The sequence below is a fragment of the Pseudomonas sp. LAM2023 genome (genome assembly GCF_016620375.1).
Taxonomy (GTDB): Bacteria; Pseudomonadota; Gammaproteobacteria; order Pseudomonadales; family Pseudomonadaceae; genus Aquipseudomonas; species Aquipseudomonas anuradhapurensis.
The window spans coordinates 575057-689659 of sequence record NZ_JAENHV010000036.1 but is presented as its reverse complement, the minus strand read 5'-3'; the positions used below and the strand labels follow the sequence as shown (position 1 = coordinate 689659).

Annotated in this window: 97 protein-coding genes, 1 tRNA gene and 3 pseudogenes (2 of these 101 only partly in view); 44 read left to right on the top strand and 57 right to left on the bottom strand. The window is 64.0% G+C overall.

Annotated features, from left to right (window positions below):
• The 9 genes from JKP78_RS22810 to JKP78_RS22770 all read right to left on the bottom strand — a co-directional run.
• Positions 1 to 798, bottom strand: partial view of a cyclic peptide export ABC transporter gene (locus JKP78_RS22810; RefSeq protein WP_186686864.1) — the start only. It extends 867 nt beyond the left edge of the window; only the first 798 of its 1665 coding nucleotides appear in the window; the start codon lies at positions 796 to 798; its stop codon lies beyond the left edge, outside the window.
• Positions 799 to 838: 40 nt separating this feature from the next.
• Positions 839 to 4123: a non-ribosomal peptide synthetase gene (locus JKP78_RS22805; protein WP_225931889.1), complete on the bottom strand. Its 3285-nt coding sequence runs from the start codon at positions 4121 to 4123 to the stop codon at positions 839 to 841.
• 442 nt (positions 4124 to 4565) lie between these two features.
• Positions 4566 to 4641 (bottom strand) — tRNA-Gly (locus tag JKP78_RS22800).
• Between the two features lie 63 nt (positions 4642 to 4704).
• Positions 4705 to 5265 (bottom strand): CDP-diacylglycerol--glycerol-3-phosphate 3-phosphatidyltransferase, encoded by a 561-nt coding sequence (pgsA, locus tag JKP78_RS22795; RefSeq protein WP_170030694.1) that lies wholly within the window; start codon positions 5263 to 5265, stop codon positions 4705 to 4707.
• A 33-nt stretch (positions 5266 to 5298) separates the two neighbouring features.
• Entirely contained in the window at positions 5299 to 7122 is a 1824-nt protein-coding gene (uvrC, locus tag JKP78_RS22790; protein ID WP_200627705.1) for an excinuclease ABC subunit UvrC, read from the bottom strand.
• Positions 7123 to 7128: 6 nt separating this feature from the next.
• The gene (gene gacA / locus JKP78_RS22785) at positions 7129 to 7767 is read right to left on the bottom strand and encodes a response regulator transcription factor GacA (protein WP_003251380.1); all 639 of its coding nucleotides are present in this window, start codon (positions 7765 to 7767) and stop codon (positions 7129 to 7131) included.
• A gap of 63 nt (positions 7768 to 7830) precedes the next feature.
• Entirely contained in the window at positions 7831 to 8220 is a 390-nt protein-coding gene (locus JKP78_RS22780) for a helix-turn-helix domain-containing protein (RefSeq protein WP_200627704.1), read from the bottom strand.
• Positions 8221 to 8289: 69 nt separating this feature from the next.
• Positions 8290 to 8721, bottom strand: a complete 432-nt coding sequence (locus JKP78_RS22775) for a GNAT family N-acetyltransferase (protein ID WP_200627702.1) — start codon at positions 8719 to 8721, stop codon at positions 8290 to 8292.
• Positions 8722 to 8782: 61 nt separating this feature from the next.
• Entirely contained in the window at positions 8783 to 9169 is a 387-nt protein-coding gene (locus JKP78_RS22770; RefSeq protein WP_186686855.1) for a DUF488 domain-containing protein, read from the bottom strand.
• A 128-nt stretch (positions 9170 to 9297) separates the two neighbouring features.
• Here JKP78_RS22770 and JKP78_RS22765 point away from each other — a divergent pair, with 128 nt between their 5' ends.
• Complete coding sequence (locus tag JKP78_RS22765; RefSeq protein ID WP_200627700.1) at positions 9298 to 10914, top strand: inorganic phosphate transporter; 1617 nt, start codon at positions 9298 to 9300, stop codon at positions 10912 to 10914.
• Positions 10915 to 10970: 56 nt separating this feature from the next.
• On the opposite strand, the gene JKP78_RS22760 is transcribed toward JKP78_RS22765, so the two are convergent.
• The 5 genes from JKP78_RS22760 to JKP78_RS22740 form a co-directional block, all read right to left on the bottom strand.
• Positions 10971 to 11666 carry a glutathione S-transferase N-terminal domain-containing protein gene (locus JKP78_RS22760; protein ID WP_186686845.1) on the bottom strand — a complete coding sequence of 232 codons (696 nt, stop codon included), beginning with the start codon at positions 11664 to 11666 and terminating at the stop codon, positions 10971 to 10973.
• A gap of 117 nt (positions 11667 to 11783) precedes the next feature.
• Positions 11784 to 12557, bottom strand: a complete 774-nt coding sequence (locus JKP78_RS22755; protein WP_186686843.1) for an OmpA family protein — start codon at positions 12555 to 12557, stop codon at positions 11784 to 11786.
• 11 nt (positions 12558 to 12568) lie between these two features.
• On the bottom strand, positions 12569 to 12949 hold the full coding sequence (locus tag JKP78_RS22750; RefSeq protein ID WP_186686841.1) for a DUF4398 domain-containing protein: 381 nt from the start codon (positions 12947 to 12949) through the stop codon (positions 12569 to 12571).
• A 279-nt stretch (positions 12950 to 13228) separates the two neighbouring features.
• Entirely contained in the window at positions 13229 to 13726 is a 498-nt protein-coding gene (locus JKP78_RS22745; RefSeq protein ID WP_186686839.1) for a PaaI family thioesterase, read from the bottom strand.
• A gap of 57 nt (positions 13727 to 13783) precedes the next feature.
• Positions 13784 to 15166 (bottom strand): amino acid permease, encoded by a 1383-nt coding sequence (locus JKP78_RS22740; protein WP_170030708.1) that lies wholly within the window; start codon positions 15164 to 15166, stop codon positions 13784 to 13786.
• Between the two features lie 255 nt (positions 15167 to 15421).
• On the opposite strand from JKP78_RS22740, the gene gcvA reads away from it, so the two are divergent.
• Together gcvA and JKP78_RS22730 are read left to right on the top strand one after the other, a co-directional pair.
• Positions 15422 to 16318, top strand: coding sequence for a transcriptional regulator GcvA (gcvA, locus tag JKP78_RS22735; protein WP_186686835.1), 897 nt, complete (start codon positions 15422 to 15424; stop codon positions 16316 to 16318).
• A gap of 235 nt (positions 16319 to 16553) precedes the next feature.
• Positions 16554 to 17804, top strand: a complete 1251-nt coding sequence (locus tag JKP78_RS22730; protein ID WP_200627698.1) for a 2-aminoadipate transaminase — start codon at positions 16554 to 16556, stop codon at positions 17802 to 17804.
• Between the two features lie 3 nt (positions 17805 to 17807).
• Here the strand turns inward: JKP78_RS22730 and JKP78_RS22725 are convergent, their stop codons facing one another.
• Complete coding sequence (locus JKP78_RS22725; RefSeq protein ID WP_186686833.1) at positions 17808 to 18110, bottom strand: hypothetical protein; 303 nt, start codon at positions 18108 to 18110, stop codon at positions 17808 to 17810.
• A gap of 246 nt (positions 18111 to 18356) precedes the next feature.
• Here JKP78_RS22725 and JKP78_RS22720 point away from each other — a divergent pair, with 246 nt between their 5' ends.
• Together JKP78_RS22720 and fusA are read left to right on the top strand one after the other, a co-directional pair.
• On the top strand, positions 18357 to 18782 hold the full coding sequence (locus JKP78_RS22720) for a hypothetical protein (protein ID WP_186686831.1): 426 nt from the start codon (positions 18357 to 18359) through the stop codon (positions 18780 to 18782).
• Between the two features lie 73 nt (positions 18783 to 18855).
• Positions 18856 to 20967 (top strand): elongation factor G, encoded by a 2112-nt coding sequence (fusA, locus tag JKP78_RS22715; RefSeq protein WP_186686828.1) that lies wholly within the window; start codon positions 18856 to 18858, stop codon positions 20965 to 20967.
• Between the two features lie 168 nt (positions 20968 to 21135).
• Here fusA and JKP78_RS22710 read toward each other — a convergent pair whose 3' ends face one another.
• A complete protein-coding gene (locus tag JKP78_RS22710) occupies positions 21136 to 22578 on the bottom strand; it encodes a SulP family inorganic anion transporter (protein WP_200627696.1) in 1443 nt (480 codons plus the stop codon).
• A gap of 82 nt (positions 22579 to 22660) precedes the next feature.
• Positions 22661 to 24369, bottom strand: a pseudogene (locus JKP78_RS22705) (S8/S53 family peptidase).
• Positions 24370 to 24514: 145 nt separating this feature from the next.
• Here JKP78_RS22705 and JKP78_RS22700 point away from each other — a divergent pair.
• A complete protein-coding gene (locus JKP78_RS22700) occupies positions 24515 to 25249 on the top strand; it encodes a secretin N-terminal domain-containing protein (protein WP_234454688.1) in 735 nt (244 codons plus the stop codon).
• Positions 25250 to 25739: 490 nt separating this feature from the next.
• Positions 25740 to 27065, top strand: coding sequence for an isocitrate lyase (gene aceA, locus JKP78_RS22695; RefSeq protein ID WP_170030726.1), 1326 nt, complete (start codon positions 25740 to 25742; stop codon positions 27063 to 27065).
• 225 nt (positions 27066 to 27290) lie between these two features.
• Here aceA and JKP78_RS22690 read toward each other — a convergent pair whose 3' ends face one another.
• A complete protein-coding gene (locus JKP78_RS22690; RefSeq protein WP_200627691.1) occupies positions 27291 to 27554 on the bottom strand; it encodes a DUF3077 domain-containing protein in 264 nt (87 codons plus the stop codon).
• 155 nt (positions 27555 to 27709) lie between these two features.
• Positions 27710 to 27952 carry a hypothetical protein gene (locus JKP78_RS22685; protein WP_200627689.1) on the bottom strand — a complete coding sequence of 81 codons (243 nt, stop codon included), beginning with the start codon at positions 27950 to 27952 and terminating at the stop codon, positions 27710 to 27712.
• A gap of 485 nt (positions 27953 to 28437) precedes the next feature.
• Between JKP78_RS22685 and JKP78_RS22680 the strand changes: the two genes are divergently transcribed.
• From JKP78_RS22680 to nuoN, 14 genes are all read left to right on the top strand, one after another.
• Positions 28438 to 29100 carry a lysoplasmalogenase gene (locus tag JKP78_RS22680; protein ID WP_200627687.1) on the top strand — a complete coding sequence of 221 codons (663 nt, stop codon included), beginning with the start codon at positions 28438 to 28440 and terminating at the stop codon, positions 29098 to 29100.
• Positions 29101 to 29483: 383 nt separating this feature from the next.
• On the top strand, positions 29484 to 29897 hold the full coding sequence (locus JKP78_RS22675; RefSeq protein WP_003251427.1) for an NADH-quinone oxidoreductase subunit A: 414 nt from the start codon (positions 29484 to 29486) through the stop codon (positions 29895 to 29897).
• 9 nt (positions 29898 to 29906) lie between these two features.
• Entirely contained in the window at positions 29907 to 30584 is a 678-nt protein-coding gene (locus tag JKP78_RS22670) for a NuoB/complex I 20 kDa subunit family protein (RefSeq protein ID WP_003251429.1), read from the top strand.
• A 78-nt stretch (positions 30585 to 30662) separates the two neighbouring features.
• Positions 30663 to 32444, top strand: a complete 1782-nt coding sequence (gene nuoC, locus JKP78_RS22665) for an NADH-quinone oxidoreductase subunit C/D (RefSeq protein WP_186686810.1) — start codon at positions 30663 to 30665, stop codon at positions 32442 to 32444.
• 2 nt (positions 32445 to 32446) lie between these two features.
• Positions 32447 to 32944, top strand: a complete 498-nt coding sequence (gene nuoE / locus JKP78_RS22660) for an NADH-quinone oxidoreductase subunit NuoE (RefSeq protein WP_003251433.1) — start codon at positions 32447 to 32449, stop codon at positions 32942 to 32944.
• Positions 32941 to 34320 carry an NADH-quinone oxidoreductase subunit NuoF gene (nuoF, locus tag JKP78_RS22655; RefSeq protein WP_170030736.1) on the top strand — a complete coding sequence of 460 codons (1380 nt, stop codon included), beginning with the start codon at positions 32941 to 32943 and terminating at the stop codon, positions 34318 to 34320. Before nuoE ends, nuoF begins: the two co-directional genes overlap by 4 nt.
• A gap of 133 nt (positions 34321 to 34453) precedes the next feature.
• Positions 34454 to 37168, top strand: a complete 2715-nt coding sequence (nuoG, locus tag JKP78_RS22650; protein ID WP_200627685.1) for an NADH-quinone oxidoreductase subunit NuoG — start codon at positions 34454 to 34456, stop codon at positions 37166 to 37168.
• Positions 37165 to 38172: an NADH-quinone oxidoreductase subunit NuoH gene (gene nuoH / locus JKP78_RS22645; RefSeq protein ID WP_186674746.1), complete on the top strand. Its 1008-nt coding sequence runs from the start codon at positions 37165 to 37167 to the stop codon at positions 38170 to 38172. The genes nuoG and nuoH overlap by 4 nt, the downstream gene beginning before the upstream one ends.
• Positions 38173 to 38183: 11 nt before the next feature.
• The gene (nuoI, locus tag JKP78_RS22640) at positions 38184 to 38732 is read left to right on the top strand and encodes an NADH-quinone oxidoreductase subunit NuoI (protein WP_016488223.1); all 549 of its coding nucleotides are present in this window, start codon (positions 38184 to 38186) and stop codon (positions 38730 to 38732) included.
• Between the two features lie 10 nt (positions 38733 to 38742).
• A complete protein-coding gene (gene nuoJ, locus JKP78_RS22635) occupies positions 38743 to 39243 on the top strand; it encodes an NADH-quinone oxidoreductase subunit J (RefSeq protein ID WP_170030742.1) in 501 nt (166 codons plus the stop codon).
• A 3-nt stretch (positions 39244 to 39246) separates the two neighbouring features.
• The gene (gene nuoK, locus JKP78_RS22630) at positions 39247 to 39555 is read left to right on the top strand and encodes an NADH-quinone oxidoreductase subunit NuoK (protein ID WP_008096201.1); all 309 of its coding nucleotides are present in this window, start codon (positions 39247 to 39249) and stop codon (positions 39553 to 39555) included.
• The gene (gene nuoL / locus JKP78_RS22625) at positions 39552 to 41405 is read left to right on the top strand and encodes an NADH-quinone oxidoreductase subunit L (protein WP_186686806.1); all 1854 of its coding nucleotides are present in this window, start codon (positions 39552 to 39554) and stop codon (positions 41403 to 41405) included. The genes nuoK and nuoL overlap by 4 nt, the downstream gene beginning before the upstream one ends.
• A gap of 40 nt (positions 41406 to 41445) precedes the next feature.
• On the top strand, positions 41446 to 42978 hold the full coding sequence (gene nuoM / locus JKP78_RS22620) for an NADH-quinone oxidoreductase subunit M (protein WP_186686804.1): 1533 nt from the start codon (positions 41446 to 41448) through the stop codon (positions 42976 to 42978).
• Between the two features lie 7 nt (positions 42979 to 42985).
• Complete coding sequence (gene nuoN / locus JKP78_RS22615) at positions 42986 to 44455, top strand: NADH-quinone oxidoreductase subunit NuoN (protein WP_170030748.1); 1470 nt, start codon at positions 42986 to 42988, stop codon at positions 44453 to 44455.
• A gap of 94 nt (positions 44456 to 44549) precedes the next feature.
• On the opposite strand, the gene JKP78_RS22610 is transcribed toward nuoN, so the two are convergent.
• Positions 44550 to 44813, bottom strand: coding sequence for an ogr/Delta-like zinc finger family protein (locus tag JKP78_RS22610; protein WP_170030750.1), 264 nt, complete (start codon positions 44811 to 44813; stop codon positions 44550 to 44552).
• A gap of 200 nt (positions 44814 to 45013) precedes the next feature.
• Between JKP78_RS22610 and JKP78_RS22605 the strand changes: the two genes are divergently transcribed.
• Positions 45014 to 45394: a helix-turn-helix domain-containing protein gene (locus JKP78_RS22605; RefSeq protein ID WP_200627683.1), complete on the top strand. Its 381-nt coding sequence runs from the start codon at positions 45014 to 45016 to the stop codon at positions 45392 to 45394.
• Here JKP78_RS22605 and JKP78_RS22600 read toward each other — a convergent pair.
• Genes JKP78_RS22600 through JKP78_RS22590 form a run of 3 tightly spaced genes read right to left on the bottom strand, consistent with a single transcriptional unit; the run spans position 45391 to position 46351 of the window.
• Positions 45391 to 45753: a hypothetical protein gene (locus tag JKP78_RS22600; RefSeq protein WP_200627682.1), complete on the bottom strand. Its 363-nt coding sequence runs from the start codon at positions 45751 to 45753 to the stop codon at positions 45391 to 45393. The genes JKP78_RS22605 and JKP78_RS22600 overlap by 4 nt on opposite strands.
• Positions 45746 to 46093 (bottom strand): head completion/stabilization protein, encoded by a 348-nt coding sequence (locus JKP78_RS22595; RefSeq protein WP_200627681.1) that lies wholly within the window; start codon positions 46091 to 46093, stop codon positions 45746 to 45748. The genes JKP78_RS22600 and JKP78_RS22595 overlap by 8 nt, the downstream gene beginning before the upstream one ends.
• 9 nt (positions 46094 to 46102) lie before the next feature.
• Positions 46103 to 46351: a helix-turn-helix domain-containing protein gene (locus tag JKP78_RS22590; protein ID WP_186686799.1), complete on the bottom strand. Its 249-nt coding sequence runs from the start codon at positions 46349 to 46351 to the stop codon at positions 46103 to 46105.
• A 220-nt stretch (positions 46352 to 46571) separates the two neighbouring features.
• On the opposite strand from JKP78_RS22590, the gene JKP78_RS22585 reads away from it, so the two are divergent.
• Entirely contained in the window at positions 46572 to 48632 is a 2061-nt protein-coding gene (locus JKP78_RS22585) for a TonB-dependent receptor family protein (protein WP_186686797.1), read from the top strand.
• Between the two features lie 161 nt (positions 48633 to 48793).
• Here JKP78_RS22585 and JKP78_RS22580 read toward each other — a convergent pair whose 3' ends face one another.
• Complete coding sequence (locus JKP78_RS22580; protein WP_186686795.1) at positions 48794 to 49354, bottom strand: NADPH-dependent FMN reductase; 561 nt, start codon at positions 49352 to 49354, stop codon at positions 48794 to 48796.
• Positions 49355 to 49510: 156 nt separating this feature from the next.
• Here JKP78_RS22580 and JKP78_RS22575 point away from each other — a divergent pair, with 156 nt between their 5' ends.
• Positions 49511 to 49729, top strand: a complete 219-nt coding sequence (locus JKP78_RS22575; RefSeq protein WP_186674756.1) for a hypothetical protein — start codon at positions 49511 to 49513, stop codon at positions 49727 to 49729.
• Here JKP78_RS22575 and JKP78_RS22570 read toward each other — a convergent pair.
• The 4 genes from JKP78_RS22570 to JKP78_RS22555 all read right to left on the bottom strand — a co-directional run bounded on the left by JKP78_RS22570 (position 49713) and on the right by JKP78_RS22555 (position 54193).
• Positions 49713 to 51962 (bottom strand): Orn/Lys/Arg decarboxylase N-terminal domain-containing protein, encoded by a 2250-nt coding sequence (locus tag JKP78_RS22570; protein ID WP_200627680.1) that lies wholly within the window; start codon positions 51960 to 51962, stop codon positions 49713 to 49715. The two genes, JKP78_RS22575 and JKP78_RS22570, sit on opposite strands and share 17 nt — an antisense overlap.
• Positions 51963 to 52149: 187 nt before the next feature.
• On the bottom strand, positions 52150 to 52908 hold the full coding sequence (dnaQ, locus tag JKP78_RS22565; RefSeq protein WP_200627679.1) for a DNA polymerase III subunit epsilon: 759 nt from the start codon (positions 52906 to 52908) through the stop codon (positions 52150 to 52152).
• Between the two features lie 51 nt (positions 52909 to 52959).
• Positions 52960 to 53406: a ribonuclease HI gene (gene rnhA, locus JKP78_RS22560; RefSeq protein WP_186686789.1), complete on the bottom strand. Its 447-nt coding sequence runs from the start codon at positions 53404 to 53406 to the stop codon at positions 52960 to 52962.
• 13 nt (positions 53407 to 53419) lie between these two features.
• Positions 53420 to 54193: a class I SAM-dependent methyltransferase gene (locus JKP78_RS22555; RefSeq protein ID WP_186686785.1), complete on the bottom strand. Its 774-nt coding sequence runs from the start codon at positions 54191 to 54193 to the stop codon at positions 53420 to 53422.
• An 85-nt stretch (positions 54194 to 54278) separates the two neighbouring features.
• On the opposite strand from JKP78_RS22555, the gene gloB reads away from it, so the two are divergent.
• The 7 genes from gloB to JKP78_RS22520 all read left to right on the top strand — a co-directional run bounded on the left by gloB (position 54279) and on the right by JKP78_RS22520 (position 64288).
• The gene (gloB, locus tag JKP78_RS22550; protein WP_186686782.1) at positions 54279 to 55058 is read left to right on the top strand and encodes a hydroxyacylglutathione hydrolase; all 780 of its coding nucleotides are present in this window, start codon (positions 54279 to 54281) and stop codon (positions 55056 to 55058) included.
• A 100-nt stretch (positions 55059 to 55158) separates the two neighbouring features.
• Positions 55159 to 56589 (top strand): lytic transglycosylase domain-containing protein, encoded by a 1431-nt coding sequence (locus tag JKP78_RS22545; protein WP_186686768.1) that lies wholly within the window; start codon positions 55159 to 55161, stop codon positions 56587 to 56589.
• Between the two features lie 332 nt (positions 56590 to 56921).
• The gene (locus JKP78_RS22540; protein WP_200627678.1) at positions 56922 to 58751 is read left to right on the top strand and encodes an extracellular solute-binding protein; all 1830 of its coding nucleotides are present in this window, start codon (positions 56922 to 56924) and stop codon (positions 58749 to 58751) included.
• A complete protein-coding gene (locus JKP78_RS22535) occupies positions 58748 to 60583 on the top strand; it encodes an extracellular solute-binding protein (RefSeq protein ID WP_186688146.1) in 1836 nt (611 codons plus the stop codon). Before JKP78_RS22540 ends, JKP78_RS22535 begins: the two co-directional genes overlap by 4 nt.
• 1 nt (position 60584) lies before the next feature.
• Positions 60585 to 61658, top strand: coding sequence for a microcin C ABC transporter permease YejB (locus JKP78_RS22530; protein WP_186688148.1), 1074 nt, complete (start codon positions 60585 to 60587; stop codon positions 61656 to 61658).
• A 1-nt stretch (position 61659) separates the two neighbouring features.
• Positions 61660 to 62679 carry an ABC transporter permease gene (locus JKP78_RS22525; protein WP_200627677.1) on the top strand — a complete coding sequence of 340 codons (1020 nt, stop codon included), beginning with the start codon at positions 61660 to 61662 and terminating at the stop codon, positions 62677 to 62679.
• Position 62680: 1 nt separating this feature from the next.
• A complete protein-coding gene (locus tag JKP78_RS22520; RefSeq protein WP_200627675.1) occupies positions 62681 to 64288 on the top strand; it encodes an ABC transporter ATP-binding protein in 1608 nt (535 codons plus the stop codon).
• 100 nt (positions 64289 to 64388) lie between these two features.
• Here the strand turns inward: JKP78_RS22520 and JKP78_RS22515 are convergent, their stop codons facing one another.
• The 4 genes and pseudogenes from JKP78_RS22515 to JKP78_RS22505 all read right to left on the bottom strand — a co-directional run bounded on the left by JKP78_RS22515 (position 64389) and on the right by JKP78_RS22505 (position 69590).
• Complete coding sequence (locus JKP78_RS22515) at positions 64389 to 66578, bottom strand: TonB-dependent receptor (RefSeq protein WP_186688156.1); 2190 nt, start codon at positions 66576 to 66578, stop codon at positions 64389 to 64391.
• Between the two features lie 88 nt (positions 66579 to 66666).
• Positions 66667 to 67104: pseudogene (locus tag JKP78_RS25545) on the bottom strand (methyl-accepting chemotaxis protein); the annotation flags it as partial.
• A gap of 99 nt (positions 67105 to 67203) precedes the next feature.
• A pseudogene (locus JKP78_RS25540) lies at positions 67204 to 67683 on the bottom strand (PAS domain-containing protein); the annotation flags it as partial.
• A 125-nt stretch (positions 67684 to 67808) separates the two neighbouring features.
• Positions 67809 to 69590, bottom strand: coding sequence for a bifunctional diguanylate cyclase/phosphodiesterase (locus JKP78_RS22505; RefSeq protein WP_200627673.1), 1782 nt, complete (start codon positions 69588 to 69590; stop codon positions 67809 to 67811).
• A gap of 227 nt (positions 69591 to 69817) precedes the next feature.
• Between JKP78_RS22505 and JKP78_RS22500 the strand changes: the two genes are divergently transcribed.
• From JKP78_RS22500 to JKP78_RS25185, 6 genes are all read left to right on the top strand, one after another.
• Positions 69818 to 72748: an aminotransferase gene (locus JKP78_RS22500; protein ID WP_186688165.1), complete on the top strand. Its 2931-nt coding sequence runs from the start codon at positions 69818 to 69820 to the stop codon at positions 72746 to 72748.
• 62 nt (positions 72749 to 72810) lie between these two features.
• Positions 72811 to 73716 carry a LysR family transcriptional regulator gene (locus tag JKP78_RS22495; RefSeq protein WP_170030794.1) on the top strand — a complete coding sequence of 302 codons (906 nt, stop codon included), beginning with the start codon at positions 72811 to 72813 and terminating at the stop codon, positions 73714 to 73716.
• 164 nt (positions 73717 to 73880) lie between these two features.
• Positions 73881 to 74846 carry a hypothetical protein gene (locus JKP78_RS22490; protein ID WP_200627671.1) on the top strand — a complete coding sequence of 322 codons (966 nt, stop codon included), beginning with the start codon at positions 73881 to 73883 and terminating at the stop codon, positions 74844 to 74846.
• Positions 74843 to 77818: a T6SS effector BTH_I2691 family protein gene (locus JKP78_RS22485; RefSeq protein ID WP_200627669.1), complete on the top strand. Its 2976-nt coding sequence runs from the start codon at positions 74843 to 74845 to the stop codon at positions 77816 to 77818. Before JKP78_RS22490 ends, JKP78_RS22485 begins: the two co-directional genes overlap by 4 nt.
• A gap of 2 nt (positions 77819 to 77820) precedes the next feature.
• Positions 77821 to 78027 carry a hypothetical protein gene (locus tag JKP78_RS22480; protein ID WP_200627667.1) on the top strand — a complete coding sequence of 69 codons (207 nt, stop codon included), beginning with the start codon at positions 77821 to 77823 and terminating at the stop codon, positions 78025 to 78027.
• Positions 78024 to 78791 carry a DUF6708 domain-containing protein gene (locus JKP78_RS25185; protein ID WP_234454686.1) on the top strand — a complete coding sequence of 256 codons (768 nt, stop codon included), beginning with the start codon at positions 78024 to 78026 and terminating at the stop codon, positions 78789 to 78791. The genes JKP78_RS22480 and JKP78_RS25185 overlap by 4 nt, the downstream gene beginning before the upstream one ends.
• Before the next feature lie 76 nt (positions 78792 to 78867).
• Here the strand turns inward: JKP78_RS25185 and JKP78_RS22470 are convergent, their stop codons facing one another.
• From JKP78_RS22470 to JKP78_RS22410, 13 genes are all read right to left on the bottom strand, one after another.
• The gene (locus tag JKP78_RS22470) at positions 78868 to 79563 is read right to left on the bottom strand and encodes a response regulator (RefSeq protein ID WP_186688170.1); all 696 of its coding nucleotides are present in this window, start codon (positions 79561 to 79563) and stop codon (positions 78868 to 78870) included.
• On the bottom strand, positions 79560 to 82214 hold the full coding sequence (locus tag JKP78_RS22465) for a sensor histidine kinase (protein WP_200627665.1): 2655 nt from the start codon (positions 82212 to 82214) through the stop codon (positions 79560 to 79562). The genes JKP78_RS22470 and JKP78_RS22465 overlap by 4 nt, the downstream gene beginning before the upstream one ends.
• A gap of 156 nt (positions 82215 to 82370) precedes the next feature.
• The gene (gene kdpC, locus JKP78_RS22460; protein WP_186674771.1) at positions 82371 to 82922 is read right to left on the bottom strand and encodes a potassium-transporting ATPase subunit KdpC; all 552 of its coding nucleotides are present in this window, start codon (positions 82920 to 82922) and stop codon (positions 82371 to 82373) included.
• A gap of 10 nt (positions 82923 to 82932) precedes the next feature.
• Positions 82933 to 84987, bottom strand: a complete 2055-nt coding sequence (gene kdpB, locus JKP78_RS22455) for a potassium-transporting ATPase subunit KdpB (RefSeq protein ID WP_200627664.1) — start codon at positions 84985 to 84987, stop codon at positions 82933 to 82935.
• Positions 84988 to 84996: 9 nt separating this feature from the next.
• Positions 84997 to 86691, bottom strand: coding sequence for a potassium-transporting ATPase subunit KdpA (kdpA, locus tag JKP78_RS22450; protein ID WP_200627663.1), 1695 nt, complete (start codon positions 86689 to 86691; stop codon positions 84997 to 84999).
• 9 nt (positions 86692 to 86700) lie between these two features.
• Positions 86701 to 86790 (bottom strand): K(+)-transporting ATPase subunit F, encoded by a 90-nt coding sequence (kdpF, locus tag JKP78_RS22445; protein ID WP_170030809.1) that lies wholly within the window; start codon positions 86788 to 86790, stop codon positions 86701 to 86703.
• Positions 86791 to 87008: 218 nt separating this feature from the next.
• Positions 87009 to 88055, bottom strand: a complete 1047-nt coding sequence (locus JKP78_RS22440) for an AI-2E family transporter (RefSeq protein WP_186688177.1) — start codon at positions 88053 to 88055, stop codon at positions 87009 to 87011.
• 11 nt (positions 88056 to 88066) lie between these two features.
• Positions 88067 to 88861 (bottom strand): DUF4892 domain-containing protein, encoded by a 795-nt coding sequence (locus JKP78_RS22435; RefSeq protein WP_186688178.1) that lies wholly within the window; start codon positions 88859 to 88861, stop codon positions 88067 to 88069.
• A gap of 109 nt (positions 88862 to 88970) precedes the next feature.
• On the bottom strand, positions 88971 to 89825 hold the full coding sequence (locus JKP78_RS22430) for an alpha/beta hydrolase (protein ID WP_186688179.1): 855 nt from the start codon (positions 89823 to 89825) through the stop codon (positions 88971 to 88973).
• The gene (locus JKP78_RS22425) at positions 89822 to 90610 is read right to left on the bottom strand and encodes an alpha/beta fold hydrolase (RefSeq protein ID WP_170030817.1); all 789 of its coding nucleotides are present in this window, start codon (positions 90608 to 90610) and stop codon (positions 89822 to 89824) included. The genes JKP78_RS22430 and JKP78_RS22425 overlap by 4 nt, the downstream gene beginning before the upstream one ends.
• 194 nt (positions 90611 to 90804) lie before the next feature.
• Positions 90805 to 91263, bottom strand: a complete 459-nt coding sequence (gene sixA, locus JKP78_RS22420; protein ID WP_200627662.1) for a phosphohistidine phosphatase SixA — start codon at positions 91261 to 91263, stop codon at positions 90805 to 90807.
• Positions 91260 to 91607 (bottom strand): DUF4389 domain-containing protein, encoded by a 348-nt coding sequence (locus JKP78_RS22415; RefSeq protein WP_186688184.1) that lies wholly within the window; start codon positions 91605 to 91607, stop codon positions 91260 to 91262. The genes sixA and JKP78_RS22415 overlap by 4 nt, the downstream gene beginning before the upstream one ends.
• Before the next feature lie 24 nt (positions 91608 to 91631).
• A complete protein-coding gene (locus tag JKP78_RS22410) occupies positions 91632 to 92657 on the bottom strand; it encodes an NAD(P)H-dependent glycerol-3-phosphate dehydrogenase (RefSeq protein WP_200627661.1) in 1026 nt (341 codons plus the stop codon).
• A gap of 245 nt (positions 92658 to 92902) precedes the next feature.
• On the opposite strand from JKP78_RS22410, the gene JKP78_RS22405 reads away from it, so the two are divergent.
• The 5 genes from JKP78_RS22405 (at position 92903) to fabB (ending at position 99823) form a co-directional block, all read left to right on the top strand.
• Complete coding sequence (locus tag JKP78_RS22405; protein WP_186688187.1) at positions 92903 to 95050, top strand: TonB-dependent receptor plug domain-containing protein; 2148 nt, start codon at positions 92903 to 92905, stop codon at positions 95048 to 95050.
• Positions 95050 to 95940 carry an ABC transporter substrate-binding protein gene (locus JKP78_RS22400; RefSeq protein ID WP_200627660.1) on the top strand — a complete coding sequence of 297 codons (891 nt, stop codon included), beginning with the start codon at positions 95050 to 95052 and terminating at the stop codon, positions 95938 to 95940. Before JKP78_RS22405 ends, JKP78_RS22400 begins: the two co-directional genes overlap by 1 nt.
• Complete coding sequence (locus tag JKP78_RS22395; protein ID WP_186688205.1) at positions 95937 to 97868, top strand: ATP-binding protein; 1932 nt, start codon at positions 95937 to 95939, stop codon at positions 97866 to 97868. Before JKP78_RS22400 ends, JKP78_RS22395 begins: the two co-directional genes overlap by 4 nt.
• Positions 97869 to 98075: 207 nt before the next feature.
• Entirely contained in the window at positions 98076 to 98591 is a 516-nt protein-coding gene (gene fabA, locus JKP78_RS22390; protein WP_170030830.1) for a 3-hydroxyacyl-[acyl-carrier-protein] dehydratase FabA, read from the top strand.
• An 11-nt stretch (positions 98592 to 98602) separates the two neighbouring features.
• On the top strand, positions 98603 to 99823 hold the full coding sequence (gene fabB, locus JKP78_RS22385) for a beta-ketoacyl-ACP synthase I (RefSeq protein ID WP_186688220.1): 1221 nt from the start codon (positions 98603 to 98605) through the stop codon (positions 99821 to 99823).
• Positions 99824 to 99991: 168 nt separating this feature from the next.
• Here the strand turns inward: fabB and JKP78_RS22380 are convergent, their stop codons facing one another.
• Positions 99992 to 100999: an amidohydrolase family protein gene (locus JKP78_RS22380; protein ID WP_200627659.1), complete on the bottom strand. Its 1008-nt coding sequence runs from the start codon at positions 100997 to 100999 to the stop codon at positions 99992 to 99994.
• Positions 101000 to 101115: 116 nt separating this feature from the next.
• Here JKP78_RS22380 and JKP78_RS22375 point away from each other — a divergent pair, with 116 nt between their 5' ends.
• A complete protein-coding gene (locus JKP78_RS22375; protein ID WP_186688233.1) occupies positions 101116 to 101979 on the top strand; it encodes a pirin family protein in 864 nt (287 codons plus the stop codon).
• Between the two features lie 156 nt (positions 101980 to 102135).
• Here the strand turns inward: JKP78_RS22375 and JKP78_RS22370 are convergent, their stop codons facing one another.
• The 4 genes from JKP78_RS22370 to JKP78_RS22355 all read right to left on the bottom strand — a co-directional run bounded on the left by JKP78_RS22370 (position 102136) and on the right by JKP78_RS22355 (position 105869).
• The gene (locus tag JKP78_RS22370) at positions 102136 to 102861 is read right to left on the bottom strand and encodes a dienelactone hydrolase family protein (protein ID WP_186688236.1); all 726 of its coding nucleotides are present in this window, start codon (positions 102859 to 102861) and stop codon (positions 102136 to 102138) included.
• A gap of 78 nt (positions 102862 to 102939) precedes the next feature.
• Positions 102940 to 104844: a molecular chaperone HtpG gene (gene htpG, locus JKP78_RS22365; protein WP_186688238.1), complete on the bottom strand. Its 1905-nt coding sequence runs from the start codon at positions 104842 to 104844 to the stop codon at positions 102940 to 102942.
• Positions 104845 to 104913: 69 nt separating this feature from the next.
• Positions 104914 to 105396 (bottom strand): PaaI family thioesterase, encoded by a 483-nt coding sequence (locus JKP78_RS22360; RefSeq protein WP_200627657.1) that lies wholly within the window; start codon positions 105394 to 105396, stop codon positions 104914 to 104916.
• Positions 105393 to 105869 (bottom strand): PaaI family thioesterase, encoded by a 477-nt coding sequence (locus JKP78_RS22355; protein WP_170030844.1) that lies wholly within the window; start codon positions 105867 to 105869, stop codon positions 105393 to 105395. The genes JKP78_RS22360 and JKP78_RS22355 overlap by 4 nt, the downstream gene beginning before the upstream one ends.
• A gap of 154 nt (positions 105870 to 106023) precedes the next feature.
• Here JKP78_RS22355 and JKP78_RS22350 point away from each other — a divergent pair, with 154 nt between their 5' ends.
• A complete protein-coding gene (locus tag JKP78_RS22350) occupies positions 106024 to 106308 on the top strand; it encodes a hypothetical protein (protein ID WP_086978461.1) in 285 nt (94 codons plus the stop codon).
• Between the two features lie 67 nt (positions 106309 to 106375).
• Here the strand turns inward: JKP78_RS22350 and JKP78_RS22345 are convergent, their stop codons facing one another.
• From JKP78_RS22345 to JKP78_RS22315, 7 genes are all read right to left on the bottom strand, one after another.
• Complete coding sequence (locus JKP78_RS22345) at positions 106376 to 107131, bottom strand: DUF599 domain-containing protein (protein WP_186688242.1); 756 nt, start codon at positions 107129 to 107131, stop codon at positions 106376 to 106378.
• A 310-nt stretch (positions 107132 to 107441) separates the two neighbouring features.
• On the bottom strand, positions 107442 to 108755 hold the full coding sequence (gene brnQ / locus JKP78_RS22340) for a branched-chain amino acid transport system II carrier protein (protein ID WP_200627655.1): 1314 nt from the start codon (positions 108753 to 108755) through the stop codon (positions 107442 to 107444).
• A gap of 421 nt (positions 108756 to 109176) precedes the next feature.
• Positions 109177 to 110061 (bottom strand): succinate--CoA ligase subunit alpha, encoded by an 885-nt coding sequence (sucD, locus tag JKP78_RS22335; protein WP_004376004.1) that lies wholly within the window; start codon positions 110059 to 110061, stop codon positions 109177 to 109179.
• Positions 110061 to 111227, bottom strand: a complete 1167-nt coding sequence (gene sucC / locus JKP78_RS22330) for an ADP-forming succinate--CoA ligase subunit beta (RefSeq protein WP_003254205.1) — start codon at positions 111225 to 111227, stop codon at positions 110061 to 110063. Before sucC ends, sucD begins: the two co-directional genes overlap by 1 nt.
• A gap of 172 nt (positions 111228 to 111399) precedes the next feature.
• Positions 111400 to 112836 carry a dihydrolipoyl dehydrogenase gene (gene lpdA / locus JKP78_RS22325; protein ID WP_170030850.1) on the bottom strand — a complete coding sequence of 479 codons (1437 nt, stop codon included), beginning with the start codon at positions 112834 to 112836 and terminating at the stop codon, positions 111400 to 111402.
• A 98-nt stretch (positions 112837 to 112934) separates the two neighbouring features.
• The gene (gene odhB, locus JKP78_RS22320; RefSeq protein ID WP_200627653.1) at positions 112935 to 114161 is read right to left on the bottom strand and encodes a 2-oxoglutarate dehydrogenase complex dihydrolipoyllysine-residue succinyltransferase; all 1227 of its coding nucleotides are present in this window, start codon (positions 114159 to 114161) and stop codon (positions 112935 to 112937) included.
• Positions 114162 to 114203: 42 nt separating this feature from the next.
• A protein-coding gene (locus JKP78_RS22315) for a 2-oxoglutarate dehydrogenase E1 component (RefSeq protein ID WP_200627651.1) crosses the window boundary here: on the bottom strand, positions 114204 to 114603 show its final stretch. The gene runs 2432 nt beyond the window's last position; 400 of the gene's 2832 nt are visible here — the last part of the coding sequence; its start codon lies off the right edge, out of view; its stop codon occupies positions 114204 to 114206.

Here is a 114603-nt window from a genome sequence, read left to right as displayed (position 1 = left end):
GGCGGCGATCACGCCATTGCCCACCCCCAGCCAGGCACCAGCGGCGAACAGCCCGCCGGCCAGGGCGAGGATCAGCGCCACGGTCCAGTTCAGGCTCAAGGTCCAGTAGCGGTCGGCATGGACCTCGTTGCGCCGCGCATATTCGGCAGCCGGCTGCAGGTCGAGGGCATAGAAGCGCTCCTTGCGCCGGGCATTGAGGGCCAGTTCGAAACGCCCTTCGATGGCGCCCTGGTAGGCGGCGTACAGGCGATCGTCGGTTTCCCGCACGCGCAGCATCAACTGGCGCATGCGGGCGAACCAGCCGTGCGCCAGCCAGGTGCCCAGGCCCAGGCCGACCACGCAGAGCAGCAGCAACTGCCAGGACAGCCAGGCCATGTACAGGCAGCCACCGAGCATCAGCAACAGGTTGTAGAACACGAACGGCATGCGGTTGAAGGCCTGGCCGATGCTGACGATATCCTTGCTCAGGGTCGCGTAGAGGCTGGCTTCACCGATCTTTTCCAGTTGTTCGATGGAGGTGTCGAGCAGGCGCTTGACCATCTGCAGGCGCAGTTCGTAGACCACCCGGTGGCCCAGTGCCGTCAGCAGCGCCTGGGCGCCGAAACCGAAGCCGAACAGCACGACCAGCAGGCCGACGAACATCGCCCCCAGGGCCGGGGTCATGCTGACGCTGCCGGCGATCAAGCGGTTGATCTCGTTGATCAGGCCGATGCCGGCGGCCGCGCTGACCAGGCTGGCCAGCAGGCCCAGGCCGAGCAGGCCACGGTGACGCTTGAGCAGGGATAGAAACAAAGGCATGCGAAATCCTCGGGGTGGCCTGTTAAGCGGCGCAAATGGCTTACTCGAAGGCGAGCAACAGTTTTTCGATCTCGGCCAGCTCATCGACGACCGGCGTGCTGCAGGCCTGCTCGATCAACCCTGCCATGTCGGCCAGCACCGGGTTGGCGAACAACTGCGCCAGGGCGATTTCGCAGGCGAACTGCTGGCGGATCCGCGCCTGGATCCGCACCAGTTGCAGCGACTGCGCGCCCAGGCGGAACAGCTCGGCACGCGGGGCGATCGGCCAGACGCCCAGCACCTCGCGCCAGATCTGCGCCAGCCCTTCTTGCCACGGGCCGGCCAGGGGCGCCTCGTCGCAGGCAGCGGCGGCGTCCCACTGCGGCTCGGGCAGCGCCTTGCGGTCGACCTTGCCATTGGCGTTCAGCGGCAGACGCTGCAGCACCACGAACGCGCTCGGTACCATGTAGGCCGGCAGTTGCAGGCGCAGGCGCTGCTGTGCCGCGAGGCTGTCGAAGGTGCCGGCACCCAGGCACAGGTAGGCCACCAGCAAGTCCTGGCCGGCCGCCGCCTGACGCAGCGCGACCACGGCCTGGGTGACCCCAGGCAAGGCTGCCAGTGCGCTTTCGATCTCGCCCAGTTCGATACGGAAACCGCGCAGCTTGACCTGGAAGTCGCTGCGCCCGAGGAACTCCAGGCTGCCATCGGCGCGGTAGCGTGCACGGTCACCGGTGCGGTACAGCCGGCTGCCGGCCTGCGCCCCTGGCGCCGAGGCCTGGGCAAACGGGTTGGGCACGAAGGCGGCAGCGGTCAGTTCCGGGCGATCGGCATAACCACGGGCCACGCCAGCGCCACCGATGTACAGGTCGCCCGCCACGCCCACCGGCAGCGGTTCGAGGTAGTCATCGAGCACATACAGGCGGTTGTTGGCCAGCGGTCGGCCAATTGGCAATACCGCGCTGGTCACCTGCTCGACCGCGTGCGCCGCTGACCACACCGTGGTTTCGGTCGGGCCGTAGACGTTCAGCAGCTGCACCTTGCGCGCCAGCAGGCGCTCGGCCAGCTCGGCCTTGAGCGCCTCGCCACCGCACAGCAGGCGCAGGCCGGCCCAGGCCGGCGAGTCGTGTTCGACCAGCATCTGCCAGGTGGCGGGCGTGGCCTGCATCACGCTGATGCCATGGCGCGCCATCAACCCCAGCAATGCCGCCGGGTCCTGACTGTCGGCGCGGCTTGCCAGCACCACGGTGGCGCCGTGGACCAGTGGCAGGAACAGCTCCAGGCCGGCGATATCGAAGCCCAGGGTGGTCACCGCCAGCAGCCGGTCGGCGGCGCTCAGCTGCACACGGGCCTGGATGCCATGGAGGAAATTGACGAACGCCTCGCGCTCGATGTCGACGCCCTTGGGGCGCCCGGTGGAGCCCGAGGTATACAAGGTGTAGGCCAGCTGGCGCGGGTGCACCGGCAGGCCGAGGGGGCTCTGCGGCAGTTGGCTCAGGGCGTCGTCCAGGGTTTCCAGCAGCACCACCCGGCCGGCATTGCCGAGCACCTGCTGCAGGTTGGCGCGGGTCAGCACCAGCCGTGGCCGGGCCTGGCCGAGGATATCGCTGTTGCGCGCAGCCGGTTGCCCGGGGTCGATCGCCAGGTAGGCGCCACCCGCCTTGTGCACGGCCAGCAGCGCTACCAGCAGCTCGGCTTCGCGCTCCAGGCAGATGCCTACCCGCTCGTCGCAAGCCACGCCATTGGCCCGCAGCCAATGGGCCAGGCGGTTGGCACGGGCGTCGAGCTCAGCGTAGCTCAGGGCCTCCCCGCCACAGATCAGGGCGCAGCGCTGCGGCGCGGCCAGCACCTGGCGCTCGAACAGCGCGAGCATGTCCTGCCCTGGCTGCAAGGCCAGTTCGCTGGCGTTCCAGCGCTGCAACTGGTGCTGGCGCTGCGCCGGTGCCAGCAGCGGCAGTTGCCACACGGGCGTGTCGGGCTGGCCCATCAAGCCATCGAGCAGCAGGCCGTAACTGCTGGCGAAGCGCTCGATGGTGGCCGGGGCGAACAGCTCCAGGCTGTATTCCAGTTCGCAGAAGATCCCGTCAGGGCGCACCGCGACATCCAGCGTGAGGTCGAACTTGGCGCTGTCCTGGGCGGGCAGGACGCGCACGATGTGCAAGCCGGGCAGGCTGAAATTGACCGCTGCCCCGCTGCTGAGGTTGAACATGGCCTGGAACACCGGGGTACGGCTGACATCGCGCTGCACGTCGAGGTGTTCGAGCAACAGTTCGAACGGTGGTTCGGCGTGTTGCAAGGCATCGAGCGACTCATGGCGCAACCGCTCGCACAGCGCGCGGCCGCTCAGGTGCGGATCGAGATCGACGCGGTAGACCAGGGTATTGACGAAAAAGCCCAGCAAGCCATCGAGTGCTTCGTGATTGCGCCCACCGTGGGGCACGCCCACGGCGAAGCTGGACTGGCCGCTGTAGCGCGCCAGCAGCAGCTGCCAGGCGGCCAGCAGAATCACCAGGGCGCTGCTGCCATTGGCACGGCAGAAGGCCTGGACCTGCTCGGCCTGCGCGGCGGGCAGTTGCCAACGCAGGCGTTGCCCGCGCAGCCCTGGCTGCGCCGGACGAGGATAATCGGTGGGCAGCTCCAGCACCGGCACTTGGGTGCCCAGGTACTGCTTCCAGTAGTCGAGGTCGGCCTGGTATTGCGCGCCGTCCAGGCGTTCACGCTGCCACAGTGCGTAGTCGATGTACTGCACTGGCAGCGCTGGCAGCTGCGGCGTATCGCCACGCAGCGCCTGGGCATAGGCACTGGCCAGGTCGGCCACCAGGATCGGGTTGGACCAGGCATCGCTGACGATATGGTGCATCTTCAGTAACAGCCCGTGGCAGGTTGCGTCGTAGCGGATGAGCTCGACCTTGAGCAAGGGGGCCTGGGACAGGTCGAAGGCGGTGCCGTCCTCGATGCTCAACAAACCCTGCAGATGATCGTGTCGTGCGGCCTCGGCCACGTCCGGGAACGCCCGCTGGTGCAGGACGAATGCGGCCTCGGCCAGCATCTCCTGGCGCGGCTCGCCGTCAATTTCGATGAAGCGCGTACGCAGCACCCCGTGCCGTTCGACCAGTGCGGAGAATGCCTGGCGCAGGGCCGGCACATTCAGCTCGCCGTTGAACAGAAAGGCGCGAGTGAGGTTGTAAGCGGTGGAAAGCGGTGCCAGGCGTTGCAGGAACCACAGGCGCTGCTGGGCGAAAGAGAGCGGTTGCGGCCCCTCATGGGCGCGCCTGCGAAGCGGGTCTGGCTGTGCCTGGGCATCGCTTTGCAACAGGGCAAGCAACTCATCGACATTGTCCATCGGCATTCGAATTCCCTTGTATGAACCGACTGGAATTGGGTGCGCGGGATCTTATTGGTAAATGATAATTGATGTCAATTAAGATGGAATACAATTCTCTTCCGCGTGTCCAGACACGCCGAATACCGCAGCGTCATGCTTCAGGCACGAGAGAATTGCGTTGATACACGCAGGGATGAGGTACCGGGGTGCAGCAACAGCGGCAGGCCGGAGAGGCAAGTGAATACGCTTGATGAGTGTGGCTGGGTGATGTCGGCGGTGATACCGGCGTCTGCCCCACAAAGGTAGTGCAGCTGAGGCTACAGAACCTTTTTTCAGCACAAAAGCAAACGCCCCGAACAAGTCGGGGCGTTTGTTGAATTGCCTTTGCAGGGCGTCTTCACGCAACCTGCTTAGGCCCATATTTCGAGCAGCTACAGAATCCTGAGGGCCTCTGTAGTACATAATTTGGAGCGGGAAACGAGACTCGAACTCGCGACCCCGACCTTGGCAAGGTCGTGCTCTACCAACTGAGCTATTCCCGCGTCGTGATGGGTGCCATTCTAGCGATTTCCAAAACGGCGTCAACCCCTTGATTCAAAAAACTTTTATTTCTGCTCCGAGCCTTCGCGCAGGTGCGGCCAGGCCGCCAGCAGGTAGTGAACCATCGACCACAGCGTCAGCCCCGCTGCCACCAGCAGCAGTGCATAGCCAAGGATGACCCAGAAGGTCACTGCCGGTGGGTTGGCCAGCAGGATCACCAGCGCCAGCATTTGCGCGGCAGTCTTCCACTTGCCCAGGTTGGACACCGCCACCTGCGCCCGCGCCCCCAGTTCGGCCATCCATTCGCGCAGTGCCGAGACCACGATCTCGCGGCCGATGATGACTGCCGCCGGCAGGGTCAGCCAGAAGTTGGCGTGGGTCTGCACCAGCAATACCAGCGCCACTGCCACCATCAGCTTGTCGGCCACCGGGTCGAGGAAGGCGCCGAACGGCGTGCTCTGCTGCAGGCGACGCGCCAGGTAGCCATCCAGCCAGTCGGTAGCGGCGGCGACGGCGAACACGCTGCTGGCAGCCATGTAGCTCCAGTGGTACGGCATGTAGAACAGCAGGATGAAAATCGGGATGAGCAGGACGCGCAGGACGGTGAGCAGGTTTGGAATATTCATCGATACGACTGGCCGCAGGTTGAGCCCGGCATTCTACTCGCTATGCAGGCTGGCATAAATCGACTCGGCAAGCTTTTTACTGATGCCGGGGGCTTTGGCAATTTCGTCGACACTGGCGCGGTTGAGTTCCTGCAGACCGCCGAAATGTTTCAGCAGGTCGCGGCGGCGCTTGGGCCCTACCCCGGCCACATCTTCCAGGCTCGACACCCGCCGCGCCTTGCCACGGCGGGCGCGGTGGCCGGTAATGGCAAAACGGTGCGCTTCGTCGCGGATCTGCTGGATCAGGTGCAAAGCCGGCGAATCGCCCTTGAGGGTGAATTCGTGGTGCACGTCGTTCAGGTACAGGGTTTCGAAGCCGGCCTTGCGCGTCACGCCTTTGGCCACGCCGAGCAGGGTCAGGTCGGTGAAGCCCAGCTCCTGCATCACGTCGCGAGCCATGTTCAGCTGGCCTTTGCCACCGTCCACCAGCAGCACGTCGGGCAGCTTGCCCTCACCGTCGCGGATGCGCCCGTAGCGGCGGGTCAGCGCCTGGTGCATGGCGGCGTAGTCGTCTCCGGCGGTGACCCCTTCGATATTGAAACGGCGGTAGTCGGACTTCAGCGGGCCTTCCGGGCCGAACACCACACAGCTGGCCACCGTGGCCTCGCCGCTGGAATGGCTGATGTCATAGCACTCCAGGCGCTGCGGCACTTCGTCCAGGCCCAGCACTTCGGCCAGTGCTTCGAAACGCGCGGCCATGTGCTGGCGGTTGGCCAGGCGTGCATTGAGGGCCTGCTCGGCATTGGTCACCGCCAGCTGCTGCCAGCGGGCGCGAGTGCCACGCACGCGGTGGCTGATGGCCAGCTCGCGGCCACGCAGGGTCTGCAAGGCTTCGCTGATGGCCTCGAAATCTTCATGTACCACGTTGACGATCAGCTCGCCGGGCAGTTCGCGCTCGGCGTTACCCAGGTAGTACTGGGCGAGGAACGCGGCCATCACTTCGGCCACTTCTTCCTCGATGCCCACCTGCGGGAAGAAGTTCTTGCTGCCCAGCACCCGCCCGCCGCGCACGCTGATCAGGTGCACGCAGGCGCCGCCAGGGTTGACGAAGGCGGCAATGACGTCAACGTCGCCGCTACCGCCTTCGATGTATTGCTGGTCCTGGACCCGGCGCAACAGGGCGATCTGGTCACGCAGCTCGGCGGCCTTCTCGAAGTCGAGGGCCATGGCGGCCTTTTCCATCTCGGCATTCAGCTCGTTGCCCAACTGCTGGCTGCGGCCTTCGAGGAACATCACCGAGTGGCGGACGTCTTCGGCGTATTCCTCGGCGCCCACCAGCCCAGTGCACGGCCCTTTGCAGCGCTTGATCTGATACTGCAGGCACGGCCGGGTGCGGTTGGCGTAGTAGCTGTCTTCGCACTGGCGCACGGAAAAGGCCTTTTGCAGCAGGCTGAGGCTCTCGCGTATGGCGCCGGCGCTGGGGTACGGGCCAAAGTAACGGCCCTTGGCCTTCTTTGCCCCACGGTGAATGCCCAGGCGCGGAAACTCACCGTCGGAAAGAAACACGTAGGGGTAGGACTTGTCGTCGCGCAACAGGATGTTGTACGGCGGCCGCCATTCCTTGATCAGGTTCTGCTCCAGCAGCAGCGCCTCGGTTTCGTTGGCGGTGATGGTGGTTTCGACCTGGGCGATGCGCGCCACCAGCGCGGCAGTCTTGGGCGCCAGGCCGGTCTTGCGGAAGTAGCTGGCCAGGCGCTTCTTGAGGTTCTTGGCCTTGCCTACGTAAAGCAGGCGGGCTTCGCCATCGAACATGCGGTAGACGCCCGGGCGACCGCTGCAGGTCGCCAGGAAAGCGCTGGCATCGAAAACTTGGGACATGAGATTTTACAGGCTTGCGTCGACCATACCGTGGCGAACGGCCAGCAAGGTCAGTTCGACGTCGCTGGTGACCGAGAGTTTTTCAAAGATCCGATACCGGTAAGTATTGACGGTCTTGGGCGACAGGCACAACTTGTCGGAGATGATCTGCACTTTCTGGCAGCCAACGATCATCAGAGCAATCTGGATTTCCCGTTCCGACAGGGCATCGAACGGCGAGCCCTGTGGCTGGAAAGGTTTCAACGCCAGCTGCTGGGCGATCTGCGGGCTGATGTAGCGCTGGCCGGCGAAGGCCAGGCGGATGGCCTGGACCATTTCGTCAAGGCCGGCACCCTTGGTCAGGTAGCCGGCGGCGCCGGCCTGCAACAGGCGCGTGGGGAACGGGTCTTCCTCGCAGACAGTCACGGCAACCACCTTGATGTCCGGATGGCTGCGCAGCAACTTGCGGGTGGCCTCCAGGCCGCCGATGCCGGGCATCTTGACGTCCATCAGCACCACATCCGGCTTCAGCTCACGAGCCAGCTTGAGCGCCGACTCGCCCGAGTCCCCCTCACCCACCACCTGCAAGCCGTCGATGTCGGCCAGCATGCGGGTAATACCGGTTCGTACCAGATCGTGATCGTCAACCACTAGGACCCTAATCAAGCACACACCTCGTCAGCAGGGCGATTGGATCCCGTCACCTTAACAAAATTTTGCATGATGGGCCTAACGCATTCCTTCTGTCAGAAACGTCTGACGTTGAGCGCTGGCTGGCCGCGCTGCCTGAGGTAGCCTGGCGTTGTCGGTCAAACGTGTCATCAGGTGCCAAAGTACCGCCTGATCGTCGCTTGACAACTGCCGGAAAGCCGCCAGCAAACCGGCCTCATCCGCACTCAGCCCCGCTAGCGGTGCCGGGGTGCGCGTGCCGTTGAGCACATACAATGCATCCACGCCATGGGCCGCCAATGCCGCCAGGTAATCGAGCCGCGGTGTGCGCCCGCCACTCTCGTATTTGCCCTGGGCATTGGGTTCGACCCCACCGATATCGCCAAACACACGCTGGGTCATGCCCAGTCGTTCCCGCTCTTCCCGCAACCGTGGTCCGATTCCATTCATGGTGGCTCTCCTGTTACCAGAAGCCACTATGCCGATGCGCTCAGGCCACGACAAGCCATCATCACGCTATCAGTCGATCGTGCGCTGCATGCGCACGAAACACTCGTCCTCGCCCATTTCGACAAAACCATGGCGGCGGTACAGCTGGCGGGCCGGATTGCTGCGAAACACCATCAGGCGCAGCAGTGGCAGACGGCGCTGCCTGGCCCATAGCGCCAACTCTTCCAGCACCCAGCTGCCGACGCCCTGCCCACGATGCTCGGGAAGCAAGTGCAGTTCGCGAATGAACAGGGCCTGGCGGTCCTGGCTGAGGCTGCAGTAGCCCAGCCGGGTATCGCCGTCGGTCACCAGCCACTGCTCGCGCCAGCCCCAGGCCTCGTCGAAGGCTTCCTCTATCCACAGCAGGTCGTGTTCACGGTAGTACGGCAACATGGCCCGCCGCGTCAGGTCGCGGGCGAAGGCGCAATGGCTGGCGTTGGCGGGTGTCAGGGTCAGAGGCATCAACTTTCGAACTCTTGGGTTTGCCAGCCCGGGCAATGGGGCCGGGACCATGAAAAATCAATCAACGGGCGTAGCACACCGGCGAGCTACCGGGCCCTTGTTTGTCCAGCTCGTCTTCAAGCCATTCAGCCAGCACCCGGGCATTGTTGCACTCGGTGTCCTTGCCGGCATACAGCAAGGTCAACGCGCCCTTCGTGGCCAGGTCCAGCAATGGATACCAATGTTCGGGGTGGGCTGCCAATTCCTGCTGGTAGCGCCGGGTAAAGCCGGCAAAATCCAACTCGCCCTGGTGAAACGCCTTGCGCAACGCGGCCGAAGGCGCCACCTCGCGCAACCATTGCCCCTGCAGGTCTTGCTTGCGTTTGTTGCGCGGCCACAGGCGGTCGACCAACACGCGCTGGCCGTCAGCCTCCTCAACCGCATCGTAGACACGCTTGCAGCGAATCATCGGTTTCACCTGCCTTTTACCGTCCGTCCTGAGCCTAGATAATTCATTGATCAAGGTCACGGTCAGGCGGCGAATTGTTTCTATGCTCTAGGACTTCGGCACCTTCGCCAACGCCAACCGGAGCCCCCATGGCTACCCCGTTACTGGCCAGCCAGCCGCAACTGGCCCACCACGACGCCCGCCCACAGTTGGCGCACAAGCCTGGCCGCGCCACCCTGGTGTTGTTCTTCGGCCTGCTGCTGGCCGGGCTCGCCTACAGTACCTGGAGCCTGAAACAGGACGTCAGTGCCAGCGGCACGGTCATCACCACGGTCACGCCGTTCCTGCTGCTGGGCCTGGCGTTGCTGATTGCCCTCGGCTTCGAATTCGTCAATGGCTTCCATGACACCGCCAACGCGGTGGCAACGGTGATCTACACCCACTCCTTGCCAGCACCTGTTGCCGTGGTCTGGTCCGGGCTGTGCAACTTCCTTGGCGTGCTGCTTTCCAGCGGTGCGGTGGCGTTCGGCATCATCGCCCTGCTACCGGTGGAGCTGATCTTGCAGGTCGGCTCTTCAGCCGGTTTCGCCATGGTCTTCGCCCTGCTGCTGGCGGCTATCATCTGGAACCTCGGCACTTGGTGGCTCGGCCTGCCGGCCTCGTCTTCGCACACATTGATCGGTTCGATCATCGGCGTCGGCGTGGCCAATGCGCTGATGCACGGGCGTGACGGTACCAGCGGGGTGGACTGGGCCCAGGCCAGCAAGGTCGGTTATGCCCTGTTGTTTTCGCCCCTGATCGGTTTTGCCTGCGCCGCTCTGTTGCTGGTGGCATTGCGTGCGCTGGTCAAACGCAAGGCGCTGTACCAGGCGCCGCAAGGGCAAACGCCACCGCCGTGGTGGATCCGCGGCGTGTTGATCCTGACCTGCACCGGGGTGTCCTTTGCCCACGGCTCCAACGACGGCCAGAAAGGCATGGGCCTGATCATGCTGATCCTGGTCGGCACCCTGCCGATGGCTTACGCGCTGAACAAGACCATGCCCAATGAGCAGGCGCTGCAGTTTTCCGCCGTTGCCGAGGCAACCCGCCAGGCGCTGGTACGCAGTGACCCGCTGACGGCCCCGGCCGACCCGCGCCAGGTGCTTGCCCGCTTCGTTGCCGAACCCAAGGCCAGCCCGCACCTGGTACCGGCACTGGCTGCGCTGACCGGGACGATCGGCACAGAGGTCAAAGGCTACGGCTCGCTCAAGCGTGTACCAGCCGAGGCCATGGCCAATGTGCGCAATGACATGTACCTGGCCAGCGAAGCCATTCGGCTGATCGAGAAAAACCAGCTGGTGACCTTCGATACCGACACCCGCAGCCATCTGCAGCTGTTCAAGACCCAACTGGACGACGCCACCCGCTACATCCCGCTGTGGGTGAAAGTGGCCGTGGCAATCGCGCTGGGGCTGGGGACCATGGTTGGCTGGCGGCGCATCGTGGTGACGGTGGGCGAAAAGATCGGCAAGAGCCATCTCAGCTATGCCCAGGGTGCTTCTGCGGAAGTGGTGGCGATGTGCACCATTGGCGCAGCGGACCTGTTCGGGCTACCCGTGTCGACCACCCATGTGCTCAGTTCAGGGGTGGCCGGGACCATGGTGGCCAACGGGTCAGGCATCCAGAAGCGCACGCTGGTCAATTTGCTGATGGCCTGGGTGCTGACCTTGCCAGCGGCGATGCTGTTGGCCGGGAGCCTGTACTGGCTTCTGAGTCACATTTTCTGACCGGCCGGACATGCCGTAGCAGGACCGGCCGGTATATACCTGCAAGGTCGGTGTGGTCAGCCAGGGATCTTCAGGCCACGCTGCACCGCTGGTCGTTCAAGGAACACCGCCAGCACCCGCTGCACTTCCTTGAACTGATCGAAACCGACCAGTTCGCGGGCGTTGTACCGTTCTACCAGGTTGCGCACCCAAGGGAGGATGGCGATGTCGGCGATGCTGTAGTCATCGACCATCCAGTCCCGCCCCTGCAGATGCCGGTCGAGCACGCCGAGCAGGCGCCGGGATTCGTTGACATAGCGGTCACGCGGGCGCTTGTCTTCGTATTCCTTGCCAGCAAAGAAGTGGAAAAAGCCGACCTGGCCGAACATCGGCCCGATGCCGCCCATCTGGAACATCAGCCACTGCATCGTCTGATAGCGCTGGGCCGGGTCGCGGCTCAGCAACTGCCCGCTCTTTTCCGCCAGGTACTGCAGGATCGCGCCCGACTCGAACAGCGCCAGCGGCTGGCCGCCCGGCCCGTCGGGGTCGAGGATGGCGGGGATCTTGTTGTTGGCACTGAGCGAGATGAACTCGGGGCTCAGCTGGTCATCGTTGTCAAAGCTGATTTTATGCGGCTCGTAAGGCAGGCCAATTTCCTCCAGCATGATCGACACCTTCACGCCATTGGGCGTAGGCAGCGAATACAGCTGCAAGCGCTCGGGGTGCCGCGCCGGCCATTTACGGGTGATAGGGAATGCGCTCAGATCGGTCATGCTCGGCCCCTGCAGGAATGAAAGCTGCCACTTTAGGGACAACATCGCGGTTTGGCCATCGCCAGGCAAGTGACCGAAGGCGGCGAAGGCGCAGCTCCCTGCCGCGCCCAGTGGCAATCAGTAACGCGGTGCTACAGCCTCGGAGCCCTGCGAGATGATGACTTCGACGCGGCGGTTAAGCTGGCGCGATTGCGCATCGGCATTGCTCGCCACCGGGTACTCCTTGCCATAGCCCGCACTGGCAATCCGCGCGGCCGCCACACCCTGGCGACGCAAGGCATTGGCCACGGATATGGCGCGGCGCTCGGACAACTGCTGGTTGAAGGCATCGCTACCGGTGGCGTCGGTGAACCCTTCCACCAGCACTTTGCGCTCCGGGTTGGCCAGCAGGTACTCGGCCAGTTGCCGGATGTTACGCTGGCTGCTGCCACGCAGTTCCGCGCGGCCGGTATCGAACAACACATCGCCGAAGGTCACCACGGTACCGCGTTCGGTCTGTTTGGCCTTGAGCGCCTGTAGCGCCTTCAACTGGGCAGTGCGCACATCCAGGCGTGCCTGGGTGCGCTGTGCCTCGATACCTTGCAGGCCGGCCTCTGCCTGGCGCAACAGGATGGTCTGCTCGGCGCTCTCGATCTTGCGCTGGGCCAGGTAAGCCAACTGCTCGACGTCGGGCGACTTCCGATTGTTCAGCGAAGCCCCTTCGGCCTTGCCCAGGGCGATGTAGGCTTCCTGGGTTTCCAGTGCGGCAATACGGCTGGATTCAGGCTTGCTCTGCAATACCGAATAAGCCTCACGGGCCTCCAACAGGCGGGCATTTTCCGGTGAGGCAGCGCAGCCGGCCAGCAGCAGGCCGAGTAGCGAAACCATGGTAAACAGTGGGCGTTTCGACATGTTGGTGTCCTTCAGTGGATGACGTTCTGCGGCGCTTCGAGCATTTCCTGCCTGAGCACCTCGATGCCTTTGCGGGCAGTGTCCAGTTGCTCCTGGCGTTTGCTGGCCATGGCCTTGCGTTCGGCCAGGCGGGCATCGGCCTCGGCCTGCTCGGCCAGCCGGCGGACCAGTTCGAGGTCGTGCTGGCCGAGGGCGCGCTCCATGGCGCTGAGCTTGTCCTGGGCGGCGCGCATCTCGACCGGGGCATAGTGCGTGGCATCGGCAGACACTGCGCGATTGACCGCGCTTCGCGTCAGTTCGATCTGCTCGCTGGGCATGAGGGCGCTGGCGCAGCCGCCAAGCAACATCAGCGAACCGACGAGCACGCTTTTGACTGTGGATCTGGCACGCATGCAGGGTCTCCTTGAATGCGTCTGCACAGCTTTCGGGCACGGCGTTGCCGCCGTTGCCGGAGTGTCGATGCAGAAGGTTGGGCATGAACCAGGATGGCGGTGAGAAGCCCGCCCGCGTCAGCGGGCCGGGCAAGGGGGCAGCGTGAAATACGTGCGGGTCATCCTGGGCTTGTTGTGGTGAAGACGCGGCCAGAGTAGTGCGAAAAGCGCGAAGCCCAAATCGGACCTATCGCTGAAAGACGTGCGATTTTTCAACAGGCAGGCGGCATCGCGCCGCCCTCAGCCTTGGCCATGCGCCTTGAGCTTGAGCTTTTCCGTGTCCACACGCACGAACACCGAGTCGGCACTGACCGTCAGTACGTCGCCGGCCCAGACTTCGCAGAGCACCCGCGTCTTGCGCCCGACCTCACCTTCCACGCGGGCCTTGAGCAGCAACTCGACGCCCATCGGCGTAGGCTTCAGGTAGCTCAGGTTGAGCGTGCCAGTGACACAATCGATACGCGGCAGGCTGCCGGCTTCGCGGCCCTCGGCGCGGTAGTGGTAGGCCATCGCGGTCCAGTTGGAGTGGCAGTCCACCAGCATTGCCAGCAAACCACCGTAGACCAGGCCTGGCCAGCCGATGAAGGTGCTGTCTGGGGCATGCCGGCATAACAGATGGACGCCGTCGGCGTCCCAGTGGCTTTGCAGGTGCAGGCCGCTGGGATGGGAGCAACCGCAGCCGTAGCAGGTGCCGTCGGGTGCAGCCAGGGCCTGGAGGGAAAGGGGCTGGTCGTTCATACGCTTCCTGTGCTTGTTGGAATGGGGGCGGATAACGCCCCCATTTAAGCAGAAACATCAGGCTGGCTGGGTGACTGCCTTGCCGCCTTTCTGAGTCAGCGACACCAGCAGGATGAACAGCGTCACACCTGCGGTCATCAGGGTCTCGTAGCGGTAGGCATCGCTGAACAGCATGTAGCCCAGGACCATGACGATGGTGCCGATCACCAGCCAGGTCAGCCACGGGAACAGCCACATCTTCAGCTCCAGCTGGCGCCCTTCGCGCTCGGCACGGGCACGCATGCGCAGTTGCGACACGGCAATCACCAGGTACACCAGCAAGGCGATGGCACCGGTGGTGGACAGCAGGAAGCCGAACACCTTGCCGGGGAACACATAGTTGACCAGGCAACCGGCAAAACCGGCCAGGGTCGACAACAGCACCGCCACGGTCGGTACGCCGGCGCCCGAGATGCGCTTGGTCACGCTCAGCGCCTGGTCACGGGCACCCAGCGAATAGAGCATGCGCGACGCGGTGTACAGGCCCGAGTTCATGCAACTGGTCACCGCCACCAGCACCACCAGGTCGACCAGCAGCTTGGCACCGGGCACATTCAGCACTTCCAGCACGCGCTGGAACGACCCCACCGCTTTCAGCCCCGGGTCGTTCCAGGCCACCAGCGACACCACCAGGAAGATCGACGCCAGGTAGAAGATGGCGATGCGATACACCACCAGGTTGGTGGCGCGGCGGATCTTGTCTTTCGGGTTGGCGGTTTCGTCGGCGGCAATGGTCACGATCTCGGCGCCGAAGAACGAGAAGATGGTGATCAACACGCCGCCCAGCACCGTGCCGAAGCCGTTGGGCATGAAGCCGCCGTGGTCCCACAGCCGGCTGACCCCGGACACCTCGGCCAGCGGCCAGGCGCCGAACACCGCCAGGCTGCAGACCACGATGAAGGCGATGATCGCCACCACCTTGACCAGGGCGAACCAGTACTCGAAGGCACCGAAGTTCTTCACGCTGATCAGGTTGGTAGCCGACAGCACCAGCATGATCAGGAAGGCGAACAGCCAGGACGGCACAGCGGGGAAGTAGGCATGCAGGATATCGGCGCCGGCAATCGCCTCGACCGGGATGATCAGCACCCAGAACCACCAGTACAGCCAACCGATGGTAAAGCCTGCCCAAGGGCCGATGGCCTCGGAGGCATAGGTGGAGAACGAACCGCTGTTGGGGTTGGCGATGGCCATTTCGCCCAGCATGCGCATGACCAGCAGCACCAGCAGGCCGGTCATGGCGTAGGAAATGAGGATGGCCGGGCCAGCGGTGGCGATGGCGTTGGAAGAGCCGATGAACAGGCCGGCACCAATGATGCCGGCGATGGAAATCATGGAAACCTGACGGGAAGTCAGGCCGTGCTGCAAGGAGCGCTGTTTGTTGTTGTGTAGCGAAGCCATGAACAACCCTCGAATGGCTCGGCCGCGGCAAAGCGGCGGAAGATTGAAGCAGAATTCTTGTCAATTTCTGATGTTGGTTATTGTTGTTTTGCAGACGCTGGAAAAAGCCACTGACCTCCTCTTCGCACAACCGGTTGTCATCGTTGATCGAGGTCAGTATTAATCTATAGGGCGGGGTCAACAAACGACCTTTTCGAAACACATGATTCCGTTATGGAATGAACTCCTTCCTTTTTTGCTCGGTATTTGCCCCTCATGTCCAAACGCCTGATGCCTTCGACCACCGCCCTCCAGTGCTTCGAAGCGGCCGCGCGCCACCTCAGCTTCACCCGCGCAGCGCAGGAACTGCACCTGACCCAGAGCGCGGTGAGCAAGCAGGTGGCCCAGCTCGAGGACATGCTGGCGCACTCGCTGTTCCAGCGCATTCGCCGCCGCCTGCACCTGACCCCGGCCGGTGCGCTGTACCTCACCGAAGTGAACAAGATCCTCACCCAGATCGACATTTCCAGCCGTTACATCCTCAGCTACGGCGACGAGACCGAAGTGCTGCGCATCGCCACCCAGCCCACCTTCGGTGCGCGCTGGCTGGTGCCGCGGCTGAAGGGGTTTGGTGACCGCCACCCGCGCATTCACCTGGACATCCGCAACGAGCTGGAGCCATTCGACCTGGTCCAGGCCAAGGCCGACATCGCCTTCTTCTTCGGCCAGGGCACCTGGCCCGGGGCAACCTGCATCGAGCTGTTCAGCGAAGAAGTGGTACCGGTGTGCAGCCCGCAGCTGCTGGCCAGCCACCGGTTCGACAGTGCCCAGGCACTGACCGAACACCGCCTGCTGCAATGCGTGTCGCGCCCGGAGGCCTGGCACGAATGGTTCCTGGGGCTGGGCTTGCACAGCCAGAACAGCTACCACGGGCCGCGTTTCGACACGTTCTACCTGTGCATTCGCGCGGCCATCGCCGGCTGCGGCATCGCCTTGATCCCGCGCTACCTGGTGGCCGAAGAGCTGAGCGAGGGCAAGCTGGTGGTGGCCTGGGACCACCCGGTGGCGAGCAATGGCCGGCACTTCATCGCGCATGCCGAGCATGCGGCCGAAGTGCCCAAGATCCGGGCCTTTGTGCAGTGGATTCGCGAGCGGGTGGCTGAGGGGGATTGAGTTAACCTGTACCGGCCTCTTCGCGGGCTCGCCCGCTCCCACAGGTACTGCACAGTATCCGAACCTGTGGTGATCCTGTGGGAGCGGGCAAGCCCGCGAAGAGGCTGGCACAGCCAACACAACTCAACGGCCAGATCAAGAATCCATGGAATGACCCCAATCAAATAATTCGTTTGCGGAATAACCTGCCGACACGCTTGGATAGTAAGAAACTCGAACAAGGTCCCGCGTGCCCATGAACCAGGAAAGTATCAGCCAGTCCATTGCCATCGTTCATCCGATCACACTTTCCCATGGCCGTAATGCCGAAGTCTGGGACACCGACGGCAACCGCTACATCGACTTCGTCGGCGGTATCGGTGTACTCAACCTGGGCCATTGCAACCCGGCGGTGGTCGAGGCGATCCAGGCCCAGGCCAGCCGCCTGATCCACTCTGCCTTCAACGCCGCCCCACACGGCCCGTACCTGGCGTTGATGGAGCAACTGAGCGAGTTCGTGCCGGTCAGCTATGCACTGGCCGGCATGCTCACCAACAGCGGCGCGGAAGCGGCGGAGAACGCCCTGAAAGTGGCCCGCGGTGCCACCGGCAAGCGCGCCGTCATCGCCTTCGATGGCGCCTTCCACGGCCGCACCCTGGCCACCCTGAACCTCAACGGCAAGGTTGCCCCGTACAAGCAACGGGTCGGTGAACTGCCCGGGCCGGTCTATCACCTGCCCTACCCCAGCGCCGACACCGGGGTTACCTGCGAACAGGCACTCAAGGCCATGGAGCGCCTGTTCAGCGTCGAACTGGCGGTGGAGGACGTGGCTGCGTTCATCCTCGAGCCGGTCCAGGGCGAAGGTGGCTTCCTCGCCCTTGACCCGGCTTTCGCCCAGGCCCTGCGCCGCTTCTGCGACGAACACGGCATCCTGATCATCATCGACGAGATCCAGTCGGGCTTCGGCCGCACCGGCCAGCGCTTCGCCTTCCCCCGCCTGGGCATCGAGCCAGACCTGCTGTTGCTGGCCAAGAGCATTGCCGGTGGCATGCCGCTGGGCGCGGTGGTCGGGCGCAAGGAATTGCTCGCGGCACTGCCCAAGGGCGGCCTGGGTGGCACCTATTCGGGCAACCCGATCGCCTGCGCGGCGGCCCTGGCCAGCCTGGCGCAGATGAGCGACGAGAACATCGCCACCTGGGGTGAGCGCCAGGAGCAGGCGATCGTGCGTCGTTTCGAGCGCTGGAAGGCCACGGGCCTGAGCCAGTTCATCGGGCGCCTGACCGGTGTCGGCGCGATGCGCGGCATCGAGCTGGTGAATGCCGACGGCAGCCCGGCGCCAGCGCAACTGGCCAAGGTGCTGGAGGCAGCACGGGCCAGGGGCCTGCTGCTGATGCCCAGCGGCAAGGCCCGGCACATCATCCGCCTGCTGGCGCCGCTGACCATCGAAGCCGCGGTGCTCGAGGACGGCCTGGACATTCTCGAGCAGTGCCTGGCGGAGCTGGGCTGACGGTTACAGGCCGAGTTCCTGCGGCGTGAGCATGTCGGACTCGAAGGCAATCCAGCCGCCTTCGAGTTCGGCGTGGCCGTTGACGATCGGGCCGTAGTAGGTCAGGCCGTTTTCCAGGGTCACGCAGATGTGCGTGGCGGACTTTTCCGGGGCTGCGAGCGTACCGACGAAATGCACCTTCTTCAGGGTTTCGGTCACCGCTTCCAGGCCAACGCGCATGTTGGGGTTTTCCGAGGCCTCGGTGTCGCCGCCACGGTCTTCGGCGCTGATGGTGATGGTGGCGATGTACGGGTACTTGGTGCTCAAGCGGGGTTACCTCAGTGGGTGTGTAGGCGTATGGGCGCGTAGAGTACGGCAGGTGGTCTCTATTGTCTCTACTGGCCTCTTCGCGGGTAAACCCGCTCCCACAGGGACCGCACCTTGCCCAAGGCGTGCGCAGTACCTGTGGGAGCGGGTTTACCCGCGAAGAGGCCGGGCCTGCAAAAGGTGATCTGAAAGGCCCGATCTGTTAGGGTGCCCGCCGATGCAAGACACACCACGCGAGGATCCCGAGTGAGCGCCGAAGAACCCCTGATCGCCGACCTGTTCGAAGTCGACAAACGCCTGTCCCTCAAGCCTGTGGTGGACTTCAACAGCTTCCTGCGCAATGCCTTCGGCGAAGGCCCGTGCCGCTGCCATCGCTGCGCCGAAGGTGGCGAGCAGAGCAGCTACAGCCACACCCACACCTTCACCTTCGACGGCCGCCCGTGGCACCGCCGCTTCGCCAGCACCGCCGCCAGCGACGTCGCCCAGGCCCTGAAAAAGGCCTGGCTGTCGTACACCAAGGCCGACCTCAACCTGGTCGGCAAGCTGGACCTGACCACCCTCAAGACCTTCACCGAAGCCGCCCTGCACACTCGCCTGCTGGCCCTGCTGCCGGCCAGCGGCCTGGCCCGCGAAGAAGATGGCCAATGGCTGCTGCTGGCCCAGGCTGACTGACAGCCGGGCGGCACGGCAGGATTCTGCCGGTCTGCTAACGTGGTGGAATCCGCCCATTCGCAGGTAGTCCGCCATGGCCCGCACAACGCCTATCGAGCTGTACCGCAATATCGGCATCGTCGCTCACGTGGATGCCGGCAAGACCACCACCACCGAGCGGATCCTGTTCTACACCGGGGTCAACCACAAGATGGGCGAGGTGCACGATGGCGCCGCGACCATGGACTGGATGGCCCAGGAACAGGAACGCGGCATCACCATCACCTCGGCGGCGACCACTGCGTTCTGGCAGGGCTCGACCAAGCAGTTCGCCCACAAGTACCGCTTCAACATCATCGACACCCCCGGCCACGTCGACTTCACCATCGAGGTGGAGCGCTCGCTGCGCGTACTGGATGGCGCAGTGGTGGTATTCAGCGGTGCCGACGGCGTCGAGCCACAGTCCGAGACGGTGTGGCGCCAGGCCAACAAGTACCACGTGCCGCGCCTGGCCTACATCAACAAGATGGACCGCCAGGGCGCCGACTTCCTGCGCGTGGTCAAGCAGATCGACCAGCGCCTGGGCCACCACCCGGTGCCGATCCAGCTGGCCATCGGCAGCGAGGAAAACTTCCAGGGCCAGATCGACCTGGTAAAGATGAAAGCCATCTACTGGAACGACGCCGACCAGGGCACCAGTTATCGCGAAGAAGCCATCCCCGCCGAACTGCAGGCGCTGGCCGATGAATGGCGGGCGCACATGGTCGAGGCGGCGGCCGAGGCCGATGACGAACTGCTCGGCAAGTTTCTCGAAGGCGAGGAGCTGAGCACCGAGGAGATCAAGGCCGGCCTGCGCAAGCGCACCCTGAACAACGAAATCGTACCGACCATCCTCGGCTCGTCGTTCAAGAACAAGGGCGTGCCACTGATGCTCGACGCCGTCATCGACTACCTGCCGGCGCCGTCGGAAATACCCGCCATCAAGGGCACCGACCCGGACAACGAAGAGAAACACCTGGAGCGCCACGCCGACGACAGCGAGCCGTTCTCGGCCCTGGCGTTCAAGATCGCCACCGACCCGTTCGTCGGCACCCTGACCTTCGCCCGGGTCTATTCCGGCGTGCTCAGCTCCGGCAACGCGGTGCTCAATTCGGTCAAGGGCAAGAAGGAACGCATCGGCCGCATGGTGCAGATGCACGCCAACCAGCGGGCGGAAATCAAGGACGTGTGCGCCGGCGATATCGCCGCGCTGATCGGCATGAAGGACGTGACCACCGGCGATACCCTGTGCGACATGGACAAGCCGATCATCCTTGAGCGCATGGACTTCCCCGACCCGGTGATTTCCGTGGCCGTGGAACCGAAGACCAAGGCCGACCAGGAGAAAATGGGCATCGCCCTGGGCAAGCTGGCCCAGGAAGACCCGTCATTCCGCGTGCGCACCGACGAAGAGACCGGCCAGACCATCATCTCGGGCATGGGTGAGCTGCACCTGGACATCATCGTCGACCGCATGCGCCGCGAGTTCAATGTCGAGGCCAATATCGGCAAGCCGCAGGTGGCCTACCGCGAAAAAATACGCAACACCTGCGAGATCGAGGGTCGCTTCGTCCGCCAGTCTGGCGGCCGTGGCCAGTACGGCCATTGCTGGATCCGCTTCGCCCCCGGCGACGAGGGCAAGGAAGGCCTGGAGTTCATCAACGAGATCGTCGGTGGCGTGGTACCGCGTGAGTACATTCCGGCGATCCAGAAGGGTATCGAAGAGCAGATGAAGAACGGCGTGCTCGCTGGCTACCCGCTGATCAATCTGAAGGCTGCGGTGTACGACGGCTCGTATCACGACGTCGACTCCAACGAAATGGCCTACAAGATCGCTGCCTCGATGGCCACCAAGCAACTGTCGCAGAAAGGCGGCGCGGTGTTGCTTGAGCCGGTGATGAAAGTCGAGGTGGTAACGCCGGAGGAATACCAGGGTGACATCCTCGGTGACCTCAGCCGGCGCCGCGGGATGATCCAGGACGGTGATGAAACGCCGGCTGGCAAGGTAATCCGTGCCGAGGTGCCGCTGGGCGAAATGTTCGGCTACGCCACCTCGATGCGCTCGATGACCCAGGGCCGGGCGAGCTTCTCGATGGAGTTCACCCGCTATGCCGAGGCGCCGGCAAGCATTGCCGATGCCATCGTGAAGAAAAACCGCGGGGAATAAGTCCTTCTCTTGGACCGGCCTCTTCGCGGGCATGCCCGCTCCCACAAGGGTGAGGTGCACCCCTGATGTTGGACAAAAATCCAACCTCAGGGGCGCAGTCCAAGGGTTATGCAATCCCTGTGGGAGCGGGCGCGCCCGCGAAGAGGCCAGCCCAGGCAACAGCCCTTCTCACTGCTGCTCCCCCGCCCGCTTCAACAGCTTCTTGCAGCGCTCCGACAAATGCACCACACGCAGATGCTTGCCCGCCTTGGCATAGCGCTCGCGCAAGGTCTGCAAAGCCGCAATTGCCGAATAGTCGACAAAGCTCAGATGCTGGCAGTCCAGCGTGACTCGGGCCGGGTCGTTGGCGCTGTCGAACTGTTCGAGGAACGCGGTGGTCGAGGCAAAGAACAGCGTGCCATGCAGCCGGTAATGCTTGCCCCCCTCGCCGTCTTCGTGGCTGTCGGCATACAGCTCCCGCGCATGCTGCCAGGCAAAGTTCAACGCTGCGATGATGATGCCGAACAGCACCGCCACCGCCAGGTCGGTGAACACCGTGACCACGGTAACCGCAATAATCGCCAGCACATCGTTCAGCGGCACCTTGTGCAGCACCCGCAGGGACGCCCAGGCAAAGGTCTGCTGCGCCACCACGAACATCACCCCGACCAGCGCTGCCAGCGGAATGCGTTCGATCAGCGGGGCCAGGAACAGCACGAACAGCAGCACCATACCCCCGGCCACCACCCCCGACAGCCGGCCACGGCCATTGGAGCTGAGGTTGATCACCGTCTGGCCGATCATCGCGCAACCGCCCATGCCGCCGCACAGGCCGGAAACCATGTTGGCCGCACCAAGGGCCACGCACTCACGGTCCGGAAAGCCTCGGCTTTCGGTGATTTCATCGGTCAGGTTGAGAGTAAGCAGGGTTTCCAGCAGACCGACCATGGCCATCAGCACCGCGTAGGGCGCCACGATCTTCAAGGTTTCCAGGTTCCACGGCACGTCCGGCAGGGCCAGCTGCGGCAGGCCACCGGCAATCTGCGCCATGTCGCCCAGGGTGCGGGTAGGCAGGCCGAGCAGGTACACCAGCAAGCCGACGCCAAGGATCGCCACCAGCGCCGGCGGCACCGTGCGGGTCACCTTCGGCAACACGTAGACCACCAGCATGGTCAGGGCCACCAGCCCGACCATCAGGTACAGCGGCGTGCCACTGAGCCACTGCCCGCCTTGCTTGAAGTGCTCCAGCTGGGCCAGGGCGATGACGATCGCCAGGCCATTGACGAAGCCGAGCATCACCGGATACGGCACAAGGCGCACCAGCTTGCCCAGGCGCAGCAGGCCAAACAGGATCATCACCGCACCGCCCAGCAGTACCGTCGCCAGCAGGTACTGCACACCGTGTTGCACCACCAGGGCGACGATCACCACCGCCATCGAGCCGGCCGCGCCGGAAATCATCCCTGGCCGGCCGCCGAACAGCGCCGTCAGGGTGCAGATGATGAACGCCCCGTACAGGCCCATCAGCGGGTTGAGATGAGCCACCAGGGCGAACGCGATGCATTCGGGCACCAAGGCGAACGAAGTGGTCAGGCCGGCGAGCAGGTCGGCGCGGAGTCGGGCGGGTTTCATGGGGATCCTGTGGTGCAGTCCGGGGCGGACGGGAAAAACGAGGGGCGCGATGTTACGGAATTTGTCTGCCAGCAGCCACCGTTCAGCGCACCCGGTCCCGGCTTTGTATGGCCAGGTCCAGTGCCCGTTGCATGTCCAGGCGCGCCGAGCGCCCCAGGTCGGGGTGGTCCAGCCGCCCGCCGCGCTCCGACGGCAGTATCGGCGCGGTCAGGTCTTCGGCATCCATGGCCTCGAAGTCCTGTTCGCTGCCCAGGGTCAGGGCGCTGCGCCGCAACAGCATGCGCACCTGCTGCGGGGTCAGGGCCGGGTTGATCGCCAGCATGGTCGCCACGGTGGCCGTGACCAACGGGGTGGCGTATGACGTGCCGCAGTGCGGCCGATCGGCGGCGAGTGGGCGAATGCACGCGGCAGCACTGATATCCACGCGCATGTCGATGTTCGAGCTGTGGCGCTTGCGGACATGCCGAGGGTCTTCGACCGGCACCGCCTGGTCACTGCGCTGATGCCCGCCCACCACCAGCAGCTGCTCGGTGACGAACGAGGAAGGCAGCCGATATTCATCGGTGCCCGACCAGGACGCACCATTGCCGGCCGAGTTCACCACCAGCACATCGGGATGCCTGGCCCGCAACCAGAGGAAGAATTCTTCGAGCAACTCTTCATAGCCACTCATCGCCAGCCCGGAGCGCACCAGTGACTCGACCTCATCCCCCTGCACGCTCTTCGTCCCGACCCGGTGGATGCCCCAGCTCCAGTTCAACACCCGCACGCCGTCTTCGACCAGGTTCACCGAGGCAGCGATATTGGCGGTGATCCCGGCATCCGAGTTGCGCCCGACAATCACCTCGAAGCCCGGACTGTGCCGGCCCAGCCCGGGCAGGAAGCCTTGCCCCCGGGCCGCCAGGATGCCGGCCACATGGCTGCCATGGCTGCCCGGGCGATCGCCGTCGGGGCCATACAGGCAGGTCTGACCCTTGTTGCAAGCACCCCGGTAGGCGCTGAATGGCGGCGCGTCAAAGTCCACCTCGCGCTCGATCACGCCACCCGTACTGGCTGCACCGGCACCCCGGAAGCAGGGATGCGGCGCTGGTAGAAGTACAACGCATCCATGAAACGGTTGGCGGCCCACTCGTCTGCCTGGTCGATGGCCGACTGGCCGCCACCATCACCCTCCTCGCCGCGTTCGGGGGCGGATTCTTCGACAATCACCGCATCCACGCTGACCTCAGTGCCGAGGCGCAGGACCAGCGCATCGCGCTGCACCAGGTCGCGCACCGGCAAGCGCAACTGGTAGACATTGAGCGGCGGGATGGCACCGACCACCTGGGCACCGTACTTGTCGGCAATGCGCCGGGCTTCGGCGGCGCCATCGTGCTTCTCCTCGATCAACAGGCTGACCAGGTCGAGGTAGGTGGTCAGGCCATCCATGTTCTTCGCCACTTCGCCAGGCCCTGCGGCGACCACGTGGCTGCGCTGTCGAGTCAGCCAGACGGCGTTGCTGGTCCGCTCTCCGTCTTGCAGCCACAGCGGCGCGCTGCGTTGCTCGTCCTTGGCCAGGGTCAGCCTGAGCATGTCGCCTTGCCGCTCGACGCCGGCCTGGGCGAGCGGCGATCCACCCAGCCGAACCGTCGGCACAACGGCACCCAGGCCCTCGGCGCGCAAGCACCAGTGCTGTGCGCCTTCGCCCAACAGATCACCGCAACGCTGCAGTTGCTTGATGCGCAGCGTGTCCGGCTGCGCCGACACGGCACTGCTGAAAATGGCCATCAGAACGATGACATGGCGCTTCATGCGATCAGCCCCCCGCCTTTCCTGTCATTGCGACTGCCCGACCAGCGCCAAGGTTCAGCGGCATGAACAGCAACTTGTGACCTGGGCCCGGCACAAGCGCTACAAATTTGCCATCATGTTGATTCCACCCGCGGAGATCATCCACATGCCGCTACGCCCCCTTTTCGCCTCGCTGCTGCTGGCCACCAGCCTTACCGTTCACGCCGCCACCGAGGTCGTGCCGCTGCAGCACCGCAGCAGCGCCGAACTGCTGCCGGCAGCGCAGGCGTTCCTCGGCAAGGACGGCAGCGTCACTGCCTTCGAGAACAAGCTGATCGTCAACGCCAGCGCCGAGCGCATCGACGACCTGCGCGCCCTGCTGCAACAACTGGACACTGTCCCCAAGCGCCTGCTGATCAGCGTCGACAACAATGACAGCAACTTCCAGGACAACCGCGGCAACGCGCGCGTCATCCACTACGGCACCAGCAACCGCGACGGTGGCATGCAACAGGTGCAGGCCAGCGAAGGCCAGCCGGCGTTGATCCAGGTTGGCCAGAGCATCCCGGTTACCAGCACCAGCACCGACAGCTACGGGCGCTTCCAGAGCAACACCGAATACCGCAACGTGACCCAGGGTTTCTACGTTACGCCAAGCCTGAGCGGCGATACGGTTCGTCTGCAAATAAGCACCAATAATGACCGTATCAGCCAGGAACGTGCCGATGTAGTGAAAGTGCAGAGCACCGACACGACGGTCACCGGCAAGCTGGGTGAATGGATCACCCTGGCCGGGTTCAACCAACAGAGCCAAGCCGAGCGCAGTGCCTCCAGCCACAGTTACAGCACCCAGCGCGGTGAAAACATGACTTTGCGGGTAAAAGTCGACCTCGTCGACTGATCCCAGGCAATTCAAGGCCTCGACCAAAGGCCTTGAAACTGACTGCCGAGTCGTATTAGACCAAAGATGTAGTAAGCACAAAAAAGCACTACAAAACATTTGACAGGGTCTTTTTGCCAAGGGCATGATGGCCTCGCTCCCGCTAATCAGGGGCCCTGGCAAGGGCCTTCGAGGCGCGCTCCTCCCACCCCTGGAGGCGTCTCGTGTCTATACGGCCCACAAGGCGGTTCGACGGGATTGCGACTGCAACGAAGAAGTTGTCCCGAGGGACGGAAGCGCATCACCGCAGTACTGGCAATCGCGTAGCACCGCAGCAAGGCAACCACGAGCCGACCTGCCGGAGTTCCTTGCGCCTGGCCTGCATCCCCTTCCCCTTCGAGCCTTCGCGTTCGCCGCCGCACTTCCTCGAACAGGACAGCCGCCAGCTTCCCTGATCGGCCCCGAGCATCAGCACAATTACCCCAAGATCGATGCGACGAGGTTTATTTCCATGGCACTGACACGCGAACAGCAAATTGCAGCCCTCGAGAAAGACTGGGCCGAGAACCCGCGCTGGAAAGGCGTGACCCGTACCTACACCGCCGCTGATGTCGTTCGCCTGCGTGGCTCCCTGCAGCCGGAGCACACCCTGGCCCGCCTGGGTGCAGAAAAACTGTGGAAGCTGGTCACCGAAGGTGCCCACCCGTCCTTCCGCCCAGAAAAAGATTTCGTCAACTGCATGGGCGCCCTGACCGGCGGCCAGGCAGTGCAGCAGGTCAAGGCTGGCATCCAGGCCATCTACCTGTCGGGCTGGCAAGTTGCCGCCGACAACAACTCGGCCGAGTCGATGTACCCTGACCAGTCGCTGTACCCGGTCGACTCGGTGCCGACCGTGGTCAAGCGCATCAACAACGCCTTCCGTCGTGCCGACCAGATCCAGTGGAAAGCCGGCAAGAACCCGGGCGACGACGGCTACATCGATTACTTCGCGCCGATCGTGGCGGACGCCGAAGCCGGTTTCGGCGGCGTGCTGAACGCCTACGAGCTGATGAAGAACATGATCGAGGCAGGCGCTGCCGGCGTGCACTTCGAAGACCAGCTGGCTTCGGTGAAGAAATGCGGCCACATGGGTGGCAAGGTACTGGTACCGACCCAGGAAGCTGTGCAAAAGCTGGTGGCCGCGCGCCTGGCCGCTGACGTGTCGGGTGTACCGACCATCATCCTGGCCCGCACCGACGCCAACGCCGCCGACCTGCTGACCAGCGACTGCGACCCGTACGACCAGCCATTCGTGGTTGGCGAGCGCACCCGCGAAGGCTTCTACAAGGTACGCGCCGGCCTCGACCAGGCCATCGCCCGAGGCCTGGCCTACGCCCCGTACGCCGACCTGATCTGGTGTGAAACTGCCAAGCCGGACCTGGACGAAGCCCGCCGCTTCGCCGAAGCGATCAAGAAGGAATACCCGGACCAGATCCTGTCGTACAACTGCTCGCCTTCGTTCAACTGGAAGAAGAACCTGGACGACGCGACCATCGCCAAGTTCCAGCGCGAGCTGTCGGCGATGGGCTACAAGCACCAGTTCATCACCCTGGCCGGCATCCACAACATGTGGCACGGCATGTTCAACCTGGCGCACGACTACGCCCGCAACGACATGACCGCCTACGTGAAGCTGCAGGAGCAGGAATTCGCCGATGCCAGCAAAGGCTACACCTTCGTGGCGCACCAGCAGGAAGTGGGCACTGGCTACTTCGATGACATGACCACCGTTATCCAGGGTGGTGCTTCGTCGGTGACCGCACTGACCGGTTCGACCGAGGAAGAGCAGTTCCACTGATAGTGGGTTGCGATTGAAGGAAGGCCCGGGGCTTGTGAAAGCCCCGGGCCTTTCTTTTTCCCATCAGGAGTACACGGAACCTGTAGGAGCGGCCTTGTGTCGCGATAGGGCTGCGCAGCAGCCCCAGCAATTTGTGCATCCGCGCCAAAATCCCGGGGCTGCTGCGCAGCCCTATCGCGACACAAGGCCGCTCCTACAGGGGTGATCGTGCAGTCCTGCGGTACCTCAGTGCTTCATGCCCAGCTCGGCATCATCCATCAGCGCCTTGGCCATCGCACTCAGGTAGTAGGCAGCCCAGATCATCATCGGCTTCTCTTCCATCAGGCAAGTGATGGTCAGTTCGCGCACATAGCCCATCAGTTCCGAAGATTGCTCGCGGGCGTCGCGACAGGGAATGCCTGGCTCGATGCGGAACAGCGGGTGGGTGCCGTTTTCGCCTTGGTAGAAGGTGGTTTTGCCGACGGTGAATTGGGTGTCTTCTGTGGTCATTGTTGTGGCCCCTGGAATTTCTCGAATGCCTGGGCGGGCCCTTTCGCGGGCGCGCCCGCTCCCACAGGTACTGTGCAAATCTTGAAGACTGTGGTGACCCTGTGGGAGCGGGCAAGCCCGCGAAAGGGCCGGCCCTGGCAACACATCAATCAGCCTTAGTGCAACGTCTTGGGTTCAGCGGGCATCTGCACCTGGATCAATGCCGACTCAAGCAAAGCCCGCAGGGCCTCAAGCTCATGCATCGAGGTCATCATCAGGATCGAGGCCGGTGATTTGGGTTGCAGCATCAAGGCCTGATGCACCACGGTCGCCGCGCACAGTGCATAGTCGGTGGCCTGGATCAGGGTGTCTTCGAGGGAATGGGTGTTGTGGGGTGGATCGGGAACAATTTTCAACATAACGACTTCCGCTGGCAGTGCCGCTACCCGTCTGCTGTCAAACAGAAGGGTGGCAGCTGTACGTGGGTTGACAGACCGGCGGAAATCGCAAAGTTCCGGCGCACGCAAGCGTGCCCGCACGTACAGCCACCATAACAATGAGCCGCACACGATTTACCGTCACAGCCTGTCAAAGCTGTATCGTTGATGAGCAACGACAGGCCGAGACTAGAGCGCTGCCAGAGCAGCGGCAACGGAAAATGCGCGGCAGGAGTATGTTTGGGAAATGGCCTACATGGAAGGGGACAAATCTGCTTTATGCCGAAATTCGGCAGCGCCTGCGCCGGCCTCTTCGCGGGCGCGCCCGCCCCCACAAGTACTGCGCAATTCCTGAAGGCTGAGGTGATCCTGTGGGAGCGGGCATGCCCGCGAAAGGGCCGGTACAGGCCAAAGCAAAACCCGGGATCAGGTCTATGCTTGTGGCAGCCCAGCCGCAAGGACCGCCCATGCCCCGTCCAAGCCACCTGACCACAATCGCCCTGGCCGCCGCCGCCCTCTATATATGTGCACTGGCCAGCGACAACACCCTGCTCGCCCTGCTCGCCAAACCGATCCCGGTACTGGCCCTGATCGCCTGGCTGCGTAGCGCTCCCGCCACACCTTATCGCCGCTGGATCACCCTCGGCCTGGCCTTCTCGGTACTCGGTGACATCCTGCTGACCATCCCCGCCGACCTGTTCGTGTTCGGCCTGGTCGCATTCCTTTGTGCCCACCTGGCCTACCTGCGCGCCTATTGCGGCCAAACCTTGCGCCCCGCCCTGCCCGCATTGCTGTTCAGCGCCCTCACCGGCATCACCCTGTTCGGCGTACTCGCCAGCCACGGCCTCGGCCCATTGCTGACCCCGGTCGCAGTGTACGCCCTGGCCATCAGCGCCATGCTCTGGCGCGCCCTGGCCCGTGGAGGCCTGGCCGCCCTCGGCGCCGGCCTGTTCGTCTGCTCCGACAGCCTGATCGGCATCGACCGCTTCGTCAGCCCGTTTGCCGCCGCACCGTACCTGATCATCCTCACCTACTGGCTCGGCCAGTGGGCAATCGCTTCATCGGCCAGTCATCGGCCAATCGGTAAAGTATTGACCCAGAGCGGTGCGAGCGGTGTCGGAAGTTGCTAGAACAGGCGTTTTTCGCGTTTGCAAGTAGGGGCAACCGCCAGATGAACTTTTCAAGGTACAGGACAGCCGAATTATCAGGGACCAGTTCAAATGATATCAATTATCATTACGAACTTTGTCCTTCGTTACCAGCGGCAAGAAACATAATTAACAAAACCGCATGCAATGCCCTAACTTCAAGGCTTTCAGCCGGTTACGCGCGGGTTTTGTACTTAATCCTACGAATAAATTTGCGACAGAAATTTTACTTGCACCGGGTTTACCCATAAAATCAGCGCGATTGATTCAGCTGCGACATTTGGTCACTGCACGTGCGACACCAGGTCGCCGCTCTACACTTATTTCAGACTGCAGAGCTGGGTCTCTGTATAAGGATTTCTAGCATGTCCGATTCGGCAGGACTCATCGCCCACAACTGGGGCTTTGCCATCTTCCTCCTGGGTGTCGTCGGCCTGTGCGCCTTCATGCTCGGCCTGTCCAGCCTGCTCGGCAGCAAGGCCTGGGGCCGCGCCAAGAACGAACCCTTCGAATCCGGCATGCTGCCCGTCGGCAGCGCCCGCCTGCGCCTGTCCGCCAAATTCTATCTGGTCGCGATGCTGTTCGTGATCTTCGATATCGAAGCCCTCTTTCTCTTTGCATGGTCTGTGTCCGTCCGCGAAAGCGGCTGGACCGGATTCGTCGAAGCACTCGTTTTCATAGCAATTCTGTTGGCAGGTCTTGTCTACCTTTGGCGCGTCGGGGCACTTGATTGGGCTCCCGAAGGTCGCCGCAAGCGGCAAGCGAAGCTGAAACAATGAGGCTTTGGCATGCAATACAATCTCACCAGAATCGATCCGGATGCGCCCAACGAGCAGTACCCGGTCGGTGAACGGGAAACCGTCACCGATCAACTGCTGGAGGACCAGGTCCACAAGAACATCTTCATGGGCAAGCTCGAAGATGTGCTGCGTGGCGCGGTCAACTGGGGTCGCAAGAACTCCCTCTGGCCGTACAACTTCGGCCTGTCCTGCTGCTACGTGGAAATGACCACGGCCTTCACGGCACCCCACGACATCGCCCGCTTCGGCGCCGAAGTCATCCGGGCCTCGCCGCGTCAGGCCGACTTCATGGTCATCGCCGGTACCTGTTTCGTCAAAATGGCGCCGATCATCCAGCGCCTGTACGAGCAGATGCTCGAGCCGAAATGGGTCATTTCCATGGGTTCGTGTGCCAACTCCGGTGGCATGTACGACATCTACTCGGTCGTTCAGGGGGTCGACAAGTTCCTCCCCGTGGACGTCTATGTGCCCGGCTGCCCGCCGCGCCCTGAGGCTTTCCTGCAAGGCTTGATGCTGCTGCAGGAGTCGATCGGCCAAGAACGACGCCCGCTTTCCTGGGTTGTTGGTGATCAAGGCATCTACCGTGCCGAGATGCCAGCCCAGAAGGACCTGCGTCGTGAGCAGCGCATCGCCGTAACCAACCTGCGCAGCCCCGACGAAGTCTGATCCAGCGACCTGCCGCCCGCTCCCCTGGAGCCGGCGGCCTGGCTTCATTCTTAACGTTGACCCAAAGCGACCGAGACCATGACAGCGGACAACGCTATTTTCATTCCGCCCTACAAGGCAGACGACCAGGATGTGGTCGTCGAACTGCACAACCGTTTTGGCGCCGAAGCATTCGTCGCCCAGGAAACCCGCACCGGCATGCCCGTGCTGTGGGTCAAGCGCGAGCAGCTCAAGGAAGTGCTCAGCTTCCTGCGCGGCGTGGCCAAGCCGTACAGCATGCTGTACGACCTGCACGGCGTCGACGAACGCCTGCGTACCCAGCGCCGCGGCCTGCCAGCCGCCGACTTCAGCGTGTTCTACCACCTGCTGTCGATCGAGCGTAACAGCGATGTGATGATCAAGGTGTCGCTCAGCGAAGGCGACCTGAACCTGCCGACCGTGACCGGTATCTGGCCGAACGCCAACTGGTACGAGCGCGAAGTCTGGGACATGTTCGGCATCGACTTTGCCGGCCACCCGCACCTCAGCCGCATCATGATGCCGCCCACCTGGGAAGGCCACCCGCTGCGCAAGGACTACCCGGCCCGCGCCACCGAGTTCGATCCCTACAGCCTGACCCTGGCCAAGCAGCAGCTTGAAGAGGAATCGGCACGCTTCAACCCGGAAGCCTGGGGCATGAAGCGCCAGGGCGCCAACGAGGACTACATGTTCCTCAACCTCGGCCCCAACCACCCTTCGGCGCACGGTGCCTTCCGTATCGTCCTGCAGCTAGACGGCGAAGAGATCATCGACTGCGTACCGGACATCGGCTACCACCACCGTGGTGCCGAGAAAATGGCCGAGCGCCAGTCCTGGCACAGCTTCATCCCCTACACCGACCGTATCGACTACCTCGGCGGGGTGATGAACAACCTGCCGTACGTGCTCGCGGTCGAGAAGCTGGCCGGCATCAAGGTGCCACAGAAGGTCGACACCATCCGCGTGATGCTGGCCGAGTTCTTCCGGATCACCAGCCACCTGCTGTTCCTGGGTACCTATATCCAGGACGTCGGCGCCATGACCCCGGTATTCTTCACCTTCACCGACCGCCAGCGCGCCTACACCGTGATCGAGGCGATCACCGGTTTCCGCCTGCACCCGGCCTGGTACCGCATCGGTGGCGTCGCCCACGACCTGCCGCGCGGCTGGGACAAGCTGGTCAAGGACTTCGTCGAATGGCTGCCGAAACGCCTCGACGAGTACGAAAAGGCCGCCCTGCAGAACAGCATCCTCAAGGGCCGTACCATCGGCGTTGCCGCGTACAACACCAAGGAAGCCCTGGCCTGGGGTACTACCGGCGCCGGCCTGCGTGCCACCGGTTGCAACTTCGACCTGCGTAAAGCCCGCCCTTACTCCGGCTACGAGAACTTCGAGTTCGAAGTACCGCTGGCCCACAACGGCGATGCCTACGATCGCTGCATGGTCCGTGTCGAGGAGATGCGCCAGAGTATCCGCATCATCGACCAGTGCCTGCGCAACATGCCGGAAGGCCCGTACAAGGCGGACCACCCGCTGACCACGCCGCCGCCGAAAGAGCGCACCCTGCAGCACATCGAGACCCTGATCACGCACTTCCTGCAAGTCTCGTGGGGCCCGGTCATGCCGGCCAACGAGTCGTTCCAGATGATCGAGGCGACCAAGGGCATCAACAGTTACTACCTGACGAGCGATGGCGGCACCATGAGCTACCGCACCCGGATCCGTACCCCGAGCTACCCGCACCTGCAGCAGATCCCTTCGGTGATCAAAGGCAGCATGGTCGCCGACCTCATTGCGTACCTGGGCAGTATCGACTTCGTTATGGCTGACGTGGACCGCTAAGCATGAACAGCACGCTTATCCAGACAGACCGTTTCGCCCTGAGCGAAACCGAGCGCTCGGCCATCGAGCACGAAATGCATCACTACGAGGACCCGCGCGCGGCGTCCATCGAAGCCCTGAAGATCGTCCAGAAGGAACGTGGCTGGGTACCGGACGGTGCCATCCACGCCATCGGCGAAGTACTGGGCATCCCGGCCAGCGACGTCGAGGGTGTGGCCACCTTCTACAGCCAGATCTTCCGTCAGCCGGTCGGCCGCCACATCATCCGCGTGTGCGACAGCATGGTCTGCTACATCGGCGGCCATGAGTCGGTGGTCAGCCAGATCCAGAGCGAGCTGGGCATCGGCCTCGGCCAGACCACCGCCGACGGTCGCTTCACCCTGTTGCCGGTGTGCTGCCTGGGCAACTGCGACAAGGCCCCGGCGCTGATGATCGATGACGACACCTTCGGTGACGTGCAGCCGGCTGGCGTTTCCAAACTGCTGGAGGGTTACGTATGACCATTACTTCCTTCGGCCCGGCCAACCGCATCGCGCGCACGGCCGAAACCCACCCTCTGACCTGGCGCCTGCGTGACGACGGCGAGCCGGTATGGCTTGCCGAGTACGAATCGAAGAACGGCTACGCTGCTGCCCGCAAGGCGCTGGCGCAGATGTCGGCCGACGACATCGTGCAAAGCGTCAAGGACTCCGGCCTCAAGGGCCGCGGTGGCGCAGGCTTCCCCACTGGCGTGAAGTGGGGCCTGATGCCCAAAGACGAATCCATGAACATCCGCTACCTGCTGTGCAACGCGGACGAAATGGAGCCGAACACCTGGAAGGACCGCATGCTGATGGAGCAACAGCCCCATCTGCTGGTCGAGGGCATGCTGATCAGCGCCCGCGCCCTGAAGGCCTACCGTGGCTACATCTTCCTGCGTGGCGAATACACCACCGCAGCGAAAAACCTCAACCGCGCCATCGAGGAAGCCAAGGCCGCCGGCCTGCTGGGCAAGAACATCCTCGGCAGCGGCTTCGATTTCGAGCTGTTTGTGCACACCGGTGCCGGCCGCTACATCTGCGGTGAAGAAACCGCGCTGATCAACTCGCTGGAAGGCCGCCGCGCCAACCCGCGCTCGAAGCCGCCCTTCCCTGCCGCCGTGGGCGTGTGGGGCAAGCCGACCTGCGTCAACAACGTCGAAACCCTGTGCAACGTGCCGGCCATCGTCGCCAACGGCAACGACTGGTACAAGTCGCTGGCCCGCGAAGGCAGCGAAGACCACGGCACCAAGCTGATGGGCTTCTCCGGCAAGGTGAAGAACCCGGGCCTGTGGGAACTGCCGTTCGGCGTCACCGCCCGCGAGCTGTTCGAAGACTACGCCGGCGGCATGCGCGACGGCTTCAAGCTCAAGTGCTGGCAGCCAGGCGGCGCCGGTACCGGCTTCCTGCTGCCCGAGCACCTCGACGCGCAGATGTACGCCGGTGGCATCGCCAAGGTCGGCACCCGCATGGGTACCGGCTTGGCAATGGCGGTGGACGACAGCATCAACATGGTTTCGCTGCTGCGCAACATGGAAGAGTTCTTCGCCCGCGAGTCGTGCGGCTGGTGCACGCCTTGCCGTGACGGCCTGCCGTGGAGCGTGAAGATGCTGCGCGCACTGGAAAAAGGCCAGGGCCGCGCCGAAGACATCGAGACGCTGCTGGGCCTGGTCAACTTCCTCGGCCCAGGCCGCACCTTCTGTGCTCACGCACCGGGTGCCGTCGAGCCGTTGGGCAGTGCCATCAAATACTTCCGCTCCGAGTTCGAGGCCGGGGTCGCTCCAGCATCCGCTGGCGACACCCTGCGCCCGGACCTGGCCAAGCCAATCCAGGCCGGGCCGATCGTGGTCGGCGCATAACAAGATGATTAGGCGAGTGGTCCGTGCCACTCGCCAGCTTGCCGACAGGCCCGATTCATTCGTGGCGTGTCGCAAGCTCACCGATTTCCATTAGCCACGCCCGCTCACGCGGGCCAACGAAGAACTTTGAACAATGGCCACTATCCACGTAGACGGCAAAGCGCTCGAAGTCAACGGTGCAGACAACCTGTTACAGGCCTGTCTGTCGCTCGGCCTCGACATCCCTTATTTCTGCTGGCACCCGGCGCTCGGTAGCGTTGGCGCCTGCCGGCAATGCGCGGTCAAGCAGTACACCGACGAGAACGACACCCGTGGTCGTATCGTCATGTCCTGCATGACCCCTGCCTCCGACGGCACCTGGATCTCCATCGACGATGAAGAGTCCAAGGCGTTCCGCGCCAGCGTCGTCGAATGGCTGATGACCAACCACCCGCACGACTGCCCGGTGTGCGAGGAAGGCGGTCACTGCCACCTGCAGGACATGACGGTAATGACCGGCCACAACGAGCGCCGCTACCGTTTCACCAAGCGTACCCACCAGAACCAGGACCTCGGCCCGTTCATCGCCCATGAGATGAACCGCTGCATCGCCTGCTACCGCTGCGTGCGCTACTACAAGGACTATGCCGGTGGTACCGACCTGGGCGTATACGGCGCCCACGACAACGTGTACTTCGGCCGCGTCGAAGACGGCGTGCTGGAAAGCGAATTCTCCGGCAACCTGACCGAGGTCTGCCCGACCGGCGTGTTCACCGACAAGACCCACTCCGAGCGCTACAACCGCAAGTGGGACATGCAGTTCGCCCCGAGCATCTGCCACGGTTGCTCCAGCGGCTGCAACATCAGCCCGGGCGAGCGCTACGGCGAACTGCGCCGGGTGGAAAACCGCTTCAACGGTTCGGTCAACCAGTACTTCCTGTGCGACCGTGGCCGCTTCGGCTACGGCTACGTCAACCGCAAGGATCGCCCACGCCAGCCACAACTGGCCGACGGCACCAAGCTGAGCCTGGACGCTGCCCTGGACAAGGCCGCCGACCTGCTGCGCGGGCGTACCATCGTCGGTATCGGCTCGCCGCGCGCCAGCCTGGAAAGCAACTACGGCCTGCGTGAGCTGGTCGGCGCCGAGTACTTCTACTCGGGTATGGAAGCCGGCGAGCTGGCCCGCGTCCGCCTGGCCCTCGACGTGCTGAACAACAGCCCGCTGCCAGTGCCGACCCTGCGCGACATCGAAGACCACGACGCCGTGTTCGTGCTCGGCGAAGACCTGACCCAGACCGCTGCCCGCGTCGCCCTGGCCGTGCGCCAGGCCACCAAGGGCAAGGCCGAGGCCATGGCCGAAGCGATGAAGGTGCAGCCGTGGCTCGACGCGGCAGTGAAGAACATCGGCCAGCACGCGCTGTACCCGCTGTTCATCGCTTCGCTGGCGGAGACCAAGCTGGACGACGTCGCCGAAGAATGCGTGCACGCTGCCCCGGCCGACCTGGCCCGCATCGGTTTCGCCGTGGCCCACGCCATCGACCCGAGCGCGCCTGCCGTTGCTGGCCTGGACGCCGAAGCGCAAGCGCTGGCCCAGCGCATCGCCGACGCCCTGGTCGCTGCCCAGCGCCCACTGGTGGTCGCCGGTACCTCGCTGGCCGACCCGGCGCTGATCGAAGCCGCCGCCAACATCGCCAAGGCCCTGAAACTGCGCGAGAAGAACGGTTCGCTGAGCCTGGTGGTGCCTGAAGCCAACAGCCTCGGCATGGCCATGCTCGGTGGCGAGTCCGTCGACGCTGCGCTGGACGCCGTCATCAACGGCAAGGCCGACGCCATCGTGGTGCTGGAAAACGACCTGTACGCCCGCGTACCGGCCGCCAAGGTCGACGCAGCCCTGGCCGCAGCCAAGGTGGTGATCGTTGCCGACCATTCGAAAACCGCGACCGTCGACCGCGCCCACCTGGTGCTGCCAGCCGCCTCGTTCGCCGAAGGCGACGGTACCCTGGTCAGCCAGGAAGGCCGTGCCCAGCGCTTCTTCCAGGTATTCGACCCGCAATACCTGGACAGCAGCATCCTGGTTCACGAAGGCTGGCGCTGGATGCACGCCCTGCGTGCCACCCTGCTGAACAAGCCGGTCGACTGGACCCAGCTGGACCACGTCACCAGCGCCTGCGCCGAAGCCGCCCCGCAACTGGCCGGCATCGTCAACGCCGCGCCGTCTGCCGCGTTCCGCATCAAGGGCCTGAAGCTGGCCCGCGAACCGCTGCGCTATTCCGGCCGTACCGCCATGCGCGCCAACATCAGCGTGCACGAGCCGCGTACCCCGCAGGACAAGGACACCGCGTTCGCCTTCTCCATGGAAGGCTACTCGGGCTCCGCCGAACCGCGTCAGCAGGTGCCGTTCGCCTGGTCGCCGGGCTGGAACTCGCCGCAGGCCTGGAACAAGTTCCAGGACGAGGTCGGTGGCCACCTGCGCGCCGGTGACCCGGGCGTGCGCCTGATCGAATCGCAAGGCGACCGCCTGAACTGGTTCACCCGCATTCCGGGGGCCTTCAACCCGGCCCGTGGCAGCTGGACTGCGGTGCCGTTCTTCCACCTGTTCGGCAGCGAAGAAAGCTCCTCGCGCGCCGCCCCGGTGCAAGAGCGCATCCCGGCTGCCTACGTGGCCCTGGGCAAGTCCGAAGCCGACCGCCTGGGTGTCAACGACGGCGCCCTGCTGAGCCTGACGGTCGGCGGTGTGGCCCTGCGCCTGCCGCTGCGCATCAATGAACAGCTGGGCGCTGGCCTGGTCGCATTGCCGAAAGGCCTGGCCGGCATTCCGCCGGCCATCTTCGGTGCATCCGTCGAAGGTCTGCAGGAGGCAGCACAATGAGCTGGTTCACCCCCGAAGTGATCGATGTGATCCTCTCCGTGCTGCGGGCCATCGTGGTCCTGCTGGCGGTGGTGGTCTGCGGTGCGCTGCTCAGCTTCGTCGAGCGTCGCCTGCTGGGCTGGTGGCAGGACCGTTACGGTCCGAACCGAGTCGGCCCGTTCGGCATGTTCCAGATCGCTGCCGACATGCTGAAGATGTTCTTCAAGGAAGACTGGAACCCACCCTTCGTCGACCGCGTGATCTTCACCCTGGCACCGGTGGTGGCCATGAGCGCCCTGCTGATCGCCTTCGTGGTCATCCCGATCACCCCGACCTGGGGCGTCGCCGACCTGAACATCGGCCTGCTGTTCTTCTTCGCCATGGCCGGCCTGTCGGTGTACGCGGTGCTGTTCGCCGGCTGGTCGTCGAACAACAAGTACGCCCTGCTGGGCAGCTTGCGCGCCTCGGCCCAGACCGTGTCGTACGAAGTGTTCCTGGGCCTGGCGCTGATGGGCGTGGTGGTGCAGGTGGGCTCGTTCAACATGCGCGACATCGTCGACTACCAGGCACAGAACCTGTGGTTCATCATTCCGCAGTTCTTCGGCTTCTGCACCTTCTTCATCGCTGGCGTCGCCGTGACCCACCGTCACCCGTTCGACCAGCCGGAAGCGGAACAGGAACTGGCCGACGGCTACCACATCGAGTATGCCGGCATGAAATGGGGCATGTTCTTCGTCGGTGAGTACATCGGCATCATCCTCATCTCGGCGCTGCTGGTGACCCTGTTCTTCGGCGGCTGGCACGGCCCGTTCGGCATCCTGCCGCAGCTGTCGTTCCTGTGGTTCGCGCTGAAGACCGCGTTCTTCATCATGCTGTTCATCCTGCTGCGCGCCTCGATCCCGCGCCCACGCTATGACCAGGTGATGGACTTCAGCTGGAAGTTCTGCCTGCCGCTGACCCTGATCAATTTGCTGGTGACCGCTGCGCTCGTGCTCTACAACGCGCCAGCCGTCGCGGCCCAGTGAGGATTTGACCCATGTTCAAGTATATCGGCGACATCGTTAAGGGCACCGGCACCCAGCTGCGCAGCCTGGCCATGGTGTTCTCCCACGGGTTCCGCAAGCGCGATACCCTGCAGTACCCCGAAGAACCCGTGTACCTGCCGCCGCGCTACCGCGGCCGCATCGTCCTCACCCGCGACCCCGATGGCGAGGAGCGCTGCGTGGCGTGCAACCTCTGCGCGGTGGCCTGCCCGGTCGGCTGCATCTCGCTGCAGAAGGCCGAGACCGAGGACGGCCGCTGGTACCCGGAGTTCTTCCGCATCAACTTCTCGCGCTGCATCTTCTGCGGCCTGTGTGAAGAAGCGTGCCCGACCACCGCGATCCAGCTGACTCCGGATTTCGAAATGGCCGAGTTCAAGCGTCAGGACCTGGTGTACGAGAAAGAAGATCTGCTGATCTCCGGCCCCGGCAAGAACCCTGACTACAACTTCTACCGTGTTGCGGGTATGGCGATCGCTGGCAAGCCGAAAGGCGCTGCGCAGAACGAAGCCGAGCCGATCAACGTGAAGAGCTTGCTCCCATAAGGACAGAAAGATGGAATTCGCTTTCTACTTCGCATCCGGGATCGCCGTGCTCTCCACCCTTCGGGTGGTGACCGGTACCAACCCCGTGCACGCCTTGCTTTACCTGATCATTTCGCTGATTTCCGTGGCCATGATCTTCTTCGCCCTGGGTGCGCCGTTCGCCGGCGCCCTGGAAGTGATCGCCTACGCCGGCGCCATCATGGTGCTGTTCGTGTTCGTGGTGATGATGCTCAACCTCGGGCCGGCTTCGGTCGCCCAGGAACGCGGCTGGCTCAAGCCCGGCATCTGGGCCGGGCCGGTGATCCTCGCCGCCCTGCTGCTGCTGGAGCTGCTGTACGTGCTGTTCGTCGCCCCGAGCGGCGCCGCCATCAGCGGTACCACCGTGGGCCCGAAAGCCGTGGGCATCAGCCTGTTCGGCCCGTACCTGCTGGTGGTCGAACTGGCTTCGATGCTGCTGCTGGCTGCAGCCGTCACCGCCTTCCACCTGGGCCGCAACGAGGCGAAGGAGTAAATCATGGGTGCTATCCCTCTCGAGCATGGTCTGGCGGTCGCCGGCATCCTGTTCTGCTTAGGTCTGGTTGGCCTGATGGTCCGCCGCAACATCCTCTTCGTGCTCATGAGCCTGGAAGTCATGATGAACGCCTCTGCCCTGGCGTTCATCGTCGCCGGTGCCCGTTGGGTCCAGCCCGACGGCCAGGTGATGTTCATTCTGGTGATCAGCCTGGCGGCCGCCGAGGCCAGTATCGGCCTGGCCATCCTGCTGCAGCTGTATCGCCGCTTCCACACTCTCGACATCGATGCTGCCAGTGAGATGCGCGGATGAACCTTCTCTTCCTGACTTTCGTCTTCCCCCTCCTTGGCTTCCTGCTGCTGTCGTTCTCGCGCGGGCGCTTCTCGGAGAACCTGTCGGCCCTGATCGGCGTCGGCTCGGTGGGCCTGTCGGCCGCCGTGGCTGCCTACGTCATCTGGCAATTCAACGTTGCCCCGCCGGAAGGCGGCGCGTACAGCCAGCTGCTGTGGCAGTGGATGTCGGTGGACGGCTTCGCGCCGAACTTCACCCTGTACCTGGACGGCCTGTCGGTGACCATGCTCGGCGTGGTCACCGGTGTCGGCTTCCTGATCCACCTGTTCGCCTCCTGGTACATGCGTGGCGAAGCCGGTTACTCGCGCTTCTTCGCGTACACCAACCTGTTCATCGCCAGCATGCTGTTCCTGGTGCTGGGCGATAACCTGCTGTTCATCTACTTCGGCTGGGAAGGCGTGGGCCTGTGCTCGTACCTGTTGATCGGTTTCTACTACAGCAACCGCAACAACGGTAACGCGGCACTCAAGGCCTTCATCGTCACCCGCATCGGCGACGTGTTCATGGCCATCGGCCTGTTCATCCTGTTCGCCCAGCTGGGTACCCTGAACGTGCAGCAGCTGCTGGTGCTGGCTCCGCAGAAGTTCCAGGCTGGCGACACCTGGATGGTCCTGGCCACGCTGATGCTGCTGGGTGGTGCGGTCGGTAAATCGGCGCAGCTGCCACTGCAGACCTGGCTGGCCGACGCGATGGCCGGCCCCACTCCGGTCTCGGCACTGATCCACGCGGCAACCATGGTGACCGCGGGCGTGTACCTGATCGCCCGTACCAACGGCCTGTTCCTGCTGGCCCCGGACATCCTGCACCTGGTCGGCGTGGTCGGTGGCGTGACCCTGGTACTGGCCGGCTTCGCCGCGCTGGTGCAGACCGACATCAAGCGTATCCTCGCCTACTCGACCATGAGCCAGATCGGCTATATGTTCCTGGCCCTGGGCGTGGGTGCCTGGGACGCGGCGATCTTCCACCTGATGACCCACGCCTTCTTCAAGGCCCTGCTGTTCCTGGCTTCCGGTGCGGTGATCGTTGCCTGCCACCACGAGCAGGACATCTTCAAGATGGGCGGCCTGTGGAAGAAACTGCCGCTGGCCTACGCCAGCTTCGTGGTCGGTGGTGCTGCCCTGGCCGCCCTGCCGATCGTGACCGTGGGCTTCTACTCCAAGGACGAGATCCTCTGGGAAGCCTTCGCCAGCGGCAACACCGGCCTGCTGTATGCCGGCCTGGTCGGCGCGTTCATGACCTCGCTGTACACCTTCCGCCTGATCTTCATCGCCTTCCACGGCGAAGCCAAGACCGAAGCCCACGCCGGCCACGGCATCAGCCACTGGCTGCCGCTGGGCGTGCTGATCGTGCTGTCGACCTTCGTCGGCGCCTGGATCACCCCGCCGCTGGCAGGCGTGCTGCCGGAAAGCGCCGGCCACGCCGGTGGCGAAGCCAAGCACGCGCTGGAGATCACCTCGGGTGCCATCGCCATCGCCGGTATCCTGCTGTCGGCCCTGCTGTTCCTGGGCAAGCGCCGCTTCGTCAGCGCCGTGGCCAACAGTGGCATCGGCCGTGTCCTGTCGGCCTGGTGGTTCGCTGCCTGGGGCTTCGACTGGATCTACGACAAGCTCTTTGTCAAACCGTACCTGCTGATCAGCCATATCCTGCGCAAGGACCCGGTTGACCGCACCATCGGCCTGATTCCTCGGATGGCGCGTGGCGGCCACGTCGCCATGAGCAAGACCGAGACTGGCCAGCTGCGCTGGTACACCGCCTCTATCGCCGTGGGTGCCGTGCTGGTGCTCGGTGCCGTGGTAGTGGCTGCGGTATGACTATGAATCTTGCGACTTTGCCAAAGGAAACCAACCCGTCATGATTTTGCCTTGGCTGATCCTGATCCCCTTCATCGGCGGCTTCCTGTGCTGGCTGGGTGAGCGCTTCGGCGCCACTCTGCCGCGCTGGATCGCGCTGCTGACCATGTCCCTGCTGCTCGGCATCGGCCTGTGGCTGTGGGCTAACGGCGACTACACCCTCGCCCCCGCTCCGGGCGCCGAGCCGGCCTGGGCCCTGGAATACAAAGTCCAGTGGATCCAGCGCTTCGGCATCAGCATCCACCTGGCCCTCGACGGCCTGTCGCTGCTGATGATCCTGCTCACCGGCCTGCTCGGTGTGCTGTCGGTACTGTGCTCCTGGAAGGAAATCCAGCGCCACGTCGGCTTCTTCCACCTCAACCTGATGTGGATCCTCGGCGGCGTGGTCGGTGTGTTCCTGGCCCTGGACCTGTTCCTGTTCTTCTTCTTCTGGGAAATGATGCTGGTGCCGATGTACTTCCTCATCGCGCTCTGGGGTCACAGCTCGGCAGACGGCAAGAAGACCCGGATCTACGCGGCGACCAAGTTCTTCATCTTCACCCAGGCCAGCGGCCTGATCATGCTGGTGGCGATCCTTGGCCTGGTGCTGGTCAACTACACCAACACCGGGGTGATCACCTTCAACTACAGCGACCTGCTGAAAGCCGAACTGCCAGCCGGTACCGAGTACCTGCTGATGCTGGGCTTCTTCATCGCCTTCGCGGTGAAACTGCCGGTGGTGCCGTTCCACTCCTGGCTGCCTGACGCCCACGCCCAGGCGCCGACCGCAGGTTCGGTGGACCTCGCTGGTATCTTGCTGAAGACCGCGGCCTACGGCCTGCTGCGCTTCGCCCTGCCGCTGTTCCCGAATGCCTCGGCCGAGTTCGCGCCAATCGCCATGACCCTGGGCCTGATCGGTATCTTCTACGGTGCCTTCCTGGCCTTCGCGCAAACCGACATCAAGCGCCTGGTGGCCTTCTCCAGCGTCTCGCACATGGGCTTCGTGCTGATCGGTATCTACTCCGGCAGCCAGCAGGCCCTGCAAGGCGCGGTGATCCAGATGTTGGCCCACGGCCTGTCGGCTGCCGCGCTGTTCATCCTGGCCGGCCAGCTGTACGAGCGCCTGCACACCCGTGACATGCGCGAAATGGGCGGCCTGTGGCACCGCATCGCCTACCTGCCGGCCATCAGCCTGTTCTTCGCCGCCGCCTCCCTGGGCCTGCCCGGCACCGGCAACTTCGTCGGCGAATTCCTGATCCTGATCGGCAGCTTCGCCAGCGTGCCGTGGATCACCGTGATCGCCACCACTGGCCTGGTGTTCGGTTCGGTGTACTCGCTGATCATGATCCACCGCGCCTACTTCGGCCCGGCCAAGGCCGACAACGTGCTGGCCGGCATGGACGGTCGCGAGCTGATCATGGTCCTGGGTCTGGCAGTACTGCTGATCCTGCTGGGCGTGTATCCGCAGCCGTTCCTCGACACCTCTGCCGCCACCATGAGTGGTGTGCAGCAGTGGCTCGGTTCCGCTTTCACTCAACTCGCTTCGGCCCGGTAAGAGCGCTATGGAATTCACCACTCAACACTTCATCGCATTGGCGCCGATGCTGATCACCACCATCACCACGGTGGTGGTGATGCTGGCGATCGCCTGGAAGCGCAACCACTCGCAGACCTTCCTGCTGTCCACCGTGGGCCTCAACCTGGCCCTGCTGTCGATCCTGCCGGCGCTGAAGGTCGCGCCGCTGGCGGTCACCTCGCTGGTGACCATCGACAAGTTCGCCTGCCTGTACATGGCGATCATGCTGGTGGCGACGCTGGCTTGCGTCACCCTCGCCCACGCCTACCTCGGCGAAGGCTCCAAGGGCTTCCCGGGCAACCGTGAAGAACTCTACCTGCTGCTGCTGATGTCGGCCCTCGGCGGCCTGGTGCTGGTCAGCGCCAACCACCTGGCCGGCCTGTTCATCGGCCTGGAGCTGCTGTCGGTACCGGTCTACGGCCTGGTGGCATATGCCTTCTTCAACAAGCGCTCGCTCGAGGCCGGCATCAAGTACATGGTGCTGTCGGCTGCCGGCTCGGCGTTCCTGCTGTTCGGCATGGCCCTGCTGTACGCCGACGCCGGCAGCCTGAGCTTCGACCAGATCGGCAAGGCCCTGGCCGCCACCAGCATGCCAAGCCTGCTGGCCCAGCTGGGCCTGGCGATGATGCTGGTCGGCCTGGCCTTCAAGCTGTCGCTGGTACCGTTCCACCTGTGGACCCCGGACGTCTACGAAGGCGCCCCGGCGCCGGTCGCCGCGTTCCTGGCCACCGCCAGCAAGGTGGCGGTGTTCGCCGTGGTGGTACGCCTGTTCATGCTCTCCCCTGCTGCCAGCAGCGGCGTGCTGAGCACCGTGCTGGCGGTGATTGCCGTGGCCTCGATCCTGATCGGTAACCTGCTGGCACTGACCCAGAGCAACCTCAAGCGCCTGCTCGGTTACTCGTCCATCGCCCACTTCGGCTACCTGGTCATCGCCCTGGTTGCCAGCAAGGGCCTGGCCCTGGAAGCCATGGGCGTGTACCTGGTCACCTACGTGATCACCAGCCTTGGCGCGTTCGGTGTCATCACCCTGATGTCGTCGCCATACGGCGGCCGTGACGCCGATGCGCTGTACGAGTACCGCGGCCTGTTCTGGCGCCGCCCGTACCTGACCGCGGTGCTGACCGTGATGATGCTGTCGCTGGCCGGTATCCCGCTGACCGCCGGCTTCATCGGCAAGTTCTACATCATCGCCACTGGCGTCGAGTCGCACCTGTGGTGGCTGGTCGGTGCGCTGGTGATCGGTAGCGCGATCGGCGTCTACTACTACCTGCGCGTCATGGTCACCCTGTACCTGGTCGAGCCGAACCTGCGTCGCCACGACGCCCCGCTGAAGTGGGAACAGCGCACTGGCGGCGTGATGCTGCTGGCCATCGCCATTCTCGCCTTCGTGCTTGGCGTGTACCCGCAACCACTGCTGGAAATGGTCCAGCAGGCGGGCCTGCAACTGATCGGCTGATCGCCCCGGCAAAACAAGACACCCCGCTCATGCGGGGTGTTTTTTTATCTGCCTTGTTTTCGCTGCAGGTCGTTCCATCGGGTCCAGTGGCAGCTCATTCATCAGCAGCTCCCTGGGTTACCGTCGGCAACGCCGCCCTGCGCAACTCACCATTGGCCGAAGGCAGGTAAACTTCCGGGTTGGGCATGCCGCTGGGTGAGAGTTCGTGGGTCATTTCGAATTCGGCACGCACTGACCAGCCACACGCCTCGGTTGTGCATTGCAAATAGGCAATGCGCAGGAAAATATGGCGCCCTTCGCTGGTGCGTATGCGCATCCGGCTGTGGCAATGCGGGCAAACCAGCTTGTAGGTACTCACGGCAAGTACCTGCAAGCATGATTCACCGCCAGGCTCTCTAAGAATAATCGTTCAGCTGTGTCAGTATTGGCTGCAAAGTTGAGATTATTCTTCAGTTCAATGTTTCTCATTGCAGAAATGCTCCTTAAAATGCAGGGCTGTATTCATAAAGAGTAGTTTAAGCCCATGGAATATCTTTAAACCAGTCATGGATATCTGTTATGAGTACTCATGTACTTGCTGCAGTGCTCACCCGCCTCAAGCTTCTGACCGGCGCCAAGACCGATGCCGAGCTCTCGCGCAAGCTGTCGATCAGCCCGCAGACCCTGAGCAGCTGGAAGGTGCGCGACAGCATTCCCTATTCGCTGTGCGTAGACCTGGCCCGGCAACATGGTTGCTCGCTGGACTGGCTGCTGCTGGGCGAAGCCGCCCCCGTCACCACAGCCCTGCATGACGCCGACTGGGAGCAAGACGTGCTCACGCGGCTACGCACGCTAGCGCCGGCTGATCGCCAGGCCATCCTGCTGCTGATCAAGGACAAGCAACGCATCCAGCAACTGGAACAGCAATTGAATGCGCTGGCCGGATCCGCCACCGGCTAGCCCCGGTTCCGCCAGCGCTGGATGAGCTCGCGCGGGTCCAGTGTATCCAGCCAGACCATGACCTTGAGGCTGATCGGGATCACCACCACCGCAGCCACGAATGCCGCCATGCCAGGTGTCAACAAGGGCGTCAGTGACGACACCAGCGGCTCGAACAAGTGGCCCACCCCGACGGTGACGAATACCAGCAGCAGCTTGTGGCCCAATTTCAGGCGCCTGGCGGTATTGGTGATCAACCGGTCACGCGCCGCACTCACCAGCAGTGCGCCGAGCAGCGCGGCGAACAACACATCGCCATCCACTTCCAGCAACGCCACGAGCGCGGCGCACGGCGTGTCGAACAGCTCGGCTTCAGGCATGGCTGCGCCCTCGACATACAGTGGGCAAGCACGCCGTCGACCCCAGGTTGTAGCGGACCGCAGCCTCGATAAAGCGCAAGTAGCACACCCGCAAGGCGCGCCCATGGTCATGCCTGGCGACGTCGTCGAGGCGCTTGTAACCTCGCCTGCGCAGCACCGCTCGCCAATGGGCGAACTCGCGTGCCGCGTCGATGACCGCGCAACGGGCGGCCACTGCCAGTGCGGTTTCGCTGACCGACGGCTGCAGCAGCAGCCGCTCGCGCAGGCTGCTGAGGTCTATGCGAGGCCAGAACGGGTCATGGCTGTCGGCAAAACGTGGAAACAGAGGATCACTGCCCATGTTCGCCCCTCACTGCTCGGCCAACATGCCGTAGCGAATGGCCTTGATCACTGCTGCCACCCGTGTGGGCACATCGAACTTGCGCAGGATGTTCGACACGTGAAAGTTCACCGTCGATTCCTTGCACGCCAGGATCTGGCCGATTTCCCAGGAACTCTTGCCGTAGGCGCACCACAACAGGACTTGCTGTTCACGTGGCGTCAGGCGAACCGGGGCGTCCGCCAGGGGGTGCTGCGAATGTCGTGCGTGGTCATTCATGTTTGAACTCCGCAGGTGATTGAGAGAGGCATCGCTGCCGGTCTGCGGCCACCTTACGAAGCGCCTGCCGTGCGGCTCCACCACTGCGGCTTGTAGCGAACTTTCGTACAAAACCACCTGGTGAAACCTGCGGCAAATTAGCCGGATTTCTTCGTGCTTCAAGGGCAATTTCGCTCGTCTCAACGCCGTTGTCATTTGCCCTGTCACCTGGAGTCGTACCATGCGTTGCGTTTTGCCCCTATCGTCCTGCCTCGGCCTGCTGGCTGCCTTGGCTGCCAACCAGCCTGCTGCAGCCTCCTCGGTCGAACTGGACCAGGTGCTGATCACCGACGAAGAGCAGAATGACCTGAGCGCAGCCAGCGAACGCCTGCGCGAGGTGCCAGGGGCCAGTAACCTGGTGGACATGCAGCGTGCCGGACAGGGCCGGCTCGCCAGCAACCAGGACGTGCTGGCCTACCAGCCGGGGGTATTCGCCCAGTCGGCGGGCAACGATGGCATCAAGTTGTCGATCCGCGGCTCGGGCATCAACCGCGCCCCAGGGGCCCATGGCTCCGGGGTGTACACGATGTTCGACGGCCTGCCCCTGACCGGCCCGGGCGGTACCCCCTACGAACTGTTCGAGCCGCTGTGGCTGAGCCGTGCCGAAGTGCTGCGCGGCGCCAATGGCTTCGACCATGGCGCGCTGGCCCTGGGCGGAGCGCTCAACTACATCACCCACAGCGGCTACGACGCCGCGCCGCTGCAGGTGCGCTACGAAGTCGGCAGCCGTGGCTACCAGCACCGCCAGGTCAGCTCGGGCCAGGTAGTGGGCAATCTCGACTATTACCTGGCCTTGACCGATTCCGAATATGACGGCTACCAGGCGCACAGCAGCGGCAGTGCGAAGGGCGTTGCCGCCAACTTTGGCTACCGTTTCAACCCTGACCTGGAAACCCGCTTCTACCTGCGCTACCGGGAAACCGAGAACCAACTGCCCGGGCGCCTGACCAAGGAGCAGATCAAGCATCACCCGCGCGCTGCCAACCCGAACTACCTGGCCCGCGATGACAGCCGCCCCCAGCCGGGCAGCACCTGGCTGGGCAACAAGACCACCTTCTACCTCGACGACGATGCACGCCTGGAAGCCGGCCTGGTCTACCATGACTACCCGATGGACCTGCGCGAAGGCCCGATGCGCCTGAAGGTGGCCTACACCGATGTCAGCGGCACCCTGAACTACTTCCGCCGCGACACGCTGTTCGGCCATGACAGCAAGACCACCGTCGGCTGGCGCACCACCAAGCACCTGCCCAACAGTGGCGCTTCGCAGTTCGCGCGCACTGGCGATATGTTCGGTGCACGCAGCCGAGACTTCACCTACCAGGGTTCGGACACCGTGGTGCATTTCGGCAACGACCTGGAGCTGGTCCCGGACCTGTGGCTGACCAGCGGCCTGGCGATGATCTACACCCGCCGCGAAAGCGCGGTCACCTACCCTGCCGAGGGCGGCAAGGTGAGCATGCATGACTGGGACTATGCACCTCGCCTGGGGCTGCGCTATGACATCCGCCCGGACTTGCAGGTGTACGGCAACCTGAGCCGCTCGGTCGAACCGCCACATCCCTGGTCGCTGATCTGGAGTGCGCCAACCGCCTACCAGCCGATCGAAATGCAGAACCAGACCGCCACCACCCTGGAACTGGGTGCGCGCGGCGATGCGGCAATAGGCCATTGGGACTTGGTCTGGTACTACGCGCAGGTCCGCCATGAACTGCTCGCCGTGGAAATCATGCAAGGCGCCCCGGCCAAGGAATTCAACGCCAGCGCCACCGTGCACCAGGGGCTGGAAGCCGGCCTCGACAGCACGCTGTGGGAACGCGCCGGGACTGGCAGGCTCAGCTTGCGCCAGGCCTACACGTTCAGTGACTTCCACTACCGCGACGACGACCAGTTCGGCGACAACCGCCTGCCCGGCATCCCGATGCACTACTACCAGGCCGAGCTGCGCTATGACTGGCCAAGTGGCTTCTACGCGGGGGTGAATACGCAAATGGCGTCGAAGGTGCAGGTGGACTACGCCAACAGCTTCCACGCCGACGCCTATGCCTTGCTCGGCACGCGCCTTGGCTGGAATTCACCGAAACAGGACTGGCAGACCTGGCTAGACCTGCGCAACCTGACCAACCAGCGCTATGCGGCAACGGTCACACCCGGCTACAACGATGCAGGCAAGGACGTTGCCCGCTCGACACCGGGTGAAGGGTTTGCAGTATATGCCGGGGTTTCCTACAGCTTCCGCTGAACCGCCGTTGTAGGAGCGGCCTTGCGTCGCGAAAGGGCTGCGCAGCAGCCCCGGCAATTCACGTTACGATGCTGAAATTGTGGGGCTGCTGCGCAGCCCGTTCGCGACGCAAGGCCGCTCCTACAGCGGTCGTGCGCTCAGCGCTGATGGCTGAAGGCAGGTCAAACCGCCCTGTTCAACTTCACCCACGAAGCAAACTTGTCGATGAAACCCTGCAGGAATGGCCGAGTCTTGTCGTTGAGCTTGCCGGCATCATCGAACAGGCTCGCCGCCCCACCAATGTAGGCCTCGGGCATCTGCATACAAGGCATGTCCAGGAAAACCAGCGACTGGCGCACGGCATGGTTGGCGCCAAAGCCACCAATGGCCCCCGGCGACACACTGACCACCGCCGTCGGTTTGCCACTCCAGGCACTTTGCCCGTAGGGCCGCGAGCCGACATCGATGGCGTTCTTCAGGCAGCCCGGCACCGAACGGTTGTATTCCGGGGTGACGAACAGCACCGCATCGCTGCGGCGGATCTCATCGCGAAAACGCTTCCACGATGGCGGTGTCGCATCGGCCTCGACATCCTCGTTGTACAACGGCAAGTCACCGATCTCGACGATCTTCAGCGCCAGGCTGGACGGCGCCAGCTCCGAGAGCGCGCGGGCAACCTTGCGGTTGTAGGAGTCCTTGCGCAAGCTACCGACGACGACTGCTACCGAATACACCTGGGTCATGGCAATTCCAACCTTTGCTGGGTAAAGGGACGTTGTAGTTATAGATGACCGTCGTTCGCCACTTTGGTTTTTTTTCCGCAGGACGAAAACTTCCAACGCGGTTCCACGGTCTATCCGTTCAGACATTCCCTACGCAATTCAGAGGTTTTCACCCAAATGGCAGCAGTAATGGTCGGCCAATTCCACGCCCGTGACGCCGAAGGCCGCATCTACCCCGTGCACGAGTTCCAGGAGTCGACCCTGCAAGTGGACGGCAGCACGCTGGGCGCGCCCATCACCACCTACCGCCTGGCCATCGGTGACAAGGTCAACCACCTGGGTGAAAACCGCTTCGAACTGGCCCGCAGCGGCGTCGAGATCATTCGCATTCCTTGATGCAGTCCACCGTGTAGCAGCCACTGTCGTTCTGCAGGCCGTGCACGTCGGCGACAAAGCCGGGGAAGCCCTGGTTGAACGCCCGGGCAAAGGCCAGGTAGTCGAGTATCGAGCGGGTCGCTTCGGTGAACCGTTCCCCTGGCATGATCAAGGGAATGCCCGGCGGGTAGGGCACCAGCATCACCGCCGCCACCCGCCCCGACAGCGCCTCGATCGGTACCGCCTCCACCTCGCCGCGCACCATCAGGTCATAGGCCCTGGCCGGGCTCACGGCCACTTCCGGCAAGCGGGTGAACAGCCGCTTCAGTTGCTTGGCCGTGGCATTGGCGCGGTAGCAGCCATGCAACTGGTCGCACAGCTCGCGCAAGCCCATGCCCTGGTAGCGGGACGCATCGGCAGCCATTACGCTGGGCAGGCAGTCGTTTAGTGGTGTATTGCCGTCATAGTGGCGTTTGAACTCCAGCAACTCGGTGAGCAATGTGCTCCACTTGCCCTTGGTAATGCCCATGGAGAACAGCACCAGGAAGCTGTACAAGCCGGTTTTTTCCACCACCAGCCCGCGCTCCCAGAGAAACTTGCTGACCACCGCCGCCGGGATGCCATGTTCGCCCAGCGCACCGCCAGCACTCAGGCCAGGCATTACCAGCGTCACTTTCAGCGGGTCGAGCAGCACATAGTCATCGGTCACTTCGGCAAACCCATGCCACTCCGCGCCCGGCTGCAGTAGCCAGTCCTGCGCGGCCAGGTGGTGGATGCCTTCGGCGCCCGGCGGCTGCCAGATGCTGAACCACCAGTCGTCTGCGGCAATGTGCTCGCGCAGGTTGGCCAGGGCGCGGCGAAAGCTCAGGGCCTCGTCGAACATCTCCTGCAACAGCGAATGCCCGGCCGGGCCCTCCATCATGCTCGAGGCGACATCCAGCGAGGCAAGGATGCTGTACTGCGGCGAGGTGGAAATGTGCATCATGAACGCTTCGTTGAAGCGGTCACGGTCCAGCTGGCGCCTGGCGCCGTCCTGCACGTGAATCATCGAGGCCTGGCTGAACGCGGCCAGCAGCTTGTGGGTGGAATGGGTGCTGAACACCAGCGGGCTGTCTGCGCCGCAGGCCGTGCCCATGGCATAGCGCCCGGTGAAGAAGCCGTGGAACGCCGCGTAGGCGAACCAGGCCTCGTCGAAGTGCAGCACCTCGACACTGGCACCCAGGGTCTGCTTGATCAGCCCGGCGTGATAGCACAGGCCGTCGTAGGTGGAGTTGGTCACCACCGCCAGCTTGATGCGCTGCCCGCGTTCGCGTGCAAGCGGGTTGGCCTGTATCTTCGCCTGGATCGACGCCGAGCTGAATTCACTGAGCGGGATCGGCCCGATGATGCCCAGTTCGTTGCGCTCGGGGCACAGGTACAGCGGGATCGCGCCAGTCATGATGATCGCATGCACCACCGACTTGTGGCAGTTGCGGTCCACCAGTACCAGGTCGTCACGGCCGACCATGGCGTGCCAGACGATCTTGTTGGCGGTGGAGGTGCCATTGATGACGAAGAACGTGTGATCGGCACCGAAGTTGCGCGCCGCCCTGGCCTCGGCTGCGGCCAGGGGGCCGGTGTGGTCGAGCAGCGAGCCCAGTTCGGGCACCGAAACCGACAGGTCCGAGCGCAGGGTGTTTTCCCCGAAGAACTGGTGGAAGACCTGGCCCACCGGGCTTTTACGGTAGGCCACGCCACCGCCGTGGCCCGGCGTGTGCCAGGAATAGTTGGATTGCGCGGTATGCTGCACCAGGGCCTTGAAGAACGGCGGCAGCAAGCCATCGAGGTAGCTGTGCGCCGCACGCGCTACCTGGCGCGCGAGAAACGGCACCGTGTCTTCGAACAGGTAGAGAATGCCGCGCAGCTGGTTGAGTTCGCTCATGGCTTCGGCGGGGGCATTTTCCAGGGTGACCTGTTCGCCGAGGGCGAAGATCGGCAGGTTGGGCGCCCGCAGGCGAGCCAGGCGGATCAGCTCGGCCATGTTCTGCAGCAGGTGGGTATTTTCGGCGACGCCTTCGGCGGCGATCAGCATGCAGGCCAGGCCGTGGTGGGTGGTGACCACCAGGCGCGCTTCAGCGTGGTCGGCAGCCTTGATGACGGTAAAGCCGTCCTGGCTCAGCTCCTCGGCGATACCACGCACACGCTCGCCGGCGACGCTGTCGGCCTTGATGGCACGATGGACGATGAGGATGGGGAACTTGAGGTCCTTGTACATCAGGTGGCTACCTCCGAAGGACGTGGCGTCCCAATGAGGTTAGCTGTAGGAGCGGCCTTGTGTCGCGAAGGGGCGCAACGCGGCCCCAACAGTTTTTGCATTCAAACCGAAAGCCCGGGGCCGCTTTGCGGCCCTTTCGCGACACAAGGCCGCTCCTACAGCGACCGCATCGCCCACCAGCAGGCTATCAACCGGCTGGCGTCTCGGTTAGAACCTGCCACATCGAGGGCCCACCGGCCGACTTGGCAATCGCTGCCAGGCGCTCGGCATGCGCTTCCAGCTCCTCGGCAGTGGCCATGATCACCGGCCCGGGCGTACGCCCGACAATCCGGCGGATCTCGCTGCCGCCAGCCGCCTGCCCGTCACCGTCGGCGTCAGCGCCGTGGCCCGCCAGCGACAGGCTGGTCTGGCCACCGGTCATCGCCAGGTAGACGTCAGCCAGCAGTTCCGAGTCGAGCAGTGCGCCGTGCAGCTCACGGCCCGAGTTGTCGATATCGTAGCGTTTGCACAGGGCATCGAGGCTGTTGCGCTGCCCCGGGTGGCGCGCGCGTGCCAGCAGCAGGGTGTCCAGCACGGTGCAGTGCTGCGAAATGTCCGCGCGCTCGTGCTGGCCCAGCAGGGCGAACTCGTTGTTGATGAAGCCAACGTCGAACGCCGCGTTGTGGATGACCAGCGTGGCGCCCTGGATGAATTCGAAGAATTCCTCGGCGACATCGGCGAAGCGTGGCTTGCCGACCAGGAAGGCATCGGTGATGCCGTGGACGTTGATGGCGCCCTCGTCACTCTCGCGGTCCGGCTGCAGGTAGACGTGGAAATGCCGCCCGGTCAGGCGCCGACCGATCACCTCGACACAGCCGATCTCGATGATCCGGTGGCCTTCGCTGACCGGCATACCCGTGGTTTCGGTATCGAGAATGACAAACCGCTTATCTTGCTGCTGCTCCACGCAGGGCGCTCCAACTTGCATCAGTTACAAAGGCGGCGATTGTACCCCAGCTCAGCGCTGCGCGCGCACCTCATCGACCCCGCGGTTGGCCAGCTGGTCGGCGCGTTCGTTGCCGGGGTGGCCGATATGCCCGCGTACCCATTTCCAGGACACCTTGTGGCGGTTGACCTGCTGATCCAACAGCTGCCACAGGTCGGCGTTCTTCACCGGCTCCTTGCTCGCGGTCTTCCAGCCGCGCTTCTTCCAGTTGGCCATCCATTCATTGATGCCCTTCATCACGTACTGTGAGTCAGTGGTCAGCACCACCTCGCATTCGCGCTTGAGCGCCATCAGCCCCTGGATCGCCGCCATCAGTTCCATGCGGTTGTTGGTGGTTTCGCGTTCGCCGCCCCACAGTTCCTTTTCGACGCCCTTGTAGATCATAAGGACTCCCCAGCCGCCCGGGCCAGGGTTGCCCTTGCAGGCACCATCGGTAAACATCTCGACGCTTTCGCTCATGTACTACTCATGTTCAGTGCTTTTCAGTGTCCGGATTGACCGCTGTGCGGTTGACCTTGGCCAGCGGCAGCGGCAGCAGCTTGCCCATCGGTTCGCGACGTTCAGGGCGCAGCGGCCGCAGGCCTACCACCATCTTGCGCGCCACCAGCAGGTAGACGCCGCCACCGGAACCCTGCCAGCCCCCAGCCAGGCGTTCCCAGCCCGCCAGGCGCTGCTGCCAGGCGGCAGAGGCAAGCGGCGGACGATAGCACCCGAAGCGGCGTTTCTCCAGCGCGAAGCCCAGCAGGTTGAGCCAGTCCCCCACCCGCGAAGGCGAGATGCAGCGGGCTTTGCGCAAGGCGCCATGGCTGAACAGGTGGCGCACGCCCCAACTGCTCCACGGGTTGATGCCGACGATCAGCAGGTGCCCGCCAGGGCGCACCGCGCTGGCCGCCTCGCGCAGCAAGCCATGAGGCGACAGGCTGAAATCCAGGCCATGCTGCAGCACCACCACGTCGGCGGCGTGCTCGCTCAGCGGCCAGGCCTGTTCTTCACAGACGATCTCCACCCCTGGCAGCGGCGCGCCCAGGCGCACGTTGCGCTGCACCTGCGGGGCGCTGGGTGGCGGCTCGGCGCATGGCCCATAGTGGACAAGGTAACCGCCGAAGAAGCGCCCGAGCTCTTCTTCCAGCAGTTTTTCCTCCTCCTTGAGCATCAGCTGGCCGAGTGGGCCGTTGAACCACTCACGGGCCAGGCTGATCAGCTTGACCCAGTCCGGGTCGGCCTGGGCAAAGGCTTGGTCGGTCATTGCGCTCTCCCTCGAAGGTTCTCGCACCGCGCCATCGCGGCTAAGATGCCCTCATGTGCCACGCTAGGCGAATCGGATCCGCACCATGATACAGATCGATGCTCTCCCCGCTTTCTCCGACAACTACATCTGGTTGTTACAGGATACTGCCAAACGCCGCTGCGCGGTGGTCGATCCGGGAGATGCCGGCCCAGTGGAAGGCTGGCTGTCGGCGCACCCGGGCTGGGTGCTGAGCGACATCCTCGTCACCCACCATCACAATGACCACGTCGGCGGCGTGGAACGGCTCAAGCAACTGACCGGGGCGCGGGTGTGCGGCCCGGCCCGGGAACGCATTCCCTGCCGTGACCTGGCGCTGGACGACGGCGACCAGGTGGCCGTGCTGGATGTGACCTTCCAGGTACTGGCAGTGCCCGGCCACACCCTCGGCCATATCGCCTACTTCAGCGACCAGCCGGCAACGCCCGTGCTGTTCAGTGGCGACACCCTGTTCGCCGCCGGTTGCGGACGCATGTTCGAGGGTACCGCCGAACAGATGCAGCCGGCCCTGGCTCGGCTGGCGGCGCTCCCCGCGTCCACCGAAGTGTACTGCGCCCACGAATACACCCTGAGCAACCTGCGCTTCGCCCAGGCGGTGGAACCGGGCAACCAGCATGTTCAGCAACGGTTCGCTGACGTTGCCCGCTTGCGCGCCGACAATCGCATCAGCTTGCCATCAACGATCGGCCTGGAACGCCTGACCAACCCCTTCCTGCGCACCTCTGAAACATTAGTTAAACAAAAAGCAGACGAATGGAAGGGACAATCAAACCCCTCGCATGTCGCTGTTTTTGCTGCCTTGAGGTCTTGGAAGGACGGCTTCTGATAACCCCAAGATATATCGCAAGCGAGGCTCAACGGTTGACCCGGCCCGGAGCGGTTTCTAGAATCGCCGAAATTTTTCGCCCGGAAACCTGTGTCAGCCGATGTCTTCACGTAGCCGCAGAACCTCTCATTCCGTCGCCCTGACGCGCCTGGCCCAAATCAGTGCGCTGGCCCTGGCCGCCACCCTAGTGGGCTGCCAGAGCACCCGTCAGCTCGACGAATCCGATAGCGTTCGCGCGCACAACTACCAAGCACGGATCAAGCACAAGCCATCCCCGTTGCAGGTCAAGCCGGCCGAGCAGCCGCCACAGGACGTGTGGGAACGCATGCGCCAGGGCTTTGCCCTGCAGGACAACATCGACGTCAACCCGCGCATCGAACAGCAGCGCCTGTGGTTCGCCAGCAACCCGAGCTTCATCGAAACCGCCGGCGAGCGCGGCAGCCTCTACCTGCACTACATTGTCGAGCGCCTTGAAGAGCGCGACATGCCGCTGGAACTGGCCCTGCTGCCAGCCATCGAAAGCGCCTACAACCCGATGGCCTACTCGCGCGCCCACGCCGCGGGCATGTGGCAGTTCATCCCGTCCACCGGTCGTCATTTCAACCTGCGCCAGACCAACTTCTACGATGGCCGTCGCGACGTGACCGCCTCGACCAACGCCGCGCTGGACTACCTCAGCCGCCTGCACGACATGTTCAACGGTGACTGGCTGCTGGCCCTGGCCGCCTACAACGCCGGCGAAGGCACGGTCAGCCGCGCCATCGAACGCAACGAACGGCTCGGCCTGCCGACCGACTACTGGAACCTGCCGCTGCCCCAGGAAACCCGCGACTACGTGCCCAAGCTGCTGGCCTTGTCGCAGGTGGTGCTGACGCCGGAAGCCTATGGCGTGAACCTCAACCCGATCGCCAACGAACCCTACTTCGAGGCGGTGGCCATCAACGACCGCCTCGACCTGTCGCGTGTGGCCGCCTTCGCCAACATCGACGAAGACGAGCTGATCCAGCTCAACCCGGCGTACAAGAAACGCATGACCGTGGACGGCCCGCAACAACTGCTGGTGCCGACCGCAAAAGCGCAGCTGCTGAGCGACAGCCTGTCCAACCTCAAGCCCGAGCAACTGGTCAGCCTGCAGCCGAACCAGGCCGTGTTCGCCCGTGCCGTGGCCGAAGCCCAGGCACCGGTGGCGGCGCGCAGCTACCGGGTCAAGCGCGGCGACAACCTGGGCAGCATTGCCAAGGCCAACCGCGTTTCGGTCAAGGACATCAAGCGCTGGAACCGGCTCTCCGGCAATAGCGTACGCGCCGGCCAGGTGCTGGCCCTGCGCGGGGGCAATGCGCCAAGCGCGGCTGCCAACCGGGTAGCGGCATCCGGCAAGCGTTCCACCCAATACAAGGTGCGCAAGGGCGACTCGCTGTACCTGGTGGCCAAGCGCTTCAACGTTGAAATGCAACACCTCAAGCGCTGGAACCCGCGTAGCGGTCACGCCCTGAAGCCAGGCCAGACCCTGACCGTCTACCTCTCGCATTGATCCTCGCCTGCAGCATTGACCGGTAGCTGTAGGAGCGGCCTTGTGTCGCGACAGGGCTGCGCAGCAGCCCCAGATCATTGAAGGTGATGCCGATATCGCTGGGGCTGCTGCGCAGCCCTGTCGCGACACAAGGCCGCTCCTACAGCTTGAACTGCGCCCCAATGATGGACAGGTGTTCAAGATCAAGGGCGCAGGTCAGCTACCGCGTCATGCCCGTTAGGCAGAAGCAGGCAAGCTCGCCCACCCCACCTTCAAAACCTCTCTTTTTCCAACCCCACCAAGCTGTTACTGTACCCCGATCAAAGCCCAACGCCTCTGGATCGGATGCCGACTTGATACGTCCCCTCCTGCTTTCACTCAGCCTGGCCTTGAGCTTTCCCGCAGCCGCGATGGTGAGCGAAAGCCACGGATACGCGCAGTTCGGCACGCTCAAGTACCCAGCCACATTCACCCATTTCGACTGGGTCAACCCGCATGCGCCCAAGGGCGGCACCTTGCGGGCGATGGCCTTCGGCACCTTCGACACCCTCAACCCCTACACCTTCAAGGGGTCGAGCCCGATTACCACGCCCAATTTCCAGCAATACGGCATCAGCGAGCTGAACGAGCCGCTGATGGTCGGCACCGGCCAGTACGACCCGTCCGGCGACGAGCCGACCTCCAGCTACGGCCTGATCGCGCGTTCGGTGGAGTACAGCGAGGACCGCAGCTGGGTGGTGTTCAACCTGCGCCCGGAAGCCCGCTGGCACGACGGCAAGCCGATCACCTCGGCAGACGTGGCCTTCAGCTATCGCACGCTGCTCAAGGACGGCCACCCGATCTACCGCACCAACCTGCAGGAAGTGCAGCGGGTGGATATCCTCGGCCCGCTGCGCATCCGCTTCGTGTTCAAGCGCGCCGGCAACCCGCTGCTGATCCTGCGCCTGGGCGAGATGCCGGTACTGCCCAAACACTATTGGCAAACGCGCGACTTCAAGGCCACCACCTTCGAGCCGCCGCTGGGCAGCGGCCCCTACCGCATCACCGAGGTCCAGCCCGGGCGCCGGCTGGTGTTCGAGCGGGTGAAGAACTACTGGGGCAAGGACCTGGCGGTGAACCGTGGCAAGTACAACTTCAACCGCGTCGAATATGAGTTCTATCGCGATGCCACGGTGGCCTTCGAAGCGTTCAAGGCCGGCGAGTTCGACATCTATATCGAGCACCAGGCAAAGAACTGGGCCAACGGTTACAACTTCCCCGCCGTGCGCCGTGGCGAGGTGATCAAGGCGCAGATCCCGCACCGCATCCCGACCCAGACCCAGGGCTTGTTCATGAACAGCCGGCGGGCGACCTTCAGCGACCCACGGGTGCGCCAGGCATTGGGGCTGATGCTCGACTTCGAGTGGACCAACCGCGCGCTGTTCAGCGGCGCCTACCGCCGCTCGACCAGTTACTACCCCAACAGCGATTTCACCGCCAGCGGCCTGCCCACCGGCAAGGAATGGCTGCTGCTGGCACCGTTCCGCGACCAGTTGCCGGCCAGGCTGTTCAGCGAACCGTACAAGGTCAGCCAGACCGATGGCCGCGGCATCGGCCGCCAGACCCTGCGCCAGGCCCTCGGCCTGCTCGCCGAAGCCGGCTGGAAGCTCGATGGCCAGCGCCTGGTCAACAGCAAGGGCCAGCAACTGCGCATGGAGCTGCTGTTGGTCAACCCCAACCTTGAACGCATCCTGCAGCCTTATGTGGAAAACCTGGCCAGCATCGGCATCGATGCACATTTGCGTACCGTCGACCGCGCCCAGTACAAACAGCGCCTGGACCAGTTCGATTTCGACATGATCCTGATGACCCTGAACCAGACCCTGAGCCCTGGCCTTGAACAGTGGCTGTACTTCCACTCCAGCCAGGCCACGACCAAGGGCAGCAAGAACTATGCTGGGGTCCGCGACCCGGTGGTCGACCACCTGCTCGACACCCTGCTCGCCGCCCGCAGCCGCGATGACCAGGTGGCCTCCGCCCGCGCCCTGGACCGCGTGCTGTCATGGCAGTACTACATGATCCCCAACTGGTACCTCGATAATCATCGCCTGGCCTACCGCAACCGGTTCGCTTTTGTCACCACGCCGCCCTACACCCTCGGGCTGAACAGCTGGTGGATCAAGACTTCGGAGAAAGCCCAATGATGCCAACGCACCGCCTGCGCCGGCTGGCCGGCAGCCTGTTGCTTGCCTGCCTGAGCCTTCCCGCCCTGGCCGCACCGCAACACGCACTCACCCTGTACGACGAGCCAGCCAAATACCCGGCCGACTTCAAGCACTTCGACTACGTCAACCCCGACGCGCCCAAGGGCGGCACCTTCCGCCAATCCAGCTTCGGCGGCTTCGACAGCCTCAACCCGTTCATCAACAAGGGCGTGTCGGCCGAGAACATCAGCATCATCTACGACACCCTGATGCGCCAGAGCCAGGATGAGCCGTTCACGGAATACGGCCTGGTGGCCGGCAAGATCGAGAAGGCCCCGGACAACAGCTGGGTGCGTTTCTACCTGCGCCCCGAAGCACGCTTCCACGACGGCCACCCGATGCGCGCCGACGATGTGGTATTCACCTTCAACGCCCTGATCAAGGACGGTGCGCCGCTGTACCGCCAGTATTACTCCGACGTTGCCGAAGTGGTCGCCGAAGACCCGCTGAAGGTGCTGTTCCGCTTCAAGCACCGCAACAACCGCGAGCTGCCGCTTATTCTCGGCCAGCTGCCGGTACTGCCCAAGCACTGGTACGAAACCCGCGAATTCAACCGCGGCAACCTGGAAATCCCGCTGGGCAGCGGCCCGTACAAGGTCGCCGAAGTGAAAGCCGGGCGCTCGATACGCTACGAGCGGGTCAAGGATTACTGGGCCAAGGACCTGCCGATCAACCGCGGCTTCTACAACTTCGATGTGATGACCTTCGATTCCTACCGCGACACCACGGTCGCCCTCGAAGCATTGAAGGCAGGGGCGTTCGACTATGCGCTGGAGGTCAGCGCGAAGAACTGGGCCACCGCGTACGACATACCGGCCGTACGTGACGGCCGCCTGATCAAGGAAGAGCTGCCCAACGGCAATCCCACCGGCATGCAGGGCTTCATCTTCAACATCCGCCGCCCAGTGTTCCAGGATATCCGCGTGCGCCAGGCGCTAAGCCTGCTGCTGGACTACGAGTGGACCAACAAGCAGCTGTTCAACGGCGCCTACACCCGGACCGGCAGCTACTTCGAGAACTCGGAAATGGCTGCCCGCGGCCTGCCCAGCCCCAGCGAGCTGAAAATCCTCGAGCCGCTGCGCGGCAAAGTGCCCGAGCAAGTATTCAGCGAGACCTTCCACAACCCGGTCAGCGACGGTAGCGGCATGATCCGCGAACAGCAGCGCCAGGCCTACAAGCTGCTGCAGGAAGCGGGCTGGAAAATCGTCGATGACAAGATGGTCGACGCCCAGGGCAAGCCGGTGAGCATCGAGTTCCTGCTGGCACAGACCGAGTTCGAGCGCATCCTGCTGCCGTTCAAGCGCAACCTCGCCGACCTCGGTATCGAGCTGAACATCCGCCGGGTCGACGTGTCCCAGTACATCACTCGCCTGCGTTCACGCGACTACGACATGATCGTCGGCGGCTACCCGCAGTCCAACTCGCCGGGCAACGAGCAGCGCGAGTTCTGGTCCAGCGCTGCCGCCGACAACCCCGGCAGCCGCAACTTCATCGGCCTGCGCGACCCGGCCATCGACCAATTGGTGGAACAATTGATCAACGCCGATTCACGCCAGAGCCTGATCGACCACTGCCGCGCCCTCGATCGCGTGTTGCTGTGGGGTTACTACGTGATCCCCAACTGGCACATCAAGACCTGGCGCGTGGCCTACTGGAACCACATCGGCCACCCCAAGGTATCGCCCAAGTACGACATCGGCATCGACACCTGGTGGATCAAGCCCGGCGTGACGCCGGCGGTCAGCGCAACCCCTGCGGACGAGGCCAACTGAGATGCTGGCCTATATCCTGCGCCGCCTGCTGCTGATCATCCCGACCTTGTTCGGCATCCTGATCATCAACTTCATCATCGTCCAGGCCGCCCCCGGCGGCCCGGTCGAGCAGATGATCGCCAAGCTCGAAGGCTTCGAAGGCGCCACCAGCCGGATTGCCGGTGGCGGCGCCGAAGTGTCGGTGGCCGGTTCCAACTACCGCGGCGCCCAAGGCCTGGACCCGGCCTTGGTCGCCGAGATCGAGCGCATGTACGGCTTCGACAAGTCGGCGCCCGAACGCCTGTGGATCATGATCAAGAACTACGCCCGCCTGGACTTCGGCGACAGCTTCTTCCGCGATGCCAAGGTCATCGACCTGATCATCGAGAAAATGCCGGTGTCGATTTCGCTGGGGCTGTGGAGCACGCTGATCATGTACCTGGTGTCGATCCCGCTGGGTATCGCCAAGGCCGTACGCCACGGTAGCCACTTCGACGTGTGGACCAGTTCGGCGATCATCGTCGGCTATGCCATCCCGGCGTTCCTCTTTGCCATTCTGCTGATCGTGCTGTTCGCCGGCGGCAGCTACTTCGACTGGTTCCCGTTGCGCGGCCTCACCTCCAACAACTTCGACGAGCTGAGCACCACCGGCAAAGTGCTGGACTACTTCTGGCACCTGGTCCTGCCAATCACCGCGCTGGTCATCGGCAACTTCGCCACCATGACCTTGCTGACCAAGAACAGCTTCCTCGACGAGATCAACAAGCAGTACGTGGTCACCGCCAAGGCCAAGGGCCTGAGCCGACCGCGCGTGCTGTACGGCCACGTGTTCCGCAACGCCATGCTGCTGGTGATCGCCGGGTTCCCTTCGGCATTCATCGGTATCTTCTTCACCGGCTCGTTGTTGATCGAGGTGATCTTCAGCCTCGACGGCCTGGGCCTGATGAGTTTCGAGGCGGCCATCAACCGCGACTACCCGGTGGTCTTCGGCACCCTGTTCATCTTCACCCTGCTGGGGTTGGTGGTGAAACTGATCGGCGACCTGACCTATACCCTGGTCGATCCACGCATCGACTTCGCCAGCCGGGAGCACTGACATGGCCTTGTCCCCCCTCAACCGTCGGCGCTTCGAGCGCTTCAAGGCCAACCGCCGTGGCTGGTGGTCGCTGTGGCTGTTCCTGATCCTGTTCGGCCTGAGCCTGGGCGCCGAGCTGATCGCCAACGACAAGCCGATTGCCGTGCGCCACGACGGCGCCTGGTACTTCCCGGCGTTCAAGCGCTACCCGGAAACCACCTTCGGCGGCGAATTCCCGCTGGAGGCCAACTACAAGAGCCCGTACATCCGCGACCTGCTGGCGAAGAAGGACAGCTGGGTGCTGTGGGCGCCGATCCCGTTCAGCTACCAGAGCATCAACTACGACCTGCGTGTACCGGCCCCGGCGCCGCCGTCGGCGGACAACTGGCTGGGCACCGATGACCAGGGCCGCGACGTGCTGGCACGGGTGATCTACGGCTTCCGTATTTCGGTGCTGTTCGCCCTGACCCTGACCCTGCTCAGTTCCATCGTTGGCGTGATCGCCGGGGCCCTGCAGGGCTTCTATGGTGGCTGGGTCGACCTGGCCGGGCAGCGCTTTTTGGAAGTCTGGTCCGGCCTGCCGGTGCTGTACCTGCTGATTATCCTGGCCAGTTTCGTGCAGCCGAATTTCTGGTGGCTGCTGGGCATCATGCTGCTGTTTTCATGGATGAGCCTGGTGGACGTGGTACGCGCCGAATTCCTCCGCGGGCGCAACCTGGAATACGTGCGCGCCGCCCGTGCCCTGGGCATGCGCAATGGCGCGATCATGTACCGGCACATCCTGCCCAATGCCATGATCTCGACCATGACCTTCATGCCGTTCATCCTCACCGGCGCCATCGGCACCCTCACCGCGCTGGACTTCCTCGGTTTCGGCCTGCCGCCTGGCGCACCGTCGCTGGGCGAGCTGGTTGCCCAGGGCAAGTCCAACCTGCAGGCGCCATGGCTGGGCATCAGCGCCTTCGCCGTGCTGGCGCTGATGCTGAGCCTGCTGGTGTTCATCGGCGAATCCGCCCGCGATGCCTTCGACCCGAGGAAGTGACATGAGTGAACAGAACCTGATCGAAGTGCGCGACCTGGCGGTGGAGTTCGTCACCGGGGAGCAGGTCAACCGCGTGGTGGATGGCATCAGCTTCGATATCCGCAAGGGCGAGACGCTGGCCCTGGTCGGCGAAAGCGGCTCGGGCAAGTCGGTGACCGCGCACTCGATCCTGCGCCTGCTGCCCTACCCCCTCGCCCGGCACCCCAGCGGCAGCATCCGCTTCGAGGGCAAGGACCTCCTGCAGCAGAACGAGAAGAGCCTGCAACGCATCCGCGGCAACCGCATTGCGATGATCTTTCAGGAGCCGATGACCTCGCTGAACCCGTTGCACTGCATCGAGAAGCAGATCAACGAGATTCTGCTGCTGCACAAGGGCTTGACCGGCAAGGAAGCGACGGCACGTACGCTGGAGCTGCTGGACATGGTCGGCATCCCCGAGCCACGCAAGCGCCTGAAGGCCCTGCCCCACGAGCTATCGGGCGGGCAGCGCCAGCGGGTGATGATCGCCATGGCGCTGGCCAACGAACCCGACCTGCTGATTGCCGACGAACCGACCACGGCGCTGGATGTAACCGTGCAGTTGAAGATCCTCGACCTGCTCAAGGAGCTCCAGGCGCGCCTGGGCATGGCCCTGCTGCTGATCAGCCACGACCTCAACCTGGTGCGGCGCATCGCCCACCGGGTGTGCGTGATGCAACGCGGACAGATCGTCGAGCAGGCTGAATGCAGCCGATTGTTCAGCGCCCCGCAGCACCACTACACGCAGATGCTGATCAATGCCGAGCCCAGCGGGCTGCCGGCCCACAACCCGGTAGGCGCGCCCTTGCTGGAGGTGGATGACCTCAAGGTGTGGTTCCCGATCAAGAAAGGCTTGCTGCGGCGTACGGTTGATCATGTGAAGGCCGTGGACGGGGTCAACTTCAGCCTGCCGCAGGGGCAGACGCTGGGGATTGTCGGCGAGTCCGGCTCGGGCAAGTCGACGCTGGGCCTGGCGATCCTGCGGCTGATTGCCAGCCAGGGCGGGATTCGCTTCCACGGGCAACAGCTCGAATGCCTCAACCAGAAGGCAGTACGGCCATTACGGCGGGAAATGCAGGTGGTGTTCCAGGACCCGTTCGGCAGCCTGAGCCCACGCATGTGCGTGGCGGATATCGTCGGTGAAGGGCTGCGTATTCACCGCATCGGCACAGCGCAGGAGCAGGAAGCAGCGATTATTGCCGCGCTGGAGGAAGTCGGGCTGGACCCGCGCACCCGGCATCGCTACCCGCATGAGTTTTCCGGTGGGCAGCGCCAGCGCATTGCCATTGCCCGGGCCCTGGTATTGAAGCCGGCGCTGATCCTGCTGGATGAACCGACATCGGCGCTGGACCGTACGGTGCAGCGGCAGGTGGTGGAACTGCTGCGCAACCTGCAGCAGAAATACAACCTGACCTACCTGTTCATCAGCCATGACCTGGCGGTGGTCAAGGCGCTGAGCCACCAGTTGATGGTGATCAAGCATGGCCAGGTGGTGGAGCAAGGGGACGCGCAGGCGATCTTCCACGCGCCGCAGCATCCGTATACCCGGCAGTTGCTGGAGGCGGCGTTTCTGGAGGTGGAGGCGTCGTAGCCAGCCACCGCCAGGGCGGGCCCCTTTGCGGCTAGACCGGCGAAGGGGCCGGCACTGGCACGCCACGAGCTTCTGTGAAGCCAGCGCCCCGGTCGGCTACTCAGAAATCGATAGTGCCCGAGAACTTCACCAGCCGCGGATCGCCCTGGGTCAGGTAGCCGCCATTGGCCGAAGCCCAGTAATTCTTGTCGGTCAGGTTTTCCACGTTGACCCGCAAGGTCAGGTCTTTCTCCGCCACTTTCAGCGTGTAGCGACCACCGATGTCGAAACGGTTCCAGGTCGGCAGGCTGACGTTGTTCGCCGCATCGACGAACTGCCCACCGGTACGTAGCATCCGCGCATTCAGCGCCAGCCCCGGCACACCCGGCACGTCCCAGTCGACACTGGCATTGAGCTGGAAGGTCGGCACACCGATGGCGTGGTTGCCGTCATTGCTGCCGTTGGCGGTGTTCTTCTGCTCCGAGCTCATGCGGGTACCACCGGCCATCAGGCGCAGGCCTTCGACGGGCTCGCCGAACAGGCTCAATTCCAGGCCTTTGTTGACCTGTTCGCCGTCGCGGATGAAGACATTGTTCAAGGTGTAGCCGTCCGACGGCTTCTCGATGCGGAACACGGCCAGGTTCGCGCCAAAGGTCTGCCGGTCAAGCTTGATACCGGCTTCAAGCTGCTTGGTCCGCCCGGGGGGGAACATCTCGCTGGCGTTGGAGACGTTGGCAGGCGCCGTTGGCCCCTGGGCGAGACCTTCGATACGGTTGGCGTACAGCGAGACGCTGTCGCTGGCTTTGAACACGACGCCGTATACCGGCGTGGTGATCGACTTGTCGTAGGGGTCGCCACTGCGGCTGCCGTCCGTACTCGGCCGGCCAGGCGTGACAGGACCGCTGCCGTCGTAGGAATAGCTTTGCATACGCAGCTGCTGGCGGCGCACGCCGTAGGTCAGCAACAGGCGGTCGTCGAACAGGCCAACCGTGTCGGAAATCGCCAGGCTGCGGGTGCGGGTCTTGGCGGTTACCCCCGGGTCGCCCATGTCACCGCCCCAGCGGGTGACCTTCGCAGGCTTGGCTTGCTGCACGGTGTCGTAGATGTTGCTGCTGATCGGCGCATAGAAGGTGTAGGCGTTTTCCGCCTGGGCCCACAGGGTGTTCGCCCCCACGGCGATCTGGTGGCTGATTGCTCCGGTCTGCAAACGGCCATTGAGGCCGGCACTGAAGCTGCTGTTGTCTTCCCCATGGACAATATCGGAAGGGGTAATCGTCGCCGCGCCGCTGTTGCCGACCAGCACCGGGGTACCATAGGTGCCGTGTTCGCGGGTATGCCGTGCCCCGCCGGCCAGGTAGGCCGTCCAGCTGTCGTTCAGGTCCCATTCGCCGCGCGCCATGCCAAAGGTGTCTTCCGACTCGCTGTAGCTCCAGGCCTGGCCATAGTTGTGGCTGGCATCCGGCGCGGTCGGCAGGCGGGTGGTGGTGCCACCCAGGCGCACCGAATTGCGCAGGTGGTTGATGCGCTGCTTCTGGTAGCCGATGTCGGTCGACAGGCGGAAGGTGTCACCGCGGTAGTCCAGGCCCGCGGTAAACAGCTTGGTGCGCTGGTCCTGGTCGTCGACCGCCGTTTCGCCTTCGCGCTGGCTGAGGTTCAGCCGCGCCCCGAAGCGGTTGTTTTCACCAAAGCGCTGGCCGATATCCAGGTGCTCGCCCATGCGGCCATCAGCGCTGATGTCCTGGGTGTAGCGGCGTGTCGGCAGGTCTTCGGCGCGCTTGGGCCGCAGGTTGACGTTGCCGCCCAGGCCGGTGCCGGTCGGGCTGACACCATTGAGAAAAGCGTTCGGCCCCTTGAACACTTCGACCCGTTCCACGCCATCGGTGGACATCACCTGGCGCGGCAGGATGCCGTACAGGCCGTTGAAGGAAATGTCATCGCCCGCCAGCGGCAGTCCCCTGATCACGAACACCTTGGACTGGTTGCCAAAGCCGTACGACTCGCGCACCGAAGGGTCGTTGGCCAGCACGTCGCCGATGTCTTCGGCCTGCTGGTCCTCGATGACCTTGGCGGTGTAGCTGGTCATGGTGAAGGGCACATCCATGTAGTCCTGATCGCCCAGCACCCCCATCTGCCCGCCACGGGCAACCTGGCCACCGGCGAACGCCTCGGGTATTGCGCCTGGCCGCACCTTGAGGGCGTCGGCATTGATGTCGATAGCCTCCAGCTGGATCGGTTCGCCAGCGTGGGCCAGCAGCGGGACGAAACAGCAGAACGCCAGCAGAGCTGGGCGTGACAGTGGCGGCGAAGGCATGACGGATATCCGGAGCAAGATTAATGAGCTTGCTAATGCTAATGCTTCGCAAACACATATGGCAAATGCGACCGCCCTGCCGCTCTGTCTAGCCCAGGTCTTCGCTTACCCGCTCCACCGCATCCACCACCTTGCGCGCCCCGGCCTGGATGGCGCTGATGGCAGTACCGGCCTGGAGCGCCAACTGCAATGCGCTGGCCGCCTCCATCCGGCTGCGCTCGACCTCGCTGACTGCCTGGCTGGCCAGGACCTGGTTACGTGCGACCACGGCATCGATCTCGGCGGTGGCCGTGCTGGTGCGCGCCGCCAGCTTGCGTACCTCATCGGCCACCACTGCAAAGCCTCGGCCCTGCTCGCCGGCACGTGCCGCCTCGATGGCCGCGTTGAGTGCCAGCAGGTTGGTCTGCGCGGCAATCCCGCCAATGGTCTGCACGATGGCGCTGATGCTGGTCGATTGCTCGCCCAGCGCACTGATGGTGACCCCCGCAGCCTGCATCTGGCGAGCCACGTCCTGCATGGTCTGCTCCATGGCGTGCATCACCGCCACGCCTTCGCTGGCACCGGCGTCGGTGCTGCGGGAAACGTCCAGCGCCACCTGCGCGGCACGCTTGACCTCCGCCTCACGCCGCACCTGGTCAGTCACCACCGAGGCGAACTTGACCACCTTCACCAGGCGCCCCCGGGCGTCACTGACCGGGTTGTAGCTGGCTTCCAGCCAGACCTCACGGCCTTGCCGGTCCAGGCGGCAGAAGCGACCCGCCACATAACGCCCGGTATTGAGCGTCTGCCAGAACACGGCGTAGTCAGGGCTGCTGGCCTGCGCGGCGCTGCAGAACATCTGGTGATGCCTGCCCACCACCTGTTCGAGCCGATAGCCCATGGCCTCGAGAAACATCGGGTTGGCATCCAGCACAGTGCCATCGAGCCCGAACTGGATCACCGCCGTCGAACGCAGCAACGCGTCAAGCAGCGCCTGGCCCTGCTGGGCCGGGCTCGGCAGCCACTGCGCCAGCAGCTGGCCAACGGCACTGTCGGGCTCTGCGCCCAGGGCGGCAGCGCACGCCGGGTTGAGTTCCAGCACGCGGCCCTGGGCATCCAGCCTCATGAAAGGTCCCTGTTCGATCTGGGCCAGACGCTGGCGAAGGCTCAGTATTTGCGCATCGCGCTCGGCGAGCGCGGCTTTGAGGTGCCGATTGAACATGGAAGTACCTGCGTAATGACAAGATGTGATCAGGCCAACGGGCCCGCCAACCGGGTGCGGCAGTACCACTGCCGGAACACCTCGACCGGCATTGGCCTGGCGATGTGGTAGCCCTGCGCCTCGGCACAGCCCCAATCCTTGGCCTGGGCAAGCTGCTCGGCCGTTTCGATACCCTCGGCGGCCACCTGATAACCCAAGCTGCTGGCCAGGCTGACGACCGACTGCACCAGCAAGGCCTCCTTGCCACCACGCGCGGACCGCTGCACAAGGCTTCTGTCCAGTTTGACCAGCGAGGCCGGAAGGCGAGTGAGGTAGGCCCAGTTGCTGTAACCGGTACCGAAGTCGTCGATGGCGACAGCAATGCCGGCCTGGCCGGCGCGTTGCAATTGCTGGTGCACCTCTTCGGGCTGCTCCATCAGCACACTTTCGGTGAACTCCAGCTGTACGCGGCCCGGCGCGACCGCCTGGCGTTGCAGTTCGGCCAGCAAGGTGTCCATGAACGTCGCGCTTTCCAGGTCTCGCGCGGTGACGTTGAAGCTGACGCTGAAATCCAGGCCGCGGGTGCACTGCAGGATGCGCAGCACGGCACGCATTACCCAGAGGCTGAGGTTGGCCATCAGCGCGGTTTGTTCTGCCAGCGGGATGAACTCGCCGGGCGAAACGTCACCCAGCAGCGGGTGGCGCCAGCGCAACAAGGCCTCGGCAGAGCGACACTCGCCGCTGGGCAGCTCGACCCGCGGCTGCAGGTGCAGGCTCAGTTCATCCTCGCTGTGCAACGCCTGCGCCAGCGATGTGAGCAACATGAACGCACGACGTTGGGCCGCGTCCACCTCGGTCTGGTACCAGGCATGCCGCCCCGCACTGCGCCGTGCCGTGTCGGCAGCGGCCACGGCGCGGCGCAGCCACTCCAGGCTGTTGCGCTCATCCTCCAGCGGGGTGATGGGCGCGATGCCGATGCCTGCGTCGAGCAGCACGGGTATCTGGTGACACTGGGCTGGCGCCTGGAGCGCCTGGAGGATGCGCTGGCAAAGCGGCAGGACAGCAGCGGCATCCTCGAGCAGCACGGCGAACCGGGTGGGGCTGATCTTGTACAACGACAAGCCGCTTTGCAGCTGGCTGGCGATGCGCGACTTGGCCTGCAAGGTCAAGTCATGGGCAAAGTTGTACCCCAGCCCGCGAATCAGCTCGCTCAGCGCCTCTGCCGACATGATGTCGACGGCCAGCAGTGTCATCGACTGGCCGCGATCCAGCCCCGCGCCGACGTCACACTCGAGCTTCAGGCGGTTGAACAGCCCTGTGGCCTGGTCGTGGAAGTTGTTGCGGCGCATGCCGGCGATGATCTGCATGGCCATGTCGGCGAAGGCCAGCAGCATCCCGCGCTGAGCGTCGTCCAGCGGTGCGCGCGGTGCGGTGTCGATGATGCAGAAACTGCCAATCGCCACCCGCTGCTCGACCCGTAGCGGCGCACCGCAGTAGTAGCGAATGCCCGGTTCACCGGTCACCAGCGGGTTGTCCGCGAAGCGCGGGTCGGCAGCAGCGTCGAGTATCTCCAGCGGCTGCGCCTGCAAGATGGTGTGGGCACAGAACGATACGTCCCTGGCCGTGCCCGGTGTCTGCAGGCCAGCACGGGCGGTGAACCATTGCTGACATTCACCGACAATCGAAACCAGGCAGATGGGTACGGAAAAGTAATGCCGGGCCAGCTCTACCAGCGCACGCAATTCACTGCTCTGCTCCTGATGCTGCACGCACCATTCGGCAACTGTGGCCAGGCGCTCGTGCTCGTTGCTCGGAACGGGCGCAACCTTCATGTCGTTTCACCTGTCCCACAGGGGGAGCCAAGAAAGTAATAGCACTACGCTACACCCAATATGTGTACAAGACAAAGTAATTGTACAAGTTTTGTATAGGTTTAGTGACCGCCGGCGATGGGGGTCATTGTGCAGTCATCAGAAAAATTGACGATTATCGTCTTTCATCATCAATCAAAACCCGCATAAATTTTCTACCGCCCTCTTTCAGCGAACACGGTAGAGCCATGCCCACCCAGCCAGTAACGCCCGCTTCCTCCGTCATTGACATCCTGGCCCAGCGTTCCAGCCTGCCGAACCCGGCGCTCGACCCATGCCAGGCCAGCGATCTGTTGCTGGCCCATTACGGAATTGCCGGCGAACTGTCGGCCATGGGCAGCCAGCAGGACCTGAACCTGCGGGTCGATACAGCCCAAGGCAGGTACGTGCTCAAGGCGTGCCACGGCAGCTATGCACGGGTCGAGCTTGAAGCCCAGCATGCAGCGCTGGCTTACCTGCGCGAACAGGGCCTGCCGGTACCGGCCGTGCGCGCAGCCAATGATGGCCAGGCCTTGCTGGAAGTGGACGTGAACGGCCAGGCGCTGCGCATTCGCCTGCTCGACTACGTCGAAGGCCAGCCGCTGACCCGCCTCGGGCATATGCCGGCGTACCTGATGGCCGAGCTGGGCGGCCTCTGCGCCAGGCTGGACAAAGCCCTCGCCGGCTTCGACCACCCAGGCCTGTCGCGCACCCTGCAATGGGACCCGCAACACGCCCAGGCGCTGATCCACCACCTGTTGCCGGTACTGTCCGACCCGGCACGACGCGCGCGTGTCGAACAGGCCACCAGCGTGGCAGCCGCGCATCTGGCCCCGCTCGCCGCGCACCTGCCGATCCAGGCCGTGCACCTGGACATCACTGACGACAACTCGGTCTGGGCCCGCGACGCCGCGCGCCAATGGCAGCTGCAGGGCGTGATCGATTTCGGCGACCTGCTGCGCACCTGGCGTATCGCCGACCTGTCGGTAACCTGCGCCGCGCTGCTGCACCACGCCGAGGGCGACCCGCTGCGCATCCTGCCGGCCGTGCGTGCCTATCACGCGCTCAACCCACTGGGTGAAGCCGAGCTACGCGCCCTGTGGCCACTGGTGGTCAACCGCGCCGCCGTGTTAGTGCTCAGCAGCGAGCAGCAGCTCAGCGTCGGCCCGGGCAACCAGTACATCCGCGCCAACATCGCCCATGAATGGGAGATCTTCGACACCGCCACTGCCGTGCCTTTCGCGCTGATGGAAATGGCCATCCTGCAAGCAGCGGGGCTGCAACCTGCCACGCCGGACCTGGGCACCTGCGCGCTCCTGCTCCCGGAGCTGAATGAACAGCCCGTCACGCGCGTAGACCTCGGCGTGCTCAGCGTGCATTACCAGGCGGGCAACTGGGAGCAACCGGGCTTCGACCAGCACCTGCTGAGCGCGCAGCCAGCCCCGGCCTGCAGCCTGCACGGGCAGTATCGCCTGTCGCAAACCCATATCGACCGCCCCGAAGAGCCCGCCACCTGCGCCCTCGGCGTCGAATTGCATGTGCCCAATGGCAGCCTGGTGCAGGCACCAGAAGCCGGCACCTGGCAGCGCCATGGCGACAGCCGTGGCTGCCTGCGCAGCGCGCATTGGAGCTTGTGGCTGCAAGGCCTGGAAGGCGCCCCCGCCGATGGCCAGGTCGTGGAAAAAGGCCAGTCGCTGGGTAGCAGCTGTGGCTTCCTCAGCGTGCAGCTGTGCCTGGACAGCAGCATTCAGCCGCCGTTCTTCGCCACCCCGTCGCATGCCCCGGCCTGGCTGGCCCTGTGCCCGTCGCCGGCGGCGCTGCTGGGCTTCGACTGCGATGCCGAACCGCTGCCGGACCCGCAGGCCCTGCTGGCCCGCCGCGACGCCAGCTTCGCCCGCTCGCAGAAGCACTACTACGCGCAACCGCCGCACATCGAGCGCGGCTGGCGCAACTACCTGATCGACATGCAGGGCCGCTCGTACCTGGACATGCTCAACAACGTCGCCGTGCTGGGCCACGGCCACCCGCGCATGGTCGCCGAATCGGCGCGGCAGTGGTCGCTGCTGAACACCAACTCGCGCTTTCATTATGCGGCCATCAGCGAGTTCTCCGAACGCCTGCTGGCGCTGGCACCCGCAGGCTTCGACCGGGTGTTCATGGTCAACAGCGGCACCGAAGCCAACGACCTGGCCATTCGCCTGGCCTGGGCCTACAGCGGCGGGCGCGACATGCTCAGCGTGCTGGAGGCCTACCATGGCTGGTCGGTGGCCACCGATGCCATCTCCACTTCGATCGCCGACAACCCGCAGGCCCTGGAAACCCGCCCGGACTGGGTGCACCCGGTGGAAGCGCCGAACACCTTCCGCGGCCGCTTCCGCGGTGCCGACAGCGCCGCGCAGTACCTGCGCGATGTCGACGCCAAGCTGGCCGACCTCGACGCCCGTGGCCGCCAACTGGCAGGCATCATCTGCGAGCCGGTATATGGCAACGCCGGGGGCATCGCGTTGCCGGCCGGTTACCTGCGCGAGGCCTATGCCAAAGTCCGCGCCCGCGGCGGGGTATGCATTGCCGACGAAGTACAGGTCGGTTATGGCCGCCTGGGCGAATACTTCTGGGGCTTCGAGGAACAGGGCGTGGTGCCCGATATCATCACCATGGCCAAGGGCATGGGCAACGGCCAGCCGCTTGGCGTGGTCATCACCCGCCGCGAAATTGCCGAAGCCCTGGAGGCCGAAGGCTACTTCTTCTCCTCGGCCGGCGGCAGCCCGGTCAGCTGCCGCATCGGCATGGCGGTGCTGGACGTGATGCAGGAGGAAGGCCTGTGGGACAACGCCCGCGACACCGGGCGCTACTTCAAGGCACGCCTGCAAGCGTTGGTGGACAAGCACCCGCTGGCTGGCGCGGCGCATGGCTCGGGCTTCTACCTGGGGCTGGAGCTGGTGCGCGACCGCGACACGCTCGAACCGGCCACCGAGGAAACCGCGGCGCTGTGCGACCGCCTGCGTGACCTGGGCATTTTCATGCAGCCGACCGGCGATTACCTGAACATCCTCAAGATCAAGCCACCGATGTGCACTACCCGGGCAAGCGTCGACTACTTCGTCGACAGCATTGACCGGGTGCTGGGCGAAGGCCTGTAGGGGGCTGTCAAGCGGGCCGGCGAAAAGTCATAATTTCCGGCCCGATCATCAGGTTTGCCGCCATGGCCTTCAGCAGTGATTCCCTGGCTATCTTCCTCGCCGTGCTGGAGGCGGGTTCGTTCTCCGCCGCCGCGCGCAAGCTGGGGCGCGTGCCTTCCGCCGTGAGCATGGCGATCGCCCAGCTCGAGGCCGAGCTCGACCTGGTGCTGTTCGACCGGGCCACGCGCAAGGCCTTGCCCACCAGTGCCGCCCTGGCATTGGAGCCCCAGGCCAGGCAGGTGATGTGCCAGCTCAACCTGCTCGATGCGCAGGCCCTGCAGTTGCACAAGGGCCTGGAAAAACGCCTGACCATTGCCATGGCGCCCGAGTTGCAGACCGGCCGCTGGAGCCAGCCACTGGAAATCCTCGCCGAGGAATTCCCCAGCCTGGAAATCGAGGTGCGCTCGGCCACCCAGACCGAAGCCATTCGCCTACTGCATGACGGCAGCGTGCAACTGGCGCTGGTGTTCGAACGTCCCGGCATCGACGAGCGCGAGTCGTTCCTGGAGGCTGGCAGCCAACTGCTGGTGGCAGTCGCTTCACCGCGCCATCCGGCCGGGCAGAACAGCGCCACACCGCTGCCTGAAGAGGTATTCGCCGAACAACGGCAGATCATCGTGGCCTCGGGCAAGGCTACCGGCTCGGACCCACGCATGGTGCTGTCGCGGCGCATCTGGCTGACCGACAGCTACCTGGCCACGCTGGACCTGGTGCAGTCCGGGCTGGGCTGGGCCTACCTGCCGCAGCCGCTAGTGGAACCGCTGATTGCTTCGGGTGCGTTGGCAGAAGTGCGCTTCGACAACATGGCCAGCCGCTTGCGCCTGTGGGTCGATATCATCTGGGTCAAGCCGCGCCCGCTGGGGCTGGGTGCGCGGCGCTACCTGGAGGTCATGCGCCAGCTGTTCGAGAAGGAGCCGCCGCGGGCCTGACAATGGCTGGGACGGCAGCCTCCAGGCCCCTTGAAAGCGCAAGAAGCGAAACCTCCTACAAGCCTTTGGGACGCCCTCACCTCCCCTGCAAATTGATTCCTCGCTAGTGTTCTGCTCTCCCAGCGGACGCCATTCCAGGTGCACTAGCCGAAAAGGAATTTCACATGCAGAGCCAGGCAGAACCGGCCACTCGCTTCCCACAGCGCCTCCGTGACTTCGCCACCCGACAGCGCAGTCCAGAAGATGCCCTCTATCTGCTGCTCGACCCTTTTGCCGGGTGTCCGCCCGAGCACCCCTTGAGCATTCCGGCCCTCATCGACGCGCTAGGCAGTGAAGCGGTAACCCGTATCGACTGCTCCGGGCTGGTCCAGGACCCGCAATACTGGCCAGCCCTGGTGCAGCTGGCCCAACCTGGCTCAGTGCCGCCGGCGCAGGCCGCTGTCAGCGCAGCCTGCGCCGCACGGGAGGCAACGGCCACCTGGCACCATGTGTGTGGCTGGCTGCTCAGCGAGCAACCGGCCGACCTCATCGGCCGCCACATCAGCCAGCAATGCCAGGTGCTGCATCAACCACCACCGCATGGCATCACGGCCTGGTTCCAGCCTGTGCGCCTGGCCTTGCTGCGCGTGACCATGCGAAACGCAGCCGAGGTGCTCGGGCCCATTCGTAGCTGGTTACACCCGGATGGCTGTGGCAGTTGCACGGTGTTTGAACGGCAGCCATTGGCTGGCGAGTTGGTCGTCCCCGAAGCCGTGAGGGCGACCCAGCACGTCGCACCGCAGATCATTCAACTGCTCGTTGCCTGGCGTCGCCTGAATGCTGTGCAGCACACCTATGCTCCCTGGCACTTCGCAGACGCAGCGGGTTTGCCGGACCACGCGCCCGCCCATGCCATGAACCTGATCCTCAAAGCCTTCAGACAAGGCCTGCGCGACCGCGCCGATCTGCAGTGCATGTGTTTGCACATGCTGATGATTCACCCACTGCTCCTGCAGCACCCGACCATCCAGCGCGATGTGGCACAGGCGGCGGCCGGCGAACAACGCCTGGCCGCCTGCTTCGCCCGCTATGACGACTGCACCTGGTCGCACATCGTTGCGGCTTTGCCGCAGGCAAGGAGTTACTCGTGAGCATCAGCAAAGCCATCCACATCGCCATGCAGGAAGAGATCCCCAACACCTACGGCCACTGCAATGCCTGCGGACGGCTCGGCCTGCCGATCCTGCTGTTGCGCCAGGCCTACGCCCCGCGCCCGGATAGCGAGCGCCCCTATCGCCTGGCGGAAGACAGCGAGATCACCTTCCATCCGATGCACACCGACCAGTTGCGCCTGCTGCGCCAGGGTTACGTCTACGTGCTGCTCGACCAGGAAATCTGGCAAGCCTACGAGGTCGCGGCAGCCGGGACCCTGCAGCGCTTCCCAGTGTCGCAGATGCCCCTGGCGCCACCCAGGCCATTGCCCAAGTGGTGCGCCACCGAGGGCCATGACGTCATCGCCTCGTTCATCAACATCGATACCCGGCTCTACCGCAAAGCCTGGATCGCCTTCGCCAACGACCCCTGGCCGCGGGCAGTCCTCGACCGCTACCGGCAAGGCATCACCAGCGCTGACCCGGGCACCCTTGCCCGCTTTGTCGAGGTGGACCTGGACACCGCGCGCAACGACCCTGCCAGCCTCGGCCTCGCCATGACCGACAGCTTCCGCTTCGGCCTGGAGGATGTGCTGGAGTTCTCGACGTTTTCCTCTGCCAGGTATGCCAGCGTGCATGGCTTCTACAGCCGCCTGGGGCGCTGGCATGAAACCCGCACCCATGTATGCAATGTCATCCAGCGCGAACAACTGCCCAACGGCATACTGGCGCTGACCCTGCCCGACCCGGTCGGCCTGGTGATGGAGCTGAATGCACAGCGCACGGGCTGGGTCCAGGCCATGCAGGAATGGCGCGCGCAGCCGCAGCGGCACTTCGAATACTTCACCTCGCAGGCGCTGCTGGGCATCCGCGAGCTGCGCGCCGCCACTGCCGCCGCGCAGGGTGCCGAGGACGCACGGCGCGAGGCGCGAGAGGTCGAGCAGTGGAACCACAGCTCGCTGGCCGGCAAGGCGCCTCTGCCGGCGGTGGACATCGACGCAAGGAGCGAACGCAACATCGCGCGCAAACAGCAGGAAGCCCGCGAGCGCCTGGAAGAGCGTTACGACGAAAGCGCCCGCGCCGCGTTCCAGGCCGATTACGAGCGTGAACTGAAGCGCTGGCAGTCGATGATCGACCAGGTCGGTGATCTGTATGCACGGCACTACGCTGCGCGCGCGTTTCAACAAATCGGTTACTTCGACTATGACGCGGCAGATCCTGTATCGGTCGAGTATTTCATCCAGATGATGGCGGCCTGCCTGGCCGGTGGCCCCAGCGAACCTCTGCCACAGGACGGTCAGCCGCTTGGGAGCACCCAGCATATCTGGCAGCAGCTGCTGGAAGACGAGCAGAGCCTGCTGTACCAGGCCCTGCTGGCCAAGCACCAGGGGCTGATGCAGCAAGTGGTCGCGGCGCTGTCCGGGGACGACTTCGGCAAGGTGCACGACATCATCAAGGGCATCGCCGGGACTGGCGACGGCCAGCTGTTGATGATCAAGCCGATACAGGATGCCGTCGGCCAGCTGCTGGGCGCGACCAACAGTGCGGGGAACGCACTCAGCCAGCACCTCAGTGAGCGGGCCAAGAGACTGATCGGCCACGTGCACCGCTCGGCGTTGGCACTGTTCGCCGGGCAGCAGGTGACCCCGTTCAGGCTCTCGCTGACCCTGGGCGAATACATGAGCCTGCTCGACGAGGCCGTGCAGGCACGGACCGATGCGTTCTTGCAGCACATCGACCAGCGGTTTCGCGATCCCCTGGGGCGCAAGGTGCGGGCCATGGTGCTGAGCGGGGCGATCAATATCGCTGCGCCGGGCAATCGCAACCAGATGGTCGAGGTGATGCTGTGGGCGTTCGAAAGCGCCGAGAGCTTGCAGGCGCGGCTGGCGCAGTTACGCGAAGGGGCAGCCGATGGGGTCGGGGCCCTAGTACGGAATATCGCGATAGGTACGGGTACGCTGCGTACACAGGTCACGGAGGGGTTGAAGATCGGCTCACTGGCCGCGCAAAGCGTGGCCAGCGACGCCATGCGCAGTCTGCGCGATGCCGCCGCCAGCGGCGGAAGCGTCGGCCTGCTGTTTGCCCTGGGCAGCCTGTGGTTCCACCAGGACAGCCTGGGCAGGAACTATCAGGTATTGCAGGAAACGCATCAGAACAACCCGGAAGCGCTGGCGGCGATCTGGTCTTCGTCGCTTGGGTTTTTGGGGGCAAGCGTCGAATCGGCAGGACTCGTTGTTGCAGTGGTACGCCCGAAGATACCGTGGCCCGGAATGGTAACCACCATTTCGCTGGGAACTGGTATTGCAAGGTTTGGTTCCGGCATTGCGGCGCTTGCTGGCGTCATGGACGGAGCTCAGTACACATACGCAAGCTCCAGATCCGAGCAGATAGGAGATACCCCAGCGGCTCAACTCTACCGGTTCGCAAGTGCCACCTCATACGGGGCTGCAGCCTTTGGGGTCTTGGCCGCTTTTGGCTACGGTGCGCTACTGGGCCCAGTAGGCATAAGCATTATGTTAGGTGTTGCTGCCTATGTGCTTGCAACTGCAGCCAAACGTAGGGAGTCTTCAGCAATGGAACTTTGGGCCAGAAACTGTAGATGGGGACTGCCTCGGTCATTTCGGCAGTGGGAAGCCGACACTGATATGGACACGGCTATTGGCGCCCTTAACGCTGCAATCGTCGGTCTGGAAGCGGAGGTCTCGATTCAAATACAGTTCGATTTTAGTCACGCCATTCACCGAGAGGCTGAAGCAACAGTATCTATCAGTGACGGTAACGCGGTGCCGGCCAGCTTCAGGCTTAATTATTTAATCCGCATTCCTAATTTCAACCAACACCTTTCACATTACCAATGGAGTCTGCGCCTGCACCGAGGAGGTAGGCACTGTGAAGTAGTTGAATTATCAGCCGACAGCTCGTCCCCTGTAAAACTGAATGCTGAAAATAAAGAGCCTATAGACCTTTTTTAAGCATGTCCGATATGCAACCGGTGATAAAGCTGGACGCAAGGACGGAAGACCTCAATATCCAGGGGTCGCTGCCACTCTCCGACCATCACACGATCCAAGCCTTTGAGTTCAACTTGACTTACTGGCCCGACCGCCATGACCCGACGGCATACGCTCAAGTGAGCGTGAAGGAAAGTGACATCCGTGCCAGCAAGGATGATAAACAATGAGCGGGCCAGCACTCGTCCCGCCCTGCACCGGTTGGAAAGAAGACCTGCCAGGCCCTTGCGACTCAACGCTTTTACAGCCCACTCTGGGAAATCAGACGCCAAACCACCAAGATGAGGTCTATCTCGAAATATCTCGCTCAGCAATGGCATACCGTGGTGTAATTTCGGCACTGGCGCTTCTTTATTTAATCTGGGTCTTGAGCGATCTCCCCTGGATGATCAACCATACGGACCCAACAGATATTGAAAGTGTCTTCCTACTGGTGTTTATGTACGTATTGTACTCATGGAGCATCATTATCCTGTTCCGTGCTGATCTTTCTCCACCCAGGGATCTACCCATCCGTTTCAACCGAGCCCGCCATAAAATCTACGCCTACAACTTCAAACACCAATGGTGGAACCCATTCGACAAAGGCAAAGTCGTTCCGGTCAGTTACGATTGGTCGCAAGTACGCGCCGAGCGCTGGTCCCAGACCAGCCCCCTGCCAAATGGGGTTATTTTCAAATGGGGTGTCACACTTTCCATTGTCGCGCCTGGCACAAACAATGTGATCGACCGTTTCCCTCTGGTGACGATGGGCGCCGACCAGTACGCCTGGGCCTATATCTGCACGTACATGCAACAAGGCCCTTCAGCCCTGCCGCCCCCCGGCGAACCGAAGGACCATGACGATGTGCTCTGGTGTGAGTTCGCCCTGCGCCTGGCGCCCAGGGTCGTGTGGCCAGCAGAAATGGATCTGGAGTCGACAACAGCGCCTTGAACCAAGGGGCTCCAGCCCGGCGATGGGGCCGGGACAGGCAGCCCAGGACAGCCACTATCACCAGCTTCTCCCACGGTCAGGCGGTTGGCGCTACCAACCTGTACCCGACCCCCGCCTCGGTGATGATGAACCGTGGCGCGGTGGGGTCATCGCCCAGCTTCTGGCGCAAATGCCCCACCACGATCCGCAGGTAATGGGTGTCATCCACATGGGTCGGCCCCCATATGTCCTTGAGCAGCTGCTGCTGGGTAATCACCCGCCCCGGATGCCCGGCCAGTTGCGCCAGCAGTGCATATTCCTTGCGCGTCAATGCCACCTCTACCCCGTCCAGGGTCACCCGGCGAAAGGCAAAATCCACGGTCAGCGGCCCGAAGCTGGCGGCGATTTCCGAGCCGCCGGCCTGTGGCACCTGGCGCAGCAAGGCACGCACCCGGGCGAGGAATTCCTGAATACCAAACGGCTTGGTCACATAGTCATTGGCGCCGCCATCCAGCGCATCGACCTTCTGCACTTCACTGGCGCGCACCGACAACACCAGCACCGGCACCGCACTCCACTCCCGCAGTTCACGCAGCACTTGCTGGCCGTCCATGTCCGGCAACCCGAGGTCGAGCACCACCAGGTCAGGTTTGCCCAGCGCCGCCTGGGCCAGCCCTTCGCTGCCGGTCGCAGCCTCGAGCACCTTGTAGCCTTGCGAAGCCAGGCTGATGCGCAGGAACTTGCGGATCTGCGGTTCATCGTCGATGACCAGGAGGGTAGCGGACTGACTCATGGGGCTTCGCTTTCGGCTTCAGGTTGAGGGGGCAGCGGCAAGCATAAAGTGATGCAGGTGCCCTGGCCATCGATGCCTTCGCCAACCTGGATCTGGCCACCGTGCGCGCCGATCATGCCCTGGCAGATGGCCAGGCCCAGGCCGGTGCCCTGCCCGCCACGGTCGCCGCGGGCCGCGGTATAGAACATGTCGAAGATCTTGTCGCGGTCGGCTACCGGAATGCCCGGGCCCTGGTCGCTGACGGCGAAGCATAACTGGGCGTCCCGCACCGACACCTGCAGTTCCAGGCGGCCATTGGCGGGCGAGAAGCGCGCGGCATTTTCCAGCACGTTGACCAGTGCCTGCTCGATCAACGCCGCATGCACGAACAGCAACGGCAACTCGGCCGGCACATCGGTGTGCACGCGCAGCGGTGCCAGTACCACACGCAGGCGGTTGAGCGCGCTGCCGACGATATCGGCCGGGGCCACCCAGTCGCGGGCCAGCTTGAGGCCGCCATGGCCCAGGCGGGTCATGTCCAGCAGGTTCTGGATATAGCGGTCGAGGCGTTCCGCTTCATTGCGCGTGCCTTCCAGCAGTTCGCGACGGTCTGCGAGCGGAATCGCCTCGCCCAGCGCCAGCAGGCTGTCGATGCTGCCGCGCATGGCCGTCAACGGGGTACGCAGGTCGTGCGACACCGAGGCGAGCAAGGCGCTGCGCAGTTGCTCGGTTTCGCCATGCAGGCGTGCGGCCTCCAGCTGTTCGGCCAGGCGCGCGCGGGCCAGGGCCTGGGCCAGCGGCTGGCCAAGGGCAGTCAACAGGCGCCGGCGCGGGTCGCTGAGCGGCTGGCCGGAACGTGAGCGCACGCCGAGCAAGGCCAGGGGCTGTTCATCCACCGCCAGCGGCCACCACCACCAGCGGCCATTGGGCAGGGTATCACTGCCATGGCCGGCGGCCTGGCCATGCTGCCAGGCCCATTCGGCCGCAGCGCGTTCGTTGTCGCTGAAGGCATGGGCGATGCCAGTGGCCACCTGCAGCTGGCCTTCGGCATTGCGCTCCAGCAGGCATACCTGCGCATCCTGCCAGCCATCCAGATACTGCGCGGCAGCGTTGAGCACTGCCTGGCGGTCGGTGGCCACCGTCAGCCGGCGCGACAGGTCGAGCAGCTGGCTGGTCTGCGCCTGGGTCTCGCGCAGCGCCTGCAACTGGCGGCGCTGTCGCGCGGCCAGGTTGCCGGTGAGGGCGGCCATCAACAGGAAGAACAACAAGGTCAGCACGTCTTCTTCGCGCTGGATGGTGAATGAGAAGTTGGGCGGAATGAACAGGAAGTCGTAAGTCAGGAACGACAGCGCGGCACAGGCCAGGGCAGGCCCCAGGCTGCTGCGCACCGCCACCAGCAACACCGCGGCGAGGAATACCAGCGAGATATTGGGCAGCGCCAGCACGCTCGACACCGCCCAGGCCAGGCCCGCTGCCAGGACGGTCGCCAGCAATGCCAGCAGGTAATGGCGCCACACCCACACCTGCCGCACCGCCAGACGCGGCGCCTGCGGCTGCAGGTCACGGTCGAGCACGTTGATTTCCAGGCCGTGGCTTTCGCGCAGCAGGCGCGCGGCCACACCGGCACCGAACAGGCGTCGGCGCAGGCGGTTGCGCGACTGCCCGACCAGTACCAGGCTGGCGCGCCGCTCGGCGGCATGCTGGATCAATGTGCCCGCCACTTCGCCGGCGCGCAACAGCACCACTTCCCCACCCAGGCGCTCGGCCAGTTGCTGGGCCGCCAGCAGGCGCTGGCGGGCGGTTTCGTCGCGCAGGCGGCCGTTGTCCACGTGCACCAGGCTCCACGGCAGGTGGCGGCGTTGCGCCACCCGGCTGGCATGGCGCACCAGGCGTTCGGCCTGGTCGTCACCATCCACCCCCACCAGCAGGCGCCCGCGCAGCGCCGGAGCCTCCTGCCCGCGCTGGCGATAGCCGTGCGCCAGGTCGGCATCCACCTGCGCAGCGGCAGTCTGCATGGCCAGCTCACGCAAGGCGGTGAGGTTGGTTTGCGAAAAGAACGCGTCGATGGCGGCGCGTGCCTGCTCGGGCACGTACACCTTGCCTTCGCGCAGGCGCTCGAGCAATTCACGCGGTGGCAGGTCGATCAGCACCAGTTCGAAGGCTTCCTGCAGCACCCAGTCCGGCAGGGTCTCGCGCACTTGCACGCCGGTGATGTCGCGGACCTTGTCGTTGAGGCTTTCCAGGTGCTGGACGTTGACCGTGGTGTATACGTTCATGCCGGCGGCCAGCAGCTCCTGAACGTCTTGCCAGCGCTTGGCGTGGCGACTGCCGGGCGCATTGGTGTGCGCGAGTTCGTCGACCAGCACCAATGCTGGCGCGGCCTTCAGCAGGCCATCGAGGTCCATTTCCTCGAGGGTGACGCCACGGTACTGGCTGCGCAGCAGCGGCTGCTGCTGCAGGCCGCCGAGCAGCGCCTCGGTTTCGGCGCGGCCATGGGTTTCGACCACCCCGGCCACTACCTGCACGCCCTGGCGTTGCTGGGCGTGGGCGGCCTGGAGCATGGCGAAGGTCTTGCCGACGCCGGGGGCGGCGCCGAGGAACACCTTCAGCCGGCCCCGGCCGGTTTGTGGGAGGGTAGCCAACAGCGCGTCTGCGCGGGTGGAGTCACTCATCTTTCATCCTTTGCTATTTCCAGCAAGCAGCAAATTCAGGGACAAACACCGTACCTGTGGGAGCGGGTTCACCCGCGAATACGATGGTGGCGCCACTATCGCATTCGCGGGTGAACCCGCTCCCACAGGGTCCCTGCTAGCCCCTCAAGTCATCTATCAATGGCTGAGGTTGTCCAAGGCCTGGTTCAAGGCCAGCACATTGACCACCGGCGGGCCGATCAATGGGTGGAGGGTGGCCTCTTCGAGCAAGCCTTGCAAGCGTTCTACCGGCAGTTGCCGCGCCGCCGCCACCCGTGGGATCTGGTAGGCCACGGCCTCCGGTGGCAGGTGCGGGTCGAGGCCACTGCCCGACGTGGTCAGCAGTGCCAGAGGCACCGCCCCCTGCTGCGCCTGATACTGCGCTGCCGCATCACCCTTGACCCGCTCGGCGAGCGCCGGGTTGCTCGGCGACAGGTTGCTTGCACTGCTGGCCACGGTGGCGAAGGCACCCGCCGAAGGGCGCGAATGGAACCAGCCATCACCCTGGAAATCCTGGGCGATCAGCGCCGAACCGCGCACCTGGCCCTGGTCATCACGCACCAGGCTGCCGTTGGCCTGGCTGGGGAATGCCAGCTGGGCAATCCCGGTCACCGCCAGCGGATACAGCGCGCCAGTCACCAAGGTCATCAACAAGGCCAGGCTCAACGCCGGGCGGACATAAGCATTCATGGCGGCCTCCTCAGACCAGGTGCAGTGCATTAAGCAGCAGATCGATCAGCTTGATCCCGGCAAACGGCACGACGATGCCGCCCAGCCCGTAGATCAGCAGGTTGCGCCGCAGCAGGTGCGCCGCACTGGCGGCCTGCACCCGTACGCCACGCAGCGCCAGCGGGATCAGCACGATGATGATCAGCGCGTTGAACACGATGGCCGACAGGATCGCGCTCTGCGGGCTGGCCAGGTGCATCAGGTTGAGCACGCCCAGCTGCGGGTAGATGGCGGCGAACAGCGCCGGCAGGATGGCGAAGTACTTGGCCACGTCGTTGGCGATGGAAAAGGTGGTCAGCGCACCGCGGGTGACCAGCAGCTCCTTGCCGACCTGGACCACATCCAGCAGCTTGGTCGGGTCGCTGTCCAGGTCGACCATGTTGGCCGCCTCGCGCGCGGCCTGGGTGCCGTCGTTCATGGCCATGCCCACGTCAGCCTGGGCCAGTGCCGGGGCGTCGTTGGCACCGTCGCCGCACATGGCCACCAGGCGGCCGTCGTTCTGCTCCTGGCGGATGCGGGCCAGCTTCTTCTCCGGCGTGGCCTCGGCCAGCACGTCATCCACGCCGGCCTCGGCGGCAATGGCGGCAGCGGTCAGCGGGTTGTCGCCGGTCACCATCACCGTGCGGATGCCCAGTTTGCGCAGCTCGGCGAAGCGCTCGCGAATGCCGGGCTTGACCACGTCCTTGAGGTGGATCACGCCGAGCAGGCGCTTGTCCAGGCACACCAGCAAGGGCGTGCCGCCGCTCTGGGCGATGCGCTCCACTTCACGGGCCAGCGCTGGCGGCATTTCCAGGCGTTGCATGCCGACGAAGGCCAGCACGGCATCGACGGCGCCCTTGCGGTAACAGTGCTGCTGGAAGTCGATGCCCGACAGGCGCGTCTCGGCGCTGAACGCCACGGCCTCGAATTGCTCGGCGGCCGGCTCGATGAAGTCGTGCAACTGGCGCAGGTACTCGACGATCGACTTGCCCTCGGCGGTGTCGTCGGCCAGCGATGCCAGCAAGGCGCCCTCCCCCAACTCGCGGGCGGTGATGCCCGGTGCGGCATGCAGTGCGCTACAGCGGCGGTTGCCGAAGGTGATGGTGCCGGTCTTGTCGAGCATCAGCGTGTGCACGTCCCCGGCCGCTTCCACTGCACGCCCCGAGCGGGCAATCACGTTCAGCCGCACCAGGCGGTCCATGCCGGCGATGCCGATGGCCGACAACAGGCCGCCGATGGTGGTGGGGATCAGCGTCACCAGCAACGCGGCGAGGAAGATCAGCGGCAGGCTGCCACCGGCGAAGTGGGCGAACGGCTGCAAGGTCACCACCACGATCAGGAAGATCAGGGTCAGGCCGATCAACAGGATGTCGAGGGCGATCTCGTTCGGGGTCTTCTGCCGCTTGGCGCCTTCGACCAGGGCAATCATGCGGTCGAGGGTCGATTCGCCCGGGTTGCTGGTGATCCGGATCAACAGCCAGTCGGAGACCAGCCGGGTATTGCCGGTCACTGCCGAGCGGTCGCCACCGGACTCGCGGATCACCGGCGCCGACTCGCCGGTAATGGCGGCCTCGTTGACCGCAGCGATACCTTCGAGCACCTCGCCATCACCGGGGATCATCTCGCCGGCCACCACGCGCACCACATCGTCCTTGCGCAGCGCGCTGGCCGCGACGGTTTCGTAGCTGCCGTCGCGCTTGCGCCGTTGGGCGGTCAGGCCCTGGCTACCAGCCTTGAGGCTATCGGCGCGGGCCTTGCCACGGCCTTCGGCCAGGGCTTCGGCGAAGTTGGCGAACAACACCGTGAACCACAGCCACAGGGCGATCTGCACGGCAACTCCGGTACTCACGCCACTGCCGGGCACCGCGCACAGGGCGGTGGTCAGCAACGCCGTCAGGGCGACCACCAGCATCACCGGCGAGCGCTTGAGCTGACGCGGGTCGAGCTTGACGAATGCCTGCACCAGCGCCGGGCGCCACAGTGCGGCGAAGCGGGTCTGGTCCTTGGCACTGTGGCGGGTTTGTACTTCAGGAATGGGCATGTTCATGGTCGATCCTCAAAAACCCAGGCTCAAGTGTTCGGCGATTGGCCCAAGGGCCAGGGCCGGCAGGAAGGTCAAGCCGCCGACCAGCAGGATGGTCACCAGCAGCAGGCCGGTGAACAGCGGGCCATGGGTGGGGAAGCTGTTCAGCCCCTGGGGCGCGCTTTTCTTCGCCGCCAGGCTGCCGGCCAGGGCCAGCACCGGCAGGATGTAGCCAAAGCGGCCGATGAGCATGGCCAGGCCGATCATCAGGTTGTGGAACACCGTGCCGGCGCCGAAGCCGGCAAAGGCCGAGCCGTTGTTGGCGGCACCCGAGGTGTAGGCGTACAGCAACTGGCTGAAACCATGCGCACCGGGGTTGCTCACCGCAGCCGCCGGGCCAGGCAGGCTGGCGGCGATGGCACCGAGTACCAGCACGCCGACCGGCATCACCAGCAGGGTCGCCACCAGCAGTTGTACCTCGCGGGCTTGCAGCTTCTTGCCCAGGTATTCCGGGGTGCGGCCAATCATCAGCCCCGCCAGGAACACCGCGATCAACACGAACAGCAGCATACCGTACAGCCCAGCACCGACACCGCCGAAGATCACCTCGCCGACCATCATGTTGACCATCGCCACCATCCCGGTGAGGGGATTGAGGCTGTCGTGCATGGCATTGACCGAACCGTTGGAGGCCGCTGTGGTAGTCACCGTCCATAGCACCGAGCCGGTGGTGCCGAAGCGGCTTTCCTTACCTTCCATGGGCGCGCTGTGCTGGACCTGCGCGCTGTCCAGGGCCGGGTTGGGCTGGTGCTCGGACCACAACGCCGTGCTACCGCCGATCAGGAACAGGGCCAGCATGCAGGCGAGGATGGCGCGGCTCTGGCGCAAGTCCTTCACGTAGTGGCCGAAGGTGAACACCAGCGCCGCCGGAATGAGGATGATCGATGCCACCTCGAACAGGTTGCTCCAGGCCGTGGGGTTCTCGAACGGGTGCGCCGAGTTGACACCGAAGAAGCCACCGCCGTTGGTCCCCAGCTGCTTGATGGCGATCTGGCTGGCGGCCGGGCCCAGCGGGATGGTCTGTTCGCTGCCTTGCAGGGTGACGGCGTGGGCGTAATCGGCCAGGGTCTGCGGCACGCCCTGCCACACCAGCAGCAGTGCCAACAGCAGGCACAGCGGCAGTAGGCCATAGAGGGTGGCACGGGTCATGTCGACCCAGAAGTTGCCCAGCGTCGTCGCGCTGCGCCGGGCGATGCCACGGCACAGGGCGACCAGCACGGCCAGGCCGGTGGCGGCGCTGACGAAGTTCTGCACGGTCAGGCCGAGCATCTGGCTCAGGTAGCTGACCGACGCCTCACCGCTGTAGGCCTGCCAGTTGGTGTTGGTGACGAAGCTGACGGCGGTGTTGAACGCCAGCGACCATTCCTGGCCGGGCAGGTGCTGCGGGTTGAGTGGCAGGTAGCCCTGCAGCAGCAACACGGTGAACAGCAGCAGGAACCCGGCCAGGTTGAAGGCCAGCAGGGCAAGGCTGTACTGCCGCCAGTTCTGTTCCTGGCTGCTGCGCACACCCGCCAGCCGGTAGCAGGCTTGCTCGACCGGGCCGAGCACAGGCGACAGCCAGGTACGCTGGCCTTCCATGACCTTGTAGTAGAACCGACCGAGCCAGGGTGCCGGTAGCAGCACGATGGCGAAAAAAGCCAGGAGCAAGGCGAAATCGTAACTGTGCATGGCCGCTCCCTAGCTGCGATCGGCGCGCAGCAGCGCCACCAGCAGATAAAACGCCAATGCCACTGCCAGCAGCAGTGACAGCCCGTCGAGCACGTTCATGTGTGGTTCTCCCCGTGGTGCGGCTTGGGCCGCTTTGGGGGAATTGTCCGAGGGAGGGGCGTAAAGGGGCGAGATCGAGGGGCCGCGATCAGGATAAAGAATGCGTAAAGATCAAGTCATGTGTTGCCTGCACCGACCTGATTTTGTAGGAGCGGATTTATCCGCGATGCGCCGCGCGGGCGGCGCTCCATACGGGCGACAAACACCTCAAGGGCGAACTAAGACTGCACCGGCCCCGAATTCCGGCTCCAGTCCAGCAACAGGCTATACCCCACGGCCAGCAAGGTAGGCCCGATGAACAACCCGATGAAGCCAAAGGCGATCAAGCCGCCAAACACCCCCAGCAGCACGATCACCAGCGGCAGGTTGCCGCCACGGCTGATCAGGTACGGCTTCAGCACGTTGTCCACGCCGCTGATGACGAAGGTGCCCCAGACGCCGAGGAACACCGCCATGCCGTATTCGCCCTTCCATACCAGCCAGGCCGTGGCCGGGATCCAGGCCAAGGGCGGTCCCATCGGGATCAGGCTGAGCATGAAGGTCACCAGGCCCAGCACGATGGCGCCAGGGACACCGGCAATCAGGAAGCCGATCAACGCGAGAACAGCCTGCGCGGCAGCCGTGCCGATCACACCGTTGACCACCCGCTGCACCGTGCCGGCGACCAGCTCCAGGTAGTACTCGCCGCGCTCGCCCACCAGGCGGTGCAGCAAGCGCAGGACGAACGCCGACAACCGCGGGCCGTCGCGATAGAAGAAGAACACGAAGACCAGGCTCAGGGTCAGCTCCAGCACGCCGCTGCCGATTTGCGCACTGCGCGCCAGCAACCAGTTACCCACCTGCCCCAGGTGCGGCTTGATCGAAGCCAGCAAGGCCGCGCCCTGCTGGTCCAGCGACTGCCACCAGCTGACCAGGCGTTCGCCCACCAACGGGATGCCCCCCAGCCAGGCCGGGGCATCGGGCAGGCCGTCGACCTGCACGTCACGGACAAACGCCGTGGCATCGCGAATGTGGTCGGCCAGGTTGAACCCCAGCCACACCAGCGGCAGGGCCACGATCAGGATCCAGGCGCTGGTGAGCAGGCTGGCGGCCAGGGTTTCGCGCCCGCCCAGCACGCGGGTGAGAAAGCGCATCAGCGGCCAGCTGGCAAAGGCCAGGATGGCCCCCCACAACAGCGCCGAAATGAACGGTGCCATCACCCAAAGGCCGGCACCCAGCAGTGCCAGCAGCAGAATCTGGATCAACAGGCGGTCATTGTTAACCATGGCGGGCTCGTTCAACGGATCAGTTCAAGGTGCAGGCCTTCGCCAGGCGCGCTACCGACCTCGAGGCGGCTATTGCGCACCCCCGCCTTGACCAGCGCCTCGCGCCAGGCTTCGGCCTGCGGGCCACTGAGGCTGGCACGCAGGGTGCTGTCGAGGTTGAGGCTGCGCGCCAGCAGGTCTGCCCAGGTGTCTTGCGGCGCCGCGAGGTCCGGGTAGTCGAGCTTGCCGGTGTCGCGCATTTCCCGCAGCACCGTGGCGGCAGTTGGCAGCAGTACGCCCAGCGGGCTGCCGGCGACGAACTCTTCCACATGCAGGTAGGCGCGGCGGTTGCCACGGGTAACGCTGTACAGCGCGACCAGGGTGTCGGCCTGCTGCGCCGAGCGGCGCAACAGGATGAACGCCTGTTGCTCGTCGCCACCGTTGAGGCGGGCATTGCCGAACACATCGTTGGCCCACAGACTGGCTTCGCCGCAATCGCGGCCCTGGCACCAGAACAGCGGGTAACCACCCTCGTGCTGCAGCGCTTCGCGCGCGCTGGTGAACGCTTCGCGGGCGGTGCGCTCGACTGGCAGCTCATAGGTGACCGAGCTGACCTGGCCGCGGCTCTCGACCTTGTTCTCGACCCGCAGGCGGCCGCTGATCTTGCGTAGCGGCCCCAGCGGGTAGACGCGTTCCTGCTCCACGGCCGGACGCTGGTCGACCACCTTGGCGTCCACCGGTACCGGCAGGCTGCTGCCCCATGACACAGGGCTGGCGATCACCAGGCAGGCCGCGAAGGCAAAGCGAATGGCAACAGGCGCGCTCATCGGCGACCCAGGCGGCGCTCAGCGCCGAGGTGAAGCTCCAGGATGTCTGGCAATTGCATGGTTGTCTCCCTGTTCAACCCGCCAAGCCTCGACAGTTGTCTGTTGCAAGTCAAGCAAAGCCAAAGAAGCGATTGAAACAGTCTGCGACAAGCGCTGCGCCCTGCTCATCGTTCAGGTGCAGGTGATGGCCACCGGGCAGCCTCACCTGTTCAAAGGGTAGCTGCTGCAGCAACGCGGTGTGGCGTGCCAGCATGCCATCGGCCGCCACCACCAGGCACGCCGGACAACTCACCCGGCGCACATGGGCCATGGCCTGGGTTTCACTCAGGCGCAGCGGCGATGGCAGGGTCAGGCGGCTGTCGCTGCGCCAGCTGTAGCCACCCGGCACTGGCATCAAGCCACGCTGGGCCAGCAGCTCGGCGGCCTCGCGGCTGACCGCAACCATACCCTTCATGCGCGCCTCGACGCCCCGTTCCAGCGTGGCGTACACCGACTTGCGCTTGTCATCCAGGCGCAGCTGGGCCTGCAGGGCCATGCCCAGGCGCTCGGCGGCGTCCTGCTCGGCACCGGTCGGCGGGATCACGCCATCGATCAAAGCCAGGTGGCTCACCCGCTCCGGCAACGCGCCAGCCAGTTGTACCGAGATGATTGCCCCCAGCGAATGGCCCAGCAGGGCGAAACGTTGCCAGCCCAGTTGCCCGGCCACCCGCAGCACGTCATGGGCATAGTCGGCCAGGGCATAGCCGGCGCCGGGCGGCCGATGCTCGGAGTAGCCGTGCCCGGCCAGGTCCAGGGCGACGATGCGCAGGCCTTTCAGGCGCGGTGCCAGGCGGGCGAAGCTGTTGGCGTTGTCCAGCCAGCCATGCAGGGCGATCACCGGTAGCCCGTCGGCAGGACCGAACAGATGCGCCGCCAGTTCGATATGGCCCAGGCTCAGGCGTACTTCCTCGACCTGCGTGCTCATGCCTGGCTCCAGCGGTCGAACAGGCCCTTGATCAGGCTGGCAGTGTCGGTTGGCCGCTCCAGCGGGAACATGTGCCCTCCCGGCACGCTGTGGTATTCGCCCTTGGGCATGCCGCGTACAGCCAGCGCATGGTGGCGGCGAATGACCTTGCTGCGCTCGCCGCGGACCATGGCCAGTGGCACCTGCAAGTGCCGCGCAGGCGCAGGGCTGGTATGCGGAATGCTACGGTAGATGCTGATTTCGGTGGCGACGTCGAAGCGCAGTTGCAGCCCTTGCGGCATCGCCTGCAGGCCATGCTCGACATACGCATCCAGGCAGTCGGGGTCGAAATGGCGAAACAGCGACTTGCCGGCAAAATAAGCGCGGGCGCTGTTACGGTCACCGAAGGTTTCGCGGCGTCCCAAGGTGCGGCCAGCCGGGGTGATACGGTCGATGAAGCCGAAGCGCTTGGCAGTGCGCAGCAGCCACTGGTCGGCGCGGGTGAGTACTGGCGAGTCGAGCATCACCACCCCGCGGTAGTACTCCGGGCGGCGCAGGGCCGCATGCAGGTGCAGCACACCGCCCAATGAATGGCCGACACCCCATACCGGCTGGTCCTGCCGGGCCAGGTGATGCAGCAACTCATCGACCAGGCCCTGCCAGTTGTCGTCCACCGGAAAGCGTGGATCGTGCCCGTGCTGGGCCAGGTGCTGCACCTGGTAGTCCGGTGCCAGCGCCGCGAACAGCTTGCCGTAGGTGGCCGAGGGGAAACCGTTGGCATGGGCGAAGAAGATCTGCTGCGACATGGCGCCACATCCGGATGGCAAATGATGGCCCATTGTCGGTATCGCCGGGCAGTTCGGCAACATCCGGAAAGGTCATCGGCGAGGGCTATCAGGTCACGCCAGCGCCCACCGGTACAGCGCTGGCCTGGAAAGCAGCACGATACTTGTGGAAGCGGCCTTGTATCGCCAAAGGGGCGCAAAGCGGCCCCGGCGACTCAAGCCGGGGCGTTGATTGCCCGCAGGGTCATCAAGCCAGCCAGCGGCCAGTCCCCTTCCAGTTCCGCCAGGCTGGCAGTGCTCATGCCCGCCGGCCGCTGTTGATGGCCATGCTCCAGCGCGCCGACCAAAGTCCCCACCAACGGCTGATGACTGACCAGCAACACATGCTCCAGACCCAGACGCTCGATTTCACCGATCACCTGCTGCACGTCACTTTCAGGCGTCAGCCACGGCACAGTGCGCACCGGCTCGGCGAAGCCCAGGGTGTCATGCACCAGCGCCGCCGTCTGCTGGGCGCGCACGTAGGGGCTGGCGAGGATCGCCTGCAACGGCTGGCCCAGCAGGCGAGCAGCGCTGTGCAGCACCTGCTCGCGGCCATGGGCGGTCAACCGGCGTTCGGCATCGCTGCTGGCCCGCGGCTCCGCTTCGCCGTGGCGCAATACCCACAGCTTCACAGCTTGGGCTCCTCGTCACGCACCGGGTGCGGCGCAGGGGCGACGGCATGCGGCGCCTCGCCTTCGGGGGCGCGCGGCGCCGGCCAGTCGGCGAACGGCCAGGGTTTCTGGTCACTGTGGAAGCTGCCGAATCGGCCGATCTGCGCCAGGTACTGGCTCAGGCTATCGCCGAAATTCATCAGGCTGGCGCTTGGCGCACCGTACACCAGGCGATAGATCAACTGCACCAGCACCAGGCCGCCAAGGAGGATCTCGGCCAGTTGCCAGACCACCAGGAAAACCAGCATCCACAGCACCCGCAGGATGATCGACTCGCGCTGGGCGCGCTCCGGGGTATCGTTCATGTTTCGCTCCTTGCTGCGTGCGGCTCAGTTGAAACCGCTGATGGAAATGAAATCGACATCGGTCTTCGGCTCGGCGCGCATCAGGTGCTCGATCACCTGGTTCAGCGTGCGGCCTTCGAACAGGATGGCATGCAGGCCCGCCACCAGCGGCATGTACACCTGCACTTCCTGGGCCTTGGACTTGAGCACCTTGAGCGTGTTGACGCCTTCGGCCACTTCGCCCAGGCGGTTGACGGCCTGTTCCAGGCTCAGGCCCTGGCCTAGCGCATAGCCAACTTGATAGTTGCGGCTCTTGGGCGAGGAACAGGTGACGATCAGGTCACCCACCCCGGCCAGGCCGAGGAAGGTCATGGGGTTGGCACCCTGGCTGACGGCAAAGCGGGTCATCTCGGCCAGGGCACGGGTAATCAGCATGCTCTTGGTGTTCTCGCCCATGCCCAGCGCCACCGCCATGCCGGCGATGATGGCGTAGACGTTCTTCAACGCCCCACCCAGCTCGACGCCAAAGCGGTCGCTACTGGCGTAGACACGGAAGGTACGCCCATGCAGCACGGCCTGCACCTGCTGACAGAGCTTTTCGTCCTCGCTGGCGACCACCGTGGCGGTCAGCGCGTGCTCGGCGATCTCACGGGCCAGGTTGGGGCCCGACAGCACCCCGATGCGGGCTTCGGGGGCGATTTCTTCGAGGATCTGGCTCATCAGCTTGAAGCTCTGTGCTTCGATGCCCTTGGTCAGGCTGACCAGGCCCTTGCCGCGCAGCAGCTCGGCGTGGGGCGCCAGCACGCTGCGCAGGGCACTCGACGGCAGGGCGACGAAGATCAGGTCGCTGGCCTGCAAGGTCGCCAGCAGGTCGTTGACCGGCTCGACGCCGTCATGCAGGCGGATGCCCTTGAGGTAGCGTGGGTTTTCGCGGTTGACGCGCATGGCTTCGGCTTGCTCGGGGTCGCGCATCCATTGGCGCACCGGCACGCCGTTTTCGGCCAGCAGGTTCGCCACGGCGGTACCGAAGCTGCCGCCTCCAAGAACTGCAACAGGTTGCTGTTCAGTCATATTCAATCCGTTAGAGCCATTAAGTTAAGTGGCGACCTGAACATTATACGGGTCGTCTGCTACAGAGCCAGTGGTGGGGGGTTTTCGGGTTCGCCTTGGGTTTTTTGGCGCCTGTGGGATCGAGCGCCGCCCGCGCGGCGCTCGATCCCACAGGCGCTGAACCCCTCAAGACATGCCCCCGCCCCCACCACCATCCCAAGCCCGCCCCCCCACAGCCACTGGCAAAACCCGCCCGGTCAGTTACCATGCCTGTCTCAATCCTGAAACAAGGCAGCTTTGTGTTCCCTGGCACGCCCCCGTACCCGCGCCTGCTCCTGCTGACTGCCCTGCTCGGTGGCCCGGCCGTGGCCGACGATCTGTTCATCGACAACACCGACCTGCCGCAGGTTCTGACCGCCACGCGCCTGAAACAATCCCCGGCGGCAGTGCCGGGCAGCATGACCGTGCTCGACAGCGAGCTGATCCGCGCCAGCGGCGCCCGCGATATCCCCGAGTTGCTGCGCCTGGTGCCGGGCATGATGATCGGCTACGGCGCCGCCAACCAGCCCACCGTCAACTACCACGGCAGTAACGTCAACGACGCCCGGCGCATGCAGGTGCTGATCGACGGCCGCTCGGTGTACCGCGCAGGCCTGGCCACGGTGGACTGGAGCGATATCCCGCTGGCCATGGAAGACATCGAACGCATCGAGGTGTTTCGCGGCCCGAACACGGTCAGCTACGGCGCCAATGCACTGATGGCGGTAGTCAACATCCTGACCCGCAACCCCGCCGACAGCCATGGCACGCGGCTGAAGACCACCCGCGGCCAGGACGGCATCAACGACTTCTACGCCAGCCACGGCTTTGGCTGGGACGGCGGCGACATGCGCCTGTCGCTGTCAGGCCAGCAGGATGATGGTTTCGATGAAAACCAGTTCGGCCAGGACTACCGCGACAGCCGCCGGCTGACCCGCTTCAACCTCAATGCCAGCCACAGCCTGGCCCACGACCAGACCCTGGAATGGCAGCTGGCGGCGAAAGAAGGCAGCAACCAGCGGCCCTACACCTACAAGCCGGTATTCAAGAGATACGAGGTAGGCAACGACGCTGACGTCAATGCCAAGGACTACGCAGGTTCACTGCGCTGGACCAAGGACTTCAGTGCCGAGCACAGCCTTTATATCCAGGGTTCGGCGCAGCATTTCGACCGTCAGCAGGTCTGGCGGGCCTGTGACGCCTTGCAGTCGTTCAGCCCGGAACTGACCCAGCTGTGGCAGATCAACCCTGACTTCGCGGAAAAAGTGGCACGCGGTATTGCTACCGGTGCGCCACTTTCGACCAATGACCCGGTCATGAAAGGGCTGCTGGAGAAGGTTCAGCAGCAATGGGCGAACGGTGGCAACCAGCAGGTCTGCGGCGATGTCGACCAGAGCACGCGCGAAACCCGCTACGACCTGGAAATCCAGGACACCCTGAGCCTGACCGACAGCCTGCGCCTGCTCAGCGGCATGAATTACCGCTACGATCGTGCCGACTCGCAGACCTACTTCAACGGCAGCATCGACGACCAGACCTGGCGCCTGTTCGGCCAGCTGGAGTGGCGCGCCGACGAACACTGGATCCTGCAGGGCGGCACCATGTTCGAGGACTCGCGCCTGTCGGGCAGCTCGCTGACGCCGCGCGTGGCGGTCAATTACCTGATCACCCCGCGCCATGGCTTGCGCGCGGTGTATTCCGAGGCCGTGCGCTCGCCCGACATGTTCGAGAACAACGTCAACTGGAGCTACACGGTCAAGAACCTCAGCCCCAATGCGTTCGGCCTGCAGAACGGCGAGTACTTCGTCAAGACCCGTGGCCCGGGCGATCTCGAGCAGGAGCGCATGCGCTCGCGCGAGGTAGGCTACAACGGCTACTTCAGCGACATCGACCTGAGCATGGATGTGAAGCTGTTCTACGACGAGATCACCGGCATGATCAGCGAGCCCCTGAAGAACAACCAGTTCATTGCCAGCAACGCCAACAAGGCCCGCTTCAGCGGCAGCGAGGCACAACTGGACTGGCGCCCGACCCTGCGCGACCGCCTGCGCCTGACCTATGCCTATGTCGATGCCTGGGCCAGCAACCCCGACGACCGCCGCCTCAGCGCCCGCAACAGCGGTTCGGCCGGGTGGATGCGCGAGTGGGGCGACGGCTGGTCGAGCGCGCTGTTCTACTATGGCGACGATGCCCTCAACCAGTACCGTTACGAGCGCCTCGACCTGCGCCTGGCCAAACGCTTCCGGGTGCACGGCAGCAACCTCGAGCTGGCGGCGCTATGGCAACAACGCCTGGACGATGAACCGACCACCGCGATCCAGAACCGCTACGACAGCCGCCATCGCCTGAGCGTCAGCGCGGAGCTGGAGTTCTGATGGCCCTGTTGCTGCGCCTGTTGCTGCTCTGCCTGTGGCCGTTGGGGCCGCTGTCCGCCAGCGAAATCGTGCTGGTCGGCGCAGAGGACCAGCCCGGCATCCGCAGCTTCGTCGCGGCCCTGGAAGGCCGCCGCCCGCATGATCATGTGCACTTCCAGACCACCGCCGACCTGCCACGCCCCGGCCTGCTCAAGAGCGACCTGCGCCTGATCCTGCTGGACAACGCCGCGCTGGAGTGGCGCCTGGGTGAAAACACCGGCCCACCAGCCCTGGCCATGCGGGTCAGCCGGGTACAGGCTGCACAGCGCCTGGGAAAGTCGCTGCCAGGGTTCCTCACGTTGTTGTGGAGCGACCCGCCGCTGGGCCGGCAACTGCGCCTGGCGCGCTACCTGCTGCCACAGGCCCAGCGCATTGGCGTGCTGTACGGCGAGCACAGCGGTTTCCTGCTCGAAGAGCTGCGTCTTGCCGCCCGCCCGCTGGGCCTGGAAATCATTGCCCAGGACTGGCCCGACCCGCGTGACAGCCGGCCCCTGCAGCACCTGCTGGCCAACAGCGATGTGCTGCTGGGCCTGGACGACCCCGACCTGTACAACTCCAAGACCGCCAAGAACCTGCTGTTGAGCAGCTATGGCCGACAGATGGCGCTGATCGGCCCGAACGCCGGGTTCGTCCGCGCCGGCGCCCTGGCCAGCACCTTCAGCGACCAGGACGACTGGCTGGCGGTACTCGACCAGTTGCTCGACCAGCCACCGGCGCGCTGGCCACGCAGCTTGTATCCGGCACGCTACGGCGTCAGCGGCAACCAGCAGGTGGCGCGCGCCCTGGGTCTTGAACCGATCGATCCGAACGCCGCCGCCCAGGCCCTGGCTGAAGGAGAACCCACCCCATGAGCAAACGCCTGAGCTGGGACATCCACACCCGTACCCAGATCATCAGCCTCGGCCCGGCCCTGTTGCTGACCCTGCTGCTGATCAGTTTCTTTACCTTCGTCCGCATCCAGGACCTGCGCCAGGAACTGAACCACACCGGGCAACTGATCGCCAACCAGCTGGCGCCGGCCTCGGAGTATGGGGTGATATCGGGCAACAACGAGGTGCTCGAAGGCCTGATGCGCGCCACCCTCAGCATTCCCCACGTGCGCTTTCTGGAGGTCCAGGACAGCCGCAACCATATCCTGGTGTACGTCGAGCAATCCGATGAAAGCACCAGCCGCGCGCAACGCGTCGAAGTGTTCCAGGCGCCCATCCGCCTGCAGCAGATCCGCCTGGACAACGACTTCCTGCAACAGGGCAAGGCAACCGCCCCGGCCATCGGCGACGATTACCTGGGCCGGGTGATCGTCGGCATGTCCGATGACGCCTTCAGCCAGCGCCAGCAGGAGATCGTGATCAAGGCCGGCATCCTCGCGCTGTTCGCCCTGCTGTTCACCTTCCTCCTGGCGCGCCGCCTGGCCCTGAGCCTGGCCAAGCCGATCAGCGACATGGGCCATGCGGTCAAGGCCATCCAGCAGGGCGAGTACGACACCCTGCTGCCGGTGGTCGATGACAGCGAGCTCGGCCACCTGGCGCGCCACATCAACAACCTGGCGCACGCCCTCGAGCAGGCCAGCGATGAACAGAAACAGGCCATTGCCGAGCTGATCCAGGCCCGCGAAGAGGCCGAGCAGGCCAACCGCGCCAAGTCGGACTTCCTGGCCATGATGAGCCACGAACTGCGTACACCGATGAATGGCGTGCTGGGCATGCTGCAGTTGCTGGAAACCACGCCGCTGAGCAACGAACAGGCGGAGTATACGGCGGTGGCCAGCGAGTCCACCGGGCACCTGCTCAAGGTCATCAACGACATTCTCGACTTCTCGCGCATCGAGCGTGCCGCGCTGCAGCTGGAACACATCGACTTCAACCTCGGCGAGCTGATCACCAGCAGTGTCCAGTCGTTCCAGCACAGCGCCCAGCAGCGTGGCCTCGGCCTGCACCTGCAAACGCCGGCCGGCATCGAGCAACTGCAGGTCAACGGCGACCCCACGCGTATCCGCCAGATCCTGCTGAACCTGGTGGGCAATGCCTTGAAGTTCACCGAACGCGGGCAGGTGCAGGTCGAGGCCCACTGGCAGGTACTCGACCGGCAACTGATCTGGCTGACCTGCAGCGTGCGTGACACCGGTATCGGCATCGACAGCGAACGCCTGGAAATGATGTTCGTCGCCTTCCAGCAGGCCGACAGCTCGATTTCCCGCCGCTATGGTGGCACCGGGCTGGGGCTGTCGATCGCCCGTACCCTGGCCGAACGCATGGGTGGCAAGCTGCGCGGCGAAAGCCGTGAAGGCCTGGGTTCGACCTTTACCCTGGAAATGCCGTTGGCCCTGGCCAGCCCTGCCCCGGCCGCGCTGGCGCAGGCAAGCGAGGCACATCCTGCGGTGGGCGATGATAGCCAGGTGTTGCTGGTAGAGGACAATCAAGTCAACCAGAGCGTCATCGCCGCCATGCTGCGCAGCCTGGGGTTGGCGGTCTGCACCGCCGAGGACGGCCTGGAGGCGGTCGAACGGGTCAGCCGGCAGCGCTTTGCCGCCGTGCTGATGGATTGCCGCCTGCCACACCTGGACGGCTATGAGGCTACCCGGCGCATCCGCCAGCTGCCCAACGGCGCCGGGCTACCGATCATCGCCCTGACCGCCAATGCCCTGCAGGGCGACCGCGAGCGTTGCATGGCCGCCGGCATGGACGATTACCTGAGCAAACCCTTGCGCCGCACCGAACTGCAGCAGGTGCTGCAGCGCTGGCTACCCGGTCGGACAACCGCGACTGGCGATAAATGCTAAAGTGCGGCAGTCTTAAACACTGGACAGGACCTTCAACGGACCTGAAAATAGACGTTTCAGTGCACACCTGTACTTCTTTCGCCAGGTGCGCTGTGACTTTCACCACAACGCAATAGTCTACCTGTAGGCTGCCGCCCCGAAGCTGTTGGTTTTCGGGCCGGCCGGGAAGATTCATCCCCTGCCACAGGGGGTTATTGAGGAGCTCGCATGACCAAACAACACGCCTTTACTCGGGAAGACCTGCTGCGCTGCAGTCGCGGTGAGCTGTTCGGCCCAGGTAATGCGCAACTGCCCGCGCCGAACATGCTGATGGTCGATCGCATCACCCATATCAGCGAAGAAGGCGGCAAGTACGGCAAAGGTGAATTGGTCGCCGAGCTGGATATCACCCCGGACCTGTGGTTCTTCGCCTGCCACTTCGAAGGCGACCCGGTAATGCCGGGCTGCCTGGGCCTGGACGCCATGTGGCAGCTGGTCGGTTTCTTCCTCGGCTGGCAGGGCTTGCCGGGCCGCGGCCGCGCCCTGGGTTCGGGCGAGGTGAAGTTCTTTGGCCAGGTACTGCCGCAGGCCAAGAAGGTCACTTACAACATCCACATCAAGCGCGTCCTGAAGGGCAAGCTGAACATGGCCATCGCCGATGGCTCGGTCAGCGTCGACGGCCGCGAGATCTACACTGCCGAAGGCCTGCGGGTCGGCGTGTTCACCTCCACTGACAATTTCTAAGGGTTATTCGCATGCGCCGCGTCGTTATCACTGGTCTGGGCATCGTATCGTGCCTGGGCAATGACAAAGCTACCGTTACCGAAAACCTGCGCAACAGCCGTCCGGGTATCCGTTACAACCCGGAATACAAGGAAATGGGGCTGCGTAGCCAGGTTTCCGGGTCCATCGACCTCAACCTCGAAGAACTGATCGACCGCAAGGTCTACCGCTTCGTCGGCCACGCCGCTGCCTACGCCTACCTGGCGATGCAGGACGCGATCAAGGATGCTGGCCTGACCGAAGAACAGGTGTCCAACCCGCGTACCGGCCTGGTGGCTGGCTCCGGCGGCGCCTCGACCCTGAACCAGATGGAAGCGCTGGACACCCTGCGCGAGAAAGGCGTCAAGCGTGTCGGCCCGTACCGCGTAACCCGCACCATGGGCAGCACCGTTTCGGCGTGCCTGGCCACCCCGTTCAAGATCAAGGGCATCAACTACTCGATCTCGTCGGCCTGCGCCACCTCGGCACACTGCATCGGCACCGCGCTGGAGCAGATCCAGTGGGGCAAGCAGGACATCGTCTTCGCCGGTGGCGGTGAAGAAGAGCACTGGAGCCAGTCGTTCCTGTTCGACGCCATGGGCGCCCTGTCGACCAAGCGCAACGAGACCCCGGAACTGGCCTCGCGCGCTTATGACGCCGACCGTGATGGCTTCGTCATCGCCGGTGGTGGCGGCATGGTAGTGGTCGAGGAGCTGGAACACGCCCTGGCCCGCGGTGCCAAGATCTACGCCGAAATCGTCGGCTACGGCGCTACTTCCGACGGTTACGACATGGTCGCTCCGAGCGGTGAAGGTGCCATCCGCTGCATGCAGCAGGCGCTGTCCACTGTCAACACCCCGATCGACTACCTGAACACCCACGGCACCTCGACCCCGGTCGGTGACGTTGCCGAGATCAAGGGCGTTCGCGCGGTATTCGGCGACAAGGCACCGAAGATCAGCTCGACCAAGAGCCTGTCGGGCCACTCGCTGGGCGCTGCTGGCGTGCACGAGGCGATCTACTGCCTGCTGATGATGGAAAACAACTTCATCGCCGGCTCCGCCAACATCGACGAGCTGGACCCAGAGGTCGCCGACATGCCGATCCTGCGCAAGACCGAAGAGAACGCCAAGATCGACACGGTCATGAGCAACAGCTTCGGCTTCGGCGGCACCAACGCCACCCTGGTGCTCAAGCGCTGGGAAGGCAAGTAAGACGCTGCTGCGGTAAACGAAAACGCCCCGACTGGTTCGGGGCGTTTTCATTTGTATCGCCTGTGCCGGCCTCTTCGCGGGCACGCCCGCTCCCACAGGGGCCCCATGGCATTCAGGCTTGTGGTGATCCTGTGGGAGCGGGCATGCCCGCGAAGAGGCCGGTACAGGTCACTGGCGAACCTTGGGCAACACCGCCAGAAAATTCTCCCGGGCCACCTTATTGGCCACCTGTTCCGGCAATGCATCCAGAAACGGCCTGAACCCGTGCATCTGCTCTCCCAGGCTGCCAAACCGCCCCACCACATCCGAGCCCAGCATGAAGCGCTCCGGGTACTTCTCGACCAAGGCCAGCCACGCCTTGCGCGGCACACCCTTGCTGTCCAGCAAATAGGGTTCCAGCACGCTCCACGACAGGTCGACATACAGGTTCGGATAATCTTCCAGCAACCGCGTCAGCACCGGCAGCAGAAAGTCCATCTGCGTCTGGTGCCGGTGGATTTCCATGCTGCTGCCGGCATGCGCCCAGATGAATCGCGTGTGCGGGTGATTGCGCAGCGGCTCTTCGATTTCGGCCAGGTACAGCGGGTTGCGCTCGCGCTTGGAGGTGATATTGGAATGCAGCAGCACCGGCAGGTCACGCTCGGCGGCCAGGTGATAGATACGCGTCATGGCTTCGTTATTGGCGCGCGGAGTGTCGCCGCTGGTCAGCGCCGTCAGGTCATCATGACGGGTGAATACCTCGCCAATGCCCTGCCACAGCCCCGGGTACAGGTCGAGCATGCGCTCGATATGGCTGACGGCATTCTTGTCCACCGGGTTGAAGCCACTCAGGAACGGGTGAAAGCGTTGGCGCTGGGACTCCGGCAACTGCTGCAGCGCTGCCGCCACATAGGTGTCGGTGGCGCTGTACCAGTAGGCATCGGCGTCGTCACCGGCGTAGTAGCGTGGGCGCTTGGGCTCATCTTCATGCCATTTCTTGGCCACCGGGATGCCGGATATCATCGATCGCTCGATGCCCGCGGCATCCATGGCCTTGATCAATGCCGGCATGCCTTCGCTTTCCTGAAAGAAATCGACGTAGTGCAGATGCGCATCACTGTAGCGGTAGTCACGCGCCTGTACCGCCTGGCACAACCAGGTGGACAACAGCGCGCAGGCCAGCGCTCGGGCTATCATGGGCAGCGTCCTTTTGCGAATACCGACCCTGTAGACCGGCCGGCCAGCGAGACGGTTCAGCCCGGGCAGATAAACCGCTATGCTTGGGGCATTTCCCCGTGCCTGGAGCCCTTCCCATGAGCAGCCCCCTGGTCATCCACCCGCGCGCCGAATCGGTCGAGGGCCAGCCGATCCTGCGCCCGCTGCCGTCGGCCCAGTGCCGCAGTGTCGGCCCGTTCGTGTTTTTCGACCATATGCTGGAAACCGACTATGCCCCGGGGCATGGCATGGACATCCGCCAGCACCCGCACATCGGCCTGTCGACCCTGACCTACCTGTTCGAAGGGGCAATACTGCACAAGGACAGCCTCGGCTCGGCGCAGCGGGTGCTGCCGGGAGAGGTCAGCTGGATGACCGCAGGCAGCGGCGTCGCCCATGTCGAGCGCACACCTGAAGATGCCTGGGCCCATGGCTCGCGCCTGCATGGTTTGCAGGTATGGCTGGCATCACCGCGCGAACATGAACAGGGCCCGGCCAGCTACAGCCATTACCCGGCTGCCAGCCTGCCCGTCAGCGACAGCCTGGGAGTGCGCATCTGCATGATCGCCGGCAGCGGGTTCTGCCTGCAATCACCGGTGCCGGTACTCTCCCCTACCCTTTACGCGCATGTGCAAATGCAGCCGGCGACCACCTTGCGGGTACCGACCGAGCATGCGCAGCGGGCGTTGTACCTGCTCGATGGTGAGCTGATGATGGACAATGAATCCGTTGCAGCCTGCTGCCTGATCGTGTTGCCGGAGGGCGAAGAAGTCACTCTGTATGCGGAGGGGGCATGCCAGCTGGTGCTGATTGGCGGTGCGCCACTGGATGGGCCACGGCGGATGAACTGGAATTTTGTCGCCAGTGATGGGGAACTGATCGAACAGGCCCGGGCCAGGTGGGCTGCGGGGGATTGGCCGGCGGTGCCGGGGGAAACTTCGAGGATCGAGCTGCCGCGCTGATCTGGGGGCTGCTCTGCAGCCCATCGCGACGCAAGGCCGCTCCTACAGGGATAGCGTGGCTCATAGCATACAGGGATAGCGTGGCTCATGGCATACGCGGTCCTTGTAGGAGCGGCCTTGTGTCGCGATGGGCCGCAGAGCGGCCCCCATGCTATGTCAGCGCTGGAACACTTCAGTCAGCAGGTTATGCATCGCGCGGAACGCCCGCTCCGAGGTGCGCCGGTCATACTGCATCTTGCCCGGCACATTGGCATTCGGGTCGGTAAACGAGTGCACCGCGCCGCCATAGCTGAGCAACTGCCAATCGACCTTGGCCGCGTTCATCTCGTCCTCGAATGCCGGCAACTGCTCTTTCGGCACCAGCGGGTCCGATGCGCCGTGCAGCACCAGCACCGAACCCTTGATGCGCTTGGCGTCCTCCGGGTCCGGCGTATCCAGGGTGCCATGGAACGACACCGCAGCGCGCAGGTCGGCGCCCGAACGTGCCAGCTCCAGCGCACAGCAGCCACCGAAGCAGAAGCCGAACGTGGCCACCTTGCCGGGCTCCAGCAACGCCTTCGATTGCCCCAGCAGCTGGGCCAGGGCTTCCTGCATGCGCTTGCGCAGTTCACCACGGTCGTCCTTGAGCGGCATCATGGCCGCGCCAGCCTCGTCGGCATTGGACGGGCGCAACGATTGCCCGTACAGGTCGGCAATCAGTACCACATAGCCCTTCTCAGCCACTTCCTTGGCAATGCGCTCGGCCCCTTCGCCAATGCCCATCCAGTTCGGCGCCATCACCAAGCCCGGGCGGCCCAACGCTCCCGGCTCATACACCAGGCGGCTTTCATAGGTCTTGCCGGACAGGTGATAGACCAGCGACTCGACGATTACTTTGCTCATCAAACACTCCTTTGCCAATCATGATCATGATGCCCGCCATGAAAAAAGCCCGCCGAAGCGGGCTTTTCATCCATCAACTCAAGCAGACAGCTCGACCAGCAGCTTGTTCAGGCGACGAACGTAAGCCGCCGGGTCCTTCAGGCTGTCACCGGCCGCCAGGGCCGCCTGATCGAACAGGATATGCGACAGCTCGGCGAAGCGGTCTTCGCTCTGTTCGTTGTCCAGCTTCTCGATCAGCGGGTGGGTCGGGTTGAATTCGAAGATCGGCTTCGACTCCGGCACCTTCTGCCCGCTGGCCTCGAGGATCTGGCGCATCTGCAGGCCCAGGTCCTGTTCACCGATGGCGAGGATCGCCGGCGAATCGGTCAGGCGGTGCGACACGCGCACTTCGGCCACGCTGTCACCCAGCGCACCCTTCAGGCGCTCGACCAGGCCTTCCTTTTCCTTGGCGACTTCTTCCTGGGCCTTCTTGTCTTCTTCCGAATCCAGCTTGCCCAGGTCCAGGTCGCCACGGGCGACGTCGACGAAGGCCTTGCCGTCGAACTCGTTGAGGTAGCTCATCAGCCACTCGTCGATGCGGTCGGTCAGCAGCAGCACTTCGATGCCTTTCTTGCGGAACACTTCCAGGTGCGGGCTGTTCTTCACCTGCGCGTACGACTCGCCGGTCAGGTAGTAGATCTTGTCCTGGCCTTCCTTGGCACGGGCCAGGTAGTCGGCCAGGGCAACGCTCTGCTCGCCGCTGTCGTCCTGGGTGGAGGCGAAGCGCAGCAGGCCGGCGATCTTCTCCTTGTTGGCGAAGTCCTCGGCCGGGCCTTCCTTCAGCACCTGGCCGAAGTTTTTCCAGAAGCCCTTGTACTGCTCGGGTTCGTTCTTCGCCAGCTTCTCCAGCATGTCCAGCACGCGCTTGGTCAGCGCGGTCTTCATCGAGTCGATGATCGGGTCTTTCTGCAGGATTTCACGCGATACGTTCAGCGACAGGTCGTTGGAATCGACCACGCCTTTGATGAAGCGCAGGTACAGCGGCAGGAACGACTCGGCCTGGTCCATGATGAACACGCGCTGCACGTACAGCTTCAGGCCGCGTGGTGCTTCGCGCTGGTACAGGTCGAACGGCGCGCGCGCCGGTACGTACAGCAGCGAGTTGTATTCCAGCTTGCCTTCGACCTTGTTGTGGCTCCAGGCCAGCGGGTTCTCGAAGTCGTGGCCGATGTGCTTGTAGAACTCCTGGTATTCCTCGTCCTTGATCTCGGTACGCGGACGGGTCCACAGGGCGCTGGCACGGTTGACGGTTTCCCATTCCTGGGCCGGCTGTTCCTCGCCTTCGGCGGCGACCTGCTCCTTCGGCAACTGGATCGGCAGGGCAATGTGGTCGGAGTATTTCTTGACCACGTTGCGCAGGCGCCAGCCATCGGCGAATTCCTGCTCGCCCTTTTTCAGGTGCAGGACGATACGGGTACCGCGCTGCGGCTTGTCGACGGTGGCGACTTCGAACTCGCCCTCGCCCTTCGACGACCAGTGCACGCCTTCGGCGGCCGGCAGGCCGGCGCGGCGGCTATACACGTCGACCTTGTCGGCAACGATGAATGCGGAGTAGAAGCCCACGCCGAACTGACCGATCAGGTGCGAATCCTTCTTCTGGTCACCGGTGAGGTTCTTCATGAAATCGGCAGTGCCGGACTTGGCAATGGTACCCAGGTGGGCGATGACGTCTTCACGGCTCATGCCGATGCCGTTGTCCTCGAGGGTCACGGTACCGGCGTCCTTGTCGAAGCTCAGGCGAATCTTCAGGTCGGCGTCGTCTTCGAACAGCTCTGGCTTGGCCAGGGCCTCGAAACGCAGCTTGTCGGCGGCATCGGAGGCGTTGGAGATCAGTTCACGCAGGAAGATCTCCTTGTTCGAATACAGGGAATGGATCATGAGGTGCAGCAGCTGCTTCACCTCGGTCTGGAAGCCCAGCGTTTCTTTTTGAGTCTCCACACTCATGGTCTTCAAAACTCCGATCTGATGGCAGTTGACGCCGGCGGCCAGTGCGGCCTGCGTTAGCGGCGGATGTCATGCAGATGGGGGCTGCGCGGATGATTTCAAGGGCTTTTCCGGTTCGATCTTGAAATGCGCGCGGGCGGTGGCAATCGGCGACTGCCTGCCGCCCTGCCAGGCGGTGATGGCTACATTGGTCACGCGCCGGCCCTGGCGCCACAGCTGGCACTGGGCGTAGGTATCGCGAAAATGCCCCGCCCGCAGGTAGTCGATGGAAAAATCGATGATCTTGGGGATACTCGCGCTGTCGCTGTAGATCAGCAGGTACAGCGCTGCCGACAACTCCATGAAGCCTGCGATCACGCCACCGTGGATGGCAGGCAGCAGCGGGTTGCCGATGTTGTCCGGGTTGGCCGGCAGGCGGAACAACAGGTCATCGCCGTCGCGCGTGCATTCGATGCCAATCAGGCTGGCATAGGGAATCAGGGCCAGTAACGGCCGATAATCGCCAACCGCGTGGGCGGCGTTGAGTTGCTGGCGAACCGCGTGCGGGATCATGCACCGCCCTCCTTCAGGCTGTTGCCAAAGCGAATGCCACCCTTGATCTGCTGGCCCAGGCGCATGAACGTGCCCACTACCTGGCAAATCGGTTGTGCCGGATCATCCTGGTAGGCCGTGCCCCGGGTGAAGATCACGTCACGGGTCACCCGGTAGCACTGGGCGTGGCCGTAGATGGCCTTGCCGGCCTCGGCGGGGTGCATGTAGTCGATGCGCAGGTCCAGGGTCGGGCACACCTCGAAACGCGGCAGCACACAAAGCGTGGCCATGCCGCAGGTGGTGTCCATCAGTGTGGTCAAGGCGCCACCATGCACGGCGCCGGTTTGCGGGTTGCCGACGATGGCCGGCGACCAGGGCAGGACCAGGGTCATGCCATCGGCATCGGCCTGGGCCACACGCATCTGCAATAACTGACAATGTTTCAATGCCGAGAGAAAACGCTCGGCCATGGCCTTCAAGGTTGCATCGCTCATTGGCTGTTACCCCGCGCACTGCCGCAGCGGCATAAAATCATTAAAAAGTCTATATAGAAGAGCGCGTTATATATGTGTAATCTTCGCGGAACTTATTCCGCGTAGTTGGACTCGAAGGAACAAGTCACTTATTCCACCAAGGAGAAACACCCCCATGCGTAAACCTTTTGCTTTTGCTCTGATGCTGGCCGCTGCCATGGGCCTGGCTGCTTGCGATAAAGCGAGCGAAGACAAAGCCCAGGACGCACAGCAACACGCCGAGCAAGCCCAGGAGAAAGCGGGCGAAGCTCAGGATAAAATGAACGAGGCTGCCAAGGAAAACGCCGAAGCCGCCAAAGATCAGGCCGAAGCCGAGCAGAAGGCCGCCGAAGAAGCCGCTCCGGCTACTCCGGCTCCGGAAGCCGCGCCAGCCACCCCGGCCGAACCTGCCAAGCAGTAATCGGCTGAAACGAAAAAACCCGACCTGGTCGGGTTTTTTTGTGCCTGAAATCAGCAAGTAAACCGTTTCAGTTGCCGCTCGGCAGCGAATGTTGATCCTTGGCCGGTTCGGCGGGCAGACTTTCAGTAGGCGTGAATACCATCACTTCCAGTACATCCGAATGAAACTCGCGGCGGTACAGAATCAGCACTACGCCGACGCTCATGGCCATGAATAGCCAAGGGCTGATGAACCAGCTCAACATGGCCATGCCGAAGTAATAGGAACGCAGGCCGAAGTTGAACTGGTTGGCAGCCAATGACAGCACCCGCGCCGCCCGCAGGGCAAATGCCTTGCGTTCCAGTTCATTGACCAGGCGTTCGCCTATCATCGGCGCCGAACCTACCAGTACTGCGGCAAAGTTGTACTGACGCATGCACCAGCTGAAGGTGAAGAAGGCATAGACGAAGACCATGGCCAAGCACAGCAGCTTGATCTCCGACATGCCCTGGGAGGTCTGCTGCACCAGCGGCAGATCGGCCAGCAGCGACAGCGCCCGGTCGGAAGCGCCGAGCACGGTGAGGATACCGGCAAGGATGATCAAGGTGCTGGAGGCGAAGAACGAGGCGTTACGCTCAAGATTGCCGATCACGCTGGCATCGGCGATGCGGTTGTCACGCAGCAGCATGCGGCGCATCCAGTCTTCACGGTACAGGTGCAACACGCTGGCCAGGCACGCGGTGTCGCGGCCCTTCCAGATGGCATAGCGGGTGTAGCCGCCCCAGCACAGGGCAAACCAGGCGATGGCCAGCAGGTTGTTGAGATTGCTTTGGATGAAGTTCATGCAGGGTTCCCGGGAGGGCCAGATACCTGAAGGATAGGGACCGGATTTCGACGCTGGCAAGCGGCAAAAGGCACACATCCATCCTGATATTTGCACCGCTCATCCCGGCCTCTTCGCGGGCACGCCCGCTCCCACAGGTACACCGCCAATTCTGAGGCTTGCGCTTTCCTGTGGGAGCGGGCGCGCCCGCGAAGAGGCCAGTACAGGCAAACAAAAAGCCCCGCATCCTCTCGGATACGGGGCTCTTGAGTTTCCACCCTTGGCAAGCACCCTGCGGCTTGTGGCCGGTGCCGCTCTCAGGCTTCGACTATCAGGCCAGCGCTTCGCGCGGCTTGCCGAGCATGCGGTCGCAGGCTACGGCGCCAACCAGCGTCACCACCGAAGGCACCAGCCAGGCCAGGCCCTGGTCGCTCAGCGGCAGATGGGCCATGAAGTCCGGCAGTACGTGGGCAATGCTGCTGCCCTTGATCGCATCGACCATGCCGAACAGCAGCGACACCAGCATCACCGGTGCCAGGATGCGGGTTGGCGAATTCCACAGGTCCTTCACGAAGCTCAAGCCGACCACCACGATGCAGGGTGGGTAGATCGCGGTGAGCACCGGGATCGAGAACATGATCAGCTTGGTCAGGCCGAGGTTGGAAATCAGCAGCGAGAAGCCCGCCAGGATCACCACCAGGGCACGGTACGACAGCGGCAGGATCTGGCTGAAGTACTCGGCACAGGCGCAGGTCAGGCCGACCGCAGTCACCAGGCAGGCCAGCGCGATCAGCACGGCGAGGAAGCCGCTGCCCAGCGAGCCGAAGGTGTGCTGCACATAGGCATGCAGCACCGCCGCGCCGTTGGTGGCGCCCGCCGCGATTTCGTGGCTGCCGGCACCCAGGCGGAACAGGCTGACATAGACCAGGGCCAGGCCGACACCGGCGATCAGGCCAGCGATGATGGCATAGCGGGTGATCAGCTTCGGCGACTCGACACCGCGCGAGCGGATGGCGTTGACGATGACGATACCGAATACCAGGGCACCCAGGGTGTCCATGGTCAGGTAACCATCGGAGAAGCCCTTGGAGAAGGCCGCGGCGGCATAGGCTGGCTGCGCTTCACCCATGGTGCCTGCAGGCAGCGCGAAGGCGGCGATGCCGAGCACCGCCAGGGCGATGATCTTCAGCGGCGCGAGGAAGCGGCCCACGGTGTCGAGCAACCTGCCCGGGTACATGGACACCGCCAGCACCACGAGGAAGTACACCAGGCTGTAGATGAACAGTGCCAGCGGGCTTTCGCCGGTCAGCGGTGCCACACCCACTTCGAACGACACGGTCGCAGTGCGCGGGGTAGCGAACAGCGGGCCGACCGACAGGTAGCACACGGCTGCCAGCAGGCCACCGAAGAACTTGCCGATCGGGCTGCTCAAGGCATCCATGCCGCCACCGACCTTGGCCAGGGCGACCACGGTGATGACCGGCAGGCCCACGGCGGTCACCAGGAAGCCCAGGGCAGCCATCCACACGTGCGGGCCAGACTGCAGGCCGACGATAGGCGGGAAGATGATATTGCCCGCGCCCACGAAAAGCGCAAACGTCATAAAGCCAAGCGCCAGGATGTCCTGGCCTTTTAAAACTTTCATTTAAGGTAGTACCACACTGCTGAAATCGGGATTCGAGAAGGGATTTCCCCATGGGTTGGGGGAAATGCTGCCCGGCTTGATAAGCCAGACCCGTTTAGCGTGTCGTTCCCTTTTGGGGGACGGGCACAGAGTGAGCGCGTAGGGTAACTGTTTTGTCACTTAAACGCACTGGCACAGTGCTGCTTGTCCGATGTGCGTATGTGTTTGTCGTCTGTGCAACCGCGGACGGTCAGGATTATCCCGATATCGGGAAATTCGTCTGCCTGAAAATTCCTATCAAACCCATCGAAAAATCAATGTTGCCTGTGTCGGCCTCTTCGCGGGCTGGCCCGCGAAAAGGCCGACACAGGAATACCCAAACCCCGGAAACGACAAAGGCCACCCGAAGGTGGCCTCTGTGCGCGTGGGGGGTGTAGCGGTATTACTTCTTGACTTCCCAGCCAGTCAGCTCGGCCAGGGCCTTGCCGATGTCAGCCAGGGAACGCACGGTCTTCACACCAGCGTCCTGCAGGGCGGCGAACTTCTCGTCCGCAGTGCCCTTGCCGCCGGAGATGATGGCGCCAGCGTGGCCCATGCGCTTGCCCGCCGGAGCGGTAACACCAGCGATGTAGGAAACCACTGGCTTGGTGACGTTGGCCTTGATGTAGGCCGCAGCTTCTTCTTCAGCCGAACCGCCGATCTCGCCGATCATGACGATCGCTTCGGTCTTCGGGTCTTCCTGGAACAGCTTCAGGATGTCGATGAAGTTGGAGCCCGGGATCGGGTCGCCACCGATACCGACGCAGGTCGACTGGCCGAAGCCGGCGTCGGTGGTCTGCTTGACCGCTTCGTAGGTCAGGGTGCCGGAGCGCGAAACGATACCGACCTTGCCTGGCAGGTGGATGTGGCCTGGCATGATACCGATCTTGCACTCGCCCGGGGTGATGACACCTGGGCAGTTAGGGCCGATCAGGGTCACGCCCAGCTCGTCGCACTTGACCTTGGCATCCAGCATGTCCAGGGTAGGAATGCCTTCGGTGATGCAGACGATCAGCTTGATGCCGCCAAAGGCCGCTTCCAGGATCGAGTCCTTGCAGAAAGGAGCCGGAACGTAGATGACCGAAGCGTCAGCGCCGGTGGCTTCCACGGCTTCCTTCACGGTGTTGAACACCGGCAGGCCCAGGTGGGTGGTGCCACCCTTGCCTGGGGTTACGCCGCCGACCATCTTGGTGCCGTAGGCGATGGCCTGTTCGGAGTGGAAAGTACCCTGCGAGCCGGTGAAGCCCTGGCAGATAACCTTGGTGTCTTTATTGATCAGGACGCTCATTACTTGCCCTCCGCAGCTTTGACAACTTGTTGAGCAGCGTCGGTCAGGCTGGTTGCCGCAATGATGTTCAAACCGCTTTCTGCCAGTACTTTAGCGCCCAGTTCGGCGTTGTTGCCTTCGAGGCGAACGACAACCGGAACCTTGACGCCGACTTCTTTCACTGCACCGATGATGCCTTCGGCAATCATGTCGCAGCGAACGATGCCGCCGAAGATGTTGACCAGAACGGCCGCGACATTGCTGTCGGACAGAATGATCTTGAACGCTTCGGTAACGCGCTCCTTGGTAGCACCACCACCAACGTCGAGGAAGTTGGCCGGCTTGCCGCCGTGCAGGTTGACGATGTCCATGGTACCCATGGCCAGGCCGGCACCGTTGACCATGCAGCCGATGTTGCCTTCGAGGGCAACGTAGTTCAGTTCGAACTTGGCAGCGTGGGCTTCACGGGCGTCGTCCTGCGACGGGTCGTGGAAGGTTTTCAGCTTCGGCTGACGGTACATGGCGTTGGCGTCGATGTTGATCTTGGCATCGAGGCAGTGCAGGTCGCCGTCGGCCTTGATCACCAGCGGGTTCACTTCCAGCAGCGCCAGGTCGTGATCCTTGAACAGCTTGGCCAGGCCTACGAAGATCTTGGCGAACTGTTGAACTTGCTTGCCTTCCAGACCCAGCTGGAACGCCAGTTCACGGCCCTGGAACGGCTGCGCGCCGACCAGCGGATCGATAGTGGCCTTGAGGATCTTTTCAGGGGTTTCGTGAGCGACTTTCTCGATGTCCACGCCACCTTCGGTGGAAGCCATGAACACGATACGGCGGCTCGAACGATCGACTACAGCGCCCAGGTACAGCTCTTTGGCGATGTCAGTGCAGGATTCGACCAGAATCTTGGAGACGGGTTGACCGTTGGCATCGGTCTGGTAGGTAACCAGATTCTTGCCCAACCACTGTGCAGCGAACGCCTTGGCGTCTTCTTTGCTGCGAACCAGCTTGACGCCGCCCGCCTTGCCGCGACCACCGGCGTGAACCTGGGCTTTTACCACCCACTCGTTCCCGCCGATCTTGTCGCAGGCTTCTGCAGCTTGCTCAGGGGTATCGACAGCGAAACCCTTGGAAACTGGCAGGCCGTATTCAGCGAACAGCTGCTTACCCTGATACTCGTGAAGATTCATGCTTTTTACCGTCTTCGTTAGGTACTGCGCTTCGGCGCTGCGCCATTACTGGCGCCGCACCACCTGTGACCGTTGACCCCGGGTTTTCCCGTGTGATCCGGTCCGGCGGACTTTCCGCGGTGAGTCATGCACGCAAGACTCACGACGGGCAGCCCGCCGTGGTTTCTTATAATTAACGCTTCTTACGGTTGGCCACGTGAATGGCACCGCCATTCACAGCCAGCGCTGCTTCATGCAACGCTTCGGACAGGGTCGGATGGCTGAAGACCATCATGCCCAGGTCCTCGGCACTGGTGCCGAATTCCATTGCGATTGCGCCCTGCTGCACCAGTTCGGCAGCCGATGGGCCAATCACGTGTACACCCAGGACGCGGTCGGTCTTGGCATCGGCGATGACCTTGACGAAACCACCGGTGTCGTTGGCAGCCATCGCACGGCCGCTGGCCGCGAACGGGAAGGTGCCCACGTTAACCTCAACGCCCTCGGCCTTCAAGGCCTGTTCGGTCTTGCCGACCCACGCGATTTCCGGGTGGGTATAGATGACCGACGGGATCAGGTCGTAGTTCATCTGAGCCTTGTGGCCCTTGATGCGCTCGACCACCATGATGCCCTCTTCCGAGGCCTTGTGGGCCAGCATCATGCCGCGTACCACGTCGCCGATGGCGTAGACGCCCGGCACGCTGGTGGCGCAGTAGTCGTCGACGAAGATGTAGCCACGCTCGTCGATGGTCACGCCGCTGTCAGCAGCCAGCAGGTCGGTGGTCACCGGGCGACGGCCGACCGCGACGATCAGCTTGTCGAAGGTGATCTTCTGCTCGCCGTTGGCGTCGGTGTAGGTCACTTCGACTTCATTGCCGTTGACTTTCGAGCCGGTGACGCGTGCGCCCAGCTTGATGTCCAGGCCTTGCTTGGTCAGGGTCTTCTGGGCTTCCTTCGACACGGCGGTGTCGGCAGCCATCAGGAAGGTATCCAGCGCTTCCAGCACGGTGACTTCAGCACCCAGGCGCGCCCATACCGAGCCCAGCTCGAGGCCGATCACGCCAGCACCGATAACACCCAGGCGCTTCGGCACGGCCTGGAATTCCAGGGCGCCGGTGGAGTCGACGATGACGTTCTGGTCGACCGGAGCCGGCGGAATGTCGATCGGGCGCGAGCCGGAAGCCAGGATCACGTTCTCGGCTTCGATGATTTCGGTGGTGCCGTCAGCCTTGGTGACTTCGACCTTCTTGCCAGCCAGCAGCTTGCCGTGGCCCTGGATCGAGGTCACGCCGTTGGCCTTGAACAGGGTGGCAACGCCACCGGTCAGGTTCTTGACGATGCCAGCCTTGCGGCCAACCATCGCGGCGACGTCCATCTTCACTTCGCCAGTGGAGATACCGTGGACGTTGAAGCTCTCTTTGGCTTCCTTGTACTTCCAGGAGCTGTCCAGCAGCGCCTTGGAAGGAATGCAACCCACGTTCAGGCAGGTGCCGCCCAGGGCCAGCTTGCCCTCGGCGTCGGTGTATTTTTCGATACAGGCAGTCTTCAGACCAAGTTGTGCGGCCTTGATGGCAGCCACATAGCCGCCAGGACCTGCACCAATCACCACTACGTCGAATTTCTGGGTCATAAAAGATTCCTTTTTTCAGCTTCAAGCGACAAGCTGCAAGCCGCAAGGCCGGCAGGCTTCGAACTGAAGCCTGCCGCTTGCCGCTTGCAGCTGCGCGATTAGATGTCCAGCAGCAGGCGAGACGGGTCTTCCAGCAGGTTCTTGATGGTGACCAGGAAGGTTACCGCTTCCTTGCCGTCGATCAGGCGGTGATCGTACGACAGCGCCAGGTACATCATCGGGCGAATCACCACCTGGCCGTTGATGGCCATCGGGCGCTGGATGATGTTGTGCATGCCGAGGATGGCAGCCTGTGGCGGGTTGACGATCGGGGTCGACATCATCGAACCGAAGGTACCACCGTTGGTGATGGTGAAGGTGCCACCGGTCATCTCTTCGATGGCCAGCTTGCCGTCACGGGCCTTCTTGCCGAAGGTGGCGATGCCGTTCTCGATTTCCGCCAGGCTCATCGACTCGGCGTTACGCAGTACCGGTACCACCAGGCCACGGTCGCTGGACACGGCAACACCGACGTCGGCGTAGCCATGGTAGACGATGTCGTTGCCATCGATCGAGGCGTTGACCGCCGGGAAGCGCTTCAGGGCTTCGGTGGCGGCCTTGACGAAGAACGACATGAAGCCCAGGCGCACGCCGTTGTGGGTCTTCTCGAACAAGTCCTTGTACTTCGAACGCAGGGCCATGACTTCGGTCATGTCGACTTCGTTGAAGGTGGTCAGCATGGCCATGCTCGACTGGGCTTCGACCAGACGCTCGGCGATCTTGGCACGCAGGCGGGTCATCGGCACGCGCTTCTCGGTGCGGTCGCCAGCGGCAACCACAACCGGGGCAGCAGCGGCGGCGGCAGCCGGCTTGGCCGCCGGCGCCGGGGCCGACTTCTTGTTGGCGACGGCAGCGACGACGTCTTCCTTGGTGATGCGACCACCTTTGCCAGTGCCAGCGACGCTGGCCAGGTCGATGCCGTTTTCTTCAGCCAGCTTGCGCGCGGCCGGGGCGGCAACCGGGTCTTCTTCGCCAGCGTCCGCAGCAGCGGCAGCAGGAGCAGCGGCGGCCGGAGCGGCAGCTGGAGCGGCAGCTGGAGCGGCAGCACCGCCCTCAACGATCGAACCCAGCACTTCGTCGGACAGGACGGTGTCGCCCTCGCCCTTGACGATGGCGCCCAGTACGCCGTCGGCGGTAGCCAGTACTTCCAGGACGACCTTGTCGGTCTCGATGTCGACGATCAGCTCGTCACGCTTGACGGCATCGCCCGGCTGCTTGTGCCAGGTGGCAACGGTGCCATCGGCAACCGATTCCGGGAAGGTTGGGGCTTTGATCTCGATAGCCATTATCAGTGTTTCCTTAAATTCGGTTTCAGGTGCGCGAAGGCGTTAGACAGTGAAGGCGTCTTGCAGCAGTTTTTCCTGCTGTTCGGCGTGCTTCGAAGCGTAACCACAGGCTGGCGCGGCAGAAGCGTCGCGGCCGGCGTATTCCAGGACCAGTGCCTTGTTGTGGCGGCCCAGGATACGGCGCATGTGGTGCTGGCTGCTGTACCAGGCGCCCTGGTTCATCGGCTCTTCCTGACACCAGACCGCATGCTTGAGGTTGGTGTAAGGCGCCAGGATTTCGACCAGGTCGTCTTCCGGGAACGGGTACAGCTGCTCGATACGCAGGATGGCGATGTCTTCGCGGCCTTCGGCACGGCGTTTTTCCAGCAGGTCGTAGTAAACCTTGCCACCGCAGAGGATCAGGCGTTCGACCTTGGCCGGATCGAGGCTGTCGATTTCCGGG

Excerpts from the sequence above, each read along its gene's own strand:
- JKP78_RS22740 (WP_170030708.1), bottom strand. The coding sequence starts at position 15,166 with ATGGCTTCGCTACACAACAACAAACAGCGCTCCTTGCAGCACGGCCTG.
- JKP78_RS22500 (WP_186688165.1), top strand. The coding sequence starts at position 69,818 with ATGCCCACCCAGCCAGTAACGCCCGCTTCCTCCGTCATTGACATCCTG.
- uvrC (WP_200627705.1), bottom strand. The coding sequence starts at position 7,122 with ATGTCCCAAGTTTTCGATGCCAGCGCTTTCCTGGCGACCTGCAGCGGT.
- JKP78_RS22375 (WP_186688233.1), top strand. The coding sequence starts at position 101,116 with ATGAGCAGCCCCCTGGTCATCCACCCGCGCGCCGAATCGGTCGAGGGC.
- JKP78_RS25185 (WP_234454686.1), top strand. The coding sequence starts at position 78,024 with ATGAGCGGGCCAGCACTCGTCCCGCCCTGCACCGGTTGGAAAGAAGAC.
- nuoJ (WP_170030742.1), top strand. The coding sequence starts at position 38,743 with ATGGAATTCGCTTTCTACTTCGCATCCGGGATCGCCGTGCTCTCCACC.
- JKP78_RS22690 (WP_200627691.1), bottom strand. The coding sequence starts at position 27,554 with ATGACCACAGAAGACACCCAATTCACCGTCGGCAAAACCACCTTCTAC.
- fusA (WP_186686828.1), top strand. The coding sequence starts at position 18,856 with ATGGCCCGCACAACGCCTATCGAGCTGTACCGCAATATCGGCATCGTC.
- gcvA (WP_186686835.1), top strand. The coding sequence starts at position 15,422 with ATGTCCAAACGCCTGATGCCTTCGACCACCGCCCTCCAGTGCTTCGAA.
- nuoN (WP_170030748.1), top strand. The coding sequence starts at position 42,986 with ATGGAATTCACCACTCAACACTTCATCGCATTGGCGCCGATGCTGATC.
- JKP78_RS22745 (WP_186686839.1), bottom strand. The coding sequence starts at position 13,726 with ATGAACGACCAGCCCCTTTCCCTCCAGGCCCTGGCTGCACCCGACGGC.
- JKP78_RS22400 (WP_200627660.1), top strand. The coding sequence starts at position 95,050 with ATGGCCCTGTTGCTGCGCCTGTTGCTGCTCTGCCTGTGGCCGTTGGGG.
- nuoF (WP_170030736.1), top strand. The coding sequence starts at position 32,941 with ATGACCATTACTTCCTTCGGCCCGGCCAACCGCATCGCGCGCACGGCC.
- JKP78_RS22680 (WP_200627687.1), top strand. The coding sequence starts at position 28,438 with ATGCCCCGTCCAAGCCACCTGACCACAATCGCCCTGGCCGCCGCCGCC.
- JKP78_RS22380 (WP_200627659.1), bottom strand. The coding sequence starts at position 100,999 with ATGATAGCCCGAGCGCTGGCCTGCGCGCTGTTGTCCACCTGGTTGTGC.
- JKP78_RS22490 (WP_200627671.1), top strand. The coding sequence starts at position 73,881 with ATGCAGAGCCAGGCAGAACCGGCCACTCGCTTCCCACAGCGCCTCCGT.
- JKP78_RS22415 (WP_186688184.1), bottom strand. The coding sequence starts at position 91,607 with ATGAACGATACCCCGGAGCGCGCCCAGCGCGAGTCGATCATCCTGCGG.
- JKP78_RS22525 (WP_200627677.1), top strand. The coding sequence starts at position 61,660 with ATGGCCTTGTCCCCCCTCAACCGTCGGCGCTTCGAGCGCTTCAAGGCC.
- JKP78_RS22515 (WP_186688156.1), bottom strand. The coding sequence starts at position 66,578 with ATGCCTTCGCCGCCACTGTCACGCCCAGCTCTGCTGGCGTTCTGCTGT.
- JKP78_RS22545 (WP_186686768.1), top strand. The coding sequence starts at position 55,159 with ATGTCTTCACGTAGCCGCAGAACCTCTCATTCCGTCGCCCTGACGCGC.
- JKP78_RS22480 (WP_200627667.1), top strand. The coding sequence starts at position 77,821 with ATGTCCGATATGCAACCGGTGATAAAGCTGGACGCAAGGACGGAAGAC.
- sucC (WP_003254205.1), bottom strand. The coding sequence starts at position 111,227 with ATGAATCTTCACGAGTATCAGGGTAAGCAGCTGTTCGCTGAATACGGC.
- JKP78_RS22430 (WP_186688179.1), bottom strand. The coding sequence starts at position 89,825 with ATGAGCACGCAGGTCGAGGAAGTACGCCTGAGCCTGGGCCATATCGAA.
- gloB (WP_186686782.1), top strand. The coding sequence starts at position 54,279 with ATGATACAGATCGATGCTCTCCCCGCTTTCTCCGACAACTACATCTGG.
- fabA (WP_170030830.1), top strand. The coding sequence starts at position 98,076 with ATGACCAAACAACACGCCTTTACTCGGGAAGACCTGCTGCGCTGCAGT.
- JKP78_RS22605 (WP_200627683.1), top strand. The coding sequence starts at position 45,014 with ATGAGTACTCATGTACTTGCTGCAGTGCTCACCCGCCTCAAGCTTCTG.
- JKP78_RS22570 (WP_200627680.1), bottom strand. The coding sequence starts at position 51,962 with ATGTACAAGGACCTCAAGTTCCCCATCCTCATCGTCCATCGTGCCATC.
- htpG (WP_186688238.1), bottom strand. The coding sequence starts at position 104,844 with ATGAGTGTGGAGACTCAAAAAGAAACGCTGGGCTTCCAGACCGAGGTG.
- kdpA (WP_200627663.1), bottom strand. The coding sequence starts at position 86,691 with ATGCACAGTTACGATTTCGCCTTGCTCCTGGCTTTTTTCGCCATCGTG.
- JKP78_RS22465 (WP_200627665.1), bottom strand. The coding sequence starts at position 82,214 with ATGAGTGACTCCACCCGCGCAGACGCGCTGTTGGCTACCCTCCCACAA.
- JKP78_RS22350 (WP_086978461.1), top strand. The coding sequence starts at position 106,024 with ATGCGTAAACCTTTTGCTTTTGCTCTGATGCTGGCCGCTGCCATGGGC.
- JKP78_RS22670 (WP_003251429.1), top strand. The coding sequence starts at position 29,907 with ATGCAATACAATCTCACCAGAATCGATCCGGATGCGCCCAACGAGCAG.
- pgsA (WP_170030694.1), bottom strand. The coding sequence starts at position 5,265 with ATGAATATTCCAAACCTGCTCACCGTCCTGCGCGTCCTGCTCATCCCG.
- nuoM (WP_186686804.1), top strand. The coding sequence starts at position 41,446 with ATGATTTTGCCTTGGCTGATCCTGATCCCCTTCATCGGCGGCTTCCTG.
- JKP78_RS22410 (WP_200627661.1), bottom strand. The coding sequence starts at position 92,657 with ATGACTGAACAGCAACCTGTTGCAGTTCTTGGAGGCGGCAGCTTCGGT.
- fabB (WP_186688220.1), top strand. The coding sequence starts at position 98,603 with ATGCGCCGCGTCGTTATCACTGGTCTGGGCATCGTATCGTGCCTGGGC.
- JKP78_RS22535 (WP_186688146.1), top strand. The coding sequence starts at position 58,748 with ATGATGCCAACGCACCGCCTGCGCCGGCTGGCCGGCAGCCTGTTGCTT.
- JKP78_RS22345 (WP_186688242.1), bottom strand. The coding sequence starts at position 107,131 with ATGAACTTCATCCAAAGCAATCTCAACAACCTGCTGGCCATCGCCTGG.
- JKP78_RS22405 (WP_186688187.1), top strand. The coding sequence starts at position 92,903 with ATGCCTGTCTCAATCCTGAAACAAGGCAGCTTTGTGTTCCCTGGCACG.
- JKP78_RS22470 (WP_186688170.1), bottom strand. The coding sequence starts at position 79,563 with ATGAGTCAGTCCGCTACCCTCCTGGTCATCGACGATGAACCGCAGATC.
- JKP78_RS22395 (WP_186688205.1), top strand. The coding sequence starts at position 95,937 with ATGAGCAAACGCCTGAGCTGGGACATCCACACCCGTACCCAGATCATC.
- JKP78_RS22520 (WP_200627675.1), top strand. The coding sequence starts at position 62,681 with ATGAGTGAACAGAACCTGATCGAAGTGCGCGACCTGGCGGTGGAGTTC.
- nuoE (WP_003251433.1), top strand. The coding sequence starts at position 32,447 with ATGAACAGCACGCTTATCCAGACAGACCGTTTCGCCCTGAGCGAAACC.
- JKP78_RS22710 (WP_200627696.1), bottom strand. The coding sequence starts at position 22,578 with ATGAAACCCGCCCGACTCCGCGCCGACCTGCTCGCCGGCCTGACCACT.
- JKP78_RS22750 (WP_186686841.1), bottom strand. The coding sequence starts at position 12,949 with ATGCGTGCCAGATCCACAGTCAAAAGCGTGCTCGTCGGTTCGCTGATG.
- JKP78_RS22440 (WP_186688177.1), bottom strand. The coding sequence starts at position 88,055 with ATGGTTAACAATGACCGCCTGTTGATCCAGATTCTGCTGCTGGCACTG.
- JKP78_RS22600 (WP_200627682.1), bottom strand. The coding sequence starts at position 45,753 with ATGCCTGAAGCCGAGCTGTTCGACACGCCGTGCGCCGCGCTCGTGGCG.
- JKP78_RS22360 (WP_200627657.1), bottom strand. The coding sequence starts at position 105,396 with ATGATCCCGCACGCGGTTCGCCAGCAACTCAACGCCGCCCACGCGGTT.
- JKP78_RS22675 (WP_003251427.1), top strand. The coding sequence starts at position 29,484 with ATGTCCGATTCGGCAGGACTCATCGCCCACAACTGGGGCTTTGCCATC.
- kdpB (WP_200627664.1), bottom strand. The coding sequence starts at position 84,987 with ATGAACATGCCCATTCCTGAAGTACAAACCCGCCACAGTGCCAAGGAC.
- JKP78_RS22685 (WP_200627689.1), bottom strand. The coding sequence starts at position 27,952 with ATGTTGAAAATTGTTCCCGATCCACCCCACAACACCCATTCCCTCGAA.
- JKP78_RS22370 (WP_186688236.1), bottom strand. The coding sequence starts at position 102,861 with ATGAGCAAAGTAATCGTCGAGTCGCTGGTCTATCACCTGTCCGGCAAG.
- brnQ (WP_200627655.1), bottom strand. The coding sequence starts at position 108,755 with ATGAAAGTTTTAAAAGGCCAGGACATCCTGGCGCTTGGCTTTATGACG.
- aceA (WP_170030726.1), top strand. The coding sequence starts at position 25,740 with ATGGCACTGACACGCGAACAGCAAATTGCAGCCCTCGAGAAAGACTGG.
- JKP78_RS22495 (WP_170030794.1), top strand. The coding sequence starts at position 72,811 with ATGGCCTTCAGCAGTGATTCCCTGGCTATCTTCCTCGCCGTGCTGGAG.
- nuoH (WP_186674746.1), top strand. The coding sequence starts at position 37,165 with ATGAGCTGGTTCACCCCCGAAGTGATCGATGTGATCCTCTCCGTGCTG.
- JKP78_RS22555 (WP_186686785.1), bottom strand. The coding sequence starts at position 54,193 with ATGACCGACCAAGCCTTTGCCCAGGCCGACCCGGACTGGGTCAAGCTG.
- JKP78_RS22595 (WP_200627681.1), bottom strand. The coding sequence starts at position 46,093 with ATGGGCAGTGATCCTCTGTTTCCACGTTTTGCCGACAGCCATGACCCG.
- JKP78_RS22805 (WP_225931889.1), bottom strand. The coding sequence starts at position 4,123 with ATGCCGATGGACAATGTCGATGAGTTGCTTGCCCTGTTGCAAAGCGAT.
- JKP78_RS22775 (WP_200627702.1), bottom strand. The coding sequence starts at position 8,721 with ATGCCTCTGACCCTGACACCCGCCAACGCCAGCCATTGCGCCTTCGCC.
- nuoC (WP_186686810.1), top strand. The coding sequence starts at position 30,663 with ATGACAGCGGACAACGCTATTTTCATTCCGCCCTACAAGGCAGACGAC.
- rnhA (WP_186686789.1), bottom strand. The coding sequence starts at position 53,406 with ATGAGCGAAAGCGTCGAGATGTTTACCGATGGTGCCTGCAAGGGCAAC.
- JKP78_RS22755 (WP_186686843.1), bottom strand. The coding sequence starts at position 12,557 with ATGTCGAAACGCCCACTGTTTACCATGGTTTCGCTACTCGGCCTGCTG.
- JKP78_RS22505 (WP_200627673.1), bottom strand. The coding sequence starts at position 69,590 with ATGAAGGTTGCGCCCGTTCCGAGCAACGAGCACGAGCGCCTGGCCACA.
- lpdA (WP_170030850.1), bottom strand. The coding sequence starts at position 112,836 with ATGACCCAGAAATTCGACGTAGTGGTGATTGGTGCAGGTCCTGGCGGC.
- JKP78_RS22760 (WP_186686845.1), bottom strand. The coding sequence starts at position 11,666 with ATGACCGATCTGAGCGCATTCCCTATCACCCGTAAATGGCCGGCGCGG.
- kdpF (WP_170030809.1), bottom strand. The coding sequence starts at position 86,790 with ATGAACGTGCTCGACGGGCTGTCACTGCTGCTGGCAGTGGCATTGGCG.
- JKP78_RS22590 (WP_186686799.1), bottom strand. The coding sequence starts at position 46,351 with ATGAATGACCACGCACGACATTCGCAGCACCCCCTGGCGGACGCCCCG.
- JKP78_RS22585 (WP_186686797.1), top strand. The coding sequence starts at position 46,572 with ATGCGTTGCGTTTTGCCCCTATCGTCCTGCCTCGGCCTGCTGGCTGCC.
- JKP78_RS22575 (WP_186674756.1), top strand. The coding sequence starts at position 49,511 with ATGGCAGCAGTAATGGTCGGCCAATTCCACGCCCGTGACGCCGAAGGC.
- JKP78_RS22700 (WP_234454688.1), top strand. The coding sequence starts at position 24,515 with ATGCCGCTACGCCCCCTTTTCGCCTCGCTGCTGCTGGCCACCAGCCTT.
- JKP78_RS22425 (WP_170030817.1), bottom strand. The coding sequence starts at position 90,610 with ATGTCGCAGCAGATCTTCTTCGCCCATGCCAACGGTTTCCCCTCGGCC.
- JKP78_RS22780 (WP_200627704.1), bottom strand. The coding sequence starts at position 8,220 with ATGAATGGAATCGGACCACGGTTGCGGGAAGAGCGGGAACGACTGGGC.
- JKP78_RS22765 (WP_200627700.1), top strand. The coding sequence starts at position 9,298 with ATGGCTACCCCGTTACTGGCCAGCCAGCCGCAACTGGCCCACCACGAC.
- nuoK (WP_008096201.1), top strand. The coding sequence starts at position 39,247 with ATGGGTGCTATCCCTCTCGAGCATGGTCTGGCGGTCGCCGGCATCCTG.
- JKP78_RS22580 (WP_186686795.1), bottom strand. The coding sequence starts at position 49,354 with ATGACCCAGGTGTATTCGGTAGCAGTCGTCGTCGGTAGCTTGCGCAAG.
- kdpC (WP_186674771.1), bottom strand. The coding sequence starts at position 82,922 with ATGAATGCTTATGTCCGCCCGGCGTTGAGCCTGGCCTTGTTGATGACC.
- JKP78_RS22730 (WP_200627698.1), top strand. The coding sequence starts at position 16,554 with ATGAACCAGGAAAGTATCAGCCAGTCCATTGCCATCGTTCATCCGATC.
- nuoL (WP_186686806.1), top strand. The coding sequence starts at position 39,552 with ATGAACCTTCTCTTCCTGACTTTCGTCTTCCCCCTCCTTGGCTTCCTG.
- JKP78_RS22770 (WP_186686855.1), bottom strand. The coding sequence starts at position 9,169 with ATGATTCGCTGCAAGCGTGTCTACGATGCGGTTGAGGAGGCTGACGGC.
- JKP78_RS22435 (WP_186688178.1), bottom strand. The coding sequence starts at position 88,861 with ATGAGCGCGCCTGTTGCCATTCGCTTTGCCTTCGCGGCCTGCCTGGTG.
- JKP78_RS22355 (WP_170030844.1), bottom strand. The coding sequence starts at position 105,869 with ATGAGCGATGCAACCTTGAAGGCCATGGCCGAGCGTTTTCTCTCGGCA.
- odhB (WP_200627653.1), bottom strand. The coding sequence starts at position 114,161 with ATGGCTATCGAGATCAAAGCCCCAACCTTCCCGGAATCGGTTGCCGAT.
- JKP78_RS22530 (WP_186688148.1), top strand. The coding sequence starts at position 60,585 with ATGCTGGCCTATATCCTGCGCCGCCTGCTGCTGATCATCCCGACCTTG.
- sucD (WP_004376004.1), bottom strand. The coding sequence starts at position 110,061 with ATGAGCGTCCTGATCAATAAAGACACCAAGGTTATCTGCCAGGGCTTC.
- nuoI (WP_016488223.1), top strand. The coding sequence starts at position 38,184 with ATGTTCAAGTATATCGGCGACATCGTTAAGGGCACCGGCACCCAGCTG.
- nuoG (WP_200627685.1), top strand. The coding sequence starts at position 34,454 with ATGGCCACTATCCACGTAGACGGCAAAGCGCTCGAAGTCAACGGTGCA.